General features: G+C 43.3%; 106 protein-coding genes and 1 riboswitch (2 of these 107 only partly in view). Of the genes, 45 read left to right on the plus strand and 61 right to left on the minus strand.

The window, feature by feature from the left end; genetic code table 11:
* Positions 1-329, minus strand: partial view of a pyridoxal phosphate-dependent aminotransferase gene (locus IDJ75_RS17665; RefSeq protein ID WP_191177129.1) — the 5' end (the start) only. The gene continues 928 nt to the left of window position 1, outside the view; the window shows 329 of its 1,257 coding nt (coding positions 1-329); the start codon lies at positions 327-329; its stop codon lies beyond the left edge, outside the window.
* 447 nt (positions 330-776) lie between these two features.
* A complete protein-coding gene (locus IDJ75_RS17670) occupies positions 777-1,841 on the minus strand; it encodes a branched-chain amino acid aminotransferase (protein WP_191177130.1) in 1,065 nt (354 codons plus the stop codon).
* A gap of 110 nt (positions 1,842-1,951) precedes the next feature.
* Between IDJ75_RS17670 and IDJ75_RS17675 the strand changes: the two genes are divergently transcribed.
* Entirely contained in the window at positions 1,952-2,428 is a 477-nt protein-coding gene (locus IDJ75_RS17675) for a hypothetical protein (protein ID WP_191176973.1), read from the plus strand.
* A 134-nt stretch (positions 2,429-2,562) separates the two neighbouring features.
* Here the strand turns inward: IDJ75_RS17675 and IDJ75_RS17680 are convergent, their stop codons facing one another.
* A complete protein-coding gene (locus tag IDJ75_RS17680) occupies positions 2,563-3,516 on the minus strand; it encodes a tryptophan 2,3-dioxygenase family protein (protein ID WP_191176974.1) in 954 nt (317 codons plus the stop codon).
* 103 nt (positions 3,517-3,619) lie between these two features.
* A riboswitch (Fluoride riboswitch) is annotated at positions 3,620-3,684 on the plus strand.
* Positions 3,685-3,713: 29 nt separating this feature from the next.
* Here IDJ75_RS17680 and IDJ75_RS17685 point away from each other — a divergent pair.
* Both IDJ75_RS17685 and IDJ75_RS17690 read left to right on the plus strand, forming a co-directional pair.
* Complete coding sequence (locus tag IDJ75_RS17685; protein ID WP_191176975.1) at positions 3,714-5,048, plus strand: voltage-gated chloride channel family protein; 1,335 nt, start codon at positions 3,714-3,716, stop codon at positions 5,046-5,048.
* A 66-nt stretch (positions 5,049-5,114) separates the two neighbouring features.
* Positions 5,115-5,585, plus strand: coding sequence for a universal stress protein (locus tag IDJ75_RS17690; RefSeq protein ID WP_191176976.1), 471 nt, complete (start codon positions 5,115-5,117; stop codon positions 5,583-5,585).
* 72 nt (positions 5,586-5,657) lie between these two features.
* On the opposite strand, the gene IDJ75_RS17695 is transcribed toward IDJ75_RS17690, so the two are convergent.
* Both IDJ75_RS17695 and IDJ75_RS17700 read right to left on the minus strand, forming a co-directional pair.
* Entirely contained in the window at positions 5,658-6,947 is a 1,290-nt protein-coding gene (locus IDJ75_RS17695; protein WP_191176977.1) for an HAD-IB family phosphatase, read from the minus strand.
* 233 nt (positions 6,948-7,180) lie between these two features.
* A complete protein-coding gene (locus IDJ75_RS17700; protein ID WP_191176978.1) occupies positions 7,181-7,816 on the minus strand; it encodes a hypothetical protein in 636 nt (211 codons plus the stop codon).
* Positions 7,817-8,034: 218 nt separating this feature from the next.
* Here IDJ75_RS17700 and ku point away from each other — a divergent pair, with 218 nt between their 5' ends.
* The 5 genes from ku (at position 8,035) to IDJ75_RS17725 (ending at position 11,722) form a co-directional block, all read left to right on the plus strand.
* On the plus strand, positions 8,035-8,805 hold the full coding sequence (ku, locus tag IDJ75_RS17705) for a non-homologous end joining protein Ku (RefSeq protein ID WP_191176979.1): 771 nt from the start codon (positions 8,035-8,037) through the stop codon (positions 8,803-8,805).
* Between the two features lie 89 nt (positions 8,806-8,894).
* Complete coding sequence (locus IDJ75_RS17710) at positions 8,895-9,455, plus strand: YciE/YciF ferroxidase family protein (protein ID WP_191176980.1); 561 nt, start codon at positions 8,895-8,897, stop codon at positions 9,453-9,455.
* Positions 9,456-9,817: 362 nt separating this feature from the next.
* The gene (locus tag IDJ75_RS17715; protein WP_191176981.1) at positions 9,818-10,030 is read left to right on the plus strand and encodes a hypothetical protein; all 213 of its coding nucleotides are present in this window, start codon (positions 9,818-9,820) and stop codon (positions 10,028-10,030) included.
* A gap of 340 nt (positions 10,031-10,370) precedes the next feature.
* Positions 10,371-10,832 carry a ferritin-like domain-containing protein gene (locus IDJ75_RS17720; RefSeq protein WP_191176982.1) on the plus strand — a complete coding sequence of 154 codons (462 nt, stop codon included), beginning with the start codon at positions 10,371-10,373 and terminating at the stop codon, positions 10,830-10,832.
* A gap of 155 nt (positions 10,833-10,987) precedes the next feature.
* Positions 10,988-11,722, plus strand: coding sequence for an acyl-CoA desaturase (locus IDJ75_RS17725; RefSeq protein WP_191176983.1), 735 nt, complete (start codon positions 10,988-10,990; stop codon positions 11,720-11,722).
* Positions 11,723-11,819: 97 nt separating this feature from the next.
* Here IDJ75_RS17725 and IDJ75_RS17730 read toward each other — a convergent pair whose 3' ends face one another.
* Entirely contained in the window at positions 11,820-12,452 is a 633-nt protein-coding gene (locus IDJ75_RS17730; protein WP_191176984.1) for a hypothetical protein, read from the minus strand.
* A gap of 329 nt (positions 12,453-12,781) precedes the next feature.
* Here IDJ75_RS17730 and IDJ75_RS17735 point away from each other — a divergent pair, with 329 nt between their 5' ends.
* From IDJ75_RS17735 to IDJ75_RS17745, 3 genes are all read left to right on the plus strand, one after another.
* A complete protein-coding gene (locus tag IDJ75_RS17735; RefSeq protein WP_191176985.1) occupies positions 12,782-13,042 on the plus strand; it encodes a DUF4834 family protein in 261 nt (86 codons plus the stop codon).
* A 4-nt stretch (positions 13,043-13,046) separates the two neighbouring features.
* Positions 13,047-13,343: a hypothetical protein gene (locus IDJ75_RS17740; RefSeq protein WP_191176986.1), complete on the plus strand. Its 297-nt coding sequence runs from the start codon at positions 13,047-13,049 to the stop codon at positions 13,341-13,343.
* 86 nt (positions 13,344-13,429) lie between these two features.
* Positions 13,430-15,928, plus strand: coding sequence for a YfhO family protein (locus tag IDJ75_RS17745; protein WP_191176987.1), 2,499 nt, complete (start codon positions 13,430-13,432; stop codon positions 15,926-15,928).
* 89 nt (positions 15,929-16,017) lie between these two features.
* Here the strand turns inward: IDJ75_RS17745 and nadD are convergent, their stop codons facing one another.
* The 3 genes from nadD to IDJ75_RS17760 form a co-directional block, all read right to left on the minus strand.
* Positions 16,018-16,593 (minus strand): nicotinate (nicotinamide) nucleotide adenylyltransferase, encoded by a 576-nt coding sequence (gene nadD, locus IDJ75_RS17750; RefSeq protein ID WP_191176988.1) that lies wholly within the window; start codon positions 16,591-16,593, stop codon positions 16,018-16,020.
* Positions 16,594-16,689: 96 nt separating this feature from the next.
* Positions 16,690-17,259, minus strand: a complete 570-nt coding sequence (gmk, locus tag IDJ75_RS17755) for a guanylate kinase (RefSeq protein WP_191176989.1) — start codon at positions 17,257-17,259, stop codon at positions 16,690-16,692.
* A gap of 85 nt (positions 17,260-17,344) precedes the next feature.
* Positions 17,345-18,220 (minus strand): YicC/YloC family endoribonuclease, encoded by an 876-nt coding sequence (locus IDJ75_RS17760; protein WP_224746658.1) that lies wholly within the window; start codon positions 18,218-18,220, stop codon positions 17,345-17,347.
* 160 nt (positions 18,221-18,380) lie between these two features.
* Here IDJ75_RS17760 and IDJ75_RS17765 point away from each other — a divergent pair, with 160 nt between their 5' ends.
* A complete protein-coding gene (locus IDJ75_RS17765; protein WP_191176990.1) occupies positions 18,381-19,109 on the plus strand; it encodes a hypothetical protein in 729 nt (242 codons plus the stop codon).
* A gap of 36 nt (positions 19,110-19,145) precedes the next feature.
* On the opposite strand, the gene rnc is transcribed toward IDJ75_RS17765, so the two are convergent.
* The 3 genes from rnc to IDJ75_RS17780 are packed head-to-tail and all read right to left on the minus strand — an operon-like array spanning position 19,146 to position 21,395.
* A complete protein-coding gene (rnc, locus tag IDJ75_RS17770) occupies positions 19,146-19,871 on the minus strand; it encodes a ribonuclease III (RefSeq protein WP_191176991.1) in 726 nt (241 codons plus the stop codon).
* A gap of 9 nt (positions 19,872-19,880) precedes the next feature.
* Complete coding sequence (gene fabF / locus IDJ75_RS17775; protein WP_191176992.1) at positions 19,881-21,134, minus strand: beta-ketoacyl-ACP synthase II; 1,254 nt, start codon at positions 21,132-21,134, stop codon at positions 19,881-19,883.
* 21 nt (positions 21,135-21,155) lie between these two features.
* Positions 21,156-21,395, minus strand: a complete 240-nt coding sequence (locus tag IDJ75_RS17780) for an acyl carrier protein (RefSeq protein WP_067058906.1) — start codon at positions 21,393-21,395, stop codon at positions 21,156-21,158.
* Positions 21,396-21,908: 513 nt separating this feature from the next.
* On the opposite strand from IDJ75_RS17780, the gene IDJ75_RS17785 reads away from it, so the two are divergent.
* A complete protein-coding gene (locus IDJ75_RS17785) occupies positions 21,909-22,334 on the plus strand; it encodes an IPExxxVDY family protein (protein ID WP_224746659.1) in 426 nt (141 codons plus the stop codon).
* A 63-nt stretch (positions 22,335-22,397) separates the two neighbouring features.
* Positions 22,398-23,834, plus strand: a complete 1,437-nt coding sequence (gene pyk / locus IDJ75_RS17790; RefSeq protein ID WP_191176994.1) for a pyruvate kinase — start codon at positions 22,398-22,400, stop codon at positions 23,832-23,834.
* Positions 23,835-24,064: 230 nt separating this feature from the next.
* On the opposite strand, the gene IDJ75_RS17795 is transcribed toward pyk, so the two are convergent.
* The 4 genes from IDJ75_RS17795 to IDJ75_RS17810 form a co-directional block, all read right to left on the minus strand.
* A complete protein-coding gene (locus IDJ75_RS17795; protein WP_191176995.1) occupies positions 24,065-24,583 on the minus strand; it encodes a thioredoxin family protein in 519 nt (172 codons plus the stop codon).
* A 106-nt stretch (positions 24,584-24,689) separates the two neighbouring features.
* Positions 24,690-24,953: a hypothetical protein gene (locus tag IDJ75_RS17800; RefSeq protein WP_191176996.1), complete on the minus strand. Its 264-nt coding sequence runs from the start codon at positions 24,951-24,953 to the stop codon at positions 24,690-24,692.
* Positions 24,954-25,163: 210 nt separating this feature from the next.
* Positions 25,164-25,922, minus strand: coding sequence for a DUF4846 domain-containing protein (locus IDJ75_RS17805; protein ID WP_191176997.1), 759 nt, complete (start codon positions 25,920-25,922; stop codon positions 25,164-25,166).
* A complete protein-coding gene (locus IDJ75_RS17810) occupies positions 25,919-26,635 on the minus strand; it encodes a M23 family metallopeptidase (protein WP_191176998.1) in 717 nt (238 codons plus the stop codon). Before IDJ75_RS17810 ends, IDJ75_RS17805 begins: the two co-directional genes overlap by 4 nt.
* Before the next feature lie 160 nt (positions 26,636-26,795).
* Between IDJ75_RS17810 and IDJ75_RS17815 the strand changes: the two genes are divergently transcribed.
* Positions 26,796-28,334: an alpha-N-arabinofuranosidase gene (locus tag IDJ75_RS17815; RefSeq protein WP_191176999.1), complete on the plus strand. Its 1,539-nt coding sequence runs from the start codon at positions 26,796-26,798 to the stop codon at positions 28,332-28,334.
* Here IDJ75_RS17815 and IDJ75_RS17820 read toward each other — a convergent pair whose 3' ends face one another.
* The 3 genes from IDJ75_RS17820 to IDJ75_RS17830 form a co-directional block, all read right to left on the minus strand.
* Positions 28,335-28,493 carry a hypothetical protein gene (locus tag IDJ75_RS17820; RefSeq protein ID WP_191177000.1) on the minus strand — a complete coding sequence of 53 codons (159 nt, stop codon included), beginning with the start codon at positions 28,491-28,493 and terminating at the stop codon, positions 28,335-28,337. It lies immediately after the preceding gene.
* Between the two features lie 125 nt (positions 28,494-28,618).
* Entirely contained in the window at positions 28,619-29,116 is a 498-nt protein-coding gene (locus IDJ75_RS17825; RefSeq protein WP_191177001.1) for a hypothetical protein, read from the minus strand.
* Positions 29,094-29,513, minus strand: a complete 420-nt coding sequence (locus tag IDJ75_RS17830) for a hypothetical protein (protein ID WP_191177002.1) — start codon at positions 29,511-29,513, stop codon at positions 29,094-29,096. The genes IDJ75_RS17825 and IDJ75_RS17830 overlap by 23 nt, the downstream gene beginning before the upstream one ends.
* Positions 29,514-29,810: 297 nt before the next feature.
* On the opposite strand from IDJ75_RS17830, the gene IDJ75_RS17835 reads away from it, so the two are divergent.
* Positions 29,811-30,518 carry a hypothetical protein gene (locus IDJ75_RS17835; protein WP_191177003.1) on the plus strand — a complete coding sequence of 236 codons (708 nt, stop codon included), beginning with the start codon at positions 29,811-29,813 and terminating at the stop codon, positions 30,516-30,518.
* An 8-nt stretch (positions 30,519-30,526) separates the two neighbouring features.
* On the opposite strand, the gene IDJ75_RS17840 is transcribed toward IDJ75_RS17835, so the two are convergent.
* The 4 genes from IDJ75_RS17840 to IDJ75_RS17855 all read right to left on the minus strand — a co-directional run bounded on the left by IDJ75_RS17840 (position 30,527) and on the right by IDJ75_RS17855 (position 33,764).
* A complete protein-coding gene (locus IDJ75_RS17840; protein WP_191177004.1) occupies positions 30,527-30,994 on the minus strand; it encodes a hypothetical protein in 468 nt (155 codons plus the stop codon).
* A gap of 253 nt (positions 30,995-31,247) precedes the next feature.
* On the minus strand, positions 31,248-32,237 hold the full coding sequence (locus IDJ75_RS17845) for an MlaD family protein (protein ID WP_191177005.1): 990 nt from the start codon (positions 32,235-32,237) through the stop codon (positions 31,248-31,250).
* 18 nt (positions 32,238-32,255) lie between these two features.
* Positions 32,256-33,029, minus strand: a complete 774-nt coding sequence (locus IDJ75_RS17850; RefSeq protein ID WP_191177006.1) for an ABC transporter ATP-binding protein — start codon at positions 33,027-33,029, stop codon at positions 32,256-32,258.
* A 6-nt stretch (positions 33,030-33,035) separates the two neighbouring features.
* Positions 33,036-33,764, minus strand: coding sequence for an MlaE family ABC transporter permease (locus tag IDJ75_RS17855; RefSeq protein ID WP_224746671.1), 729 nt, complete (start codon positions 33,762-33,764; stop codon positions 33,036-33,038).
* Positions 33,765-34,211: 447 nt separating this feature from the next.
* Here IDJ75_RS17855 and IDJ75_RS17860 point away from each other — a divergent pair, with 447 nt between their 5' ends.
* The 11 genes from IDJ75_RS17860 to IDJ75_RS17910 all read left to right on the plus strand — a co-directional run bounded on the left by IDJ75_RS17860 (position 34,212) and on the right by IDJ75_RS17910 (position 53,848).
* Positions 34,212-38,369 (plus strand): hybrid sensor histidine kinase/response regulator transcription factor, encoded by a 4,158-nt coding sequence (locus tag IDJ75_RS17860; protein WP_191177008.1) that lies wholly within the window; start codon positions 34,212-34,214, stop codon positions 38,367-38,369.
* A gap of 783 nt (positions 38,370-39,152) precedes the next feature.
* Entirely contained in the window at positions 39,153-42,308 is a 3,156-nt protein-coding gene (locus IDJ75_RS17865) for a SusC/RagA family TonB-linked outer membrane protein (protein ID WP_224746660.1), read from the plus strand.
* A gap of 18 nt (positions 42,309-42,326) precedes the next feature.
* Positions 42,327-43,940: a RagB/SusD family nutrient uptake outer membrane protein gene (locus IDJ75_RS17870; RefSeq protein WP_191177009.1), complete on the plus strand. Its 1,614-nt coding sequence runs from the start codon at positions 42,327-42,329 to the stop codon at positions 43,938-43,940.
* 31 nt (positions 43,941-43,971) lie between these two features.
* Positions 43,972-45,048, plus strand: a complete 1,077-nt coding sequence (locus IDJ75_RS17875) for an IPT/TIG domain-containing protein (RefSeq protein WP_191177010.1) — start codon at positions 43,972-43,974, stop codon at positions 45,046-45,048.
* Between the two features lie 190 nt (positions 45,049-45,238).
* Positions 45,239-46,099: an AraC family transcriptional regulator gene (locus IDJ75_RS17880; protein WP_224746661.1), complete on the plus strand. Its 861-nt coding sequence runs from the start codon at positions 45,239-45,241 to the stop codon at positions 46,097-46,099.
* 113 nt (positions 46,100-46,212) lie between these two features.
* Complete coding sequence (locus tag IDJ75_RS17885) at positions 46,213-48,060, plus strand: sodium:solute symporter family protein (protein WP_191177012.1); 1,848 nt, start codon at positions 46,213-46,215, stop codon at positions 48,058-48,060.
* 8 nt (positions 48,061-48,068) lie between these two features.
* Entirely contained in the window at positions 48,069-49,253 is a 1,185-nt protein-coding gene (locus IDJ75_RS17890; protein WP_191177013.1) for a glycoside hydrolase family 130 protein, read from the plus strand.
* A gap of 3 nt (positions 49,254-49,256) precedes the next feature.
* On the plus strand, positions 49,257-50,477 hold the full coding sequence (locus IDJ75_RS17895; protein WP_191177014.1) for an AGE family epimerase/isomerase: 1,221 nt from the start codon (positions 49,257-49,259) through the stop codon (positions 50,475-50,477).
* Positions 50,478-50,483: 6 nt separating this feature from the next.
* Positions 50,484-52,244: an alpha-L-arabinofuranosidase gene (locus tag IDJ75_RS17900; RefSeq protein WP_191177015.1), complete on the plus strand. Its 1,761-nt coding sequence runs from the start codon at positions 50,484-50,486 to the stop codon at positions 52,242-52,244.
* 22 nt (positions 52,245-52,266) lie between these two features.
* Positions 52,267-53,397, plus strand: coding sequence for a glycoside hydrolase family 26 protein (locus tag IDJ75_RS17905; RefSeq protein WP_191177016.1), 1,131 nt, complete (start codon positions 52,267-52,269; stop codon positions 53,395-53,397).
* A gap of 178 nt (positions 53,398-53,575) precedes the next feature.
* A complete protein-coding gene (locus IDJ75_RS17910; protein WP_191177017.1) occupies positions 53,576-53,848 on the plus strand; it encodes a hypothetical protein in 273 nt (90 codons plus the stop codon).
* On the opposite strand, the gene IDJ75_RS17915 is transcribed toward IDJ75_RS17910, so the two are convergent.
* The 15 genes from IDJ75_RS17915 to IDJ75_RS17985 form a co-directional block, all read right to left on the minus strand.
* Entirely contained in the window at positions 53,845-54,993 is a 1,149-nt protein-coding gene (locus tag IDJ75_RS17915; protein ID WP_191177018.1) for an MFS transporter, read from the minus strand. The genes IDJ75_RS17910 and IDJ75_RS17915 overlap by 4 nt on opposite strands.
* A 90-nt stretch (positions 54,994-55,083) precedes the next feature.
* Positions 55,084-55,596 (minus strand): hypothetical protein, encoded by a 513-nt coding sequence (locus IDJ75_RS17920; RefSeq protein WP_191177019.1) that lies wholly within the window; start codon positions 55,594-55,596, stop codon positions 55,084-55,086.
* A 122-nt stretch (positions 55,597-55,718) separates the two neighbouring features.
* Positions 55,719-56,423, minus strand: coding sequence for a DsbA family oxidoreductase (locus IDJ75_RS17925; RefSeq protein WP_191177020.1), 705 nt, complete (start codon positions 56,421-56,423; stop codon positions 55,719-55,721).
* Positions 56,424-56,554: 131 nt separating this feature from the next.
* Positions 56,555-56,764: a heavy metal-binding domain-containing protein gene (locus IDJ75_RS17930; RefSeq protein WP_191177021.1), complete on the minus strand. Its 210-nt coding sequence runs from the start codon at positions 56,762-56,764 to the stop codon at positions 56,555-56,557.
* Positions 56,765-56,766: 2 nt separating this feature from the next.
* Positions 56,767-58,200, minus strand: a complete 1,434-nt coding sequence (locus IDJ75_RS17935; RefSeq protein WP_191177022.1) for a PepSY domain-containing protein — start codon at positions 58,198-58,200, stop codon at positions 56,767-56,769.
* Between the two features lie 2 nt (positions 58,201-58,202).
* Complete coding sequence (locus IDJ75_RS17940; RefSeq protein ID WP_191177023.1) at positions 58,203-60,551, minus strand: TonB-dependent receptor; 2,349 nt, start codon at positions 60,549-60,551, stop codon at positions 58,203-58,205.
* 121 nt (positions 60,552-60,672) lie between these two features.
* Complete coding sequence (locus IDJ75_RS17945; RefSeq protein ID WP_191177024.1) at positions 60,673-61,044, minus strand: hypothetical protein; 372 nt, start codon at positions 61,042-61,044, stop codon at positions 60,673-60,675.
* A 539-nt stretch (positions 61,045-61,583) separates the two neighbouring features.
* Positions 61,584-63,173 carry a cysteine peptidase family C39 domain-containing protein gene (locus IDJ75_RS17950; protein ID WP_191177025.1) on the minus strand — a complete coding sequence of 530 codons (1,590 nt, stop codon included), beginning with the start codon at positions 63,171-63,173 and terminating at the stop codon, positions 61,584-61,586.
* Between the two features lie 327 nt (positions 63,174-63,500).
* Positions 63,501-64,646, minus strand: a complete 1,146-nt coding sequence (locus IDJ75_RS17955; RefSeq protein ID WP_191177026.1) for a TlpA family protein disulfide reductase — start codon at positions 64,644-64,646, stop codon at positions 63,501-63,503.
* Between the two features lie 55 nt (positions 64,647-64,701).
* Positions 64,702-65,037: a hypothetical protein gene (locus IDJ75_RS17960; RefSeq protein ID WP_191177027.1), complete on the minus strand. Its 336-nt coding sequence runs from the start codon at positions 65,035-65,037 to the stop codon at positions 64,702-64,704.
* A gap of 78 nt (positions 65,038-65,115) precedes the next feature.
* Positions 65,116-65,277, minus strand: coding sequence for a hypothetical protein (locus tag IDJ75_RS17965; RefSeq protein ID WP_191177028.1), 162 nt, complete (start codon positions 65,275-65,277; stop codon positions 65,116-65,118).
* Positions 65,278-65,587: 310 nt separating this feature from the next.
* Positions 65,588-67,096 (minus strand): redoxin domain-containing protein, encoded by a 1,509-nt coding sequence (locus tag IDJ75_RS17970; protein ID WP_191177029.1) that lies wholly within the window; start codon positions 67,094-67,096, stop codon positions 65,588-65,590.
* A 74-nt stretch (positions 67,097-67,170) separates the two neighbouring features.
* Entirely contained in the window at positions 67,171-67,386 is a 216-nt protein-coding gene (locus IDJ75_RS17975; protein ID WP_191177030.1) for a hypothetical protein, read from the minus strand.
* Positions 67,387-67,524: 138 nt separating this feature from the next.
* Positions 67,525-67,686 carry a hypothetical protein gene (locus IDJ75_RS17980; protein WP_191177031.1) on the minus strand — a complete coding sequence of 54 codons (162 nt, stop codon included), beginning with the start codon at positions 67,684-67,686 and terminating at the stop codon, positions 67,525-67,527.
* 182 nt (positions 67,687-67,868) lie between these two features.
* Positions 67,869-68,228 carry a glycoside hydrolase gene (locus IDJ75_RS17985; RefSeq protein WP_191177032.1) on the minus strand — a complete coding sequence of 120 codons (360 nt, stop codon included), beginning with the start codon at positions 68,226-68,228 and terminating at the stop codon, positions 67,869-67,871.
* Between the two features lie 132 nt (positions 68,229-68,360).
* Here IDJ75_RS17985 and IDJ75_RS17990 point away from each other — a divergent pair, with 132 nt between their 5' ends.
* Positions 68,361-69,359 carry a phosphotransferase enzyme family protein gene (locus tag IDJ75_RS17990; RefSeq protein WP_191177033.1) on the plus strand — a complete coding sequence of 333 codons (999 nt, stop codon included), beginning with the start codon at positions 68,361-68,363 and terminating at the stop codon, positions 69,357-69,359.
* A gap of 3 nt (positions 69,360-69,362) precedes the next feature.
* Positions 69,363-70,226 (plus strand): NAD(P)-dependent oxidoreductase, encoded by an 864-nt coding sequence (locus IDJ75_RS17995; protein ID WP_191177034.1) that lies wholly within the window; start codon positions 69,363-69,365, stop codon positions 70,224-70,226.
* Position 70,227: 1 nt separating this feature from the next.
* Here the strand turns inward: IDJ75_RS17995 and IDJ75_RS18000 are convergent, their stop codons facing one another.
* On the minus strand, positions 70,228-71,052 hold the full coding sequence (locus tag IDJ75_RS18000) for a hypothetical protein (RefSeq protein ID WP_191177035.1): 825 nt from the start codon (positions 71,050-71,052) through the stop codon (positions 70,228-70,230).
* A gap of 221 nt (positions 71,053-71,273) precedes the next feature.
* Between IDJ75_RS18000 and ispG the strand changes: the two genes are divergently transcribed.
* A complete protein-coding gene (gene ispG, locus IDJ75_RS18005) occupies positions 71,274-73,280 on the plus strand; it encodes a (E)-4-hydroxy-3-methylbut-2-enyl-diphosphate synthase (protein ID WP_191177036.1) in 2,007 nt (668 codons plus the stop codon).
* A gap of 64 nt (positions 73,281-73,344) precedes the next feature.
* Here the strand turns inward: ispG and IDJ75_RS18010 are convergent, their stop codons facing one another.
* On the minus strand, positions 73,345-73,656 hold the full coding sequence (locus IDJ75_RS18010; protein WP_191177037.1) for a hypothetical protein: 312 nt from the start codon (positions 73,654-73,656) through the stop codon (positions 73,345-73,347).
* A gap of 240 nt (positions 73,657-73,896) precedes the next feature.
* Here IDJ75_RS18010 and IDJ75_RS18015 point away from each other — a divergent pair, with 240 nt between their 5' ends.
* From IDJ75_RS18015 to dnaK, 3 genes are all read left to right on the plus strand, one after another.
* Positions 73,897-75,021 (plus strand): sensor histidine kinase, encoded by a 1,125-nt coding sequence (locus IDJ75_RS18015; protein WP_191177038.1) that lies wholly within the window; start codon positions 73,897-73,899, stop codon positions 75,019-75,021.
* A complete protein-coding gene (locus IDJ75_RS18020) occupies positions 75,018-75,749 on the plus strand; it encodes a LytR/AlgR family response regulator transcription factor (protein ID WP_191177039.1) in 732 nt (243 codons plus the stop codon). Before IDJ75_RS18015 ends, IDJ75_RS18020 begins: the two co-directional genes overlap by 4 nt.
* 371 nt (positions 75,750-76,120) lie before the next feature.
* Positions 76,121-78,028, plus strand: a complete 1,908-nt coding sequence (gene dnaK, locus IDJ75_RS18025) for a molecular chaperone DnaK (protein ID WP_191177040.1) — start codon at positions 76,121-76,123, stop codon at positions 78,026-78,028.
* A gap of 307 nt (positions 78,029-78,335) precedes the next feature.
* On the opposite strand, the gene IDJ75_RS18030 is transcribed toward dnaK, so the two are convergent.
* From IDJ75_RS18030 to IDJ75_RS18045, 4 genes are all read right to left on the minus strand, one after another.
* Positions 78,336-78,695 (minus strand): response regulator, encoded by a 360-nt coding sequence (locus IDJ75_RS18030; RefSeq protein WP_191177041.1) that lies wholly within the window; start codon positions 78,693-78,695, stop codon positions 78,336-78,338.
* A gap of 228 nt (positions 78,696-78,923) precedes the next feature.
* A complete protein-coding gene (locus IDJ75_RS18035) occupies positions 78,924-79,244 on the minus strand; it encodes a glycine zipper domain-containing protein (protein ID WP_191177042.1) in 321 nt (106 codons plus the stop codon).
* 96 nt (positions 79,245-79,340) lie between these two features.
* Positions 79,341-80,132: an alpha/beta fold hydrolase gene (locus tag IDJ75_RS18040; protein WP_191177043.1), complete on the minus strand. Its 792-nt coding sequence runs from the start codon at positions 80,130-80,132 to the stop codon at positions 79,341-79,343.
* A gap of 3 nt (positions 80,133-80,135) precedes the next feature.
* Positions 80,136-81,443, minus strand: coding sequence for a gluconate:H+ symporter (locus IDJ75_RS18045; protein ID WP_191177044.1), 1,308 nt, complete (start codon positions 81,441-81,443; stop codon positions 80,136-80,138).
* 184 nt (positions 81,444-81,627) lie between these two features.
* On the opposite strand from IDJ75_RS18045, the gene IDJ75_RS18050 reads away from it, so the two are divergent.
* Entirely contained in the window at positions 81,628-82,851 is a 1,224-nt protein-coding gene (locus IDJ75_RS18050; RefSeq protein ID WP_191177045.1) for a multidrug effflux MFS transporter, read from the plus strand.
* A 55-nt stretch (positions 82,852-82,906) separates the two neighbouring features.
* On the opposite strand, the gene IDJ75_RS18055 is transcribed toward IDJ75_RS18050, so the two are convergent.
* Positions 82,907-86,305: a methylmalonyl-CoA mutase family protein gene (locus IDJ75_RS18055; RefSeq protein ID WP_191177046.1), complete on the minus strand. Its 3,399-nt coding sequence runs from the start codon at positions 86,303-86,305 to the stop codon at positions 82,907-82,909.
* 182 nt (positions 86,306-86,487) lie between these two features.
* Between IDJ75_RS18055 and IDJ75_RS18060 the strand changes: the two genes are divergently transcribed.
* Entirely contained in the window at positions 86,488-86,868 is a 381-nt protein-coding gene (locus IDJ75_RS18060; RefSeq protein WP_191177047.1) for a hypothetical protein, read from the plus strand.
* A gap of 1 nt (position 86,869) precedes the next feature.
* Here IDJ75_RS18060 and IDJ75_RS18065 read toward each other — a convergent pair whose 3' ends face one another.
* From IDJ75_RS18065 to porV, 3 genes are read right to left on the minus strand one after another with little or no spacing between them, the layout of a single operon-like run.
* Positions 86,870-87,082 carry a hypothetical protein gene (locus IDJ75_RS18065; protein ID WP_191177048.1) on the minus strand — a complete coding sequence of 71 codons (213 nt, stop codon included), beginning with the start codon at positions 87,080-87,082 and terminating at the stop codon, positions 86,870-86,872.
* Between the two features lie 21 nt (positions 87,083-87,103).
* On the minus strand, positions 87,104-87,586 hold the full coding sequence (gene ispF / locus IDJ75_RS18070; protein ID WP_191177049.1) for a 2-C-methyl-D-erythritol 2,4-cyclodiphosphate synthase: 483 nt from the start codon (positions 87,584-87,586) through the stop codon (positions 87,104-87,106).
* Positions 87,586-88,761 (minus strand): type IX secretion system outer membrane channel protein PorV, encoded by a 1,176-nt coding sequence (gene porV / locus IDJ75_RS18075; protein WP_191177050.1) that lies wholly within the window; start codon positions 88,759-88,761, stop codon positions 87,586-87,588. Before porV ends, ispF begins: the two co-directional genes overlap by 1 nt.
* 196 nt (positions 88,762-88,957) lie before the next feature.
* Here porV and IDJ75_RS18080 point away from each other — a divergent pair, with 196 nt between their 5' ends.
* From IDJ75_RS18080 to IDJ75_RS18095, 4 genes are all read left to right on the plus strand, one after another.
* Positions 88,958-90,679 carry an SUMF1/EgtB/PvdO family nonheme iron enzyme gene (locus IDJ75_RS18080; protein ID WP_191177051.1) on the plus strand — a complete coding sequence of 574 codons (1,722 nt, stop codon included), beginning with the start codon at positions 88,958-88,960 and terminating at the stop codon, positions 90,677-90,679.
* 241 nt (positions 90,680-90,920) lie between these two features.
* Positions 90,921-91,394: a ribonuclease H-like YkuK family protein gene (locus IDJ75_RS18085; protein ID WP_191177052.1), complete on the plus strand. Its 474-nt coding sequence runs from the start codon at positions 90,921-90,923 to the stop codon at positions 91,392-91,394.
* Between the two features lie 143 nt (positions 91,395-91,537).
* Complete coding sequence (locus IDJ75_RS18090; protein ID WP_191177053.1) at positions 91,538-92,380, plus strand: sulfurtransferase; 843 nt, start codon at positions 91,538-91,540, stop codon at positions 92,378-92,380.
* Between the two features lie 142 nt (positions 92,381-92,522).
* On the plus strand, positions 92,523-92,990 hold the full coding sequence (locus tag IDJ75_RS18095; protein WP_191177054.1) for an SRPBCC family protein: 468 nt from the start codon (positions 92,523-92,525) through the stop codon (positions 92,988-92,990).
* A gap of 203 nt (positions 92,991-93,193) precedes the next feature.
* Here the strand turns inward: IDJ75_RS18095 and IDJ75_RS18100 are convergent, their stop codons facing one another.
* The 13 genes from IDJ75_RS18100 to IDJ75_RS18160 form a co-directional block, all read right to left on the minus strand.
* Positions 93,194-95,212, minus strand: a complete 2,019-nt coding sequence (locus IDJ75_RS18100) for a tetratricopeptide repeat protein (RefSeq protein WP_191177055.1) — start codon at positions 95,210-95,212, stop codon at positions 93,194-93,196.
* A 16-nt stretch (positions 95,213-95,228) separates the two neighbouring features.
* Positions 95,229-96,086 (minus strand): hypothetical protein, encoded by an 858-nt coding sequence (locus IDJ75_RS18105; RefSeq protein ID WP_191177056.1) that lies wholly within the window; start codon positions 96,084-96,086, stop codon positions 95,229-95,231.
* A gap of 10 nt (positions 96,087-96,096) precedes the next feature.
* Complete coding sequence (locus IDJ75_RS18110; protein WP_191177057.1) at positions 96,097-97,404, minus strand: acetylxylan esterase; 1,308 nt, start codon at positions 97,402-97,404, stop codon at positions 96,097-96,099.
* A 2-nt stretch (positions 97,405-97,406) separates the two neighbouring features.
* Positions 97,407-98,645: an acyltransferase family protein gene (locus tag IDJ75_RS18115; RefSeq protein WP_191177058.1), complete on the minus strand. Its 1,239-nt coding sequence runs from the start codon at positions 98,643-98,645 to the stop codon at positions 97,407-97,409.
* A 298-nt stretch (positions 98,646-98,943) separates the two neighbouring features.
* Positions 98,944-99,894 (minus strand): TIGR01212 family radical SAM protein, encoded by a 951-nt coding sequence (locus IDJ75_RS18120; RefSeq protein WP_191177059.1) that lies wholly within the window; start codon positions 99,892-99,894, stop codon positions 98,944-98,946.
* A 101-nt stretch (positions 99,895-99,995) separates the two neighbouring features.
* Positions 99,996-103,382 (minus strand): glycosyltransferase, encoded by a 3,387-nt coding sequence (locus IDJ75_RS18125; protein WP_191177060.1) that lies wholly within the window; start codon positions 103,380-103,382, stop codon positions 99,996-99,998.
* A 51-nt stretch (positions 103,383-103,433) separates the two neighbouring features.
* Positions 103,434-103,595 carry a FeoB-associated Cys-rich membrane protein gene (locus IDJ75_RS18130; protein WP_191177061.1) on the minus strand — a complete coding sequence of 54 codons (162 nt, stop codon included), beginning with the start codon at positions 103,593-103,595 and terminating at the stop codon, positions 103,434-103,436.
* Between the two features lie 132 nt (positions 103,596-103,727).
* Complete coding sequence (locus IDJ75_RS18135; RefSeq protein ID WP_191177062.1) at positions 103,728-104,921, minus strand: hypothetical protein; 1,194 nt, start codon at positions 104,919-104,921, stop codon at positions 103,728-103,730.
* Between the two features lie 10 nt (positions 104,922-104,931).
* The gene (locus IDJ75_RS18140; protein ID WP_191177063.1) at positions 104,932-105,576 is read right to left on the minus strand and encodes a hypothetical protein; all 645 of its coding nucleotides are present in this window, start codon (positions 105,574-105,576) and stop codon (positions 104,932-104,934) included.
* A gap of 6 nt (positions 105,577-105,582) precedes the next feature.
* The gene (locus IDJ75_RS18145) at positions 105,583-106,431 is read right to left on the minus strand and encodes a type 1 glutamine amidotransferase (RefSeq protein WP_191177064.1); all 849 of its coding nucleotides are present in this window, start codon (positions 106,429-106,431) and stop codon (positions 105,583-105,585) included.
* 7 nt (positions 106,432-106,438) lie between these two features.
* A complete protein-coding gene (locus IDJ75_RS18150) occupies positions 106,439-107,536 on the minus strand; it encodes a carboxylate-amine ligase (RefSeq protein WP_191177065.1) in 1,098 nt (365 codons plus the stop codon).
* A gap of 161 nt (positions 107,537-107,697) precedes the next feature.
* Positions 107,698-108,771, minus strand: coding sequence for an ATP-grasp domain-containing protein (locus IDJ75_RS18155; protein ID WP_191177066.1), 1,074 nt, complete (start codon positions 108,769-108,771; stop codon positions 107,698-107,700).
* Positions 108,772-108,847: 76 nt separating this feature from the next.
* Positions 108,848-109,555 (minus strand): alpha/beta fold hydrolase, encoded by a 708-nt coding sequence (locus IDJ75_RS18160; protein WP_191177067.1) that lies wholly within the window; start codon positions 109,553-109,555, stop codon positions 108,848-108,850.
* 153 nt (positions 109,556-109,708) lie between these two features.
* Here IDJ75_RS18160 and IDJ75_RS18165 point away from each other — a divergent pair, with 153 nt between their 5' ends.
* The 6 genes from IDJ75_RS18165 to IDJ75_RS18190 form a co-directional block, all read left to right on the plus strand.
* Positions 109,709-110,497 (plus strand): alpha/beta hydrolase, encoded by a 789-nt coding sequence (locus IDJ75_RS18165; RefSeq protein WP_224746663.1) that lies wholly within the window; start codon positions 109,709-109,711, stop codon positions 110,495-110,497.
* A 141-nt stretch (positions 110,498-110,638) separates the two neighbouring features.
* Positions 110,639-111,121, plus strand: coding sequence for a nuclear transport factor 2 family protein (locus tag IDJ75_RS18170; RefSeq protein WP_191177069.1), 483 nt, complete (start codon positions 110,639-110,641; stop codon positions 111,119-111,121).
* A 141-nt stretch (positions 111,122-111,262) separates the two neighbouring features.
* Complete coding sequence (gene typA / locus IDJ75_RS18175; protein WP_191177070.1) at positions 111,263-113,074, plus strand: translational GTPase TypA; 1,812 nt, start codon at positions 111,263-111,265, stop codon at positions 113,072-113,074.
* 79 nt (positions 113,075-113,153) lie between these two features.
* On the plus strand, positions 113,154-114,470 hold the full coding sequence (locus IDJ75_RS18180; RefSeq protein WP_191177071.1) for a flippase: 1,317 nt from the start codon (positions 113,154-113,156) through the stop codon (positions 114,468-114,470).
* On the plus strand, positions 114,467-115,120 hold the full coding sequence (locus tag IDJ75_RS18185) for an O-methyltransferase (protein ID WP_191177072.1): 654 nt from the start codon (positions 114,467-114,469) through the stop codon (positions 115,118-115,120). The genes IDJ75_RS18180 and IDJ75_RS18185 overlap by 4 nt, the downstream gene beginning before the upstream one ends.
* A 2-nt stretch (positions 115,121-115,122) precedes the next feature.
* Positions 115,123-115,343: the 5' portion of a T9SS type B sorting domain-containing protein gene (locus IDJ75_RS18190; RefSeq protein WP_191177073.1), read on the plus strand. Its footprint extends 3,322 nt past the window's final position; the window shows 221 of its 3,543 coding nt (coding positions 1-221); the start codon lies at positions 115,123-115,125; its stop codon lies off the right edge, out of view.

Raw genomic sequence — 115,343 nt, forward strand, 5'->3', positions numbered from 1 at the left:
TAAGTAGAATAGATCAGCGGGCGCGAACCACCCGAAATCAGGATCTGGTTTGAGGCGTAATCCAAGCCCATCCTGTTTTTAAGGAATGCAGATACGCTTTCGCGCAGGCTCAGCATGCCATCAGCAGGAGGGTAGTTGGTTTGGTTATGGTTATAGGCATCAATAATGCCGTCTTTGAGTTCGGTTGGGATAGGATAAATATCAGCATCAAAATCGCCAATGGTTAGGTTAGCAATGTTTTGGCCTTGTTTTTTTAATTCGTTTATTTCGCCGGCTATTTTTATGATCTCCGAGCCGTGCAAATTTTGTGCTAATACTGATACTTTCATTGGTATAATTTTACGAGGTGCAAATATAGGGTTATTGAGGTGAATGGTGAAAAGGTTAAAGCTGAAAGCCATTGCCGGTTAATTTTTAGGTGACTCCTACGGAGTCTTGGAGTTTGCTTCCCATATTTTCTATAAACACGTGGCTCCTATGGAGCCTAAGCTGCAAAGATATTACGCTTCCTACGGAGCCATTTAAATAATAGGTTAGTCTCACGCTCTGGGTTAAGGTGACTCCTACGGAGTCCAAGGCCTACTTTCCATATTTTCTATAACACGTGGCTCCTATGGAGCCCTGAGAGTGAACTATGCAACGCTCCGTAGGAGCATCCTGTTTATAGAAAAATCAAAGAAAACCGCTGACTCCATCGGAGTCTCCTAACCTTCCAGCCAAACAAAAAAGTCCCCGTATTTTCATGCGGGGACTTTTATATTTAAATAAGCTTAAGCTTATACAATGTAGTTCCAGCCGTGGGTATCTTCTGCCCTGCCATACTTAATAGCATCAAGCGTTGTGAGCACCTTTTGAGAAAACTCGCGCGTAGCAGGGTCGCTCAGGGTATACTCTTCGCCATCAACGCTAATAGAGCCAACCGGGGCAATAGTAGCGGCAGTGCCTGCACCAAATGCATCGGTTAGTTTACCATTTTTGGCGCCTTCAACCAATTCGGCAACTGATACCTTGCGCTCTTCTACCGGGATACCCCAATCTTTAGCCAAGGCAATAACTGTGTCGCGGGTTACGCCATCAAGGATGGTATCTTTTGCTTCGGCGGTTATCAGCTTACCATCTAACAGGAACATCGCGTTAGCGGCGCCCATTTCTTCAACATATTTATGTTCTTTGGCATCTGTCCAGATCAGCTGGTCAAAACCCTCTTCGGTAGCTTTACGCGCAGGCAGCATTGATGAACCGTAGTTACCGGCAGCTTTTGCAAAGCCCATACCGCCTTCGGCAGCGCGGGTGTAATGCGTTTCAACCTTAACACGCAATGGTTTTGAAAAATATGGACCTGTTGGGCCAATAATAACCACATATTTATAGGTAGCCGATGGCGTTACACCCAGGTATGGATCGGTAGCGAACATAAACGGACGAATATACAAAGCATGGTTAGCTTTGGCCGGGATCCATTCGCGGTCAATGTCAACCAATGCCGCTATACTTTGTACAAATACCTCCTCAGGTAAAGTAGGCATGCAAAGGCGCTCTGCCGATTTGTTAAAACGGATAGCATTCTTATCGGGGCGGAAAATAGAGACCGTACCATCAGCATGCTTGTAAGCCTTAATACCTTCAAAAAACGACTGGCCATAGTGCAGCGCAGAAATAGCCGGGCTCATCAGGATAGGGCCATAAGGCAAAATCTCAAAATTCTTCCATTCGCCATCGGCGTAATCGGCCACAAACATGTGGTCAGAGAAAACCTTACCAAAAGGCAGGTTGCTAAAGTCCGTCTCAGCCAGGCGTGAGTGAGCGGCTTTGGTTATTTTTATGTCCAGTGTATCGGTCATGGCAGTATAGATTATCATTCAGAAAATGGCAAGGTAGTAATTTTTGCGTAAATGTTTAGCTTTTTAACCTGCTGAACACTATATTACAACAAATTAACAAACTATTGCTTATGCCCGTATACCGCTTTAGCCCCCAGGGGAACATCGACATGAAAAAAACCTGGGTACGCACCATGTGGGTATACTACGCGATTATTATAGTGGTGTTTACCTATAACCTGCTTTACAAAGGGCATAATGCATTAAGCATAGGCATATTTGTGGTTATTATAACAGCACTGGGTTTTGGCTTTATATTCGGGCGCAAAAAGTATTTCGCGATCATTGATAGCACCGAATTGATCACCGACGATACCGGGGTAACACTAAGCGTGAAAGATCGTCCCGATATTACCATAGCTTACCCTAACATCAAGAAGATAGTTCATCGTAAGGACGGCATCCAGCTGATCAGCAAACTACCTGCCGATGGATCCATGATCATCATCAATAAGTTTGAGGATTTTTACGCGATAGAAAAACTGTTCAACGATAAGGTTAATACAAACGAATTACCGGCAGATAAGCAAAGTGGTATAATTGGTTAATTGTCAGCATTTTGAATTACTTAAAATTGTTATATAGCTGATTATAAGCTATTTAAAGGCGTTCACGAGCGTTCACGGCTGTGAACGTGAACACCTATGGCGTTTAAAGGGCGTTTGAGGGCGTTTTGAGGGCGCTATAATTCGCTGATAACCTTCTCTACCCAGGCTTTGCCCCAGTTCTCTAATTGTTCGGCACTCCATAATGAGGGGTAAAAAATCCTGCGCTGAAAACGCGGAGGAAGGTACTTTTGCCAGTTGGTGCCGCCGGTTGCCTTAATATCTTCCGGATCGCGGTTTAGGTAACGCACCGCCGATTTATAATGACAAAGCGGCCAGTTAACATTAACATTTACATCCAGTTGCCTTAGTTCGTCCTCCAGCGCTTTAGTGCTTTCGCCTTTATATTGAAACTGCTGCAACAGCGCGTTAAAGTTGGTATTTACTACACTTTTACCAAGCTCAATAAATGTTTTAGCGTATTTTTTTTCGAACTGGTTCAGGGTGAGTGTTTTTTTACCGGTTGATAGTTCGGTAGCACCGTATTTCCAGTAGATCTGCTCAAACTGGCTTTCTATAGGCTGGCTTCCCAGGGCCTCGCGCTGATCGGCAATTACCAGGTTGATGAAATCGGTAGCGTGGATCTCTATCATACGGTACTGCCCGCTCTGGAAACCGCTGGCAGGCAGCAAACTCATCCTGAATTGCAGGAACTGCTCTTTCTCCATACCATCCACCATAATCTCGAACGAGTGGGTAAGTGCTTCAAAATAGCGGTTTATGCGACCTATACGTGCTGTAAAAAAAGCGGCGGTAAGGTTTTCGGCATTGGCAATTTGATTGCACTCGTGCAGGGCAAGCTTAAAATACAGCTCGGTTATCTGATGGTACATGATGAAGATCTCTTCATCCGGGAACGGTGTTTTTGGGCTTTGCAGGCTCAACAAGGTATCCAGGTGAATATAATCCCAATAGGTTAAAAAGTCGGCATGCAGCAGGCCGTCAAGGTAGGATATCATATCCTGGCCCATGGCGTCGTATTTTTCCTGTAGCAGCGTAAGTCTTTTTTCTATTTCGGGAGAGATGCTCATAGTGGCAAAGATAGGAAGTATGAAGACTGAAGTCAAAAGCGTTTGAATGTAAATATTTAATAATTTTTGGTTTTGACTTTTGAATTTTTAATTTTGACTTACTTGGTAAAAAGGCAATGGTGTTCTGCCTATTTGAACCGCTGCAAAGCTGATGACGCCTACTCAAATAATTTAATTCATTTATTTGCATGTAGGTTATGTTTAAAAATTTCTTTTCCAAACAAGTTTCGCTCTTAAGTTACCTCATCCGCTGGACGCTGATCAGTATACCTGTGGCTATTGCTATTGGCAGTGTGGTAGCGCTATTTTTATGGCTGCTTAACTGGGCAATTCATTTCCGCTTTGCGCATACCTGGTTACTGTACCTGTTACCTGCGGCTGGTGTGATTATACACCTGCTTTATAAATGGTATGGGCAAAGTGCCGAGCGTGGCAATAATTTAATAATTGATGAGATCCATGAGCCGGGCGCAGGTGTGCCAAAACGCATGGCCCCGCTTATATTGGTTACTACCGTTATTACGCACCTGTTTGGCGGCTCGGCCGGGCGTGAGGGTACGGCCGTGCAAATTGGCGGTAGCCTGGCTAACCTGTTTGGCAGTTGGTTTAGACTGAACGAGGCCGATAAAAAAGTGGTGCTTACCGCGGGTGTTGCCGCGGGTTTTGGGGCGGTATTTGGCACACCGCTAACCGGGGCCATCTTCGCGCTGGAGGTTATTGCCATTGGGCGTATTCAGTATAATGCATTATTACCTTGCTTAATCGCAGGCCTGGTTGCTGATGTTACGGTATCGGCATGGGGCGTACATCATACGCCATATCATATTGGCGTAGTAAATACCGGGCAACAATTTTACGGGCACAATATCCCAGTTAGCGTTTGGTTGTTGGGTAAAGTGGTTGTGGCTTCTGCATTTTTCGGGCTGGCAAGTTATGCCTTTGCCAAAGCGGTACACCTGGTTAAGAATTTATCCCTGAAATGGATCAAGGTAAATTGGCTTATCCCGGTTTGCGGCGGGATAGTAATTATATTACTTACTTATATTTTAGGCAAGCCTGATTACCTGAGCCTTGGTGTTGATGCCGAATATCCCGGTGCGATAACAATTGTATCGGCATTTCAGCATGGCGGCGCACATCTGTTTAGCTGGTTTTGGAAACTTGTTTATACCAGCGTTACTCTGGGCACGGGCTTTAAAGGGGGAGAGGTTACGCCATTGTTTTATATTGGCGCAACCTTGGGCAACACTCTTGCCGAATTGATGAACGCGCCGATAAGCCTTTTTGCAGCCCTCGGTTTTATAGCTGTATTTGCCGGTGCTACCAATACACCGCTGGCCTGTACTTTAATGGGGATTGAACTTTTCGGCGGTGAATACGCCATTTTTTTCGCGGTAGCTTGCTTTACCGCTTACTTTTTTAGCGGTGAAGGTGGTATTTATTCTGCACAGCGCATAGCAGAGCCCAAGCCAGGCAGTGATAAAGACAAAAGCAATCATTTTAAACGGATATTTAATAAATACAGACTATAAAATAAGCCGGTTGCCAAAAACATATTACGGGTTAATTGTTTAATTAAACATACCAACCCTTACCCCATGAAGATTAGCAAGATACTTATAGGTATTGACGACAGCAAGTTTGCAGAGTACGCCGCATCATACGGTTTTGATATTGCACATACTTTTAATGCCCATGTGGGTTTAGTGCATATTGTTGAACCGGCCGTTACGCCCGAAACATCATCAGACAGCCTTTTAGGTATGCCTATGAGTACTCCCGATTTTAACGAAATGAATCTGCTCGATATTCAGAAGGAGAATGCCGAAAATATAATAGACCGCACCGTGAAAAAATATGCTAATGGTTTACATGTTACTCATTTTAACGAGTATGGTTCAACTGCTGATGGTATTTTAAATTGTTGCAAAGAATTTAATGCCGACCTGATTGTTATTGGCACCCACAGCCGCAGTGGCATTGATAGGTTACTGATGGGCAGCGTTGCCGAAACCGTTGTGCGTAACTCACATGTGCCAGTGCTGGTAGTGCCTTTGGTAGAGCAATAGTAAACAAAAGCCTGTTTATTGCGAGCGGTAGCGCGCCATTATCATAGGACAAGCAGGTATGATTATGCTATTTTAATACAGCAACCTAAACTTTATCGTTTCCTCAATAGCTTTCAACTGGCTTAATACCTGAGTATCGTAGCCGGTATTTACATCGGTAATTACATAGCCAATTTGCGGGTTGGTCACCAAAAATTCACCTACTATATTGATGTTATGATTGGCAAATACCTCATTTATCTGCGCCAGTATACCCGGTACGTTTTTGTGGATATGAATAAGCCTGTGGGCATTGTTAATACGCGGTGGCTGCAAATCGGGGAAGTTACAGCTCATGTGTGTTTTGCCCTCGTTCATAAAAGCAAGTACCCTTCGGGGGATAAAGTCAACATTGCGCGGGTTTGCCTTGGGGTCGTCAAAAATAATGATGCCTTTTTCGCAGGCGGCCTCGGCCAGTTTGCGGCCAACGCGGCCAAAGCAACCTATTACCTTTAAGCGGCCCGCATTTTGCAATTGCTCGGGCTTTGGCAGGTTTGCCTCGTCGCAAAGCAAAACACCGGCTTCGTCTAAATATTTTTCTTCAATGTTATCGCGGTGGCGCAGGTTATAACCTTCGCGTTTCATTTGCGCAAGTGCCTCTTCATCAACCTGCCCCACAATTAAACACTTAATACGGTTTTTGGGGTATGATATAGCCCTTGGCAGTTTGTTGATGTATAAAAACTCGTCGAAACTTGGGGTAATATGATCGGCCTTTTCTGCTACAGATTTGCGTTCGATATTCTCGGTAAAGGCAAAGAATTTTTTGATCATGCCCGATTCCTTCAGCTGGAAATCAGAGTAACCATCGCCAATACCATAAATATCGCCCGGCAGGTTCAGTTCCTTAAGCAACTTTACCTTGCCGCCCTCTTGTGATAGCGGGTTCTCTTTATCGTAACCAACAATATTGCCATCTTCATCAAACACAAAAGTATTGGCGTAGATATTCTCTTTTTTAATATGGTATTCGGTTACAACCGGTATAATAAATTCTTTAAACCCGCCTGATACGATCAGCACCTCGTCCTGGTGGTTTTTAAAAAACATGGTATTACGCGAAAACGATGTTGATACCTTTTTCTTGAGATGGGTGATCAGCATTTTTAAATGATCGCGATTAGCGCAAAGTAATTTCACCCTTGCCTGCAAGCTCTCGGTGAATGAGAGGCGGCCTTCCATCGAGGCATTTGTCAGGTCTTCTATCTGTTTGTAGATGGCCTCCCTGTCGGGATGATTTTTTAAAGATATGCGCGCTAACTCGTCTAAAGCCTCTACTTGGGTAAATGTGCTGTCGAAATCTATAATGAAATACTGCTCCATTGGGGTATAAGATGCTGAGTTGCAAATGTGCAAAAAAAATGCGGATGCGTGGAAGCGAATGTGTAATAAGAACACCTGTAAAAATAGGTCAAAGACGCGAAGTGTCGCCTCTCTACGGGGGGATGTATACAGGCGGTATTTTACGCTTCCCGTTTGTATTAACCGGAGGCAAATAAAAAAGAGGGGCAGCACCCCCCGTGCAGCACCCTCTCTAAACTAAATAAAAGAAATCTTTATTTTGTTGTATTGGCGGCCATGTTGGTCAACTTATTAGTTGCAACAAGGTTATTTATCATTTTTGAGTTAAAGGCTATCTCTTGTTTTAAAGCGCCTATACTACTTTTAATGTACATTAATGATTTCAGGCCCTTAATGCCTTTCATTAACCCGGCGCTTTTAATTTCGCCCGGCAGAGTTATCAGGTCTTTTGATGATTTTAGCAGGTTTGACCCCATAGCCAAGCACATTTTCGAAAACCCAACCAACTGGTCAGGCGACAATGGTTTTACTTCTGTAGCCGGTAAGCCATCAAGGGTTTGGCCGGTTACGCTGGCATACATTTGTGGTACAAGCGCACGGTTTTCTCTTAGCTGGGTTAACATGGTTGATACCATACCTGCCAAAGCATCTACGCCTGCTATGCCGGCTTCTTTAGGAGCTTTTAGCGCATCTGCTTTGGCCAGCGTTTTTTGAAACTCTTCCGATTTTAGCATGGCAACCAGTTCGGCACGTTGTGCCTTTAGCTCGTCGATAGTTAAGGCTTTTGTGTCTTTAATTTCGGCAGGGTTCTCTGCTAGTGTTTCGTCCTGTGCTTTTGCAGCAAAGCATAGTGTTAATGCAAATACCGCGCTGAGTAATAACTTTTTCATAATATTTTGAGTGTTTAGTTTATGAATGTAAAGTTCATTTAATCAGCAGTTTGTGGCAATCCCATTGTGCTGGTATATTATTATACGTGGTAATACGCATATCATCAACAGTTGTTAAGGTACCTGTATCCCTATTTATAAATAGCCAGTTAATCTTCTCATTTTAAAACCGTTCGCTTTTTTAAAGGTTATAGTAATTGCATTAAAATCATACTGTTATGAGATCTATCTGGAAAGGCTCCCTTGGCTTTGGGTTGGTAAGCATCCCTGTTAAATTGTATTCGGCGGTGCAAACCAGCACGATTGACCTGGACATGCTTGATGCCCGCGACCATGAGCGGATACGCTACCAGCGCGTGAACGAGAAAACACATAAAGAGGTACCTTATGATAAAATTGTAAAGGGCTATAAGCTAAACGATGATTATATAATTGTAGAGGAAGCCGATTTTGAAGCCGCCGCGCCCGAAAAAAGCAAAGTGATAGAGATAGAAAGCTTTGTTGATATTGCCGACGTAAACCCCATGTTTTACGAAACATCGTACTACACCGAACCCGATACCAAAAATAATAAAGCTTACGCGTTGCTTTTGCAGGCCTTAAAAAAATCGGGCAAGGCGGGGCTGGCCCGTTTTGTATTGCGCAGTACCGAAAGCCTTTGCATTGTACACCCCGTAGATAATGTATTGGTGATAACGCGTATCCGTTTTGGCCAGGAGATACGGGGCACTGAAGACCTGAATATTGCCGATGATGTAAGTATCAGCAAGAAGGAGCTGGATGTAGGCCTGGCATTGATAAAGCAATACGCCGAAGATTTTGATGTGTCAAAATTTAAGGACGAGTATAATGATGAATTGCTCAAAATCATCAAAGCAAAATCAAAAGGCAAACGGGCTACCATTAAAAAGCTTAAACCGCATACAACCAAAAGTAACGACCTGTATGATCAGTTGATGGAAAGCTTGAAAAGTAAAAAGGGAGCATAGTGCTTGTAATTAAATAATTATCTTATTAGTAAAACATATAGCTTAAGGTTGTGTTGTTATTATATACAAATTAAACAATATCTACTGCTATGGCAACTACTAAAACAACTACAAAAGCCACGAAGGCTCCCGAAACTACCGAGATTGTAGAAGAATCGGCATTGAATGAATTATTTCTGGACGAGTTAAAAGACATTTACTGGGCCGAGAAACACCTGGTTAAAGCTTTACCAAAAATGGCTAAAGCCGCCACGTCTGATGAGTTACGTTCGGCTATTGAAACGCATATCACCGAAACCGAAAACCAGATAACCCGCCTGGAAGATGCATTTGCATCAATAGACGAAAAAGCTGTAGCGGTAAAATGCGAAGCTATGGCCGGTTTACTGAAAGAAGGCGAAGAGATCATCTCTGAAACCGAAAAAGGCACATTAACCCGTGATGCAGGCATTATATCTGCCGCGCAAAAAATAGAACACTACGAAATTGCATCGTACGGTACATTGCGCACACTTGCTTTAACCCTGGGTTATAACAAAGCTGCCGAACTGCTGGAAGCTACTTTGAAGGAAGAAAAAAATTGCGACGGCCTGCTTACCCAGATAGCAGAAGGCGGCATTAACGAAACTGCCAAAAGCGAAAAAGAATAATTCAATACAAAAACTAACTAAAACTGAAGAGGGCTGCCTGAGAAGGTGGCCTTTTTTGTTTTTAAATTTAACGGCGAGTCGCAATTATCACAGTATTTAGCGCCTGCAAAAAAGACAATAGCAATAAACCGGGCAATGCAACCGCTGATTACCAACCTACTACTGCCAGTTCGACATGGATATACAAAAACGAAGCCTCAATTATAGATAATGTTAATTCAGGTCCCGACGTTACAGCAGTTGTTAACACCATAACAGGCACCACTAAAGTATTTAATGGTAAAACCTTCCATGTTGTTAATACAGTTGATGACGGCAGCACCGCCGAAAATTATTTCGGCATTAACGGACACATTTATACTTTGCGCAGTGCAGATGATGATGGCGCGGTAGAGATAGATTACCTGGATGATAGCAAGGATGCAGGTTATTCATCTACCACCAATTTACAAATACAAGGCGCCGATGCCCGCTTAAAAACAACTGTTGTAGAAAAAGGCATAACAAAAACTATCCTTAATAAAGCCTACAGCAACGTTATACATGCTAAACTGGAAACCCCAGGTAAAAGATAGTGCAAACTATACAACCACTGCTGCCGGAGATTTTATATGGCTAAAGTGTTGGTATAATCGCAATTTACACCAGCATAAATAATATCCAGCTATCAAAATCAGAATTAAAAAGTTACGTTATAAAATAACACACCCAATATAAGTGGTTATTTTAAGCCCGTGCTGTCAAAACAGCACGGGCTTAATTGTTATACAGGGCGGTGGCTTGAAACCTGAGGACCTCTCTAGTTAATTTTATTCAGCTTTGATTACAACTATTTTAATAATATTTTTAATTAAAAATTAAATTGGCATGGTGGTTGCATTAGTAATGTCAAACAAAATATAACAATCTACCATTATGGAAACTACCACAGAAAAATCAGTTGAAGTTTTAAACGATCTAATTGAAATTAATAACGACCGCATAGACGGCTTTGATCGTGCATCAAAAGACCTTGGTGAAGCAGATGCCGATTTGAAAGCCGTATTTGAAAAATTTGCAAGCGATAGCCGCCGCAATGTGCAGGAATTAAGTGCCGCAGTAGGCCAGGCCGGCGGCGAGGTTGAAACCGGTAACACCGCTACCGGTACCATTCACCGTGCATGGCTTGATGTTAAAGCTACATTTAGCGGGCATGACCGTAAAAGTATTTTAGAAGAATGCGAACGCGGAGAGGATGCCATTAAAAAAGCATACCGAGAAGCATTATCTGCTGACAATGGTTTAGCCCCGCAATATGCTACCATTATTGCGCAGCAGCAACAAGCTATTAACGAAGGCCACGACAGCATTAAAGCGCTGAGAGATAGTCAGGCATAAGCCACAAATAATTTATTTTTTAAAGCCGCTCAGTATAAATTGGGCGGCTTTTTTATGTAAGCATTGTTTGTTAACAATATTTTTTAAATCCCAAATAGCGTTTTAATCGTATATTTGTAATCATTATAAATAACATTACCCCATAATTTACTTTTGTGATCATATTAATTTTCTTTCTGGCCCACTGGTTTCTGTCGTTGTTCTTTCAAACGTTTTTCCTGCACAGATACGCATCGCATAAAATGTTTACTACAAATAAATTTTTTGAGCGTACGTTCTACGTCATGACGTATTTATTCCAGGGATCATCATATTTAAACCCTCGCGCGTATGCCATTATGCACCGCGAGCACCATGCTTACAGCGATACCGAGAAAGATCCGCATTCGCCACACTTTTTTAAAGATGTGTTCCAGATGATGTATTATACCGCTGTTAGCTACCGCAAGCACGAGAAAAAATTAAAAGAACCCGAAGAACGCTTTAAAGGCAACTATCCGGAATGGAAGTTTTTGGATTATGTAGGGTCGTCAATTGTGTCCCGCATCGTATTCGGGTTGCTTTACATCGCTTTTTATGTAGTATTTGCTACACAATGGTGGATGTATTTGCTGATTCCTATCCACTTTATAATGGGACCATTGCATGGCGCTATTGTAAACTGGTGCGGCCATAAATACGGGTATTCAAACTTTGATAATAACGATAAATCAAAAAATACAACCCCTTTTGATTTCCTGATGCTTGGCGAATTGTTCCAGAACAATCACCATAAGCGCCCAAACAGCGCCAACTTTGGTGCAAAATGGTTCGAAATAGACCCGGTTTACCCTATCATGAAAATGATGCACTGGGCACGGATCATCCGCCTGCGCAAAGCTTATTTATAACATAAAAGAGGTAAGATCCGGTTTGTTTTTGATAGACACGCCCGGATCTCACCTCATTTTTTATGCTGATATTTTATCGATGTTAATCGGGTTCTGATTAATCGGTTAAATGAAAAGCCTGCTTTACCTCTGCATAATTTTTAAAGTTAACCTTGGCTGCAGCTGTTGTATGCAGTCCCCCGGGTATAATAACATATCTGAAACTATGCGCATTAGATAGGCTACCGTAAACATTATTATTGTTGGTCATATTAATTTGGATGTGGCCTACCGTGCTCCGGGCCGACCATGTATCAATTTCGGGAGTAGCGCCACTTAGGTAATTAATTACAATAGGCAATGCGCTCACCTGGTCGGCAGGCCATATTGTTGGGTTATAACCGGCCAGCTTACCATATACGAGTACTGTTCCTTTGTCTAAAATAGCCTGGGTAACTTTAGATGCAGCTATATCATACGTAAAATTGAAGGTGCTAAAAATAGTTGTTTTGGTGTAAGTTGCAGGGGTTATCCAGTCAGAGTAAATTACATTGGCGGTACCTGTAGCACCGGCAGGCCCGGTTGCACCTGTTGCTCCCGCAGCACCATTTGCGCCGTTGGCCCCGGCCGCACCTGTATCACCTTTTGCGCCGGCAGGGCCTATAGGTCCATCATCACCCTTTTTGCACTTAATAAGTAATGACGATAAGCAAATAATTGATAATAGAAATAAATAGCGTTGTGTTTTCATGATAGGTTGTTTTAATGTTTATTAGTTTTTGATTGTAAATTCATTGATTAATTATCTGTATTTAAATGTGTTATAATTATCATGATGCAATATTAAATACTATAGCGCCAAGCTTTTACGGGAATGATTGAACCGGAAACCTGGGTGAGTGGGGGGTGCCTTTGAATGAGTGAAGGTTTTTGGGTAACTACCTTGAGTTGGTGATACAACTAAACAGGGCTACACTACTGTAAACGGATAGTGTTTGCAGCCTTTTCATTATGCCTAAATATCATAACGAACATTTTTAACGTTATATACTTATATTTGTACGATAAACTAAATACCAGATGATTTTAATACGTGTCCTGATCATAGCCATATGCTCATTATATATCATACGCAGCCTGGTGCGTATATTTTTGCCCATGCTTTTTAAAAGCGTAATAAACAAAGCGCAGGAGCAGGCACGCCAGCAGCAACAGCAATACTACCAGCAACAGCAGCCAAGGCCTGATGGCCGTATACGGGTTGATTATAAACCCGAGGGAAAAAAAAGTTCGGTTCCGGATTCTGAAGGAGAATTTGTAGATTACGAAGAAATAAAATAAACCTATGCTGCCCGAGGAAATATATAAGCGCCGGCGTAACCACAATAACACCCCGCCATCATTGCTTTTAATTTTTACCAACTGCATTGTGCTGGCCATTCTTATACAAATGTTTACCGGCTGTACCAGTATCAACAGTTTTTTTTGGGTGGCCATAGGTGTACTTGCCCTTTATAATGTTTACACCATTCGCCGTAACCGCGAGGAATACAATATGCTAAACATTATCATGTACATAGCCAGTATATTGTTCATGGTATTTTTGTTTTATTATTTTAGCCACCAACCCCATAAGTGCTAAAAATATCTTATAAAAACTTATCGTTTCTAATCTCATTCAATTTTCTATTTTTGAAGATTATAAATATCATCCCTAAAAGAGTTTAAATGAATAACTGGATCAAACGTAATGGCACACACTTAGCTGTTATTGGAATTTTCTTAGCTATATGCTTTTTCTACCTTACGCCTGCATTCCAGGGTAAAACATTGGGCCAAAGCGATGTTATCGGTGCGCAATCCACTCAAAAGGAGATCCACGATTATAGGGCAAAAGACACCACCATATTGTGGACCAACCAGATATTTGGCGGGATGCCTACTTTTCAGATATGGGCACCTTATCCCAATAACTTAACTACACATATTGTATCGGCAGTAAAGGCAACCTTCCCTAACCCGGTTGATACCATGCTGATATTTTTGTTAGGCACGTATTTCCTGTTCACCGTTTTAAAGGTTAACCCGTGGCTTGCGGCTGCCGGGGCTGTGGCGTTTACCTTCTCAACCTATAATATTATTTTACTGGTGGCGGGCCACTCTAACCAAGCCTTTGCCATAGCGTTTTTTGCGCCTGTGCTGGCAAGTATTATACTTACTTTAAGAGGTAATTACCTTACAGGTGGTGCGCTCACAGCGTTCTTCCTGGCTATGGAAATCCGCTCCAACCACGTACAAATGACCTATTACCTGATGCTGGCTATCTTTATACTGATAGGTATTGAGCTTTACCACGCCATTAAGGATAAAACTACCAACGCGTTTTTAAAATCTATTGCCTACCTGGCAGGTGCAACCCTGCTGGCGCTTACCGTAAATGCTTCTATACTATGGAGTACTTATGATTATGGTACTGAAACCATCCGTGGGCAATCAAACCTTAAACAAACAACTAAAGAGCCAAGTAACGGCCTTGCTAAAGATTATGTTTATCAATACAGCCAGGGTGTTGCCGAATCATTAACCTTCCTGGTGCCAAACGCGGCAGGCGGCGGTTCTGGTACCGATAACCTGGACCAAAACTCGCATGTAGCCAAAGTATTTACAGCTAAAGGCGCTACAGACGAGCAGGCTGTTGGGACTGCAGGGCAAATTGCCAGCCAGGTACCGGGGCTTTCTATGTATTGGGGCCCAAAGCGCCCATTTACGTTTGGTCCCCATTATTTTGGCGCCATTATTTGCTTCCTGTTTGTATTGGGCTTGTTTGTAGTTAAAAGCCGTTTAAAATGGTGGCTGCTGGGTACAGTGGTATTAACCATGCTGCTTTCATTTGGAGGTAACTGGCCATATTTATCAGATATTTTCTTCCATTACTTCCCGCTGTACAATAAGTTTAGGGCGGTTGAATCTATACTGGCGGTTACCTGCCTTTGTTTCCCCATACTGGCTTTACTGGCACTGCGCGAGTTTACAACCAACCCGGACAAAGCCCTGTTGTTAAAAAAATTAAAGATCTCTTTTTATATCACCGGCGGTTTAACCCTGATACTGATCGTGGTACCAACCCTGTTATTAAGCTTCAGGGCGTTTGACCAAACAGAGGGGGTTAACATACTTAGCCAAGCTATGAAAGGCGACAGTGCTATGGCTAATGCTATATCAAACGCGTTGATCCAAGACCGTACCGCTCTTGAGCGTGCCGATGCCATCCGTGCATTTATTTTGATTGCTATTGCGTTTGGCCTGCTCTGGGCTTATTTAAAGCAAAAAATAAATACTACGGTAATGTCGGTAGTGTTTTTTGCGATCATATTGTTTGATATGTGGCAGATAGACAAACGCTATCTGAAGGATGCAAGCTTCCAGGATAAGGTGGATGTATCGCAGGTGGTTGCACCACGCGAGATTGACCAGTTTATTATGAAAGATACCGACCCTGATTTCAGGGTGTTTGATATGACCGTAGGGCCTATTAAACAGGATACATATACACCGTTCTTCCATAAATCAATATCAGGTTACTCGGCAGCACGTTTAAAAAGGTATGATGAACTTTTGGATAACCAGTTTACAAATAGCGTTAACCAGGATGTGCTGGATATGCTGAATACTAAATATATTATTACTGCCGACCAAAAATCGGGCACAGCCAGCATGCACGCAAATGCAACCGCTTGCGGCCATGCATGGTTTGTAAAAAGTGTTAAGTACGTAAAAGGTGCCGATCAGGAAATGCAGGCTATCAGCAGTTTCTCGCCAAAAGAAGAAGCTATGATAGATGAGCAATACAAAAATGTGGTTGAAGCAAAACCTATTTCTTTTGACCCTAACGCAACCATTAAACTGGTTAATTACAATCCCCAGCATTTGGTATATCAAACAGGTTCAACCGTTAATTCAGTAGCTGTATTCTCTGAAATATACTACTCAAAAGGCTGGAAAATGTATATTGATGGCACCGAACAACCATATTATCGCGCTGATTATTTATTACGCGCCGCAACTATCCCTTTGGGCAACCATAAGGTTGAATTTATTTTCCACCCTGCATCATATTACGTAGGTGAAAATATTTCTTTAGCGGGCTCTATATTGCTTGTGTTGGCCCTTGGTGGCGCAGGCTTCGCGGAATGGAAAAAGAAAAAACCGGAAGCTAAAAAAGCATAAAGTGATTTTATAAAACGTAAAAGAGCGATGGGGCAGCCCATCGCTCTTTTTTTATGTCTGTTTCATAATACTAAAACATAAAGGTTTTATTAAACCCTGTATAAGCCTTTGCTCTCAATAAAGTTTAAAACCGGGTCGGGTACAAAATATTGCACATTCTTTTTCTCGGCGATAGATTTTCGGATAAATGTAGCCGATAGCTCCATCTGCGGTGTCATGGTGATGGTTACAGATGGATGCGATGCAAATTCGGCATTTTCATAACCTGGGCGTGGGTAAACAAAAATCTGGTAATCGCGCAGTATCATCTTATAGTTTTTCCACTTATGTATGGTCACCAGGTTGTCAGACCCCATAATCAGAGCAAAATCATGCTCGGGGTATTTTTCTTTTAAATGGGTAAGGGTATCAATGGTATATGATGGCTGCGGCAGTTTTAATTCCACATCGCTTACACTAATGTTGGTGGCGTTATCTGTAGCCAGTTTGGCCATCTCCAGCCTGTCGTAAGTGTTTATCAGGTCGCCGTATTTTTTTAATGGGTTTTGCGGCGATACAACCAGCCAAACCTTATCAAGCGCGGTGTAATTAGCCATGTAGTTGGCAATAATTAAATGCCCTATATGAATGGGATTAAAAGAACCAAATAGTAAGCCTATCTTCATTCTTGCTGATGGGTTAATAGTTCATGGATCATAGCAGGCAGAGTACCTGCTATGGAATGCAATAGTTTATGTAAGCAGGCAGTGTATAGCCGTTAGCTAAGCGCCAATAAAGTTTTTCACCAAATCTTTAGCCTCTTTGCAAGCCGTTTCAAGGTCGTGATTTTTCAGGATAATATCAAACTGGGGCGCATAATTCAGTTCTTTTTCTGCTTTAGCAAAGCGCTCCTGTAGTTTTTCGGCACTATCAGTACCACGGCCGGTTAATCTTTCTATTAAAACCTCTAATGAGGGTGGCTGTACAAATATAGCCAGGGCCTGTTCGCCATATTTGCGTTTAAGGTGCATGCCGCCTTCAACATCAATATCAAAAATAACGGTTTTACCCTTTTCCCAAATGCGCTCAATCTCGGTACGCAGGGTGCCGTAAAATGTGCCGGTGTAAACCTCTTCAAACTCAACGAATTGTTTTTTAGCTATACGGTGCGTAAACTCGGGCAGGCTGATGAAGTAATAATCTTTACCATCTTGTTCATCGCCGCGCGGTTGCCTTGTTGTGGCCGAGATGGAAAATTCCAGCTGGGGCATCTGGCGTAGCAGGTGTTGCACAATGGTGGTTTTGCCTGCGCCCGATGGGGCCGAAAATATAACGAGTTTACCTTCTTTCATCTGGTCATTGAGTCATTGGTCATTGAGTCATTCAAATCAGAGCGGTGTAACCAAACAATGACCTAATGACTCGATGACACAATGATTATAATACGTTCAACAGTTGTTCTTTAATTTTTTCCAGCTCTTCTTTCATGCCCACCACCAGCTTTTGCATAGCGGCATCATTTGCTTTTGAGCCAAGGGTGTTTATTTCGCGCCCTATCTCCTGCGAGATAAAGCCTAACTTTTTGCCATTGGCATCAGCGTTTTTAAGGGTTTCAATAAAGTAGTCGCAGTGGCTTTTTAACCTTATTTTTTCTTCGGTGATGTCAAGCTTGTCTATGTAGTATATCAGTTCCTGCTCAAAGCGGTTTTTGTCTATGCTTTCGGCACCCACTGCTTCGCTTAAAAACTGGTTTAGGCGCTCACGTATAACCGGTACACGCTTTGGTTCTTCAATTTCAACCAGTTCCAGATTTTTCAGGATGATTCCGATCCGCATTTTAACATCTGCCTCCAGAACATTCCCTTCATCGGTTCTGAACTGCTGAAAAGCAGCCATAGCCTGTTGAAAGGTTTTTTCAACTAATTTCCATTCATCATCAGATACGGTGTCTTCTTCGTATTTAACAACTTCGGGTAAACCTAAGGCCAATTGCAACAGGTTGCCGCCTGGTTCGTTAAGTTCTTCGCTTACGCTTTTTAGCTGGTTATAGTAATGTTTAAGCAATTCACGGTCGATACCGGCTGCTTTTACATTTGAGTTGGCCTGCTCAACGTTGATAGATAGGTTAACTTTACCACGATCTATTTGCTTGCTGCAGTCATTACGCAATTGAAATTCTTTTTCAGAGAATATTCTGGGCAGGCGCAGGGAGAGTTCAAGAAATTTACTGTTCAGAGATTTGATCTCGACGGTATATTTTGTTTTGCCGGAGTCATAGCTGGCAATTCCATACCCTGTCATGGATTTTATCATGTGCAAAGATAATATTTAGATTATAGATTTGAGATATGTGATGTGAGATTAGTTCAGCGTTATAACTAATCTCCGATCACTAACCTCTAACCACTATCATTTAACACATTTTCACACTTTAAGCCGTATACATTTTATAAGTTTACTGCGTTAAATATAGATGCCCTTGAAATTTATAATTGCCTGCTTACTAAACCTGTTTTGTTTTACGTTTTTTGCGTCTGCGCAGCAGGTGATGATAAAAGGGGCTATTTATAAAAGGATCTCATCAGAAAGACTTTCCGAAGTATTTATTACCAACCTGCATACCAAGGGTGTTGCCATTGGCGACCAACTTGGCGGCTTTAGCATTAATGCTGCCGTTGGCGATACTTTACTATTTACCAAAAAAGGGTATACCCCGCAAAAGCAGCAGGCATCAAATTACGGTATGGTAGTTTATATGCAACCCGAAGTGCAATTGAGTGAGGTTCGTGTTTTAGGCCAAACAAAAAAGCAGGAACTGAACGAGATTATGGGTGATTACCGCAAACAAGGTACTTTTTATAACGGAAAACCGCCGGTTTTAGCTGCACTTGTATCGCCAATAACGGGGTTATATGAGTTATTCGGGAAAACACCGGGGCGAGCCAGGCGCTTTGCAGAATTTTCTAAACGTGAATTAGAAGCAACAGAAGTTGACAGGCGCTACAACAAATTTTTTATTATGCGCGTAACCGGTTTAACGGAAGCAGACAGCACCACTATAAAGAAATTCATGGGGTACTATAAGCCGTCGTACGAAGACCTAAAATTATGGGCCGATTATGACCTGATCCAAAAAACCAAGGTACAATACGAATATTTTAAGAAGAACGGCGATCATCCTACTTTGCAGAAGTTGTATTGAGGGTTGGTGAGTGGTTGCCTTCTCTCAGAGAAACAACTAAATCCCTAGCGCGGTGCAGGCCTTTTCGGCGGCTAGTTTTTCGGCATTCTTTTTACTGAATTCTTTGCCAGATCCCATGATCTCGCCATCAATACTGGCTTGTATGGTAAACAGTTTTGCGCTTTCGCCTTCCTGGTTCTCTATCACATCAAAGCTAATATCCTTACCGTGGCGCTGGCACCATTCAATAAGTTTACTCTTAAAGTTTGTTTCGGTTTGCTCAAGCGTGTGGATGTCGATGTGTGATTTGATGATATGGTTCACCAAAAAATTACGGGTAAAATCATACCCCTTATCCAGGTAAACAGCACCAATTAACGCTTCAAAAGCATCGCCAAGTAAGGAGCCCTGTCTGCCGGAGGTTAATATTTTAGTATCAAACTCTATCAGCTTGTCAAAACCAAGCTTGCGGCCAAGCTGGTTAAGGTTGTTACGGCTTACAATTTTTGAGCGTAATTCGGTTAAAAAACCTTCATCCTCGTAAGGGTATAGTTTAAAAAGCACTTCGGCCACTACGCTGCCCAATACGGCATCGCCCAAAAATTCAAGGCGCTCGTTACTGTTTTTTACACCCTTGCGAATGTTTTGCGCAACAGATTTATGCCTGAACGCCAACCGGTATAACGACAAATTGCCCGGTACAAAACCGAGCAAATTTTTTAAAACCTTAACGTATTTTCTATTGGGCGAAAGGTATAGCTTATAAAAGCGGCTAATTGGCATCCAACGAGATTATTGCTGGTACTTTTTAAATATAACTGAAGCATTATGGCCACCAAAACCAAAGCCATTGCTTTGCGCTACATTAACTACGCGTTTTTGGGCCTTGTTAAATGTAAAGTTAATCCTTGGGTCAAACGCCGGGTCGTCAGTAAAATGGTTGATGGTTGGCGGGATGATATCATTCTGAATAGCCAGGATAGAGGCAATTGCTTCAACAGCACCGGCAGCACCAAGTAAATGGCCTGTCATTGATTTTGTTGAGCTGATGTTGATATCGTATACCCTGTCGCCAAAGGCATCAGTTATCGCTTTTACTTCCTGCGGGTCGCCAATTGGGGTTGATGTACCGTGAACGTTCACATAATCGATATCGGCAGGGGTTAAACCTGCGTCTTCTAATGCCGCTTTCATTACCAGCGATGCACCTAAACCATCAGGGTGAGGGGCAGTCATGTGGTAAGCATCGGCACTCATGCCACCGCCAACCATTTCAGCATAAATTTTAGCACCGCGTTTAAGGGCGTGGCCTAATTCTTCTAAAATAATGGTTCCCGCGCCTTCACCGGCAACAAAACCATCCCTGTCCAGATCAAACGGACGTGAGGCAGTTGCAGGGTCATCGTTACGGGTTGATAGGGCATGCATTGCGTTAAAACCGCCAATACCAGCTTCATTTATGATCGCTTCCGATCCGCCGGTAATAAACATGTTTGCTTTACCAAGGCGCAGATAATTAAAAGCATCAATAAGCGAGTTGTTTGATGATGCACATGCGGATACCGTAGTGAAATTTGGCCCGCGTAAACCATATTTAATAGAGATATGGCCCGGTGCAATGTCGGCTATCATTTTTGGGATAAAGAACGGGTTAAACTTTGGTGTACCATCGCCTTTGGCAAAATTTACAACCTCGTCTAAAAACGTTTTTAAACCACCAATGCCCGATCCCCAGATAACGCCAATGCGGCTGGTATCCAGTTTCTCGAAATCTAATCCGGCATCTTTAACAGCTTCCTCTGTTGAGAATAAGGCGTATTGAACAAACGGGTCAAGTTTACGAGCCTCTTTCCGGCCCAAAAAACCTTCCGCGTCAAATCCCTTTACTTCACAGGCAAATTTAGTTTTGAATTTTTCAACATCAAAACTCTTAATAAAGGCAGCGCCGCTTACCCCATTAATAAGGCTGTTCCAATACTCAGGTACAGTATTACCAATCGGAGTAAGCGCTCCAAGCCCGGTTACTACAACTCTTTTAAACTCCATTTAACAGTTTTAGGGAGCTAATTAAGCTTTAACGTTTTTTTCTAAGTAAGCAACAGCCTGGCCAACAGTACCAATGGTTTCTGCTTGGTCGTCAGGGATTGCAACGTTAAATTCTTTTTCAAACTCCATGATTAATTCCACGGTGTCTAAAGAGTCAGCACCAAGATCGTTGGTGAAGCTTGCTTCTGGTGTAACTTCACTTTCGTCAACACCCAGTTTTTCCACGATAATAGCTTTTACTCTTGAAGCGATATCAGACATAGTCTTTATAGTTTAATGATTAATAAATTCAGTGCAAAGAAAAATAAATTATGTTAAATATCAAATCTAAAAACTTTGACAATATTGTGTGAACAATTAATTGTGGCAAAAGGTTTCAGTATGGATTTTTAACCGGCGTAAAAGTAATGATTTTGAGTAGAACTATTAAAGTTTAATATCTATTTTGAATTTATAGTAATAAAGTTACGTGATAAGGTTGTATCTGCTTAATTATTAAGTAAATATAAATTTAATTTATTGGGCTGGCGTAGGGGGATTATTGAAAAATGATGTCGCGCAAAGACGTAAAGACGCGAAAATTTAATCGAAACTGACTTTGCACCTCAGCGTGTTTGCGTGAAAAACCTAAACTCGCTGCTACATTATAATATAACATGTAACTCCTTATAAAATTTTCGGCAGTTTATATCATCAACCGTTTATTTTAAATGAGGCCAACAAAAATTTATGGTATTGATTGCGTTTTGTATTTTTACCACCTTATTAATGTAAATGGTTTTGAACAGGAAAGTTTTAAAGTTTGAGATCGATCTGGATTTTGTATTGATAGCCATCACCACATCTTTAAAAGATTACCGGATATGCTACTATATAAACAAATGTTTAAATTTTAATTTTACCCGGGTCGACGACCTTTCATTAGATACCAGTATTAACGGTGCCCCGCTGCTGTTTTCGCAGTACCGATATAGTTGGGAAACAACCGAAACCGACTTTTATTTTATTGGAAATAAGGGAAGTGACGGCTATTTAGTGCCCGAAATGCGCGAGGTGGATTACTTTATCATGATAAAGAATTATATTGATGATACAGACCTGGAAAACATGATTTCGGCTCTAAATAAGATACCGGAAATTGTTGCCGCGGTAAAGATTGACCCGAAAAAAATAAAATCACGCGAAAATCTATTATTTTAGCGGAAATTTAGTTGTGTAATTAATACACAATACTGTAATATAGCCTGAATTTAACCTGAAAATATGAAATTTTACTATAATCGTACTAAGATTGTTGCTACTATGGGCCCCGCCTCAGCAAAGAAAGAAGTGTTGCTGTCGATGATCAGGGCTGGATTAAATGTGTGCCGATTAAATTTTTCGCACGGTAAACCTGAGGATCACAAGAAATTTGTTGACCTGATCCGTGAGATAAATACTGAATATAAAACAAACGTGGGCATCCTTGCCGATTTGCAGGGGCCTAAAATTCGTATAGGCCTGGTAAAAGATGGCGGTATACACCTTATTAATGGTACCCGCATCAATATTACCACCCATGAGTGTATTGGCGACGACAGCCAGATATACATCACTTATGAAACCTTTCCGCAGGATGTACAGGCTAACGAGATCATCTTGTTAGATGATGGTAAACTGCAATTAAAAGTTATTGAAACTAACCGTAAAGACACCGTTATTTGCGAAGTTGTACACGGTGGTATATTAACATCACGTAAAGGTGTTAACCTGCCAAATACAAAAGTATCTATCCCAAGCTTAACGCCCGAGGATCTTGAAAACCTTAAATATGCCTTAGAATGGGATGTTGATTGGGTAGGCCTTTCTTTTGTACGTACCGGTCAGGATATCATCGACCTTAAACGCATCATCCGCGAAAGCGGTAAAGCATCGCGTGTTATTGCCAAAGTTGAAAAACCAGAAGCTATCGATAACATCGATGAGATCATCGCTGCTACCGATGCCGTGATGATTGCACGTGGCGACCTTGGTGTTGAGTGCCCGCTTGAAGAAGTGCCTTTGCTGCAAAAAATGATTGCACGTAAATGCCGCGACGCCTCAAAACCAGTTATTGTTGCTACGCAGATGCTCGAGTCAATGATAACCACCCCGCGCCCAACCCGCGCCGAGGTGAACGACGTAGCCAACTCTGTGTTGGATGGCGCTGATGCGGTGATGCTGAGCGGTGAAACATCGGTAGGTGAGTTCCCGGTTATTGTTATCGAAACGATGGCTAAGATTGTTCGTAATGTTGAAGACCTTGGTTATCCGTTTAACGCGTCAAAATTAGAAAATACAGACCAGGCATCTGTTAATTACCTGAGCGATGCCCTTTGCGGTTCGGCAGTATATTTAGCCGAGCATACCAACGCGAAAGGTATTGTGAGCATGACGGTTAGCGGTTACACTGCGTTCGAAATTTCGAGTTACCGCCCTAAAGCAGGTACTTATATCTTTACATCAAATAAGCAGTTACTTAACGCGCTTAGCCTTGTATGGGGTGTAAGGGCTTTCTACTACGATAAAGCCGAAAGCACCGACGAAACCATTGCCGATGTAAACAACATCCTTAAAGAAGAGCAATTGCTTAATGCAGGCGATGTGGTTATTAATACTGCTGCCGTGCCAATTGTTAAAAAAGGTAAAACCAATATGCTTAAAGTAAGCGTTATTGAATAATATCGATTAGAGATTAGTTTCCGGTCGCTTATAAATAAAAAGAGGGTTATGCTGATGCATAACCCTCTTTTTATTTACTTTTAATTCCCTTCCCCGGGAGGTAGGGAGGGGTTAATTAATATTCGGGTAAATTGTAAAACCTCTACCTCCTCCTTCCCCAAGGAAGGAATCGCACAAGTCATCGCTGCTTGACAGGGCCAATCAACCAATCACTAACCTCTAATCTCACCTTATTTAGCCTTTTCCTTCTCTACGTAACTTTTAGGATCAAGTGCCGCCGGTGCCCAACCCTGGAAAAACTCCATCACTTTGGCTTTGCTGTGGCCTTTACCTTCTTCCAGGTAACCCGAGTTTTGGGTATGCAGGCGGGTTCCTTTACCATCAAGCACAACAAACACCGGGAAACCGAAACGCTGTGGGTAGCCCAGAGCGGCCAGTACTTTTTCGTTCTTGTTTTCGGGGCTCCAGTTTACGTGCAGCACCACAAAATTATCGTTCATGTATTTGTTAAGTTCGGCATCTTTGGTTACAAGATCGTTAAACCTTAAGCACCATATACACCAGTTACCGCCAATTTGCAGCAGTACATTTTTATGCTGTGCCTGCGCGGTTTTAACAGCGGCTGTAATTTCTGCTTTAGCATCGGCAGCGGGGTTATATAACTTGGGAGTTTCGGGCTTTGCCGCCTCTTGTGCTTTCGCTGTAATCGAGAGTGCGATTATCGAGACTATAAAAAATAATTTCTTCATGGCTTATATTTTTTTTAAATATATAAATACTATCAGTAAGCAACTGTAACAAAGGCGTAATATTTAGATACGCAAAAGCCCCCCGTGTTTTGGGGGCTTTTAAACTTTATATTTCATCCGGTGTATTAACTCTATACGTTATTGTTTCTTTATCGGGCTTTGTTGAGTAATAGGGTATATTACTCATGTTGCCTGGGTTAGTAGTAGTTTTTGTTCTGTCTCTTAACAAACGGCGCCGGCGTTTTTTTAAACGGTAACGTTCTGTCCAATGGTCAAACGTGCCTGTAACTGCTAAAATGCCGCCTATTACAAAAACCACCATCATAAAAATAACAAATAGGTGAAGCAGATCTTCAAGTAGGTGTCTCATAAATTAATCAAAATAGTTCAACCGTTATAACACAATAGCCGTGCCTTAACACATTAATTTGAAACACGAAAGTGTAATAAGGAGATTTTTTGTTAGGTAGTGGGCCTGTTTTAAATAAACTCCTTTAACAGATGTTTAGTATATCCGCATAAGGCATATTTGTACACAATATGCTACAAGAGGGGCAGCCGCAAGGGGTAAAGATGGTGCTTAAAACCTTTTCAAATACTTCGCATCCACCAAGTCGCCATAAGGAATTTTGGCTACCTTATCTAAACTAAACCACGGCGAACTATTTTGCAATACCTGTATATTTTGGGCGGGCATAAAGCTTTGGGCAAGTAAAAACTGTTTTTTATGAGCGGCGTTCTCTGCTACAGCCATCACTATAAAACAATGGCCCGGCGAACCGCCTTTTATAAACACATCACCTGCTTTAATATCGGCCGGGTTGGTAACGGGCTGTAATTCTTTTTGCAGAGATAAGGTGCCCGCATACGAGAACACCAAGGTCATGTACCGTAAAAAGTTGGGGTACGAGTAATCCTTCTTTCCCTTTAACACCCAGCGCCCGTCAGCGTAGCGGTATCCATCGGCATAATGGATATAATCACATTTAAAACCGCTGGTAAAATTAAAGGCAATAGCTTTGTAGTTTTTTTGCTGATACAGGTATTCGGCACGCAGGCGTATCACGGCATCGGCACATTGTTGCAGGTCCTGGCTGCCAATGCTCATATCAATAACCGCAGCGGTGTATGGATCGGTACGGGCAATGCTGCCGGTATAGGTTTTGGTACGGGTACCTGCGGGTAGCAATTGCAGGCCTTGCAGGTAAGCCCCGAAGCTTCCGGAAGCAACGGCAAGGTGTTTATACCCGGCCGATGGCTTAAAGCGACTGACAACGTTATCTGCGGGGGTGAAAGAAACCAGTGACAGCAACAGGATAAAGGTTAAAAGCTTTTTCATTTGCCAGTACTAACGTTTTTAAGTTTAGGGAAAGGGTTCACAGGCTTCGGGATGCCATTATTAACATTAAACTCCGAAAAGTGTAAATGCGTGGGCGAGCGCTTTTTATAAGCGTTAAAACCGGTACGGCCAACTTCGGCAATTTTTTGCCCCTGCGTTATTCTATCTCCGGGTTTTACAAATATAGCGCGGTTATGGGCATAGTAAGTCAGCCCGTGGTAATCATCATACATCCAGATGTACTTACCGCCACGCAATGTACTGGTAGAGTCCCAGATGTTGCTGCAGGCAATAACATAGCCATCACTTACCGCTAAAACATCAACCGGTTTATGGGTTTTATCATCAAGACCATCCTGGTTTTTATCATTTATAAAAATATCCTGCGCGGGGTGGGCGGTGTGTTTGTTTCCATCAAGGTAATTGTATCCTTTATCAGAGTAGCCGTTACCGTTTGTGCCGCCAACGGCACGATAGTTATATCCTTTTAGGGGGAATACCCAGTTGTTTGAAGTGCCGGGCACATTCCCTGCCTGCTTGTTTAGCTGCGTAATAAGCGTTTTAAATTGGTTGGTGGCGTCGGTCCTTTTTATTGTGCCGTTTAATACAGCGGTGTTAAACTCGTTTATTTTTATACAGATAGCCCGTGCATCCTGCGCAAAAGCAGGGCGAATAAAAAACAGAGCGATAACCAACACAAGCAACTTTTTCATAATGGGTTCAATTTATAAAAAAGCAATTGGCCGCACAAGGCGCGTCGGCTATATTGTTTTTCCTTTACCAACAGTACCTCTATTTATTATTTTTATAATAAATTATAAAAGCCGCGCAAAACTGCATACTTTTAAATGTGAATTATACACTTATTTTTTTATGAGAAAACTTTTCCTTTTGATGCTGATAGGTTTTAGGCTTGGCGCTTTTGCACAAAGTAATGGTAGTGTAACAGTAACCGGCGTATCTGACCATATAATCAGTAAGCATATTTACGGGCAGTTTGCCGAACATTTGGGCCGAGGTATATATGATGGTTTTTGGGTAGATAAAAACCTGCCTGTTAAAAAGCAAGACCGAATAAGGCTTGATGTTGTAGAGGCGTTAAAAAAGATAAAGATCCCTAACCTGCGCTGGCCCGGTGGCTGTTTTGCTGATGAGTACCATTGGCGCGATGGTATTGGCCCGCGTTTGCAAAGGCCTAAAATGGTTAATACCAATTGGGGCGGCATCACCGAGGATAACAGCTTTGGCACCCACGAGTTTTTAGCGCTTTGCAAGCTATTGAATACCGAGCCTTATATTGCCGGGAATGTAGGCAGCGGCACGGTAGAAGAAATGTCTAAATGGATAGAGTACCTAAACTCTAACAGTACCAGCACGGTTGCTAATATGCGTAAACAAAATGGCCACCCCGAGCCATACAAAGTAACCTTCTGGGGCGTGGGCAACGAAAGCTGGGGCTGCGGCGGCGAGATGACACCCGATTATTATGTAAACCAGTTTAAGCGGTACGCATCCTTTGCTAAAAATTACCCCGGTGCAAGCTTAAAGAAGATTGCCAGCGGTGCCAACTCCGATGATTACAACTGGACAGAGGTGTGCATGAAAAACATTCCCAATAGTATGATGTGGGGCTTATCTATGCATTATTATACTATACCTACCGGTAACTGGAATAAAAAAGGCTCTGCAACCAGTTTCGACGAAAAGGAATACTTTAATACCATGGTTAACTGCTTTAAGATGGAAGAACTGGTTACCAAACATTCGGCCATTATGGATAAATATGACCCTGCAAAAAAGGTGGCCTTGGCGGTTGATGAGTGGGGGATATGGACCGACCCGGAGCCCGGTACAAACCCCGGCTTTTTATACCAGCAAAACAGCCTGCGCGATGCGCTGATAGCCGCAAGCACCTTAAATATTTTTAACAACCACAGCGACCGTGTACGAATGGCCGAGCTTGCACAAACCGTAAATGTATTGCAGGCTTTAATACTTACCGAAAAAACAAAAATGATATTAACGCCAACCTACCATGTATTTGATATGTATAAGGTGCACCAGAATGCTAAATATCTGAACATAGCGCTTAACTCGCCAAATTATGAGGTGGATGGTAAGAGTTTAAAGGCTGTAAATGTTTCTGCTTCGCAGGATGCAGCGGGCAAGATCCATCTGTCGTTGGTAAATATTGATATGAATAAAACGGTAACCATCAGCACAGAATTAAAGGGCTTGCAATGGAAAACAGTTACCGGGCAAATACTTACATCAGCTAATATTACCGATGTGAACACTTTTAGCCAGCCTTCAAAAATTACACTGCGTAATTTTACCGGTGCCAAACAAGAAAATGGCAAACTGGTGGTTACACTGCCGGCAAAATCAGTTGTTACGCTTGAGCTGAACTGATCAGCTTTTTTTAGTGTTCTTGTTCGTCCGCTGCTCGGCTTTTTTTACTTCGTCTTTTTCGCTGAGCGGTATTTGGGTTTCCAGGTCCTTGTTTGCTGGCGGCGTTGATTTGTTTGCAGATTTTTTTGAAGTGCCTGCCCTGTTTTGTGAAGCTGTCATGATGTGCGTACCTCCTGTTTATACAACCTGTGGCGGTATAAAAGGTTTAAGAATAATGTAGTTTTAAACGCGTTTAAACATCAATTCAATCAGAGAATAGTATGAAAAAGTAAGGTTGCGGTTGTTTAGCGCTTTAATTGCTGCAATTCGGTTTTTATTTCTTTAAGCTGCTGTTGCGCCTGCCTGTTTTCCAGATAAAAGTAGATAGCAAAAGCAAGGAATATTTTTCCCAAAACAAACACCGCTGCAAATACCCATTTCCATAATTTATGCACCTTCATGTGGTTGCTTTCGGCTTCCACTTCTATGTATTGTGGGCCGGTATCGGGTTTGGTGAAGTTTTTATAGTTGTTATCCTCGCGTCCGGTAAACTGATCGGGGTTGCTGGTTTGGCGCAGTATCAGTTCATCAATAGTGTCAGCTATCCTGTTCCAGGTACGCTCGGGTGGGGTTATGGCCATTTGCTGTGCAATCAGCTCCATATCTTTTTCAAGCTCTTGCAAAGCAATGTTTACCTCAGGGTGATTGGCTTTCATGTATAGCAGTTCCCTTATCTCCTGCTCGGAGGCAGAACCTGTTACATAGGCTTCTAATATGCCGCTATTGATGTACTGCTGTATCATTACGGTTATTCCTGATAATAGTAAACGATTCTCTTAGTAACAGCCTGATGGTATCCTCGGGTTTGTTTAATTCTGCAGCAAGTTTAGTAATAGTTTTGCCATGATAATGTACACTGCAAAAAACAAGTTGTTGTTCGGAGCTCATCAACTCAATAAACTTGTTGCCGGTTATAGCTTTTTTTGTTGCTATCTCGGCCTGGTCTGTACAATGTTCAACCGTAGTGATGAATGACGAAAGTTTTTTACGGGCTATTTGCTGTAAACGCAAAAAAGTGTTTACTCCGGCTGCCGTAACTTCATTAATATCAGCAGTTTTTAATTCGTTAAAAAGTTCAATAAGGTATTGCTCAGCCATGGCTTGCTCTTTAACTACTTCTTTTATATAGCCTAAAAGCATAGGGGCATAATTAGTATATAAATTATGTTTGCTTTGCTTTAATGTGCGTAATGAAGCGTCAGTATATGTTAACTGTTGTCTCAAGTAATCGAATATATTTAAGTAAGGGCTACCAAAAGTATTTATAATTGTTTCTGCATCTAAAGCTAATCAAAAAAACATATTCAGTTAAAAAAATTTCTTTGTTTGATTGTTTTTTTAAGTGCTAATAAGCTATAACGTGCCTTTATTGTGTTAATTAAAGTTAAATGTAGTGGCTGATCGCATAAAACCCACATGCTTTAAATATTTTTAACCATGGTACGTTACCTCCTTGTTATCTCATTATTGTTTTCATCAGCGGCTTTTGCCCAGGATGCTTTTAACGGGCGGGTACTTGAATTGAAAACCCGGATAGGCCTGGCAGGAATAAGGGTAGAGAACCTTAACAGCAAAAAAACAACTGTTACCAATAATACGGGTAACTTTTCTATCCCCGCTAAAAGCGGGGACCTGATTACTTTTAAAGGGTTTGCATATAGCGTTGATACACTGTTGGTAACCGAGCCGTGGGTTAAAGAAGTATTCCTTGAGCCGTTAAATAATGAATTGCGGCCGGTAAATATTACCACTACCGAAACCAAGAATATGAGTACTTATTACGATCCGCGGTATCATGGGCAGTCGGTGGTTTACGCCAGAGATAAAAAGGGGTACCTTACGGGTGGGATTATATGGCGTGTTTGGTATTGGAAAAAAGATGCGAAGAAAAAAGCAAAACTAGAAGAAAAACAACGAAAGTATGATATCATGTATAACATATCGCTGGTGTTTATACCCAAAACAATTGGCAAGTACGTACCATTAACCGGCGCGGAACTGGATAACTTTATAACCTTGTACACCCCAACACCGGCTGTTTACACCTCAAATGATTTTAACCTGGTGAATTATTTGAACGAATGCTACAAAAAATACCAGGAGCTCCCGCCTGAAAAAAGGCAGCCACCAAAACTGGAAGAGTAATCACTGTTTTATAAGCTAACACCGCTGCTGTAAGTAAACGCATCACCGAAGGCGCTGGTGAGGTGTTTGGTAGCATCGGGTAATTTATCGGCATGTTTGCGCAGGTAAAAAGTGGCTACACTGGTTGCCAAGGCCGCAGCAGCGCCTATTACCATTCCCTGCAGTATACTTTGTTTGCTTTTCCTGAAAATTATAGCACCTACAAAAGCACCTGATGCAATATTGTCGGCAAAGTCAGACAATACTAATGTATCGCTACTATGGTTTGCCCTTGCATGCTCGTTTTCGTTGGCACGGAATAGTTGGGTAGCCATAGTAGTAACCGGCGATCGCAAAAATATCATACCCGGGAACGACAGCGCGGGGTAAAACCCGGTGTTCATATGCCGTGCAATTGCAGGTGCAGCGCTTGCTCGTACCCCGGCTATTGCACCTAATCCTAAAGTTTGCCAAATGGGTGTCCTGTAATTGCGCATATTATTCCTGTTGATATATATAAGCAACAGGGTAGTGGGTGAATGGTTTGGATTTAACCTGGATTAAGTGGATTTTTAGAAATACCCTTTGCTCGCGCAAGATTAGCGGGGCGTATCTTGGTGGGTACAATGCAAGCTTTCAGCTTGCGTCAGCTGAAAGCTGACCAGATGCGATGACACGAGCTGAAAGCTCGCGCCAGTAATAGAGACAAGACACAAAAAAAGCGATGATCAACATCGCTTTTTAAATTCTTTACATCGCTTTCTTTATACTATCCTGTTTGGCTTTTTCGCGTTTCTTAAAAAAACCTTTCAGTAAAAAGCTGTGCTGTACAGCTTCCAGGTCGTCATTTAGTTTAACCGAGCTTTGTTGCAGGTAGTCTAACGTAGTTTGTACTTTTACGGCTGCTTTAGGGTCATTAAGTAAAACACCCAGCGCATTATCAGTAGTGTTAAGCTTATTGCTGGCCTTGTTGAGATTGTCGGTTAATATAGTGGCGTTATCAGCAGCCTCTTTTAAACGGCCAACCGATGCACGGATCCGGTTAAAGGTAACGGTATCGGTAAGCAGGTTGTCGGCAAAACCGCCTTTAGTATTCATTTTATTGCTAAAGCTGTTTAAACTTACCGCCATTTGCGCGGCACTTTGTGTAGCGGCTTGCAGGTTACGCATGGTTTGTTTTAACTGCAGGCCCATGGTGCTATCGGCAAGTAAAGTACCCACTGTACCTTTGCCCGCCAGGATTTGTTTGCTTAACTGCTTAAAATCACTAGTAATGGCCAGTAGGTTTTGGTTGTTTTGCTGCAAGGTTTTCATTACATCATCGGTTGATAATAATTTCTCTGATTGTAAAACATCACCATCCTGTACAATAGGTGCCTGCGGCGAACCGCCATCAATCACGATGATCTTGTTACCTATCAAACCATCGCTGCTAATACGTACACCCGCGTTGCGGTGAATGTATTGTTGGGTACTGGCATCAATGCTCATTACCACATCAACCTGACCCGGGCCGGTAAAAGTTAAGTTTTTGATGGTACCTACCTTTACACCAGAGAACCACACGTTGTTCCCTTTTTTCAAACCCGATACATCGTTAAATACCGAACTGATGTGTATGCTTTTTACAAAGCTTTTTTGTTGGCCGCCAAGGGTAAGCACGCCTATTACAAACACGGCCACACCGAGCAGTACAAACACGCCTACAATTATTGAATTTCTATTTTCTGATGCATCCATATGATAGGGTACTAATATCTATTGTATAAAATTATAATCGTAAAAAGGTTTAACGCGCGGGTCGGTGGTAGCAAATACTTCATCGAAAGTGCCCACTCGCTGAAACTGTCCGTCTAAAAGCATCGCTATACGGTCGCCGGTCATTTTAGCACAGGTTAAATCGTGCGTTATAATGATAGACGAGGTATGGTAGCGTTGCTGCACCTCATTTATCAGGTCGTTTATTTCGATACAGGTAATGGGGTCAAGCCCTGCGGTCGGCTCATCATAAAGCATAATTTCGGGGTTCAGTATCAGCGTACGGGCAATACCAATACGCTTGCGCTGCCCACCTGATAGCTCTGATGGCATTTGGTTAATGGTTTGCGAAAGGCCAACAGCTTCCAATACCTCTTCCACATTTTTATTGATCTCGGCCCGGGTAAGGCTTTTGCGGTTGCGCACCAGCGGGAACTCCAGGTTCTTGCGCACGGTCATGCTATCATAAAGGGCGCTGTTCTGAAAAGAGAAGCCTATGCGGATGCGCAGATCCTCCAGTGCGCGCTGGCTAATATGGGTAACATCATTTCCCAAAACCTCTATAGTGCCTGCATCGGTGGTTAATAAGCCCGATATCAGCTTAATTAATACAGATTTACCCGTACCCGAACGGCCAAGCACCACCAGGTTCTCACCCTGGTAAAGGTCAAGGTCAATACCACGCAGTACATCATAATCAGCAAAAGATTTTTCAACCCCGCGGATCTTGATAACGGTGTTATTTTTATCGATATGTGCCTTTTGCTTTTCCATTTTATATTAGCGGAACCATCCGGCTATCTGTACAATTAAAACTTCTTCAATAAACACCAAAAACATGGCTGTTACAACCGCGCCATTGGCCGCTTTACCCACCCCCTCGGTGCCTTTGGTAGAGTTGTAGCCCTGGTAGCAGCCCACAATGCCAATGGTAAAACCAAACACAATAGCTTTGCTAAGTGATGCCCAAAAATCAATAAAGGTTAAGGGCTCAAACGCCTGCTCCATAAATACGCTGTAGCTGGTACCCTCGTTTTGGCTTACATTCAAGTATCCGCCTATTAGAGCAATAAAAGCTGTATAGGTGGCCAATAAAGGTATAGTGATGGTTGTTGCAATAACCCGCGTACAAACCAAAAATTTAAAAGGCTTTGTGCCCGATACTTCCATAGCATCAATTTGCTCAGTAACACGCATAGAGCCAAGTTCGGCACCTATGCTTGAGCCTACCTTACCCGCAGCAATAAGCGCGGTAACCAGTGGTGCAAGGGCTTTCATAATAGCGATGGAAACCAATGACGGTAGCCACGATGTAGCGCCAAAATCGGTAAGGGAAGGGCGGCTTTGCTTAGTGAAAATAACACCTACAATAAAGCCTGTCAGCGTTATTAACGTAAACGAACGTACGCCTGTTTCATAGCATTGGCGTACTATCTCTTTAAACTCATAAGGAGGCAAAAATACTTCCTTAAAAAAACGCAATACAAAGGCATAAACCCTGTATAGCATCAAAAAGAAATCCGCCACTTTATTCCGCGCTTTTTTTATACGCGATGGGGCAGGGTTGGTGGTATTATTTACGCTATCCATTAATGTGGCAAAGGTATAACTTAACAAAGATATAGATAAGCAGATTGACCAAATTGTTTTAAAAGTTAATCAGTAAAATGTAATAATTGCTTAAAACAAGCCGGTAACTTTTTAAAGCATAAGCCTGTGAAACTTAAATATAATGCCAATGTGAAATAAAAGTATCATGCCGGCATGATCTGTATTAACGTAATATCCTCAAAAATAGATTGATTAATAAATTTGCGTGGTTAAGTAACCATTAAGAAATGTAAAAATAGTATTATGCCTTACTTTTTAATTTGGTTATGTTTGATACACCAATTATAATTACAAAACTAATTTGATACCGGCTTATTCATTACAAGAAAAGCTATAAGTAAATTCATGAGGGCGAAGGGGAAAATAGCTTATAAGGCATTTATATATGCATTTTTTGTACTGTTTACAGCGGCTATAGCTTCGGCGCAAAATAACGAGTTTCAATTTTCACGCCTGGATATCTCTAACGGCTTATCGCACAACCAGGTAAATGCTATGCTGAAGGATAGCAAGGGTTTTATGTGGTTCGGTACACTATCCGGGCTTAATAAGTATGACGGGTACAAGTTTAAGGTATATAAACACATTGAGGGCGATACTACCAGCCTCAACGATGATTTTATAGTAAGCATTGCCGAAGGCCCCGAAAACAAGCTATGGATTGAAACCCGCAATGGCTATAATATTTATGACCCCGCCACCGAACGTTTTAGCCACGATGTATGGCGCTACCTTAAAAAAATCAATATTCCGGATAAAGGGTTGTCTGCTGTTAAAAAAGATAAGTTTGGTAATTTTTGGTTCCTGAATATAAACTCGGGCATTTATAAGTACCAGGCAGCAACTAAAACAACTATTCATATTAGTAATCAGCCGGGCTCTGCTACATCTATTTACAGCAATACCGTGGCCGATATTACGTCAGATTCAAAGGGGAATATCTGGCTGGTATATAACAAGGGCGTATTAGAGCGGATGGCCCCCCAAACCTACCAGGTTAATTATCGCAAACAGCTAAGCCCCTTACCCTGGGGCCTAAACACCGGCTACCGCGTTTTTATTGACAGGCAGGACGATGTATGGGCTTTTGTGCCGACATATTCATCGGGCGTTTATTACATCAATTCAACCCAAACCGTTGTTAAGCATATAGATAAAGGCAGCAGCCCCGATGGCTTAAACACCAATGTAATATCGAACCTGATACAAGACGATAAAGACCGTATATGGATAGCAACCGACCACGGTGGTGTAAACCTGTTGGATAAGAAAGACTTTAAAATAAAGTACATCACCAACCGCGAGGATGATAACAAAACCATAGGCCAAAACAGCATTATTATGCTTTACAAGGATGATACCGGCATTATTTGGGTGGGCACTTACAAGCGTGGCCTTAGTTATTACCACGAAAGTATTATCAAGTTCCCGCTTTACACGCACCATTTATCAGATCCCGGCAGCCTGAGTTTTAGCGATGTAAATAAATTTATTGAAGATAAGTATGGTAACCTTTGGTTGGGGACCAATGGCGGCGGGCTGGTTTATTTTAACCGCAAGGATGGCAGTTTTAAAAAATACCTGCACGATGCTAACAACCCCAACAGCCTAACCAATAACGTAATTGTGAGTATGTTTCTTGATCATGAGCAGAAACTTTGGATAGGTACTTACTTTGGCGGGCTGGATTGTTTTGATGGTAAAACATTTAAGCATTACCGGCACAATGATGCCATACCGGGCAGCCTGTCGGAAGACCGGGTGTGGTCTATTATTGAGGATTCTGACAATAACCTTTGGGTGGGTACGCTTGCAGGTGGCCTAAACCTGCTCGATCGTAAAACAGATACCTTTAGACATTACAAGCTGATACTCGGTAATCAGCAGTCGCTTTATTCCAACTACATATCAGCACTGTTAGAAGACAGGCATAAAAATCTTTGGATAGTTACCTCATTCGGCGTTGATGTAATGAACAGAAAAACAGGCCGCTTTAGTCATTATATTCATAATGAAAAGAACCCCAACAGCCTGGTAAACAACAATACCAACAGTATATTGGAAGATAGCAGCGGGTTGATATGGATAAGCACCCGCGAGGGCCTGAGCGTGCTTGACCCTATAAAAAATAAGTTTACTAATATTACCCGTGCCGATGGTTTGCCTGATAATACGGTGATAGAGATGCGCGAGGATGATAACCATAATATTTGGGCGAGTACACCAAACGGTCTATCTAATATTATTGTAACCCGGGGAAAGGATAAGATAAGGCTGCGTTTTGTGAACTATAACGAGCGTGACGGTTTGCAGGGTAGGGAATTCACCATGAACGCAGCTTACAAAACCCGCAGTGGCGAACTGATATTTGGTGGAGGCAATGGCTTTAATATTTTTAAGCCGGCCAGTTTGCGCACCAGTAAAAATAGCCCGGCGCTGGTTTTTACGGATTTCCAGGTGTTTAACAAAAGTATTGCCGTTGGTGAAAAGTTGTACGGCAAGGTGATATTGTCGCAGGCTATTACCCAAACCAACTCGGTTGAACTAAACCATAACGAAAATGTTTTTGGGATAGAATTTGCCGCCCTTAATTATTTTGATGCCGATAAGGTGAAGTTTGAATACATGATGCAGGGTTTTGATAAAACCTGGATCCAGGCAAATAACCTTACCCGCAAAGTGGTATACACTAATCTTGATGCCGGCGATTATATCTTTAAGGTGCGTGCATCAAACCCCGGTTTTTGGAACAGCAAGGAGATAATGCTGCATGTTACCATCTTGCCCCCCTGGTGGAAAACCCCCTTTGCTTACATCTTATATGTATTAGCATTTGTGGGAGCCTTACTTTACCTGCGCCATAGAGGCATCCAAAAGATCCGCGCACAGTTTTTGATTGAGAAGGAACGCGAAGAAACCCAGCGCCTGCACGAACTTGACCTGATGAAGATAAAATTCTTTACCAACGTAAGTCACGAGTTTCGCACGCCGCTATCGCTTATTATGGCGCCTGTGGATAGGATCATTAAACAAACGCAGGAACCCGAAATACAAAAGCAGTTGTTGCTGGTTAACCGCAATGCCAAAAGGTTACTGAACCTGGTGAACCAATTGCTGGATTTTAGGAAGATGGAGCACCAGGAGCTTAAGCTGCATAATCATCCCGGGGATATTATTGGGTTTATCCGCGACCTGTCGTATTCGTTTACCGATGTAGCCGAGCAAAAAGGTATCGACTTTGTATTTGATGCCGAATTGGATGAATTTAAAACCTGTTTTGACCAGGATAAGATAGAGCGTATCATTTTTAACCTGCTATCCAACGCTTATAAATTTACCCAAACAGGCGGGCACGTGAGTGTGCTGCTCTATTTTAAGGATGGCGCTGACCCGCAACACCGCCAGTTAGAAATTAAGGTGATGGATACCGGCATAGGCATTCAAAAGGATAAGCTGGATAGGATTTTTGAACCGTTCTTCCAAAACGATATACCCGGCTCAATGCTGAACCAGGGTAGCGGGATCGGCCTGTCTATCACCAAAGAGTTTGTGCGCCTGCATGGTGGCGAAATAACGGTGGAGAGCGAGTTTAACCAGGGTAGTTGCTTTACAGTATTATTACCGTTGCAGCAAGCGGATATGCATTTGTTTACCGACACCCCTTTACTTTTAGAGCATGCAGAAGATGTGGTTTTTGATTTGAATACCAACCGCTCTGCACAGATCAGGGAACCCCGTGATGGTAAAAAACCAACGGTTTTACTTGTAGAGGATAACGACGACTTCCGTTTTTATATAAAGGATAACCTGAAAGAGTCGTTTAATATTATTGAGGCCGAGAACGGCAAAAAAGGCTGGCAAAAAGCATTGGCGCAGCACCCAAACCTGGTAGTAAGCGATATTACCATGCCCGAAATGAACGGGATTGAACTTTGCCAAAAGATAAAAAACGATACCCGCACATCACACATCCCGGTGATATTGCTTACCGCCATGGCCGGCGAGGAGCAACAGCTAAAAGGCCTGGGCACCGGTGCCAGCGATTACATGACCAAACCGTTTAACTTCGAGATCCTGCTATCAAAAATAAAGAATATACTGAGCCAGCAGGAAAACATGCGCAAAACCTACCAGAAACAGGTGGAGGCCAAACCAACCGAAATGCATGTAGATTCGCCGGACGAGGTGTTTATTAAAAAGGTACTGGTACTAATAGATAATAATATCTCCAACCCCAACTTTTCGGTAGAGGAACTTAGCAGCGATATGTGCGTGAGCCGCTACACCCTTTACAAAAAAATACTGCAGATGACCGGCAAAACCCCTAACGAACTGGTGCGCCAGATGCGACTGAAACGCGCCGCGCAACTGCTGGAAACCGGCCATCTCACCATTTCGCAGATCTGCCATAAGGTGGGATTCAAGAGCCAGAAATACTTTGTGCGCACCTTTAAGGCCGAGTTTAATACCATCCCGTCGCGCTATGTGGAGCTTAGTGAGTAGAGAGTTATTGAGTGGTGAGTAGTTGCCTGCAATTGTTCCGTATCTACGGCACGGAGAATTACATTAGTCTTTTACCGGGCTGTTGCTCCTGACGGAGCACTTTGTAAGGTTGTATCCTATCCTGTTTCATCAAGTATATTCCATTAACTCATTGCCGTTGGCTTCAGCTAACGGATGATAAAAGCATCAAATGGCTTTAGCCAAATCCAGCATCGTTATAACAGCGGCCTACCGGAGTTAAAGGCTGGTAGCATAACACCATGCCAAACCCCGCGTGCCGTAGGTACGCTACTTCACCATTTTTCTAATCTTCGCGTCTCTGCGTGAAATAACTCCTTTACAACTAACGGCTATGCAAAATTTAACACCCACAGGCTTTAGCTTATAATACTATTTAAGCACTTTATAAAGTATCCGTATCTTAATTATGGGTGCACATTTGTAACTAAATTACCCTAAAAATGCTCATTTAATATATTAAATATCTCATAATCAATGTATTAATACAGGTTGACATTTGTGCCCCTATTTATCCACAACAGGGCTTTTAATAGCATATAATTTTAACCCATGAATAATCAATAATGCGCCGGCAATAATTACCGGGTGCTGATTATATAAACCAATTAACCATTTTTTTAAAGTTATTAAGCAATGCAGGGTAAGTAATTACACCTGGTACATGGGGATGCCGGTGCGCAATTGATGCATTTCCGGCCGGCTTTTGTAAACAAGTACACCAATTAAAATCAAATATAATCAACCAAAAACTAACAAATCATTATGGGAAAAATTCTACGAATAGCATTGCTGTTTGCTTCCTTCTTTATTTGTGCCGCAGCTATGGCGCAAACAGGCGGCACAGTAATCAGGGGAACAGTTAAAGATAATACCGGCGCATTACCCGGTGTTACTGTATCTGTAAAAGATGGTACCGGCCTTGCCGTAACCGACGTAAATGGTAAATATTCCATTACGGTATCAGCAACAGCTAAAGTGCTTGTATTTAAATTTATCGGGTTGGAAACCGCCGAGGTTGCCATAGATGGCCGTACCGTGGTTGATGCAACTTTGAAGTCATCAAACACTTCGCTGAACGAGGTGGTGGTAATTGGTTATGGCAGCATCCGTCGTGCCGAAATTACTTCATCCATTTCATCAGTTAGCGAAAAGGATATAAAAAACCTGCCCGTAGCCGGTGTTGACCAGGCCATACAGGGTAAGGTTGCCGGTGTTACAGTAATGAACAACTCGGGCCAGCCGGGTGCAGGCGTTTCGGTACGTGTGCGTGGTATAACCAGCGCAACCGGTTCTAATGAGCCATTGTATGTAATAGATGGTGTGCAGTTTGGCGCCGAAGGCAACGTAAGCTTAAACCAGGATTTCCTGGGCGGGGGCTCGGGGCAAACAGGCCAAAGCGTTTTGGCTACCTTAAGCCCGTCTGATATTGAGTCTATCGACATCCTGAAAGATGCATCGGCTCAGGCTATTTACGGTTCGCGCGGAGCAAATGGTGTGGTTATTATCAATACCAAACGCGGCAAAGCGGGTACAAGTAAATTCAATTACGATGCTTATGTGGGTTTCTCAGAGATCCCTAAAAAACTAAAAGTGATGGACCTGCGCCAGTACGCGCAATACCGTAACTCGTTAGTGAACGAGGTACGTGCAGTACCGGGTAGTGGTTTAGATAGCACGCTCGAATTCCGTGATCCATCTGTATTGGGCCATGGCACCGATTGGCAGGACGAGATCTACCAGCGTGGTGTGGTAAACAGCCACCAGCTATCAGTATCAGGCGGTACAGAAAAAACGCAATTTTACTTTAGTGGCGGTTATTTAAGCCAAACTGGTACATTAATAAAAACCGGGTTTGACAGGTATACCATCAGGGCCAGTGTTGATCACCAGGTGAATAACTGGTTAAAAATGGGGTTCACCACTAACATGTCAAAAAGCAAACAGCAAATAGGCTTAAGCGATGGTTTTGACGCGGTAACCAGTACGGTGTTGTACAATACGCCGGTATCGCCTGTGCGCGATATCTATGGTAACTATATTACCAATGCCAATGTTGGCGGTTACCAGATAAACCTTACCAATAACCCGGTTACCTTAGCACAAAACCGCGATGTACGTACCGGTAATACCAAAGCATTAGGTGCCATTTATGCTGAGGTGAAAATTATAAAAGGCCTTACTTTACGTAACGAAGCTAACTACAACTTTAATTTAGAAAGCGACCGCGCATTTCAGCCGTTTTTAGAGAACAGCGTTACCGGCGATGTGATCTTATCGCCAAGCCGCATCCGCGAGCAACGCACCCAAAGCTTGTACTGGGATGTTAAAAACTTCCTGAATTTTGACCGTTCATTTGGCAAACACAGCATCAGTGCTACCATAGGTCATGAGGTTCAACGATCTGATTATGATTATATAAACGCAAACCGTAACGGTTTGGTAGCTAACCTGCCGTCGCTAAACGCAGGTTTAGCTGATCTGACCCAGGGCATTGGCGCGGGTGCCGGTACCTGGAGCATGGAATCGTACTTTGCACGTGCGGGCTATACCTTCAATAACAGGTATGCTATTTCAGGTACTATTCGTCGTGATGGTTCATCAAGCTTTGGCCCGGGCAAACGTTGGGGAACATTCCCCGCGGTTTCTGCATCGTGGACGGTGACTAACGAAGATTTTATGAAGGATCTGAAAAATCTAAGCTACTTAAAATTCCGCTTAGGTTATGGCGAGGTAGGCAATCAAAATACCAGTTCAAACGCTTTCGTATCCAATATACAGTTATTTGGCACCGCGCCTTTTGGCCCGGGTAGCTTACCATACAATGTTGCCAACCCCGACCTGGGCTGGGAATCTGTTAAAACTTACAACGCAGGTATCGACTTAACCACGCTGAACAGCAAAGCCGAAGTAACTATTGATGTGTACAAAAAAACTACAACCAATATGCTTTTGGCCAGTCAGTTACCTTCATTTTCGGGCTTAGGAACTGCGTATAATGATATACAATCGCCAATAACCAATGCCGGCGAAATGACCAATACCGGTATCGATATTGGTATCACCACCTACAACGTAAGCAATAAAGATTTTAGCTGGAAAACCAACGTTGTGTTTAGCCATTACAAAAATAAACTGGTAAGGTTAAACAACCCAACCGCTACATTAAAAGGTATTTTTAACGAGTACGGTACCAGTAACCTGATATCATTAACCGCACCGGGCAGCCCAATTGGCAGCTATTACGGTTTTGTTACCGATGGGTTATTCCGCACGCAGGAAGATCTGGCTAAAGGCCCTATCCCAACAGGTTTAACTGTTGCGCCGGGTTCGTTATGGCTTGGCGATATACGCTATAAAGATTTGGATGGTAACGGTATTATTGACGATAAGGATGCTCGTGTAATTGGCGACCCTAACCCTAAATTCACTTACGGTTTTACCAACACGTTCAATTACAAAGGTATCGATCTGTCAATATTTCTTTATGGAAGCTACGGTGGCCAGATATTTAACTATACCCGCAGGCAAACCGAAGCCATGTCTAACTCAAATAATAACCAGTTGGTTACCGTGTTGAACAGGTTTACAGATTCAAATACAGGCTCAAATATGCCAAGGTATAACCAGTGGACAAACAACAACACCAGAATATCTGACAGGTACATCGAGAGTGGTTCATACCTGCGTATCCAGAATGTTGCCTTGGGCTACAACCTGCCAAAAAGCATCATGAGCAGGCTTAAAATAGCATCGGTAAGGGTTTACGCATCGGTACAAAACCTGTACACCTTTACCAAATACTCGGGCTACGACCCTGAGTTAGGTGCTATCAACAGCCAGGTAGGTTTCATGAATGTGGATAACGGTCACTATCCAATACCTCGCACATTCACGTTTGGTACCAATATTCAGTTTTAATCGAAAAAAATAAGCAAAATGAAAAGAAATATAATATTCCTGATAGGTGCGTTGGTTTGCTTTAGTGTTGCATGTAAAAAGGATTTCCTTAACCATCCATCAACAACCGGGCCCACTACAGATAATTACTATAATAATGCCGAGCAGGTGAATGGTGCCACCGGTATACTGTATAATAATGTATGGGGCGATTGGTTTGATAAGGCGTTCACATCAGTGGGCGATTTATTGGGCGGTACAGTTACAGGTACGCAGGGTAACGACCAATATAACTCGTTCTATAACTTTAACATTCAAAGTACCGATGGTTTGGTATCAAGTACCTGGAACTCCTGCTATAAAGCTGCAGGCCAGGCATCTGTACTGATACAAACCTTTAAGGATAAAAAAGCACTGCTTGGCGGTACCAATACCGATTTTTTAGATAAGGGTATTGCCGAAGCCAGGTTTATACGCGGCTTTGCCTACTTTTATATAGGCCGTACATTTGGTGATGCACCTATAGTTGATAACCCTTTAGACCTGACCAAACCCGGCGCATACCTGGTGCCTAAATACCACCAGAAAGATGTATTACGTTTTGCCTTAGAAGACCTGCAGGCAGCTGCCGATGGATTGCCAGAAGTAGCCGCGCAGGATGGCCGGGTAACCAAATATGCTGCTATAGGCATGATGGCTAAAGTTTATCTGTACCTAAAAGATTACACCAACGCAGCCGCAAAAGCTAAACTGGTAATTGATTATTCAAAAGGCGCAGGCAACGGTGTACTTGGCTTGAACGATGATTATAACGCTATGTTCACTTCATCTGCAGCAGCTAATGTTAAAAACAAAGAAAACTTGTTCTCATTAAGATGGCTGTCATCAATGGGATGGAACGGTGGTAACCGTTTCTCTATCTACGCTGCGCCACAACCTTTGGTACACCCAAAACCAACAGGTGGTAACGGTTACTCGGCGGTAGTACCTTCTTTTGATATGCTAAACCCGGCAACCGGTTATGAAACTGCCGATAAACGCCGCGGGTGGTCTGTAATGCAACAGGGTTTCCATAAAGATGCCTGGGTGAATGATAACTTCCCAACCGGATTTACTTATGATACAACCGGACGTGCTACAGACGACCACTTTATATTTACCGGCACGCGCTCAAACATCCAAAAGTATATTGTTGGCCCCAACCGCGCCGATGAACCGGTTACACCTGATGGCCATACCAGTATGCCTACTTTTATTTTACGCTACGCGGATGTATTATTGATATATGCCGAAGCAGTTTTAGGCGATGCTGGATCTACCGCTGATGCCGGCGCGCTTGAGGCATTTAACAAAGTGCATAACAGGGCAGGTTTAACAAGTTTAACCACCCTAACTAAAAACGATATTTTACATGAACGTAAAGTAGAGTTTGCTTTTGAAGGCGATTACTGGTTTGATATTCAGCGCCAGGGGTTTGCAAAAGCACAGCAGATCATAGCGTCGCAAGAGCGGGGTACTTTAGATGGCAATGGAAGGCTTACCAGTTTTAAAGCAACCTTAAACTCAGCAGCGCAGCTGTTTTTGCCTATACCACAGGCCGAAACCGCGCAAGACCCAAAACTGCTTGAACCTGCTGTTGATTATTACAAATAAGCGATAACGTATTAAAAAATCATTATTGATCATGAAAAATATATATAAATTAATGATTGTGATGTTTGCTTTTATAGCAGGCGCATCTGTCATTACCTCTTGTACAAAAGAGAACCAAAAGCCGGCAGCGGCGTCATCAAGCCCCAGGGCCGATAAAATTCAGCCTGATTCTGCCAAAGGAGGTGATGTATTAACTCTTACCGGCAGCGGCCTTGGCGAGATCCAATCTGTAGTGTTTGAAAAAGGCAGCGTGCCTGCGCCATTCAATACGGTGTTTAATACCGATAATGCGCTTATTTTCCGTGTGCCGGATACGGCCAACGGGGGGAAGCAAAACATTATCATCACTAATAAAATTGGCAAACAGATAATGGTAAACTTTAATGTTATTGCGTTACCGGTAATATCAACGGTATCTAACTACAATTTTACTGGTAATACTCAAATAACCATCACCGGGAATAACCTTGCTGATGTAACCTCCGTTAAGTTTAAAGGGTTTAATGATGCTATAACCATTGTATCGCAAACTAAAAAAGAGTTGGTTATTAAAATGCCCGCCAGCAGTACGGTACCAGGCGCGCCATTAGAAATAACAAACGCCACGGGGCCAATAACCACCACGCAGGTATTTGAGAACCTGGATATGGCCTACCAGATATTTACTGATAATTACGGCGCCGATGGATGGGCAAATAATTCATGGGGCCTGGCAACTATATCTACCACGGTATCAAAATCGGGTACGGCGTCTTTTGCGGCAACTTATGCAAAAGGTAACTGGTCGGCTGATGGTTTTTCCAACTGGTATCCGGGTCTGGCATCAAAACCTGAGTATAAATTCCTAAGCTTTTGGGTAAAAGGAGCTTCGCAGGATTACACCTTATATCTTACTGCCGATAAGCGTGCTAAAGGATATGGTAATAACGATGATACCACACCGCTTACCATTCCTGCCAAAGTATGGACGTATTTTAAGATCCCGATCTCGACCGCCGGTATATTTAGTACGGGCAGTACAGCAAATACCATAGGTTTCTGGATAAAAGGCCCGAATGATCAGGACGAAACGTTCTATTTTGATGATGTTATTATTGTGAACCAATAATATATTTTAACTGCCCGGCTGGTGGCCCAACACCGGCCGGGTGGTTTTAATATAATAGTTTAACCAATTTAATTATTGATGTGTGGGTAGGATTTACTGCGATATAGATTAATATTACATAATAGGTGTTAAAATCGTATCAGTATTCACAGTCGAAAAACAATAATTATTTATTATGCCAAATAATGTTATGCGTGAGATAACACCGCTTACACCAAGCGATTGCTTCACTATTTTTTCGCGTGTAAAAAACAAGTTCGATTTCCCGCTTCACTACCATGAAGAGTATGAGCTGAACCTTATTATAAATGCCAATGGCGCCAAGCGTGTGGTAGGCGGCCATATAGAAGTGATTGATGATCTGGAGCTGGTGCTGGTAGGGCCAAACCTTTACCATGCCTGGTTTACCAACCAGTGTAAAAGCGAAGCGATAAATGAGGTTACTATACAGTTTCATAAGGATCTGTTTGACGAGAAGTTTTTGCGCCGTAACCAGATGAGCTTTGTAAAAAGCATGCTGGAGCGTTCGCAGCGCGGCATAGCCTACTCGCCCGAAACTATTCTTGCGCTCAAAGACAGGCTATTATCACTTGATAAAAAGAACGGCTTCGATTCGGTGCTCGAGCTGTTATCCATATTGCATGATCTGTCGATATCGCGCAACATGAAAACGCTTTCAGATCCAAGCTTTACCAATGAGAAGTTTTACTACAATAGCCGACGTATAGAGAAGGTGTTTGAGTTTATGAACAATAACTACAATAAGCAGGTAAGCCTTGCCGAAGTTGCCCGAATAGCCAACATGCCCGAAGCCTCCTTTAGCCGCTTTATAAAAAAGCGTACCGGCAAAACCTTTATTGATAGCCTGAACGAAATAAGGCTTGGCCACGCATCGCGTATGCTGATAGACAGTACCACCACCGTGGCCGAGATAGCCTACAAATGCGGGTTCAATAATATCTCTAATTTCAATCGCATCTTTAAACGTAAAAAATTCTGCATCCCTAAGGAGTTTAGGGAAACATACACCGGCAACCGCATATTTATCTAAATCTTAGTGTCGGTTTCGGGGGATTTAACAAATTTAAGGTTAAAATAGTATTACATACGGGGTAGTTAAATCATCTATTTTAGCAAGTGCCATTTATTACCAATTACTATTAAATGAGGTTATCCCTTATAGATATTTCTATCATCGTATTGTACCTGCTCAGTACCATATTTATTGGTTTATGGTACCGAAAAAAAGCACGAGAAAATAACGAAAGTTACCTGCTTGGCGGTAAATCATTACCATGGTATAAGCTTGGTTTAAGCGATGCATCGGATATGTTCGATATCAGCGGTACCATGTGGATGGTGAGCCTGTGTTTTGTATACGGCATGAAAAGCATTTGGATCCCCTGGCTTTGGCCGGTATTTAACCAGGTGTTTCTAATGATGTACCTATCGCGCTGGCTGCGCCGTTCAAATGCCTCAACAGGGGCTGAATGGCTGGCTACAAGGTTTGGCAAAACAGGGGCGGGGGTAACCAGCTCGCATTTGGTTGTTATAGCCTTTGCCTTATTAAGTTGCCTGGGTTTTATGGCTTACGGCTTTATAGGCCTTGGTAAATTCATCGAGATCTTTGTGCCTTGGGATCTGGTAAAAGGTTATATCCCCTTTGATGTAGCGCCGCAATACGTACCGCATATTTACGGAATCATTTTTACCCTGTTTGCCATGTTCTATTCTATTTTAGGCGGTATGCACAGTATTGTACTGGGCGATATGGTAAAATACGGGGTAATGACGGTAGCCTGCGTTTGGATAGGCTTTATAGCCGCCGATCAGATAAGCAGTCACCATTTAAATGTGCCCAATGGCTGGTACACGCCATTTTTTGGCAAGCATTTAAACCTGAACTGGACGGGCATCATCACCGAAGTGAACCAAAAAATAAAAAGCGACGGCTACTCGCTATTCGCCTATTTCTTTATGATGATGACCTTCAAAGGGTTCTTCGCGGCGCTGGCCGGCCCTGCGCCAAATTACGATATGCAGAAGATCCTTTCAAGCCGCTCGCCCGAGGAGGCCAGTAAAATGAACGGTTTTGTAAGCGTAATTCTGCTGCCTATCCGCTATACGCTTATTATCAGCTTAACCGCATTGGGGCTGATCTATTATCGCCAAATGAACCTGACCGATGGCAACGGCGCGATAGATTTTGAACGCATCCTGCCAGCGGTTATCAATAACTTTTTACCTGTAGGCCTGGTAGGCTTGCTGCTTGCCGGTTTACTGGGTGCATTTATGAGCACCTTTAGCGGCACCATGAATGCCGCGCAGGCCTACATTGTAAATGATATCTATCTTAAATATGTAAACCCAACAGCATCCAACAAAAAAACCATCACCATGAACTACCTGGTAGGTATTGTGGTAGTTGCAGTGGGGGTAATACTGGGCTTTTTTGTGCAGGATATTAACAGCGTGCTGCAATGGATCGTATCGGCATTATACGGCGGGTACATTGCATCAAATGTGCTTAAATGGCATTGGTGGCGCTTTAATGCCAGCGGGTTTTTCTGGGGGATGCTTGCCGGTATCGTATCGGCTATGGTGTTCTCGCTGCTGGTAAAGTTCGGCTACATTCCCGAAGGGCAGTTGCTGTTTTGGTTCCCGGTGCTGTTCTTAGTATCGCTGGCGGGTTCGGTTATAGGCTCATATGCCACACCGCCAACAGATATGGCAGTACTGCAATCGTTTTACACCAATGTAAGGCCATGGGGATTTTGGGAACCGGTTAAGCAAATAGCCATGGCGAACGATCCATCCTTTCAGCCCAATAAAAACTTTAAGCTAAATATGTTTAATGTGGTAGTGGGCACTATAGCCCAATGCTGCTTAACCATACTGCCCATGTACCTGGTGCTGTGGCAAAAAGCGCCATTATTAATTACCATAGCCATTTTGGCCGTAATGATGGTGATACTGAAACGTACCTGGTGGAACAAACTAAAAGAATACTAAGAACACAAATGATACATCAATTTAAACAGAGATTAGCCGGATTAGAGCAAGCGTACGAAAAGCTGATCGATATAAATAATGAGACAGATGGCTTGGGCAATGGCGTTTTTGACCGCTACAAACACCCCGTGCTTACTGCGCAGCATGCACCCATTGCCTGGAAATACGACCTTAACCCCGAAACCAACCCCTACCTGATGGAGCGTTTTGGGGTAAACGCGGCATTTAACGCTGGCGCTATCAAATTAAACGGCAAGTATATCATAGTAGTAAGGGTAGAAGGGGCCGATCGTAAATCGTTCTTCGCGGTAGCCGAAAGCCCTAACGGGATAGACCATTTTGAGTTTTGGGAATACCCTATCACCATGCCCGAAACCAACGAGCCTGATACCAACCTGTACGATATGCGCCTAACTGCTCATGAGGATGGCTGGATCTACGGATTGTTCTGCACCGAAAGGCGCGACCCGGAAGCCCCTGCGCACGACCAAAGCATGGCCATAGCAGCTTGTGGTATAGCCCGCACAAAGGATTTGCTTACCTGGGAGCGCCTCGCCGACCTGAAAACAAACTCGCCACAGCAGCGCAACGTGGTTTTACACCCCGAGTTTGTAGATGGAAAATACGCCCTGTACACCCGCCCGCAGGATGGGTTCATCAGTGCCGGTAAAGGCGGCGGCATAGGTTTTGGCCTTTGCGATAACATGGAAAACGCGGTGGTTGATGAGGAGACCATCATTGATAATAAACAGTACCATACCGTTTACGAAGCCAAGAACGGGCAGGGCCCGGCACCTATAAAAACGGATAAAGGCTGGCTGCACCTGGCACACGGTGTGCGTAATACAGCCGCAGGCTTACGTTACACACTGTATATGTTCATGACCGATCTGAACGACCTGACGAAAGTTACCCATAAGCCGGGCGGTTATTTTTTAGCCCCCGAAGGTATCGAGCGTATTGGTGATGTATCAAACGTAGCGTTCTGTAACGGTTGGATAGAGGATGAAGACGGCAGCGTGTTTATATACTATGCATCGTCGGACACGCGGATGCATGTGGCAACCACAACGGTTGATAAACTGGTGGATTATGTGATCAACACTCCGGCAGATGGCCTTCGTTCGGCAGCATCGGTTAATACCATAAATAGCATCATCAATAAAAATAAAAGCCTTTTAGCGGTACAATAATACATGGAAACAAAGGCGGAGCATACCAGAGAACACCAATTGCACACCTATAAGCAGGAGTTGACCGCCGAACTGGGCAACATCCTGAATTATTGGATGGATAACACTGTTGATGAGCAACATGGTGGTTTTTATGGTAAAATAGATAACGACAATCATGTTATCCCGGCTTCGCCCAAAGGTTCAGTTTTAAATGCAAGGATCTTGTGGAGTTTCTCCGCAGCTTATAACCTGAACCCGGATAAGCAGTATGTGGCTATGGCCGATAGGGCTTACCGATACATCATCAACCATCTTATAGATGCCGAATTTGGCGGCGTGTATTGGTCGGTTGATTATTTGGGTAACCCGCTGGATACAAAAAAACAGGTTTACGCATCCGCCTTTACCCTTTACGCGCTGAGTGAATATTACAAGGCATCCGGTGTAGCCGAAGCAAAAAATCAAGCGGTTAACCTGTACAAATTACTGGTTGATAAAAGCTACGATACTGAGCGCACCGGCTATCTGGAAGCTTTTACCAAAGAGTGGCAACCCATTGCCGACCTGCGCCTGAGCGCCAAGGATGCCAACGAAAAAAAGAGCATGAATACCCACCTGCATGTGCTGGAAGCCTATACTACGCTTTACAGCATTATGCCGCAGGAGGAGTTGAAGGAACAGATCATCAGCCTGATCAATAATTTCCTGGAGCATATCATTAACAGCGAAACCAACCATTTGGTGCTGTTTTTTGATGAGGACTGGAATGAAAAGTCGGGCACGGTATCCTACGGACACGATATTGAGGCTACCTGGCTTTTGCTGGAAGCAGCCGAAGTAATTGGTCATCATGAGTTAATTGAAAAAGTAAAACATGTATGTATCAAAATAACCGATGCAGCTAAACAAGGCTTAGATGCCGATGGCGGTTTATGGTACGAATATGAACCCGCCGCGCATCATTTAATAAAAGAAAAACACTGGTGGGTACAGGCAGAAGCAATGGTAGGCTTCTACAATACCTGGAAACTGAATAATAAACAAGAATATCTTGATCTGTCGCTTCGAAATTGGGCTTTCGTTAAGCAACATTTATTGGATAAACAGAACGGCGAATGGTTTTGGGGCATTTACGCCAATGGCGATGTAATGCAAACCGAAGACAAGGCCGGGATCTGGAAATGCCCCTATCACAATAGCAGGGCATGTATCGAATTAATTAAACGAATAAGCAGACAGTAAACCCCAATGAGAAAACATTTCCTGAAAACAGGCATGGTGGCTATAGCTACCATGGCCCTGCTGCAATCTTGTAAAAAGGACGGCAACACAAACACCAATGGCGGCGGTAATAATAATGGCGGCACAGGTGGCGGATCAACCGTTATTACCCCACCCAATAACCCCGATATTGCAGCCACGCAAGGTTTTTTCCTTGATGGCTGGCAGGCCAAAGCATTCAGCACCCCGGTGGGATACAAAACGGTAGCAAAGCCGGTAGCAGGTACCGTTGTTGCCACGGTTGACCTAAGCAAGGTGATCACCAAGGTATCAAAAAACCTGTTTGGTAATAATACCAACCCGTTTATGGGACAGTATGTAGACCAGCCGGTGTTGATGCAGCAATTGACAGATTTGTCACCAAATATCCTGCGTTTCCCGGGTGGCAGCTTGTCTGATATTTACTTTTGGAATGGCAGCAACAAAGCGCCCGACGACGCACCGGACCAGTTGTTAAATAATACAGGCGCTTCAAGCGCTGCAGGCTACTGGTATGGCAACAACACCGCCGATTGGACATTCACCCTTGATAACTATTACAAAGTTTTACAGCAAACCAACAGCACCGGCCTTATCACTGTAAACTACGGTTACGCCCGTTATGGTACCAGCGACAACCCTGTTGAAACAGCCGCCAAATTGGCTGCCGATTGGGTACGTTACGATAATGGCCGCACTAAATACTGGGAAATTGGTAACGAAAACTACGGCAACTGGGAGGCGGGCTACCGTATAAACCCCGCCGCCAATAAAGACGGGCAACCGGCTGTTTTAAGCGGTGCGCTTTATGGTCTGCATTTTAAGATCTTTGCCGATGCAATGCGTAAGGCAGCGGCCGAAGTTGGTAACGTCGGCATTAAAATAGGTATGGTTACAACGGAAGCCGACGAAAAGGACAATACATCAACCATTATACAGGCCTGGAATGCCGATGCCATGACAACCTCGGGCAGCTCGCCTGATTTTTATGTGGTGCATAATTATTATACGCCGTATATGCAAAACTCATCACCAGAGGTTATACTGGGTACCCCTGCGGGTGTTACCTCCAATATGATGAACTGGGTAAAAAATTCTCTGCAAAAAGCAGGGCTGCAGCAAAAGCCCGTAGCACTTGATGAATGGAATATCTTCTCTACAGGTTCAAAACAAATGGTATCAAATGTAGCCGGTGTGCACGCTGTAATGGTACTTGGCGAATTGATTAAGAACCAATACAGCATGGCCAGCCGTTGGGATCTGGCAAATGCATGGGATAACGGCAACGACCATGGCCTTTTCAGTAATAAAAGTGACGAACCCGGCGCACCTGCCTGGAACGCCAGGCCTGCATTTTATTACATGTACTTTTTCCAAAAGTATTTTGGCGACCGCATGGTAACCTCAGAAGTAACAGGGAGCCCGGATATTCTTAGCTACGGCTCGTCATTTGAATCGGGCGATGCAGGTGTTGTGCTGGTAAACCGAAGCAATTTAGACAGGGCGGTTACCGTTAACCTTAAAAACTTTGCGGCAGGCACAAAATATTACTACTATACGCTAAATGGGGGCACGGATAACGCGCCGTTCTCGCGCAAAGTTTATGTAAATGGCATCGGCCCTGATGGCGATTCGGGCGGCCCGGCAACTTATAAAACAATAGCGGCCAACAGTGCAGCCATTTCAGGCGGAATTATTGTTACCGTTCCTGCCCGTGGAACCGTATTTTTAGTTGCCGAAGGGAAATAATACTATAACATCAATATATCAAATGAAAAATATCAATCGTTACGCTATTACTGCTGCTCTTTTGTTAACGAGCAGTATCCCCATTATGGCGCAGTTAAACAACCCCTGCGATAAGCAGGCCACATATGAAACCCGCCAACTGTTTTATAGTATGCAGCGTTTGGTTGATGCAGGTGCGATATTTGGCCACCATGATGATACGGCCTATGGTGTGGGCTGGTCTTATGAGGCTAATCGGTCGGATGTGAAAAGCGTTACCGGCTCATACCCGGCCATGTATGGCTGGGATCTGGCCAAAATTGAGCACGACAGCGAACGCGATATAAACGGTACGCCATTTAAATTACAAAAACAATTGGTGCGCGATGCATACCGCAGGGGTGGCATCAATACTTTTTGCTGGCACATGGATAACCCAGCCAACGGCAAAACAGCCTGGGATACCTCGATGCGTACGGTAAAAGAGTTGCTGCCCGGCGGCGCTTACCACGATGTTTATACCAAATGGCTTGATAAAGGCGCGGCTTATATGGCCAGCCTGAAAGGTGATGACGGCGAGCAGATCCCGTTGCTGTTCCGCCCGTTTCATGAGCTTACGGGCAATTGGTTTTGGTGGTGCGCCAATACCAGTACCCCCGAAGAATTTAAGCAACTTTGGCGTTTTACGGTTGATTATATGCGTGTAACTAAAAAGCTGCATAACCTGCTTATTGTTTACTCCACAACTGATTTTAACAGCGAGGCCGATTTTATGCAACGCTATCCCGGCGATGATTATACCGATTTTATTGGCTTTGACAGCTACTGCTTTAAAACCATACCCGATTACCAGCAAAAACTGGATATGCGACTGGGGATTTTAGATGCTATAGCCGCCAAAACCGGCAAACTGGCCTGCATCCCCGAAATTGGTTACGAGGGAATCCCGCAAGCCGACTGGTGGACAAAAGTATTAGCCCCCACACTTGCCAAACACAAAACGTCATACGTAGTGGCCTGGCGTAACGGCAACCCCAATCATTACTATGTACCGTACCCGGGCCAGGTAAGCGAGCAGGATTTTATCAGGTTTTTTAAGCAGCCCAAAGTGTTATTTGAGAACAGGCTTGCGCCGTTGGGTGTTTATGGCAAGCCCATCATGCCGTCAAAGTAGCTGCAAATATTCTCGAAGAAAAGTCAAAGACGCGAAGTGTCGCGTCTCTACGCATGTCGTAATGTAGAGATGCGATACTTCGCGCCTGCTTTAAAAGAGATTTCTGCATAGCAGGCGTCCCTCCAGTTCTTTAAAACTTAATAACACCTCGCCTGTTCTATAAGCAAACTACAAACTTATGAACGCGTATCAGCAAAAATGGTTGGATGTATTACAGGGTGCAAATCTAAAAGATTGGAAAATTGAAGCCCGTGGCGAAGATATTGCTATAGACATGCCCCATGTTACCGATCTGAAATTGATAAGGGATAACCTGCCTGCAACGTTAGGTGCAATATCGCTGGATATAAACCTGCCGCACGAACGGTTGAAATTTATTTTTCATAACGGGTACGAAAACTTCGAGTACGTTTTAAACCCCAACGCTACCGACCTTAATAAGGGGGATTAAATTTTTGCCTTGGTTGCAAAAACAGTAACGCAAATACCCATCAAGGCTATCAGCGTAAACGACGCCCTTAGTGTGGCTATGCCCGCTACAAAACCTATTACAGGCGGGCCAAATAAAAAGCCCATAAAACCAATGGTTGATACCGCCGCAAGCGCTACCCCCGGCGACATAGTTTTTGATTTGCCCGCGGCACTGTAAACCAGCGGTACTACTGATGATACGCCAAAGCCTACCAGCATAAAGCCAAATATGGCCGTATATAAATAGGGAAAAGCTACAGCGGTAAGCAAGCCCGTTGCGGTGAGCATACCGCTAACCTGCAGGGTGCGTTTTAGGCCAAAACGGTGTGCAAATTTATCAGCAATAAAGCGGCCGGTTGCCATGGTGAGCATAAAGCCTGTATAGCCTGCACCTATTGACGCGTTTTGGGCAAGCACTACTTTCTTAAAGTAAATAACACTCCAATCGAACATGGCGCCTTCACAGATCATGGAACAGAAAGCGATAATGCCCAGTTTAATGAGCGAGTTATCGGGCATTACAAATACCGGCCCGGCACTGGCTGGTTTGTCGTTTTTTAAATACCGGGTGGTAAATATTACGGTGATAATAACCAGCGCCATTATCATGCTAAAATGCTTAAAGGGGATAACGTGCTGCCCAATCATGAAGGTGCCGATGGCAGCACCGGTAAAGCCGGCCAAACTCCATAAACCATGAAATGAGGATAGAATAGGGCGCTTATATAACTCTTCGGCGGCTACGGCCTGGGTGTTTACTGATATGTTTACCGCATTGCTTGAAAAACCGAACAACAGCAGGCAGGCTACCAACTGAACCGTATTTTGTGCTATGCCTAATGACACTAATGCCAGACTGTAAACTATTAATGCCGATACAAGTAATTTGCGGCTGCCTATACGGGTAATTACCCAGCCCGAGAAGGGGAGCGAACACATTAACCCTACCGGCAGGGCAAACAATACGCCGCCAAGCCCGGCATCGCTCAGGTTAAGGTTTTGCTGTATAGTTGCTATACGCGATGCCCAGCTGGCAAAGCAAATACCGGCCATAAAAAACATAACCCCAACTGCTATACGCAGGGTAGTACGCGGAAAATTGTAGGATGGGGTTAATTGTTCCAAATATTAGTTATTCATAGTGTTTAATGCACACTAAGGTATAAATATAATCTTAAATATAAGACAATGTTATTATACCAACCTAACTGTTGGTTACATTTTAATGCTGAATGAACCCGAAATATTTTTGTCGGTCATTGTTGTGAAATCGGTTACCTTGCCCGAGAACGATCCTTTAACCGTACCTTTTAAGCCATTTCCGGTAGCGTTTATTTCGGTAAATGTTACCGTTCCGCTGCCAACAGAAGTTCCCACTGTAATTATATCTGCATCAAACGTGCCGGCAACGGCTGTTGATGATGTTAACGAAAAACCTGTTACCAGGTCAGAACCACCACCTATCTGCGTATTACCTGTTGGCGGGTTTTGTGATGGTGAAATTACCTGGAAAAATGCAGTTTTAAGCGTAGTGGTTTTACCATCAATAGTATAAGTTATTGTACTGCCATTTGAGATGCCACCACCGGTACCTGCACCTGCGTTTCCGCTAAGGAAATCAGCGCTTGGAACTGTTCCTTCCGGGTAAATAGGGGCATCTACCTTGCAACCGGTAATAGCGAAAGCAAAAAGGAATACCACTAATAATTTTGCGTAGAGTTTATTCATATAGTTTTATTAATCAGGCTATAAAGATATATAATTTTTTTCGTGCCAATTAAATCAGGCTACGGTTATTTTACCCCTGTATACGACTGAGAACTATATAAGTTAACCTCATCTGCACAAAATTAACAATCGCCATCGGGGCCGCAGGTTGGGTCTTCAATAACATCAAGCTTTGGCTTTGCCTGTTCAGCATTCCATTCGCCAAAAGCTTTCTCAATAGTTTGCGAAAACACGGGCACCGCCTGCGCGCCCGATACGCCATATTTGCCGTTCATTACAAAAAATGGTACACCTTTTATGCCCAGGTATTGCGCTTCGGCTACATCGTGTTTTACGGCATCGGCATATGTGTTGGCAGCAAGTGTTTGTTTTATTTCATTCGCATCAAGGCCAATTGCCGTGCCTAATTCAGCAAGGGTTTCGGTATCGTCGACGTTTTTGCCATCAGTAAAATATGCTTTAAAAAGTGCCTCTTCGGCGGCATCGCCAAGGCCATGTTTTTTGGCCAGATGGGTAAACTGATGCGCGTTAAAGCTATTGGCCACAACGGCGGTATCCATGTGGTAGGTAAGGCCAACTTCGGCAGCCATTTCGGTTACATGGTTGTTCATTTGTTGGGCGTAATCAAGTGTCCAGCCTTTGGCATCGGCCAGGTATTGGTTAATATTGGTAGACGGGTCGGTCACCATATCGGGGTTAAGCTGAAAGCTTTTCCACTCTATTTCCACTTCGTCTTTATGTTTAAATTGCTGTAGGGCATCCTCAAACCTGCGTTTACCAATGTAGCAAAACGGGCACATCACATCGCTCCAGATCTCAACTTTCATATCCTTATTGAATTTTTAATAAAGTTACGGCAAATGGGGTTGGTAAGCGTAAGGAGAAAGTAAAAAGATAGGTTTATTAACGGAATGCACCACCAGCCGTTAATACAATTACGGTTGGTGGTACATAGGTACTACTTTCCGGTTGTATCTCGCTCCACCAAGTCCATGCCACATTTGCTGCAGGTCCCGGGTTTATCGGCGGTTACTTCGGGATGCATGGTGCAATAGTATTTACCTTTTGGTTTAGCGGTTTCTTTGGCATCTTTTTGTGCCGTGTTATTGCAGGCGCCCGCTCCGAAGAGCAGCCCTGCAAATACTAATATGACGAATGTTTTTTTCATAACTATTTGTTTTTGATGAATGCGGCAAAGCCGAATAGCGATACCATCAGCACACCCAATGCGGCCAGCATACTTACTATATCGCGCGCGTTTTTACCGGCCCAGCTCATGCCGAAGTACTTATGTAAAAATATAAAAGATAAGCCTTCGGCGCGGTCAATACCGGCAACTTTTGTGGCCAGTTGTGATGTGGTGGTTTCGATATACCAGTTTTCGCCGTTGGGATAGTTTACCTTTTGTACAGGCAGGCGCTTGTTGATGAACCCGTATTCGTTATCAAACTGGCGGATCTGACTGATGGTTGTTTTACCTTTTACCTGTGCTGCACCTGTGTGGTAAAACCCGCTCAGGTAACCGGCATATTGCATATCGCCATTAATTAATGCGGCACCTGTTAGGGTATTGAAATAACTTACGTTCTTCTTAATGTCGCTCAGCTGGTAATAGGTGCTATCATTAAACTTAACCACGTTTATGTTTTTAACCAGGCTGTCGGCAATGGGCAGGGCAAGGTTTGAAAAAGTAAGATCTTTACTGTTGATGTGTTGCGCGTAAACTTTCGGCGCCGGGCCATCATTATGTAGTTTTACGATGAGGTGGAAAGCCCCGCTGATGACGAACGTAAGCATCACAAATGATACGATCAGCCCCAGCTGCCGGTGAAAACGGTGTACAAAACGGGTGTCCTTGCGGTTATCAGCCCGGCGGTTTTGTGTAGCTGTTTTAAACTTTTTCCAAAACAAGCCGTAAATAGTTAATCCGCTTAAAAGTGAAAAAAGCATTGCCACCACAACAAGCAGCATAACCACATTGCGGAACTGATTGCCGCCAATGGCTGCCAGAAAGTCCCAGGTATGCAGTTGCTCAAAAACAGTGAGCATAGCCTTACGGGTATTGTTATTGAATGTACCCATGCGGCTTTGGCCGGTTTCAATGTAAACATCCATCCCGTCGGGCCGGTCAAAAGCTACCTTCCAAACAGGCAACAAGTGGTTAATGGGCTGGTAATGCCCGTCGAAGGTTTTTTGCAGGCTGATGCTTTTTATTTTTGATGTGCTATCCTGCGTAAAATACCGGGCCAGGTAAGTGGCGTAAAGCTTATCGCCGTGGGCCAATATCTTCCCGGTATTGGCCGAGTAATAATTGTACACGCTATCTGTACTTAAAACCTGGTAATAAGTGTCGTTATTAAAACTTACCTGCCCAAAGTTTATCAAACTGCTGATGTTGTTTTGAGCAAGCACCTGCTGAACAGATAATGCGGGTTTGGTTTTAGCAGGCACGGGTTTATATACCTCCAGCGCTATCACCGGCCTGAACCAGTTTGACATGAACGGATGCGACAGGCCGCTCAGCGTCCACATCATAACAGGGATAAGGGCTGTTAAGCCCAATATCCGATGCCATTTATAAAAATTTTGTTTTGCTGTTGCCATGATTAATGTTTTGCAAATGAATAACTGATACCCAATGTGTACACTCTTGGCGGCGCGGCGTTGTAGGTATCGCCGTATTGGTTGCTGATTACTGTGGTTGCGTAAAGCTTATTGGTTAAGTTAAGCACATTAAACCACATGCCTGCGCCTTGCAATGGCCCGTTTTTTACATCGAAGCCGGTACGCAGGTTAAAAATATCGTAGCCTGCATAGGTTTTGGTATTGGCCGGGTTTGTAAAATAGGAGGCGATGTGCTGCCATTCGCCCGCTATCCTGAAACCGTTGATGTACGCGGGTTTGTAGGTGATCTCGGAGTTGGCTATCCAGTTTGGTGCATTGTTCATGCGGTTGCCGTTATAAACTTTAACCGTGTTGGCGCCTGTGCTGTAGTTAGTTGTTACCTCGCTATAATCAATATACGTATGCCTGGCGTTGGTGCCGCTAAACCTAAAGCTCAGTTCGTTTACCGGCGCGTAGGCTACCGAATATTCTACTCCGCGGTGGCGGGTTGCGCCTGCATTTTGGTTTTGGGTGGTATTATCGGGCAATAGCTGGTTAATGATCTCATTACGGCCTTCCAAATCGTAAAAGGTAATCTCTAAATACATCTTCTTGTTCATGGCGGTGAACCAGCCGCCGGCTTCGTAGTTGTTAAATGTTGCCTGTTTTAACGGGGTAAGCTGACGTGCGCTGTACAAGTCACCGGTTTCTGGCGGCTGGAAACCTACACTGTAATTGGCATATAAACCTTTGTTATTGCCAAAATTGTAGGTAAGCCCAAGCTTTGGCGCTACGATGTTAAAATCGTTGGTTTCCTGCTGTTTGTATTTGGTGCTGCCTGGGGCAATGCCATTGGTGAAATTGTAGTGGATACGATCGTAACGTAAGCCCATCACAATGCGCAGTGGCTCGGCAGGTTTGATCTCGTACTGCGCGTAAGCCGCGGTATTGAACAGCTTGATACGGTAGTTATCGATATAATTACCGGTAGGGGTGTAACCCGTATAAAAGTTATTGGCTACATCCTTTTGTATATTCAAAAACTTGGCGTAATAGCTGCTGGGGCTGTTGTCGGCATAAACACCAACAATTAACCTAGAGTGCAGGAAATCCAGATCCTGCCTGTGCTGTGCCAGTAAACCAAGGCTGTGGAAGCTCTGGTCGTTCTGCTGACCGTTAGAGCTAACATAGTTACCCGCATTATCCCTTACATCTGATATATAATAACTCGGTAACTGCGCGGTAGAGTTATTGCGATAAAATAGGGTAAGGAAAGTACTGCTTTGCGCGTTCCATGTATGCTCGAGCTTGGTATTGGCCCTAAAGGCTTTTACCTTGCGGTAGGTAAAGCGCTGGTTTGCACCATAGGTGCGGCTGTAAAACTTCGCGCTGTCCAAACTTCCCGGTGTTTGGGTGTTCAGGTAATTATAGGCTACGGATGTGGTTAAACGCGTTGCGTTATCAAAATCGTAAGTGGTTTTAAAATTGCCCGAGTATTTATCAAAGTTGGTATAATCCTGCCAGCCATCGCGTTGTTTGGCTATGTAGCCGCCAACATACAAGCCAAATTTGCCTGTGCTGAAACCTCCGTCGGCATCAACACGGCGATAGTGGTAGTTGTCGCCCTGTACAGATACATTGCCCGCGTAACCCGCAGGTGGCCCCTGTGTAATAAAGTTGATGGCCCCGCCAATAGCGTTGCTGCCGTAAAGTGATGATGCCGGGCCTTTGATCACCTCGATATCGCGCACGCCGCTCATATTGATCTCATAAAGCGAATTGTGGTTAAAGATACCGGTAGGGCGAATGGGCAGGCCATCTTCCATATATAAATACAATGCGTTGTAAGTAATAGGCTGGCGGATAGCCATGGTGTGCTGCTCGTTCCCCAGATCCACCATGTACACGCCGGTTACTTTGTTCAGCAATTGGTAAAGTGCGGTGGCTTTGGTGTCATGAATTTGGGTGGCGTTTATTTTACTGATAGCGATGGGTGCATCCTGCCTGGCCTGGCGTTCGCGGCTGGCCGATATAACTACCTGTTGGAGGTCGATGGTTGAGGGCTCCAGTGCTATGTCTACAGATTCGGTGCCGTTAAGGGTATAGATATTATCGGCAAAACCTATCATACTTAAACGGATGGTTTTAACATTGTTGGTTTGTATGGTGAACTTGCCTTTGGCATTTGTGGTAGTCAGCAATTTGCCATCGGCAGTGTTGCTGATCATTACACCAGCTACGGCTTCGTTTGTTCGGGCGTCGGTTACTGTGCCGCGCAGGCTGCTTTGGCCAAAGGCAATAGCAGGCGCAAAACACAGTATTATATATAATATTAGTGTAGGTGTTTTCATAAAAACGTATAAGCTTGCCCTATGCTTAGGGCATAAATAAATTACAGTTGTATGCAAAAGCATAGCAGATACAGGGCTTAGGCCGGCATCGAAAACTGTATTAAAAAAAAGAAGGGTGTTTTTATGAGAGCCGTGGCGGCTGGAAGATATTGCGGGATAGCTCCGGCAGTTGAATACGATAGTTCGGCACTTTGGTTACCGATAATAAAACCTGGTAGAACTTAACCTTAGCCGGCTGATTGTAGTTGGCCTCCTGGAACAGGTTTTTTTGTGCCTGCCGATCTTCGGTGTTCTGCTTGTCTTCGGCTTGTTTTACTTTTTTCATAAAGTAACACTTGCCATTGCAATGTAACTGGGGTTTATTACGGTTTTCGCAAAGTTTTGTGGCGATGTAGTTGCGGTTCAGCTCGAACCCCGCGTAGATAAAAAAACGCGAGAAATTAGCCGATACAAGCGACACAATTAATAAATATGCGGTTAAACGTTGTAACATGCGGCGCAAAGGTAAGCGTTGTTAATTATTATAACAACCGGTTATTCACAATACGTATAAAAACCCCGCCGGGTTGGCAGGGCTTTTATTATTTTAGTATACAGGTTTATTAAGCAAGGTTGGATGTGCATCCATAAATACCTGTATAGCCGTGTGATCTGCAATAGTTTTGCGAATCAACGAGTGAATTACAACAAACCCCATAGAATGATATAACATCACTTAATGGATCTGATGATACGCCACACGATACATAGTTTTCGCACAAAATTGGCCCTGGTTGTGTTGGATCCGGCGGAAGGCCACCACCCAAAACGTGTTTCATCTCAACCCTGCTGAGTTTCATAAATTTCGACATAAAATAAAAATTTAATAATTAACTACCTTTGCCGTAACCACGCCCCGGCAATTAGGCTGCATATATGTTAAAGTGCATGCTCCTTTACTTTCGCGAGAAGTTTATTTTATTGCTATCCTTTTAAATATTCATAATTTTAAGGCAGGGCGTGGCTTTTTGCACCCCTCCCTAAAAGTTTTTTTTATTGCTGCACCAGCAGGTATTTAATATCTTGTATGCGGTAAACATCCGGTAAACGATGCCCGTTAATTAGGAGGGTGGGAGTGGCCCTTACTTCGGCCAGGTTGCACCATTCCTGTTGCCTGTCAAGCTTGTAATATTTTGTTTCGTCGAGGGTTACAGGGTGTGCTTTGGCCCAGGCATCGTAATCTTTGTGTTTTTGATCGTACCAGTCGTTAAGGGCTTGTTTTACCTTGCTTTTATCAGCCAGTTCATTTAATGCCATCAGGTGCCTGGTTACGGGTGTTTTAAGATCGGCATCCGTGTTATTGGCCGTAAATACAAGCCGTACCTGTATATCGGGGTTACGGTTTAGCCATTCATCCAAAACATGGTGAGTTTTGGCACATGGCGGGCAGTAGGGGTTGCTTACCATAGTGATGATATTACCGGCTTCAACGTTGCCTAAAACAATACTCCAGTCTTCGGCCGGTACAGCATATTTGGGCTGCTCTTTTAGGGCGGTGTTAAACAAGTCGGTGTTATATTTAAAATCGCGCAGCTGGCCTTTAAGCGTGTTTAATTGTTGTGATTTTAGCAGCAATGGCTTTAACAACAGCCACAGCCCAACAGGCAGGGTAAGGCAAATAAGCAATCCGGCAAGTTCCGTAAGGTTTAAAAGCTGGAACGGCGCGTTTAAAAACCCCACCATAGGTATAAACTCCAGCCAAAGCAAGGCCTGCACGGTACAGCATAAAACACACCATTGTTTGGCAACACGCGCCTGGTGATAGATAGAGTATACGGTATAAGGCAAACTAATAATATTGAGTATTGCCAAAGCCTGTAGCATGGCAGTATTTGTACCTGCAAACAGCAGGGCCAGCCAGGTACCTGTAAAGTAGAAAAAGCCCACCTCGCTCCAGCTAAGGCCATCAAAAACATTGGCGGCTTTGGATGCCAGGATGGCGTTACAATTGGTTTTACCGCCGCCGCCGCAAAGCGTTTGCACCAGCGGGTTGTTACGATCTATACTTTGTATAAGCAACAATACCGAAACGGTAACCCCGCCGGTTTTAAACAACGCCGCCAGCATAGTTTGCCAGCTGCTAAATATTGGGGAGAAGGTTATGATTGATGCTAAAAGCGCAAAGGCCAGCAAACCTAATGCAAGGGTATAACGCAGCCCGGTGGTATTAAAACCACTGCTTTTTTTAACAGATGCGGTTTCGGGCATTTCTACAGCCAGCACCACGCCGGTAAACGAATTGGCAAAATCATCAAAACTTAGGGTGTAGTTTTTGCGGCTTTGGTCGGTAGCGGTAACCTGCTTTGCGGATATGGCGGTGATGAGCAAAAACTCCGAACCCGACTTATTGGTGTGGGCAATAAAAGGTACGGGTACTTCGGGCAGTTCGTCCTTAGTGATGCGGTACGCGCCCGATTCGATGCCAAAATTGGTAAGCACATCATTTAGGGCCAGCAGGTTTGGGTAATCGGGGTGGATGTTTAGTTCGTCGGTTATTTGTTCGGCGGTAACTGATGGATCGATAATTTTGACTAATTCAATGAGTACCGCGTCGGCATTTGGGCGTTTGTAAAAGATAGACATAGGCTGTTTGCTTGGTTCAATAAACTTATTTATTTAAAAGCAACAAACCAATAAGTATTTTAAAATCACGTAGTTTTACGTGGTTTTTGAGGGGTATGTAATGTGTTTTTGACTTTAGTGAAAGTGAAATATTTTTTTACGCATTAAATGGTATGTTTAAAGAAAATGTGCGAATTGCAGGCAACTTACTATAGGAAGAGCCCGGCTTGCCCGGCCTTGCGAAAAAAGCTATTTTATATTTTAAGCATGTTTTCCAGGTTGTCTAATTTAACGTTGCGGCCAATAAGTTGGCCCTTGTTATTTAGTAGATAACCTTTCTCTATCCAATTAATTGTTTGATTTTAAAAACTGCTCAAGTTGTTCGCCATAAATATTTCTTCCTACAATATTACCCTGTTGATCAACCAGTATATTTGCCGGAATTTCTTTTAGATTGAGAAACTTTGCAAGCGGCGAATTAGTAGCTTTAAGATCAGAGTACTGTGGCCATCTTATTTTATCTTCCCTGATCGCTTTTTTCCATAATGAAACACCATTGTCTAAAGAGAACCCAATAATTTTCAACCCTTTTTTTGCATACTCATTCTCTTTACCGCGTAGTTCAATGTTTATCAACCTGCACGGGCCGCACCAACTTGCCCAAAGTTCAATCAGTGTAAAACGCTGCCTGGTATAAAATTTTTTGTTAAGTTGTTCAACTTTCCCAAGGGTATCAACAACATTTATTGAGGGGATGGCTTTCTGCTCATCGGCAGCCAACTTTAAATCGGTGGGGTTATCCAGATTTTTTAACAGTTTTAGTTTTTCAAAAAGTTCCTTACCATAGATACTGCTTTTTATTTTAAAAGAGAGCTCATTGTATGATGCTATATAGTTTTTATACGAAAAATCAGGCGCGGCTGGTAGTAAATAAGCTGTAGCCGGGTTATCGGGCGCATCTTTTGCGAGCTTTGTATAAGCGTTTCTGATCAGGGAATCTATACCCGCTGCCTTTTTTTTATACGCTAAAGCAGATGTTTCATTTATAGCCGAATCAGCTTTGTTCAGGTAATGCGCTTTCTGTTGATAAAGAGCTACCTGGTTATTTACAAAATTGTGCCATGTGTTATGGATGCGGGAATTAGTTTGGATAGCTGTTTCATATACATACCGGCCCGGACTAATTTCTTTTAGAATAAGTTGAGTATTATACACACTGCTATCCAAAAAAAACTTCAGCCCTGAGCCTTTAAATTCGAGCATCCCGGCATCGGGCTCAATAATTTCGCCTTTTATATAAAAGGTGTTGTTTTTAATTACCGAATGAAACGTTTTTTTTTGTTTGCTTACTGCCAAAAAAATGGTGTCTCCATTATTTAAAGCACTGGTAATACCCGGTAGATTTTTTACTTCACCCTTTATTTCAAAAACAACCTGTGCCTGTATCGCTGATGAAAACAGAATAAATACTAAAATTAATTTAAGATACTTCATAGATTTAAATTGATAACTATTGCATGCTAACCAGCATACAATAGCTATTTAAAATTTATTGTGGGGTACTCGATGCGTAAGTAGATGAATAGGCAGAACATAATGGTGCCCCATCACAGGCTGCTTTACAAGAGGATGAACAATCACCCTCACTAGCAGATGCGCTTGCCGGCAGGGGGTAATCCACTTTTACATTTTGTGCACCAGTTAATGTACACGAACATGATTTAGTGCCCGTTCCTCCTCCACAATTTGGATCGCCCGGCATACATAATCCTCCTAATACATTTTTCATCTCAGCTCTGCTGAGTTTGTTAAATTTTGACATAAAAACAACGTTGTAATTTAGTTTTTCTTTGCCGTAACCACGCCCCGGCAAATTTGGCTGCATGTATTTTTAAAGTGCATGCTTCTTTACTTTCGCGAGAAGTTTCTTTTATTGCTGTACCCTCAGGTATTTAATATATCATTACAGGCAGGGCGTGGTTTTTATAAACCACGCTGTATCCTTTAAAAAATTCATTAATGTATTGCTGAACAATATTTGCCCGGCAGGTGTGGCCGGTGTTAAAGTGCCGAACGGGCACCAGGGAGTTTGCAAAAAGTTGACATAGGCTGTTGCTTGGTTCAATAAACTTATTTATTTAAAAGCAACAAACCAATAAGTATTTTAAAATCACGTAGTTTTACGTGGTTTTAAGCGAGATGTATAAATGGTTGTTATTTTTAACAAAATATATTTAATCTATGATTATAAAATATAATATTTAGGGAAATGTCATAAGGTTGCCGGTAATTAAAAGCAGTAGCGCCCGGATTGTCATGCCTTGAAAAAACCTATTTTACACTCTTTAGCATTTTTTCCAAGCCATTTAAATCAACATTGCGCCCAATGAGTTCGCCTTTAAGTAATAAATGCGTCTATCAAGGTCTTGCTTAGTTTATTTTAATAATGAAGCTATCATCAACTCCAACGTACGGCGGTTGCTATTATTGATACGAAAATTTCTGAAAACAATCTTTCCATCTTTATCTATCAGGAAATTTTCAGGCTCACTCTGCACATTGTAGTATTTAGCAGCAAAGTCTGTACTGCCGCGTAATGGGATGAAGGAATATTTATTGTTTTTCATAAAAGGCATCACATAAGCATCTTGACCGGGAAATACATTTATACCTAAGTACGAGACATTTTCGCCTTTGAATTTATCAATCACAACCTGGAAATGCGGAAACTCCTCCTTACAGGGCCCACAACCAGGAAACCAAAAAGTCAGCAATACTACTTTCCCTTTCAGGTTGTTCAAATTTAACTTGCTGTTACTGGTATAAAGGCCCAACTCAAATGGATAAGCAGGAACTGCTATATTATTCCTAATATTCTGAATATCTTTATCCACTTGCTTTTTATCCTTTCCAATTTTCTTTCCATACAATTCAAGAGCCGCATAAAGCTCGTCAGTAGGTAATTTTGCAAATTTTACAGCCAGGGTGTCATATGCAGTTTTAACGTAACCGGCTTTTTCCAACAGATGAGCTTTCTTTAACGCAATAAAATCATCAATGTAATTAAACTTTGGAAGTTTTACTTGTTTAAGTTCCGTAAGGGCATCTTTGTAGTTTTGATTTTGCTCTGATTTATTAATCATTATTAATGATTCTGCCACTTGTTTTCTAATCTTCCAATCCTGGCTATCCCCCATCTCGTTTATTAAAGCTATAGCCTTTTCAGGTTTAGTTTGCAGATAAATATCGGCTAATGCTATCATCCCCGACGATGACCAGTCAAATTTTTGAGGCGGATATAATTTGCGGAGATCTTCGAAATATTGTGTTCTTTCATCAAGATCAGTGGCATCTTCCCCCAACCAATATAAAGCCTGGGCACCACGTTCATTTTCCGGGAAGCGTTTAACAAACTCAAAGACTTTCTGTTTATATTTTGAGGGATCGCTATCCTTAAAAGACGTAAGATAACCATACGCATAAAGGGCATTTGAAGAATCGGCGAGAGCGGCTTTTTTCATATATTCATTTGACAGATCGTTTTGTCCCCTCATGCCGGCATCCGCCGAAAGCATAAACCATACTTTAGCGTTTTTGGGTTCCATTGCGGCTGCCTTTAGCAAATACTCTTTTGCTTGCGGCATTTCGGCTCTATAATATACTGTACCAAAGGCCAACGGAATATTTATATTTTCTGGATATTTTTTTATCCATACTTTGTATTGGGATATAAGAAGAGGGTTATTTAATCCCATTGCGTATATATAGGCTTTGTATGCGCTCTGACTATTCGGATCGGCCTCAACCGCTGTTTGGGCTTTTTTAATTTCTTCAGGGGATGCTGGCCCAGTTCGGACAGGTGCTTGGGCAAAAACCAACCCGGAAGAACATAGTGTAATTAATAAAACTACATATACCACATATTTCAATTTATTATTCATCATTACGTTTGATTACAATCATAAAAACAGAAACTTTAATAAACAAGGCTGGCTGTTTAAGCCAGCCTTGTTTATTTTTATGCACAATAATTATAATAAAAATTGGCATCTTTTGGACACTTCTTCGAATAACAACTTTTTCCAACCGCACAGGTTCCTAAGGTTCCCCCACATTCATTATCAGGGCAATCCTCACCTCCGCCGCCATCACCTGGTTCAATAGGCCCACCACCATAAGTTCCACCTAAAACATCTCTCATCTCAGCTCTGCTGAGTTTGTTAAATTTAGACATAAATAAAGTTTATAATTTAGTTTTCTTTGCCGTAACCACGCCTCGGCAATTTTGGCTGCATGTTTTTTAAAGTCCATGCTTCTTTACTTTCGCGAGAAGTTTCTTTTATTGCTGTACCCTCAGGTATTTAATATATCATTACAGGCAGGGCGTGGTTTTTATAAACCACGCTGTATCCTTTAAAAAATTCATTAATGTATTGCTGAACAATATTTGCCCGGCAGGTGTGGCCGGTGCTAAAGTGCCGAACGGGCACCAGGGAGTTTGCAAAAAGTTGACATAGGCTGTTGCTTGGTTCAATAAACTTATTTATTTAAAAGCAACAAACCAATAAATATTTTAAAATCACGTAGTTTTACGTGGTTTTTGAGGGGTGAATTACGGAGTTGTTAATTTAAAAGAATTCTTATTTTGCCCTTGTGTTAAAAATAAAAAAGCCCCGCGATATGCAGGGCTTTTAGCAAGTATTTGTTTGCGGGTAACTACTTATCGCGTTTAACAACAAAGTGCGAGCTGCTGCCGCCAAAATCAATATCCATAGCGCACGAGTCGGCATAGGCTTTGCCCTTGTGCGGGTAATCGGTACCTGATACGTTTACGCTGAACGAAAACTCATCACCTTTAATTTTACCGTTGTCAATGGGTACTTCGCCCATTTGCGATACTGCTGTACCGGTAAGTTTTTCGCCATCAACCTTAAAGGTGTAAGCTACATCAATGGCGTTACCATCAGGGGTGGTAATGGCACCTTTCCATTTACCATTTAAATCGGCAAAAACAGCTGCCATACATATCATAAAGCAGCAGGATAACAGAGCTGTTGTAAAAATCTTTCTTTTCATATTGGGTTTAATTTTGTAATTACTAAATGTAAATATTATTATTAAAAAAATGAAGCCCTATAAATTTAACTTCTCGCCATTGCCAAAAAGCAATGGCGATTTTGTTTCTTTGTAGCCCTCAAAATTTATAGCATGCAAAATTTCCCTGTTATTAGTTCAATTCTTTCTGCAACACCCGTTGGTTTATTTTTGCAGGATAAGTATCAGTTTAGCGTTAATGCAACCTGTAAGCTGCTAAAAACCGGCATTAACCATAGTTATTTAATAACTGATGGGGCTAGTAATTTTGTGTTCAGGCTTTATAGCTTAAACTGGCGCAACCAAACAGAAATAAGGGAAGAGATAAAGCTGTTGAATTTGCTGCGTGATAACAACATCCCGGTATCATATCCCCTAAAAGATGCTGCCGGGGATTATATACAAACCTTAAATGCGCCCGAGGGAAACCGTTATGGCGTACTATTTTCATCCGAAGGCGAAAAGCAGCTTAACTTTTCTACAGATCTGCATCACAAAATTGGCGAAACCATGGCCCGTATTCACCATGTTACGCACAATTTGCAATTGCAGCGGGTAACTTATACTCCGCAGGTTTTATTGAAGGATTCGTTTGAGCGGTTAAAACAATTTCTGCCCGCTGATACTGACGAAATGCAATGGATGGCAGCAACACAAAAATATTTATTGGATGAATTGGCGATGGCCGATGCCGGTAAATTAAGGCAGGGTGTAGTACATATGGATATCTGGTTCGATAATCTGAACATCACTGAAGATGGCGAGGTCACCATATTCGATTTTGATTTTTGCGGCAACGGTTGGCTGTGTTTGGACCTGGCTTATTACATTTTGCAACTGCACAGCACCGAAAAAGTTGAAGCCGAACGCGATGAAAAGTTAAAAAGCTTTTTGGCAGGATACGAGTCTATCGCAAAAATAAGCGACGAAGAAAAGCGACTGTTACCTATGCTTGGCGTAAGTATGTATTTCTTTTACCTGGGGATAAAATGCCAAAGGTTTGATAATTGGGCGAACGTGTTTTTGAACGCGACATATTTGAAACGGTTTATTAATCTGCTGGTAAAAAAATACTTTGACGAAAACGTTGTTAAGGCTATAAACGTTAACTAGATCATGACAAACACAACAAAAATAGGCTGGATAGGCCTTGGCTTAATGGGGAACCCTATGTCGCAGCAATTGTTAAAGGCGGGTTACCCGGTAACGGTTTATAATCGCCACAAGGATAAAGAAGCTGAGTTGAAAGAGCAGGGCGCCACTACAGCATCAACCCCAAAAGAACTGATTGAGAAAACCGATGTGGTGATCATTATGGTTACCGACGATAAGGCCATCCGCGAGATATTTGAGGGCGGGAATGGTTTGCTCAAGGCGGATGTAAGTAATAAGGTTATTATCAATATGAGCACGGTATCGCCGGCTATCAGTAAGGAGATGGCAGCGCTTTGTACATCAAAAAGCCTGCAATACCTGGATGCCCCGGTATCGGGCAGTGTTAAACAAGCCGAAACCGCCCAACTGGTTATTATGGCCGGTGGCGATACTGATGCGTTTGAACGGGTAAAACCTATACTTGAAAAGATAGGTAAACTGGTTATGAACGTTGGTGCTATTGGTTCAGGTAATGCTGCAAAACTGGCTATAAATACTTTACTAAGCTTTTACACACAAGGCCTGGCCGAAGCACTTATCCTGGCAAAAAATAACGGTATTGAGCCGGAGGTTTTATTGAACCTTTTAAGTAACGCCGCCATTGCCAACCCATACACTAAACTAAAGGGTGATGCTATTGTAAATGATAACTTTAAAGCAGCGTTCAGCCTTAAAAATATTGTGAAGGACCTTAAGCTCTCGCGGGATATAGGATTGACAACGCCATTGGGTGAAGCCGCATTAAAAACGTTTGAAGCTGCCGTTCCCAAACATGGCGATGAAGACCTGATCGCTATCTATAAATATCTGGATAAAGGGGAGTAGGTTACTCCCTTTTGCGTTTTAATGAGTACGATGGCTTGTTAGATTTTACCTGTTCGGCGCTATCATATAAGCTCAGTGTTTTTTTATTAATAATAAACGAGTAAGCTTTTTGCCCTTTGCCATTAAGGTTAAATATGATCTCGTCATGGCTGTGGTCCGGGTCGGCTATCATGTCGTTTTGTACGTAGTAGGTAGTTAAGCCGGGTAGGCCGCTTACTTTGCCATCGTCGGTAAATACAGCATATATCTTTTTGCCGGCTGCATCTGTGCCCTCATACTTACCCGATAGGATGGCCTTATTGATAGCCATGCTCATTCCTGCGGCCAGGCCGCCAGCCGGTTTATCAGGCATTATTTTAATGTACTGGGCGGTAGCAGTTTCTTTGGTTTGCGGGTTATAATGATAAATGATGAGCGTGGTGTCGCCGTTTTTAAGTTTATAACTCAGTTCATCATTACCAAATTCAATAGTAGTAGTGTTTTTACCCGGCTGAAAGTTTAGAGAAACATTGGCACCTTCGTGGTTATTTAAAACAACGGGTACCATAATGCTGTCGCCTTTAAGCTGGGCGGTATCAATATACATAATGGTAACGCCGGTGCCATTATCAACCGCTTCTAAGGGCGATTTGCTCTTCTTTACCTTTTTAATGTAGTCTTTTTTTACCCACATGCCGTTTATCAGGGGTTTAAACTGATGCAGTAAAGCCTGGCTTTGATCCAGCGGTTTGCCGGTGCCGGTTGTATCCTGGTCGGTATCGGCGGTTTTGCTTTTGCACGATAGAAATATACTGAGTATAAGCAGGGGGCAGATAATTCTTTTCATGTAAACGTATTGGTTAACCCCAAGGTAATGAATTATGGCGTTATACACAGTTTAAAACGGTTTTTATAGATAAAAGTTGTATGGTATTTTATGTAATACTGTTGTTTTACCAGCATGTATTTTAGTTTGTTCAGCATCAGTATTGAATTATGACAAGATAGCAACGTTTTAACTTCAAACTTCTTTCGTATTTTTGCATCTTATTAATTCCATCCCTGCAAATGAATGCTGATGCTGTGAAAATGCTGCAAGGCCGTTACTGTAACTCATTAACCGATTATTCGCGTTTTGTGACCCGCGAGGTTGCCATCGGCGATGTGCCAATGGGCGGCAATAACCCTATCCGTATCCAAAGCATGACCACAACCGACACCATGGATACCATAGGTACGGTTGAGCAAACCATCCGCATGGTTGATGCCGGTTGCGAGTATGTACGCATCACCGCACCCAGCATTAAAGAAGCAAACAACCTTGCCGAGATAAAAAAGCAACTGCGCCAGCGTGGTTACAATGTACCGCTGGTTGCCGATATACATTTTACCCCCAATGCGGCCGAGGTAGCCGCCCGTATTGTTGAAAAGGTACGCGTAAACCCCGGCAACTACGCCGATAAAAAGAAATTTGACCAAATAGAATATACCGACCTGGAATACCAGGGCGAGCTTGACCGTATCTTTCAGAAATTTACCCCGCTGGTAAACATCTGTAAAGAATATGGTACTGCCATGCGTATTGGCACCAACCATGGTTCGTTGAGCGACCGTATTATGAGCCGCTACGGCGATACCCCGCAGGGCATGGTAGAGAGCGCTATGGAGTTTATCCGCATGTGCGAAACATTGGGGTATTATAGCCTGGTGGTGAGCATGAAGAGCAGTAACCCGCAGGTAATGGTACAGGCCTACCGCCTGCTGGTGCAAACCATGGTGGCCGAAGGGATGAACTACCCGCTGCACCTGGGCGTAACCGAAGCCGGCGACGGCGAGGATGGCCGCATCAAATCTGCCGTGGGCATAGGTACTTTACTGGAAGATGGCCTGGGCGATACCGTACGGGTTTCCCTTACCGAAGAACCCGAAGCCGAGGCCCCGGTGGCCATTGCATTGGTGAAGAGATATACGGAGAGAAGTCAAAAGTCAAAAGTCGAAAGTCAAAAACCGGCTCAAGACTTAGAGCTTCAGACTTCAAACTTAAAATACTCTCCTTACGAATACAAAAAACGCGACACCTACGAGGCTAACGCCTTTATAGGCGGGCACATGGTGCCCAGGGTGGTGGTTGATCTGTCGCAAGCTAATTTAAAAGACCCTGCAGTGATGAATGATGCAGGCTACCTGTATTCGGCCCTGCTTGATAAATATAACATGGCCGAGCAATCGGTAGATTTTGTTTACCTGGGCGATAGCCTGCCATCGTTTACCTTACCGGGTAACCTTAAGCAGCTTTATCATTACCCAACCTGGCAAAAACTGGTTAATAAAACCCTTTGCCACCCGGTGTTCGCCCTGGATGAATATATACAGGCCGGTACCGACCGTACATCAGCGTTGAACCTGGTCCGCATAAAAAATGCCGATCTGGAATCAGAAGCATTCGGGTTGATCCCGCTTGATAGATCGCTGGTTTTTGTGCTGGAGACTGACGAACTGCATGGTATGGCCGACCAGCGCGCTTTTTTCCTGAAACTACAGGAAATGGAGCTGGATGTGCCGGTTATTGTTAAACGCGGATACTCTTTTGATACTGAGGACTTAGAGCTTAATACTCAAGACTTACAACTATTTGCAGGTACCGATCTCGGCGCTTTATTGGTTGATGGTTTTGGCGACGGCATCTGGATAGATGCGCCACAGGTACCAACCTGTGTTATTACGTCAACCGCTTTTGGCATACTGCAGGCAACCCGTTCGCGTATCTCAAAAACAGAATATATATCCTGCCCAAGTTGCGGGCGCACACTGTTCGACCTCATGATAACTACGCAGATGATCCGCAGCCGTACAAGTCACCTTAAAGGGCTTAAGATCGGCATCATGGGCTGCATTGTAAATGGCCCCGGCGAAATGGCCGATGCTGATTATGGCTACGTTGGCTCGGGTACGGATAAGGTAACCTTATACCGCGGGCAGCAGGCTGTTAAGAAGAATATCAGTTCGGCCAATGCGTTAGATGAACTCATCGGCATCATCAAAGGCGATGGTAACTGGATAGAACCTGCCGAATAAAAATAAGAGAGCCTGCCTCGCGCCGGCTCTCTCTTCACTTAACTGTTTTTCAAAAAAAACTTCTTTATTGTTTTATGCTTAATGCCAGGCCTAACAGGTTGGCATTTTTTATATCACTGCGCTGTGCATAAAGTTTTTCGCAGGCAAGGTTAAGTGCCTCACGTACGTATTTCTTTTTTACATCAAGTTTGCCGTAAATGGTTTCCTGGTAAATAAGCTGTGATTTATTATCATAAAACTTTACCGTGTTAATTTTAGGCTGATAAACAGTGCTTTCTACCACCCACGAAACAGGTTGTGGTACCGATGGCGTTTGGGCATAAGTATTAGTGGCATATATCGCAATAGCGGTTAATGTTATCATGAGTTTTTTCATACTGTTTGTTTTAAAATGATGAAACTAAAATATCAGTGTATCAAACCATTAAAAAGGCAAAGCGATATAAACCGGCTAATTGCCTACAAACGGTAACTTATTGGATATGATAAGCGTCTGTATAGTAAATACTAACACAAGGGTTAATAACGATGCAGTCTGTCTTTAATAACGTGCCGTTTGTCGATTTTAGGGGATACCCCGTTATATTTTGGATGCAATAGCTGTAATTTAGTGACTATGAACGCGGCGAGTTTTAAACCAGGAGATCTGCATATACCCCGGGTGTTGCAGCATATTATTTTTTGGGTGCTTGTTATGCTTGCATTAACGGTTATATATTCTGTGCAGGTTAGTATGGCAGTTTCTTTCAGGAACAATCTTTTTTATGCGCCTGTACAAATTGCCTATTACTATGTAATTGCCTATTGGGTAGTGCCCGCGTATTTGTTTAAGGGGAAATACATTAAGTTTATTGTGTTATCGGTGGTTGTTGCTGTGGTATCAATGTTGCTTAGCCGTTCAAGCGGGCTAATATTTGTTATCCCCTACATGATAAAAACACAACATATCACCGACCCTGATTACCTGAGCATCAACAATAGGCCGTTTTTTCAATCGTTATTTAATACGGTAGGGCTTGTAAACGCATTTAAAGGCACCAACCTAATTATAGGTTTTGTGCTGGCCGTTAAGCTTTTTAAAATGTGGTATGAGCGTAAACAGGCTGCTTTAGAGGCCGAACTTGGTGCATTAAAAGCACAGGTACACCCTCATTTTTTGTTTAATACACTCAATAACCTTTACGCGCTAAGTTTAAACAATTCACCAAAATCGCCTGAGCTGATCCTGGGGTTGTCGGGCATATTGCGCTATATGCTTTATGAGTGCAGCACGGATGAAGTACCCTTAGAGAAAGAGGTGTTTATGATGCAGCAATATGTTAACCTTGAAAAATTGCGCTACGAAGACAGGATAGACATCAACTTTAATATCAGCGGAAACTTAAAGAATAAGCAGATAGCGCCTTTAATTATTTTGCCTTTTATTGAAAATGCCTTTAAGCATGGCGCAAGCGAAACTACCGGGCAGGTATGGGTTAATGTTGATATTGCCGTGAGGGATAACTGGGTTAAACTTAAGGTAGCAAATAATAACCCGCCTAAAAACACCCCCGGCGATATGGGGGCGGGGATTGGCTTAAGTAATGTTATTAAACGGCTAAACCTGCTTTACCCCGGTACGCATTATTTAAAAATTATGGATGAGGAAGATACCTTCCTGATTGTGCTGGATGTTGAAATGTCGCCGGTAGTGCAGCCCGCCAAACAAGCCCAATTATCAAAGCAATTAGTACCCGCATGAAAACACGTGTACTGATTGTTGATGACGAGCCTTATGCTATCGAGATCATAGAAGGCTATCTTGCTAAATTCAGCGAGATGGAACTGGTTGGCAAATACGGCGATGCCATACAAGCTTTCCAGCTATTGCAGCAAAAACCGGTAGACCTGATGTTTTTAGATATCCAGATGCCGGGCATAAAAGGTACCGACCTGCTAAGGAGCCTTAAAAACCCGCCCAAGGTTATATTTACCACCGCTTATAGCGAATATGCTTTGGAGGGCTTTGAGCTGAACGCCATAGATTACCTGTTAAAGCCCATATCGTTTGAGCGCTTTATGCGCGCTATAGATAAGGTTTACCAATTACAGGATAACAGGGCCAAAACCATGGTTGCCCATGAAGTACCGGTTGGCGACCATGAAGCCTTTATTTACCTGAAAGTTGAACGTAAAACCGTAAAGGTAAATATTAACGATATTTTATGGGTAGAAAGCCTGCGCGATTATGTGAAGGTAATTACCAAAGAGCAAACCTACATTAGCAAGCAAAAGATAAGCCTGCTGGAAGAAATGCTGCCCGAGAGTAAGTTTATACGCATCCACCGGTCGTTTTTAATAGCACTGGATAAGATAGATTCTTTTTACTCCTACCGCCTGGATATTAACGGGCATGAGTTGCCGATAGGCCGCAATTACAAGCAGGAAGTACAAAAAAGGCTAAAAGCCGGGCAGTTTCAGTTTAGTTGATATTCTTCGTTTGCTTTGCATCTATCGGTGTCGCAAGCTGAAAGCTTGCATTATGCTTTCACACAAGATACGCTGCGCTAATCTTGCGCGAGCGGGGGTTATCATAAGGTCAGCTTTCAACTGACGCAAGCTGAAAGTTTGCATTATGCTTTCACACAAGATACGCTGCGCTAATCTTGCGCGAGCAGGGTTTACTAAGTCTCAAAAGCCTCTTAAAATCCTGCCAACATGTCACCGAAAAGTAACCATGGCTGACTGTTTGGATATTAACTGACATATGCGATATATTTTTTCTGCCAAATGCATATTGGCACAGGCATTGATAAATAGGTGTAATAGCACTTAATTATTAAAAAAAATCAAATCATAATATGTCTAAAATAATTGGAATTGACTTAGGAACAACAAACTCCTGCGTAGCTGTAATGGAAGGTAACGAACCTGTAGTTATTGCTAACAGCGAGGGAAAACGTACTACGCCTTCTGTTGTGGCTTTTGTTAACGATGGTGAGCGTAAGGTTGGTGACCCTGCAAAACGCCAGGCCATTACAAACCCAACAAAAACTATTTATTCTATAAAGCGCTTTATGGGCAACAACTTTAACGAAGTTACCCAGGAAGTTGGCCGTGTACCATACAAAGTAGTTAAAGGCGACAACAACACCCCGCGTGTTGAAATTGGCGACCGTAAATATACCCCGCAAGAGATCTCTGCAATGATCCTTCAGAAAATGAAGAAAACTGCTGAGGACTTTTTGGGCCATGAAGTTACCGAAGCGGTTATTACCGTACCGGCTTATTTTAACGATGCTCAACGCCAGGCAACTAAAGAAGCCGGTGAAATTGCAGGTTTAAAGGTTCGCCGTATCATTAACGAGCCTACTGCTGCTGCCCTTGCCTACGGTTTGGATAAAGCACACAAGGATATGAAAATTGCTGTGTTTGACTGTGGTGGTGGTACGCATGACGTATCTGTACTGGAGTTGGGTGATGGCGTTTTCGAAGTAAAATCAACCGATGGTGATACTCACTTAGGCGGTGACGACTTTGACCAGGTTATTATTGACTGGATGGCAGATGAATTTAAAAGCGACGAAGGTGTTGACCTGCGTAAAGACCCAATGGCTTTGCAACGTTTAAAAGAATCTGCCGAGAAAGCTAAGATTGAATTATCAAGCTCGACTCAAACAGAGATCAACTTACCATACATTACTGCCGGTGCCGAAGGCCCTAAACACCTGGTTAAAACCTTAACCCGTGCAAAATTCGAGCAACTGGCCGATAGCCTGATCAAACGTACTATTGAGCCTTGTAAAACTGCTTTGAAAAACGCAGGTTACAGCACTTCAGATATCGACGAAGTTATCTTGGTAGGTGGTTCAACCCGTATCCCTGCTATACAGGAAGCGGTACAAAAATTCTTTGGTAAAGCGCCGTCAAAAGGTGTTAACCCTGATGAAGTTGTTGCTATTGGTGCAGCTATACAGGGTGGTGTATTAACCGGCGAGGTTAAAGATGTGTTGTTGTTAGATGTTACCCCTTTATCATTGGGTATCGAAACTATGGGTGGTGTGATGACCAAACTGATCGAATCGAACACAACTATCCCAACCAAAAAATCAGAAACATTCTCTACAGCGTCTGATAGCCAGCCATCTGTTGAGATCCACATATTACAGGGCGAGCGCCCAATGGCATCGGGTAACCGTACCATAGGCCGTTTCCACCTGGATGGTATACCACCGGCACCTCGCGGTGTTCCACAAATTGAAGTAACCTTCGATATTGATGCAAACGGTATATTACATGTATCTGCAAAAGATAAAGCTACCGGTAAAGAGCAAAAGATCCGTATCGAAGCATCATCAGGTTTAACCGATGCCGAGATCAAAAAGATGAAGGACGAAGCTGAAGCTAACGCCGACGCGGATCAAAAAGCGAAAGAAGAAGTTGAAAAACTGAACTCAGCTGATGCCCTGATCTTCTCTACCGAGAAACAATTGAAAGAGTACGGTGATAAGATCCCTGCCGATAAAAAAGGCGCTATCGAAGCCGGACTTGAGAAATTAAAAACAGCTTATGCTGCTAAAGACCTGGCTGCTATTGAGCCTGCACAGGAAGAACTGAACGCTGCATGGACTGCTGCATCTGAAGATATGTACAAAGCATCTGCCGATGGCGGTGCGCAACCGGGTGCTGACGCAGGTCAGGCTGCCGGTGGCCAACCCGAAGGTGGTGCTGACAATGTAACAGATGTTGATTTTGAAGAGGTAAAATAATTACCCCAACATATAGTAAAAAGGCTCCGAGCGATCGGGGCCTTTTTTTTTAATTTTATTCTGCGTTTATAATGGGCTTACTTTAAAGGGGAAATGATAATTCAAACCCTGTATGCTGCCAATGTTGGCGCGTTATTGCAATATTAAATAATAGGAAACTGCTGGTTATTAGGTTGTTAGCGGTGTTTGAGGGCGTTCACAGCAGTGAACGTGAACACTTATGATATTTTAGGGCGTTTTGGGGCGTTTAAAGAGCGTTTTTAGGCGATTGATTGTAGTTAAACACCCTCCCTATTAAAGTAGAATATTATGATATCAAATTATTCACCTTCTCCACCAATTCGTTCAAATCAAACGGTTTGTTGATGATCGCATCGCAGCCGTAAGCCCAAAGGTCGGCCTCGTGACTAATATAAGCCGAAAATATGATAACGGGTACATTGCTAAATTTGGGATGTGCTTTAATAGACTGGCAAAGTTCGCCGCCATTAAGGCCGGCTACACGGTAATCAAGTATTACCAGGTCGGGTTCAAACGATTCAAGCAGGGGCATTACATTTTCGCTTTCGCCTGTGCTTTTTACCTCAAAGTTTTCGTAGGTGAGGGTTTCGTGCACAATCGCAAGAATGTCCTGGTTGTCGTCTAATACTAAAATACGCTTTACCATGTTCAGTAGCTAAAAATCAAAAAAGTATATAAAGGTATCTAAGTAAGATGAAAAATATATGATACTTAGATATGTTGGGGACGGGCTGAAAAATAGAGATATATAATTATCTGATCGGCTTGCAGTCAAATGTAATGCAAAGATACATATAAGAATGTATTTTTTTGATATTGATGAGAGGAAGCATTATAAAACAAAAAACCCGCTTTTGGCGGGTTTTAATATTAATTAATATGGGTAGGCTTTACCCGGATGTGCACGTTTCCAGGCGCGGCGGCGTTCCAGCCATGCGGCATGTTTTCTTTTTTCTTCGCGTTTTCGGGCTTCATTACCAATAATGTAACCACCACCTGCACCAATGGCACCACCAATTACGGCACCACCAACGCTTTTACCTATTAAAGCACCCGCAACAGCACCACCGGCACCTCCAATTATAGCGCCTTTACCTTGTTTACTTATTCCTTTTTTTTCCTGGGCCTGGGCATTTATGCTAACGGTAGACGTTAATGCCAATAGCAGGCTGCCTAACACGAATATCTTTTTCATAATCATTGTACTTAAATAATAATTAACCATTGCAAATAGCAAGCCATATTGCTTACATAGTAATGGAGTACTTAAAACGTGAATAGTTTAATACTCTTATTTAAGAAAATTAAGGATAGCGGTAGAAAACTGTATAGTATTACCTGCACTGTTATGGTCGCCGGGTACTGTAACTATGGTTGCAGTGGGGATAAGTTTTTGCAGATCATGTACATCGCCATTGGTGAGATCTTCTGTTCCGTCTATCAGCAAAACGGGTATTTTAACCCTGGCCAGTTCCTGTTTACTGGTGCTTGGCTGGTGCTTTTGCTGGTATGCCAGTGCAAGGTTATCAAAGTTGTTTTTGCGGATCCAAACCATCATGTCGTCTACATCATGTAGGGTGGTATCGCCCATCAGGGCTTTGTAAGCGTGGATACGCCTCGGCCATTCGGGGTTAGTATAATCAGCACCCATGCCGCCCATTACGGCTTTGGTAATACATTTATCAAGCACCATTAACCGCGAGGTAATGATAGAGCCACGCGAATAGCCCACCACCGCGTATTTTTTAAAGCCCAGGTTGCTTGCAAGCCCCATAATATCTTTAGCCTCGGCGTCGTTGGCATAAGCGGCATCGGTGTGGGGTTTATCTGATCGTCCGTTGCCGCGCATATCTAATATAATTACTTTATAACCCGCGGTGAGCAGGGCGGGATATAAGCTGCCATGTTTCCATCCCTGGCTTGTACCCGTAAAGCCATGTACCAGTATTATGGGAGAGCCTTCGCCTTTTACCTCGTAGTATATCCTGGAGCCATCAAACGATGTAAAGAATTTACCGGCATCCTGCGCAAAGCAGGTAGCGCAAATTAACGAGATAATAATTGCTGATAATACCTTTTTCATACCCTATACAAATAAGTTTATGATGAGTACCCCCACCAGCCCAATAACCGATACCAGACTTTCCATTACCGACCATGATTTAAAGGTATCCTTTATACTGAGATTAAAATACTCTTTAAATAGCCAAAAGCCAGAATCGTTTACGTGCGAAAAAGCAAGGCTACCCGCACCGATGGATAGTACCATCAGGTTAGGGTTTACATGCTCGGTAACCACCAGGCTGGCTACAATCCCGGCAGCAGTTAATCCCGCAACCGTTGCCGAACCTAAACTGATACGGATAATAGCCGCTATAACCCAGCCCAAAACAAGCGGTGGCATATTAAAACTTTTAAGGTTATCGGCAATCTCGTTACTTACACCGCTGGTGGTAAGCACTTCTTTAAATGCGCCAGATCCGGCTATAATAAGCAGTATCAGCGAAATGTCTTTAACTGCATCGGTAAAATTAACAGCGATGGTACTCATGCTGCGGCCTTGTTTTATACCAAGCGTGTAAGTAGCCACAATGAGGGCTATCAGCATTACAATGGAAGGATCACCCAAAAAGGCCATTACTTTTAATGCGGTTGCGTTTTTGATGCCCAGGTATGGGAAAAATGCAGTTAACATTAAAAGCAGCACAGGTAATAAAGCGGTAAAAAAACTGAGAAAGCCGCTTGGCAGTTTATCGGCAGGCATTTCTTCGGCGCGGAAGGTAGCCAGTGGTTCTGATGGGATCTTCTTTAAAAACTGCGCAAATACCGGCCCCGCAAGTATAATGGCAGGGACGGCTATCATCAACCCATAAACAAATGTGGTAGCCATATTGGCATGAAATAATACCACCAACGCAGATGGCGACGGGTGTGGCGGTAAAAAGCCATGTGTAACCGATAAAGAAGCGATCATGGGCAGGCCAATAAACACAGCAGGCAACTTGTATTTATACACTACCGAAAATATAAGGGGTACCATAAGTACAAAACCAATCCCGTAAAATAGGGGGATGCCTATTATAAACCCGGCAGCAACTAACGCCCATTGGATATATTTTTGCCCAACTGCGTTTACCAGTACTTCGGCAATTTTTTGGGCGGCGCCGCTTGCGGCAACCAATTTACCCAGCATAGCCCCAAGGCAGATTATAATAAGCAACCCGCCTAAAATATCGGCCATGCCTTTTTGTACCGCGCCGGTAACTTTATTAATAGGGATACCGAGCATTAAGCCGGCAGCTATAGAAACCAGCAGGAAAGCAAGAAATGGATTAACCTTTGCCCAGCTAACCAATAATATGAGCAGTACTATACAGAGCAGTATAACCAGCATTACTTTTTAATTTGAAGGGGTTTATAATTATATTTCTACCGGGAGCCGGTGCAACTAAAGTAATAACATTATATGATATGTAGAATAAATAGATTTTAAGCATAAAGGATAAGAAAGAAAATAGTTTGGCTTTTTTACATTTCCTTACCGCCTACCACCAATTAAACTTTGTTTCTTTGTGGTAATGACAAGCAAACGTTATTTTGTTTTAGTATTGATACTGGGCTCGCTTACTGCCCTGGGGCCTTTTTCTATTGATATGTACCTGCCGGGTTTCCCGGACATTGCTAAATCACTGCATACCAGTACCGAGAATGTAGCATTGTCGTTATCCAGTTATTTTATAGGGATATCTGCCGGTCAATTGCTTTATGGTCCCCTGCTTGACAAGTATGGACGTAAGCCGCCTTTATATGCGGGGCTGGCTTTATACATAATAGCTTCTATCGGTTGCTACTTTTCAACCAGTATAGAAATGCTTATTGCCCTGCGTTTTGTACAGGCTGTAGGCAGTTGTGCTGCGGCGGTGGCATCAATAACCATGGTGCGCGATATTTTCCCTGTAAAGGATAATGCCAAAGTGTTTGCGTTGCTTATATTGATATTAGGTGCATCGCCCATGTTAGCCCCAACCGTTGGCGGGTATGTTACTACAGCTTTTGGTTGGCAACTGATCTTTATTATCCTTACGGTTATAGCCATGCTGATAACGCTGGCAGTTTTCTTTTTCCTGCCCGAAAGTTATAAAGCTGATCCATCTTACTCCCTAAAACCCAAACCTATTATCAACGGATTTTTAACCGTTATAAAAACGCCACAATTTTACACATATGCGCTAAGCGGCGGTATTGCTTTCTCGGGGTTATTTGCCTACATCTCAGCATCGCCACTTGTGTTAATGGAGGTGTATAAAATAAGCAGCAAAACCTATGGGTGGGTATTCGCCCTGTTATCTGTAGGGTTCATCGGCGCCAGCCAGGTAAACAGTTTTTTGATCAGGAAATACAAAAGCCAACAAATTGTAAATACTGCGCTTATTGCTATGGTTATTATTTCGGCGGTATATGTTTTGGGTTCGCTGCAAAACGTACTTGGCCTGGTGGGCACTATCGTGATGATTTTTTTGGTATTGTGTTGCATTGGTGTTACCAGCCCCAATACATCGGCCCTGGCGCTGGCCCCGTTTGAAAAAAATGCGGGTACCGCATCATCCTTACTGGGTGCATTCCAAATGTGTATTGGTTCGGTGGTATCAGTTGGGGTTAGCTTGTTCAATAGCCAGTCGTCAATACCCATGTCAGTTATCATGCTGGCAGCATCGTCTGTGGCTTTACTGGTACTGATAATTGGCCGTAAAAATATAAAAGGCAGCGTGGCCGCAAAAGATAGTGCGTTTGTAGCGCATTAGCTTATTTTATTACTAAAAGGGCCGCTTAATTAAGCGGCCCTTTATTTTTTACAGTTTACATATTACGCCTGTATTGGCCACCTACAGCATAAAGCGCGTTACTTATTTGGCCAAGGCTGCAATACTTACAGGCCTGCATCAGGCTTTCAAAAATATTATCGCCTGCTATAGCTTTATGCTGCAGTTCTTTTAACAAGCCTGGGGCATGTTCCGCATTGCGCTCCTGGAAAAGCTGCAAGGCTGCTATCTGGAATTGTTTTTCTTCCTCTGTTGCACGGATCACTTCTGATGGTACAATGGTAGGCGATCCCTTTTTGTTAAGGAAGGTATTTACCCCGATGATAGGGTACTCGCCATTATGTTTAAGAGTTTCGTAGTAAAGTGATTCTTCCTGGATCTTACTGCGCTGGTACATGGTTTCCATAGCACCTAATACGCCGCCACGATCATTAATGGCTTTAAATTCGGTTAATACGGCCTGCTCTACCAGGTCGGTCAGCTCTTCTATGATAAAAGCACCTTGTATGGGGTTCTCATTTTTGGCAAGGCCAAGCTCGCGGTTTATGATCAACTGGATAGCCATTGCCCTGCGTACCGATTCTTCGGTTGGGGTGGTAATGGCTTCGTCGTAAGCGTTTGTATGCAACGAATTACAGTTATCATAAATAGCATATAAAGCCTGTAAGGTAGTGCGGATATCATTAAAGTCTATCTCCTGTGCGTGCAATGACCTACCGCTGGTTTGGATATGATATTTTAGCTTCTGTGACCTGTCGTTACCCTTGTACTTGTTTTTGATGGCCTTGGCCCAGATGCGCCTTGCCACGCGGCCAATCACCGAATATTCAGGGTCTATACCATTACTGAAGAAGAAAGATAAATTTGGGGCGAAATCATCAATATTCATGCCTCGGCTCAGGTAATATTCCACATAGGTAAAACCATTGCTTAAGGTAAATGCCAACTGTGTAATAGGATTAGCACCCGCCTCGGCAATGTGATAGCCTGATATAGATACAGAATAGAAATTCCGTACCTTTTGTTGTATAAAATATTGTTGGATATCACCCATCATCCGCAGGGCAAATTCGGTACTAAAGATGCAGGTGTTTTGTGCCTGGTCTTCCTTCAATATATCGGCCTGTACCGTACCACGCACGGTAGCAATAGCATAAGCGCGGATTTTCTCATATACATCGGCAGGTAAAACCTGGTCGCCGGTTAAGCCTAATAGCATAAGGCCAAGGCCATTATTGCCGTTGGGAAGGGCGCCTCCCTGGTATTGTGGTCTCGTTAATCCTTTATCATCATACTCCTTTTTATAAGCAGCTTCTACCAAATGTTGCAGCTTATGCTCGGCGATGTATTTTTCGCATTGCTGATCGATAGCCGCATTCATAAAAAAGCCCAGCAGCATGGGCGCAGGACCGTTAATGGTCATGGATACTGATGTAGATGCATGGCAAAGATCAAAACCTGAGTATAGCTTTTTGGCATCATCAAGCGTGGCTATGCTTACGCCTGAATTGCCGATTTTTCCGTAAATATCCGGTCGCTCGTGCGGGTCTTCGCCATAAAGTGTAACCGAGTCAAACGCGGTTGACAGCCTGTGCGCAGGCTGGTCAAGCGATACGTAATGGAAGCGCTTATTGGTCCGCTCCGGGCCGCCTTCGCCGGCAAACATCCGCGTTGGGTCTTCACCTTCACGCTTCAGCGGGAATACCCCGGCAGCATAAGGGAATTCGCCCGGCACGTTCTCGGTAAGCAGCCAACGCAGTATATCGCCCCAAGCCTCATATTTTGGTAAGGAGATCTTGGGTACTTTCAGTTGCGATAGCGAAGTATAGTATAAAGGCTGTTTAATCTCTTTATCGCGTACTTTATAAATAAAGTTTTCGGCTTTGTATTTGGCAACCGTTTCGGGCCATTCTTTTAAAAGGCGTTTGCAATCGACATGCAGGTGGTCTTCTAAATGGGTATATATATCCTGTAGAGACGTGATACTTCGTGTCTTAAATTCCTGTGCGTCGGCAACCTGCGCGGCAGGAGGCGCAATGTATTGCGTCTCTACGGCTTCAATCGTCCCCCTGATGTTAAACATCTGCTGGGCAATCTTACATTGTTCATTCACCCAATCGGTATAGGCGGCGCTGCTTTCGGCTATTTCTGCCAAATAACGTATCCTATCCGGCGGGATGATGTAGATTTTCTCCGATTCCCCATCCTGATACTTGGTTCTTGCTTCTTGATCCCCTAACAGATCCACCCCGGTCTTATCCTTAACGGTCTTCATCAGGGCGGTGAACAGGGTGTTCATTCCAGGGTCGTTAAACTGCGATGCCATGGTGCCATAAACCGGCAGGTCGGCATCCTTAGCATCAAAAAGCATATGGTTGCGCTTGTACTGCTTGCGTACATCGCGTATGGCATCTAAAGCACCACGTTTATCAAATTTATTAAGGGCTACCAGATCGGCAAAATCAAGCATGTCAATTTTTTCCAGTTGGGTAGCCGCGCCAAACTCGGGTGTCATTACGTATAAGGAGAGGTCGCAGTAATCTGTGATCATAGTGTCCGACTGGCCTATACCGCTCGTTTCCACTATCACCATATCATAACCCGCGGCTTTGCAAATGTCAATAGCCTCTTGCACATGTTTGCTAAGGGCCAGGTTGGCCTGCCTTGTCGCCAAAGAGCGCATATACACCCGAGGACTATTAATGGCATTCATACGAATGCGATCACCAAGTAACGCACCGCCCGTTTTACGTTTGCTGGGGTCGACAGAGATAATGGCTAGTGTTTTATCTGTTTCCATCAAATAACGGCGGACGATCTCGTCCACCAAACTTGATTTACCTGAACCACCTGTACCTGTGATGCCGAGCACAGGTATGACGCGTGTAGAATGAGGAGTAGGGAGGTTTTTTGGGTGCCCCAGTTCGGCAGCGGTTATAAGCCTTGCTATTGCTCCTTTATCTTTTATAGTTTGTGCTCCATTAATAACGTCTGGCGTCAAAAAGTCACACTCTTGCATCATGTGGTTTATCATACCCTGCAGGCCCATGGTGCGGCCATCATCGGGCGAGTATATTTTGCAGATACCATATGCCTGCAGCTCCGATATTTCATCGGGCAGGAAAACCCCGCCCCCGCCACCAAAAATCTTGATATGCCCGGCGCCGCGCTCCTGCAGCAGATCATACATGTACTTAAAATACTCTACGTGCCCGCCCTGGTAGCTGGTAATGGCAATGCCCTGTACATCCTCCTGTATGGCGCAGTTCACAATCTCATCAACACTGCGGTTATGGCCCAGGTGTATCACCTCGGCGCCGGTGCTTTGCAAAATGCGGCGCATAATGTTTATGGTAGCGTCGTGCCCGTCGAACAACGAGGCGGCAGTAATCATGCGGATCTTGTATTTGGATTTATAAGGAGCAATGCTTTCCATGTAGGCGTATAATTGTTAAACTACAAAATTAATGATTTTAGATAACTATGCATGCATAATAATCGGGGGAGAAAAGTCGCTAATGTAACAAGCCGATTACAACAATAAATAACCAGCAACAACGATTAAACCCGCAGGTGCTTAACTACTCCAACCTGCAGATTACTAACCAACTTACAACTATGAAAAAACTATTACTGCTGGCTGCCATAGCCCTGCTGCCCTGCCTGGCAATGGCACAAACCGAAACTGCTGCTGATGCACAAACTACTGTTAATGCACCTGCCGAGGAATACTGTATTATTAGCACCCACAAGGGTATTTTTGAGCGGACTATATGTATAGATGTTGACCGGGGACAAGGCCCTGAGGTTGACAAGCGCCTGCGTGATAATAGTGGTAGAGAGATGCGCTTTAATAACCTGGCCGATGCCCTTAATTACATGGCCCAAAACGGGTGGTTGTATGTAAATACCATAAAAAAAACAAATGCAGACGACCCCGACTACCTGATGCGCCGCATTGTAACTATCAATAAACCGGTTGAGTTAAAAAGCAGGTAAACTAATCTTCGTCTTCAGTAGTGTTTACACGTTTGTTTCTAAGATAGAAAGCTACGCCAAGCAGCACCGCTGCGGCAATAGCTACGTAAAGCAATTTATCTTGCGGGATCAAATTAGGGAATAAAGAAGTGCCCCTAACTAATATAACAAGGAGCAATAAGGCAAGGCCTAATGCCCTGAATATGATTTCGGTGGTAAGTGGGTTTTTATTCATAATTGTAATCCCAGTTTACGATTAAGGCCTTTCTATCAAACAAACAGCGTAAGCTACAACGCCTTCCTCGCGGCCTATAAAGCCCAGTTTTTCGTTTGTGGTGGCTTTGATGGAGATATCGTCAGCATCTATTCCGGCGGCTTTAGCAATGTTGGCCTGCATGGCGGGGATGTGCGGGTTTATTTTGGGTGCTTCCAGGCATACCATAGCATCTATATTGCCTATTTTCCAGTTCTTTTCGGCCAGCAGGGCTACTACATGCTGTAACAGTATCAGGCTGCTGATGCCTTTCCAGCGATCGTCAGTGTTTGAGAAATGAAAGCCAATATCGCGCAGGTTAGCGGCGCCTAAAAGGGCATCGCAAATGGCGTGTAATAGTACGTCGGCATCAGAGTGGCCGTAAGCGCCGGCGGTATGTTCTAAATTTACGCCGCCTAATATAAACGGATGGTTTTGTTTGAGTTGATGTACATCAAACCCAAAGCCTACTTTAATTTTAGCCATTATTTTTTAGATGCGTTGTTGGTGCCGCCAAAACTGGCCGATAAGGTAAACCGCAGCGTATTAGCAAGCGGACTGTTTTGCTGGCTGGCCATCAGGTATGAAAAATCAAACTGAAAGATATTGTATTTTAAACCAAAACCCGCGGTGGCATAGTGCCTGCCGCCTTTGTTGGGGTTCTCGTAAAAATAACCGGCTCTTATAGCCAAAAGGTTATTATATGAGTACTCTAACCCCGGCGAAAAGCTTAGCTCTTTTAACTCTTCGCTAAAACCGCCGGGTGCATCCCCAAAAGATTGAAAGATACCCGCAGGTACCGATACATCATCGTTTTTGCCTGATATAATGTTACCGTTATTATCACGTATAGGCGGGGTAGGTACCAAAAGTTTATTAATATCAAAAGCAACGGTAAACTTGCTCACATCATCAAGCGACCAGGTGTTGGCCACACCAAGTTTTAAATTGGCAGGCAAAAAGTAGCTTGGCCCGCTGCTGGTATAGCTTATTTTGTTACCTATGTTAGATATATTGGTACCAAAGGCAAACAAGGAACCATCGCCATACGGTTTTTGATAGAACAGCGATACGCCTGCAGATATAGCGTTACCCGCTTTGTTTTGCTGCCCCGAGCCCGATACAAAGGCCCCGTTGCTAAAATTAGAGTAGATATAACGCATGGTTAAACCCAATGAAAAGTTTTCGCCAAACTTACGGGCAAATGAAGCATCGATAGAGAACTCGCTGGGTTTGTAAAGGCCCTGATCGGTTTGGTTGGCATCGATCAGTTGTATCGACCCCAAATTAAAGTAACGTAATGATGCTCCGAAGGTGTTACGATCGTCAATTTTATGTGCGTAACTTAAATAGGCCAGGCTTACATCGGGCACCAGGTGCCTTAACCATGGGCTGTATGATAAGGCTACGTTGTCATTATCTTCTAAAAAAGCAAGTTTTGCGGGGTTCCAGTAATTGGCGTTAACATCCGGCGATATGGCAACGCCAGCATCGCCCATGGCGCCCGAGCGAGAATCGGGTGAGATGTTTAAAAACGGTACTGCAGTAGGTATTGCGTTAACACCGCTGCCGCTTGTAGTGGTTGTGCTTTGCGCCGCCGCAAAAGCGGGCAGCGCAAGTAAAAAATATACACTAAGGCTTTTAAGGCTCAAAAACTTCATTGGGTGCAATTTAGGTTTATTATTTAAAAATAATAAATAAGCATACGGAATTATTAATGTTAATATGCAAGTAGTTTGAGCTAAACCGTTAATAGTTTAAATTATTGTAACTTGGTGCATAAAATATACGTTTAAATAAGCTTAAGGTTTATAATCGATTTTTTATAAATTTACCTCCAAATATATTTTGCAAAATATGAAAGTACTTACTAATACTGCTTTAGTGATGTTGGGTTTAGGTGTAATGCTTAGCAGCTGCAGTAACAAACAGCAATCGCAAAAAACAGGTTTAGCATATAACGACAGGACAAACGGTGGTTATTTACGCTACAGGCAAAGCCACCCCTCACCGGGCCCCGGCCTTGTACCTATTGAGGGCGGTACATTTGTTTTAGGTGGAAGCGCTGATCAGGATGTTGCTTACGAGTACAATAACCTGCGCCGCAGGGTAACTGTGCCTTCTTTTTATATGGATGAAACAGAGGTATCTAACCAGGACTGGCTGGATTACCTGCACTGGATAAATATTACTTTCCCAACCGATAATGAGCTTTATTATAATGCCCTGCCAGATACTTTGGTGTGGCGTAAGCCTTTATCTTACAACGAGCCTTACGTAGATAACTACCTGCGCCACCCGGCGTTTCAGGATTACCCGGTAGTGGGTGTTACCTGGGAGCAGGCACAAGAATATTGTGTATGGCGTACAGACCGGACCAACGAAAATATTTTACGCGAAAAAGGCATCATGACCACCTGGAAAGAACAGGCAGGCGGTGGCCGTAACGGGCAGGTTGCCGGCGCGGCAAGCGCTAACGGCGCGGGCGGTGCTAATGCAGCAGCCGGGGTAAACGGCGCGGCGGTTGGCACAGCCGATGGCAAGCAGCCGTTTAATACCGATATGTACCTTAACGGGCAGGTGCAAGGCCCCGGTATTGACGGTAAGAATATGATAAAAGACCTTAACCCGAATGCGCAGGCTACCAATGGCCGTAACGGCGCACGCAGGCCGGCACGTTTAGAGGATGGTATACTAAAACAAGGATATCGCTTACCGTCGGAAGCGGAGTGGGAATATGCTGCTTTGGCACTTGCGGGCAATACGCAGTTCGAGAATATTAATGATGGCAGGATTTACCCATGGGATGGCCTTGGCGTACGTTCACCTAAAAAAAATACACGTGGTTTAATACTGGCCAACTTTAAACGCGGCGCCGGCGATAACGCAGGTGTTGGCGGTGGTTTGAATGATAAGGCTATTATTACTGCGCCGGTACGTTCATACCAGCCAAATGATTTTGGTTTGTACAACATGGCAGGTAACGTTAATGAATGGGTTGCCGATACCTATCGCCAAACTTCGTTTGAAGAGATGGACGATCTGAACCCGTTCCGTGGTAACGAGTTTACCAACAAACGCCTTGCCGACCCAACAAAAGGCCAGTATGCAAAAGATAAATACGGCCGCCCTATTAAAGACCCTGCAAAATCTGACAAGAAACTAAAATACAGCGATATGATAGCCCAGCAGCAGGCACAGGCTGCAAATGCTAATCAACCGGCTAATAGCGCGCAACCGGCCTCAGGTGCTGTTACAGCAAATGCCGGCGGTGTAAAAGACCCGCTTGCGGGTAAAGCTTATACCAATGATTACAGGGGCTATGGCGACTCGGTAAATAACAGCCTTTATGGTACCACCACTTTGGTCAACAACCATTCAAAAGTTTACAAAGGCGGTTCGTGGAACGATTTGTCGTACTGGTTAAACCCGGCAACACGCCGTTTTATGGATCAGGGTGACGCAAGTGCCGAAGTTGGTTTCCGTTGCGCCATGACCATGGTTGGTGCGCCTGAGATCTATCCGCAGGGCAAGCCACATATACCGGTTAAAAAGGCCAAAAATTACAAGGCCCGCTAAACAAGATCCAATTACACCTAATATAAAGCCGTTACCTGAAAAGGAAGCGGCTTTTTTGTTTCCCCCGCCAACACTTCTTCGTACCACGCAATAACCTTCCCTAATTATTGCCTAACCTGTTAATATTCAGTTAAATGTTAACAAATAAATTACTGCATATTAACGTTTATAAAATAGTTAATCGCTTATTTTTATAGACCTATAAAATGGGTCGCATAAAATAACCTTAAAAACGATTTTTATGACCTGGAGAAAATTTAGCGGTGAGGTGATCCAAACACCCATTTTAGAGGAAGTAGAAGCAGCGATTGAACGGGAAGCCAGCCTTGGCAATAAACTAAAAGTTTGCATCGGCACAGATTCGCAGGTAAAAGGCTCAGTTACCGATTTTGCTACCGTAATTGTTTTTATCCGCGAGCAGCGTGGCGCCTTTATGTTTATCCACCAGGAGCGCACCTCGCAAAAAATGACCATCAAAGAGCGCATGCTTTACGAGGTGCAAAAATCTATCGACATTGCCTACAAACTTTGCGACCTGCTTGACCTGTATGATGTAGGCCTGGAAGTACATGCCGATATCAACACCAACCCAATGTTTAAAAGTAACGCTGCCCTGCACGAAGCCATGGGCTACATCCTGAGTATGGGGTTTGTGTTTAAGGCCAAACCCGAAGCTTTTGCAAGTTCGTGCTGTGCTAATAAAATGGTACAGTAATTTGTTGGTGAGTGATGAATAGAGCGTGGTGAATGGTTTTATTTGTGCCGGTGTTTTTTTAACTTGCCTGCAAAAAGTGATGGGTAATAGTGGGACGGGTTCCACCTAACCTCTAATCACTAATTAACTAATCATCAATACTCATGTCTCCACTTATTGAAATTACCGACCCGAGGGTTTTTGACCCCGCAACCATATTGATAGATGTACGTGCTGGCGCAAACGCGCACGAGCGTTACCTTGCAGGCCACCTGCCTAATGCTATTTTAGCCACGCTGGATGACGACCTGGCTTCGCACCCTGCTGATGCTGCTATTGGCGGCAGGCACCCTTTGCCATCCTTAAAAGATTTTGCCGCTACCTTATCCCGCTGGGGCGTAACGCCAAATAGCCATGTGGTAGTTTATGACGATAAAAATGCGGCCATGGGTGGCGCACGCCTTTGGTGGATGCTGCGTTCGATAGGGCATACCAGTGTACAAGTGCTTAACGGCGGTTTAAAAGCCGCTACTGATGAAGGTGTGGAATTGAGTACCGATGATTATAAACCTGTAGCAGCGGGGCCGTATCCAATCCCTGAGCAGTACCGGCATACGGTAGATATTGAAGAGGTAAAGGCCGCTGCCAAAGCCGACGACCGCCTGGTGATTGATGTACGCGAAGGGCAGCGTTACCTTGGCCATACCGAGCCGCTTGATTTGGTTGCCGGCCATATACCGGGCGCTGTAAACCTTTTTTACAGCAACAGCCTTTCGCCCGAAGGGAGGTATCTTACATCGCAGGCATTGGCAACCCTTTATAAGGATACTATTGGTGATATTAAGCCCGAAAATGTGATTGTGCATTGCGGATCGGGTGTCACGGCCTGCCATACTTTACTGGGTATGGAGCACGCCGGCATTACAGGGCCAAAGCTTTACGTAGGCTCGTGGAGTGAGTGGAGCCGCCGCGACCTGCCCATAGCTACCGAGGCAAACGGATTATAATTGTAGAATTGTTTTATTGCTGGATTGTTCTATTGCTTTGCCGCCAGCTAATAATATAGCATCCACAATAAAACAATTAGTTAGACTAACAATATAACCATCAAACAATATAACAATTGTCAATGCAACCTGTTAACCCATCGTGAAAACATACGCTTTAAAGTTTAAACAGAATATTCCCATTAGTTTGGATGAGGCCTGGGACTTTTTTTCTTCGCCATTAAACCTGGAGAAGATAACCCCGGCCGATATGCGGTTTGTGGTGACCTCAGATTATACCGCCAATACAAAAATGTATGCGGGGATGATCATCACCTACAAAATTTCGCCGCTGGCAGGCATCAAATTAAACTGGATGACCGAAATAACCCATGTGCAGGATAAGCAATATTTTGTGGACGAGCAGCGCTTTGGGCCATACGCGCTCTGGCACCATCAGCATCACTTTAGGGAGATAGCCGGCGGTGTAGAAATGACCGATATTCTTAATTACGCCATCCCCTTTGGTATTGTTGGGCGATTGACTAATAAGGTGTATGTGGGTAAAAAGGTAAAAGATATATTTGATTACCGCGTAAAAGCTGTTGAAGAGTTGTTTGGGAAGATGTAGTTTTTAAAACTTGTCATCCTGAGCGGTAGCGAAGGATCTGTTAGCGAATTTTGCAATCGCCGCATGCATGGCGGCAAATAGATTCTTCACGATGTTCAGCATGACAAATTTGCGAGGGCTTAGCGGCGTGGCAACCTTAGTATATCCGCTTGTCCTATGAGATTGCCGCGCTATCGCTCGCAATGACATATAGATTAATTCTACTACTTACAATACATCTGAGCCAAAGCAACCGCTGCTTTAGAGCCTAATACTATGGCCTGCTTAAAATCGGCACAGGCCGTTGCATCCTTCATGTTGATTTTGGCCTGCCCGCGCAGGTTATATACCTCGTCGTTTTTAGGCTCAAGTTTAACTGCATAGTTTAGATCGGCATTGGCGCGTTCGGTATCACCTAAAAAGCTGCGGGCTAAACCACGTTGGGCAAACACAATGTTGTTATCCAGATCTATAAACAAAATGGTGTTGTAATCATCTACAGCCCCCTGGTAGTTCTTCATAGCCATGCGTATTTTAGCCCTGATGATGTAAGGCTCTTCGGCACCTTCGTGTATTTTAATGGCTTTGGCTATATCCGCCAGGGCACCCGCGTTATCTTTCAGATCAAACTTTGCGCTGCCACGGTTACTATATGCATCTACGGATGCAGTATCCAGCTTTATGGCAGTATTATAATCTAAAATAGCACCGTTAGGGTCGCCCATGCCTTGTTTAGCCGCACCGCGGCCTACGTAAAAAGCAGCCATTTTAGGGTTTTTGGTTATCAACTCATTAAATATAGGTAAACCTTCGGTATAAAAACCGCCTTTCATCATAGCATGCACCATGCGGGCATAAAAGTTATCATCGTCGGTACCAATATCTGCTATCTTCTTAAAATCGGCTAAAGCGCCGGGCCTGTCACCTGCTTTTAAACGGGTGTTTGCGCGCCTTAAGCGTGTCTCTATGTTACCGGCCTGTATGTCTAATGCTTTAGTATAGTTTTTAAGCGCGGTGTCGTAATCTTTACGGTCGGTTGCTATGTTACCCAGTAGCACATAAGAGTAATCGTTATTGGGGTTCATTTTAATGCCCAGGTTCAAATCGGCCAGGGCAGTAGTGGTATCCTTTAGTTCCAGTTTGGCCCTTGCCCGGGTAATGTAGGCGTAACTGTTTTTAGCATCCAGTTTAATGGCATTATCCGCATCTTCTTTTGAGCCGTCGTAATCCTTATCGTCCAGTTTCATATCAGCCCGGTGCTGATAAGCTTCGGCGCTGGGTTTTAGATCTATCGATTTATCAAAATCGGCAATTGCGCCTTCCCGATCGTTAAGGTTATACTTTACGATGCCATCATACAAGTAAAGTTCGGCGTTGTTAGGGTCCTGCTTTATAGCCTGCCCAAAATATTCAAGCGCCTCCTTTTTATTGTTGTTATTGCTTAGTGCGTTTGCCAGGTACTGGTATAAGTTGGGCAGCTTAGGGTTTAGGCTAATTGTTTTTTTATAGTCGGCAATGGCGGCACTATAATTTTTAAGGTTGCCGTATGCGTTGCCGCGATAAAACAGCGCTTCGACGTTTTTAGGGTTAAGGGCAAGTGCCGCGGTATAATCGGCAATGGCGCCTTTAAAATTACCGGTGTTGCCTTTTGCATTAGCACGGTAATAGATCAGGTCGGAGTTTTTTGGATCAAGGGCAGCAGCTTTGTCGTAATCCTCAATAGCACCATCATTGTCTTTCAGGTTGCTTTTGGCTACACCCCGGTACTCATATAACGATGGGTCTTTAGGGTCTAAAGCGATGGCTTTAGTGAAATCTTCAACCGCCCCGGCATGGTCGCCAAGGCTGGCTTTGGCATTGGCCCTGTAATGGTACATGTCGGCATTGGGGGCTAAAGCAATGGCTTTGGTAATATCAGTTATAGCATCGGCATATTTTTGCTGCGCGTTGTTTGCGTTACCGCGATAAAAATAAGCGAAGGGATTTTTAGGGTCGAGTTCAATAGCGCGGTCATAATCCTGCACGGCCATGGTGTATTCCTTCTGGTCGTTATAAGCATTGGCGCGGTAAAAGTAAGCGCGCCCGTTCTTGGGCTCAAGCTGTATGGCTTTGGTAAAATCGGCAATGGCGGCATTATAGTTTTTTGCCCCTGCTTTTGCATTACCGCTTTGCATAAAGGTTTCGGCCGTTTGCGCGGCGCAGCAAAAAGGAATGAGAAAAAATATGACGAATAATTTGCCCATGTATTTTTATTGAAACTTATCTGAATGGTTTAAACAGGAATGATGCCGATGCGGTAGTGCCATCGCCTGTGTTGCGGCCGTTAATGAAATGCCCGCCCGATAAGAATACCGAGAAGCGCCTGCTAAATGTGTAGCCGTATGTTAACGATGCCTGGTTAAACGCAAAGTTTTTGTTAGTTGCCTGTATAGGCGAGAATTTAGTAAAGCTACTGGCCGAATAAAAACCACTGATGGAAGCCGAGATCTGGTGTTTAAACTTCCTATCCAGCGTTAAACCGAACGAGCCATTGTACCTATCCTGTATTGGGCCCTGGGAGCCAAAATACTGGCGCACGCCATTCTCTAACGTAAAGTAATAGTTTTTACCCAGCACTTTGCCACTGCCCGCAAAGGCCAGTTTAATTTCGGCACCTTGTTGTTTGTAGCCGAGGCTAAGATCGGTATATAAGGGTTGCACAAATGTACCCTGTATAGTAAAGTAATAAATGTAGTTGATGTTGGCCAGGTAATAACGCAAGCCTACTTCCATATCGGTAAAGCCCGAGCTTACGGTTTTGGCGGTATTGTCTTCATACGTATTTCTTACATAAGGCAATAAAGCCACTAAGGTTAACTTGCGGCTTAAACCATATTCGGCATATAACGAAACGCCTAATGATTGGAACTGCCCGCCATTGGCAAAAGGAGTTTTATGACTTAGCGAGTCCCATCCTTTATTGGCATAAAAATAACTGAAAGACGGCGACAGCAACAGCCTTTTTGGCCGTACCGGGAAACCGCCAGCACCACCTGCATGGCCGCTGGCCGGCATCAGCATAACAAGCCCGATGGCTATCAGCAAATACTTTAAATGAGTAGTTTTAAGTAAATTCATCTCTTCGCTATTAAAATAATGCAAATGCGTCACGCATCCACCTGCCCTCTAAATCTTTATACACCTGGCTTACTTCGTGCCCCAGATCTTTAAACACCAGCAGCCTTTTTTTGCCGGGTATAATGTTAAACGTGCCATACTCATTATAGGGTGGGGCGTACGGGTCTAATAAACCTATCCCCATAATGGTTGAGCATTGCAGGTTACTGGCAAAATTTTTCCCGTCGTAATAGTTAAGGTTACCAAGCACTTTGTCGAAAGTTAGGCCGGGTTGTGTTTTAATATATTTTTTAATGTCGTTTATTGGCCAGGTAACCTCGCCATCTAAATTGTTTACATCGCAAAGTATAGGGTTCTGTGCCGAGCAAAGGTTAACCCTTTTATCAAGACTTGCTGTAGCAATGGCTAAATAGCCGCCCATACTACCGCCAGATGCCAGTATGTTATCGTGCTTTAAGTAGGGTTGCGCGTACACAAAATCAACGGCACGGATGCAATCCATAATTACACCACGCATTACGTAGTTGTCACGGTCCTCAATACGGTAAAAAATAAATTCATCGCGGCGGGTATCAATAGGGCCGCGGCTGTTGCCCTGCCCCCTTACATTTAAGGTGATGATAGCAAGGTCTTCGTCTAAACCGGTTATCGGCAGCAAATTTACCTGATAGCCGGGTAAACCCAGCAATACTGAGAATTTGCGGTTCTTATCTTTTGAGATAGGTACCGTCATCCAGCCGTGGATGGTGTAATTATCCAGCGATTGCATCTCTATCAAAAATACTTTACGGTTATCAGTATTCATTTTTGGCATTGGGGTAACCTTAAAGTTTGGTTTCACCTTAGCCAGCTCGTCTTTTGCTTTTTGCCAAAAGGCATCAAAATCTGCGGGTTTGGCATATTTTGAGCGGATCTCTTCGGGTTTTACACCAAATACCCGGCGGGTGGTATCATCATAATCAGAGATGTTCACCATAAAATCAACCTTGTAAAAGCCCGATTTCATGGCAGGCAGTTCAAAATCATATTTCTGTGAGCTTTTCTTACCCAACTTTACATTTTGCTTGCCCGAGCCTAATTTTTTACCATGCTGGGTTATGAGGTATGATACTGTACCTGTTTGCGGCGCATCCGTAGGATTTTTAACCTCGAAAGTATATTTGGCGTTACTGTCAAAAATGGCGTTTTTGTTACCGGGGGTGAGTACGGTAGAAATACCGTCCTCCTCATCCTGCGCGGTAGCAGTAACGTGTTGCAGGCATAGTGTTGCAACTGTACAAAACAGTATAAAAAGTATCTTATTTGATCTGTTCACCATAATTAAGCCTTAATTGCTTCTGAGTTATTTTCGGGGTTACGTGGTTTGTTTTTGATCAAAAAATCCGACTTACGAATATAATGATTTAACGGTTCCTCTATAAGCTTAAACAGCAGTATGGCCACCCCATTTAAAATGATAAAGGCGTATAAAACGTTTAAGTTATCGTACTGAAAAGGCGAGTTCCAATCTTTACCCCATTTATCATAAAGCTCAAAAATATCATCGTTCCATTTGTTGAAATATCGGTGCAGAAAATCGTACATGTACCCAAGGTGGATCAGGTAAAATATATACGAACTTTTGCCAAGCAGCTCCACAAATTTAAAGCTGAGTATCTTTTTAAGAATGGTTGTTTCGGTTAACAGGCCGTAAAAGAACATGGCTATTGATGATGCCAGCAAATAGTTATTGGTAATAATACCAAACGGATGGTGCAAACCTGCTACCTCGCCTTTAGGGATAGGCAGGATGCTCATGATGCCTACGCAAACAAATATGAGCAGGAAACCGCCATAAGTAAACCATGTTTTGGCTTGCCCGTCAATTTTGGGCTGTCTTTTCTTTACAATCAATGCTAATTGGATCCCCGCGAAAAATTCAAAACAACGGCCTAAGAAGGTGTACAGGAACATAAAGGTAAAATTGCCGAAAAAGCCATACCAGTTAACACGGCTAAATATAACTACCAGCAAAGCGCCTATACCTGTTACAACTGCCCATTGCAACCAAAACTTATTGTATTTTTTTGCGAAGTAAAATATGAAAGGCGCCGAAAAATAAAAGCATTCTTCAACGGTTAAACTCCATCCCTGGGCAATACCGGTAAACTTTAACTGATCAAAAAAGCCCCTTACAAAGGTAATGTTCATAAAAAACAGCCCTATGGGACTACCGAAACCGTTGGTCACTTTTTGATCATGCGTAAAATAGTAAGAAACAAAGGCCCCCAGTGTAAGCAGGAAATACATAGGATAAATACGGGCAACCCTGTTTTTAAGATATTGCTTAAACCAGTCGCCGGTTAATTTAAAACTGTCAAAATATCTGAAAGCGATTAAAAAACCCGATAAAACAAAGAAAATAGTAACACCGATGTGCATCTCGTTAAGAAAACGTTGCACAGCACGGGGAAAATTTTCATCAAACGCGTAGGCGTAATGCGATACAAATACAAGGTAAGCAGCTAAAGCGCGCACCCCTGTTAATGCAGGAATATAGTTTTGTAAAGGTTTTTGCACCAAAACGCTTGTTTAAATTATTTTTACGGATAATTGTTCGCTATCGTTATGCAAACAAGATACCACAGTTCTGCACCAAATATCTATCAGAACCTTTGGATTAAGGAAAATAAGAAAAATTTGTTTAAATGGGTTTAGATAAATAGGGAATGTGTATTGGCCATTGCGTCACTCTCTTCGCTGTTATTGGGCATTAAGTAATTGCCGCCTGGCAAATGAACAAGATTTCTCTATGTCGTTCGAAATGACAGCGGGGCTATTAAGCAGAAGCTAATTCACTAACTCAATAAATCACTAATTAAAGCGCACTACCCTGCACTACGCCACGGCTTATTATCCGCTGGTCTATATAGTATTGGATCTCGCTTTTCTTAAGGCCCCAGTTTGGTGCGATAAGCAGTTCGCGGTCGCTTAAGCCAAATAATCGCTGGATAATGATATCGGGCCTTACCAGTGGCAGCAATTCGCATAAAAAATCGGCATACTCATCAATGCTGAAAAGCTTGAATGGTTCGCGTTTGTATTTTACGCCCATTACGCTGCCTTCTACAATATGCAGGTGGTGGAATTTTACAAATTTTATTTGCGCGTGGCGGTTTATCTCGTCGGCGTATTTCAGCATCATTTCTTTTGTTTCCCATGGGAAACCGAAAATGGTGTGTACACAAACATCAAGTTTGGTGTTTTGGGTAAGGGCAAGTGCCTTGATCAGTTCTTCGTGGCTGCAGCCGCGGTTTATCTGGTTCAGCGTATCGTTGTAAATGCTTTCCATGCCCATTTCCAGGTCCACATCAAAGCGGTCTGTATAGCTCTCCAACAGGGCTATTTTCTCGGCGTCGATGCAATCGGGGCGGGTGCCTACGCTTAGGCCAACAATATCTTCGGTACCGTAGCTCAAGGCCTCGTCATACATCATTTTTAAATAATGTGCAGGGGCGTAGGTATTGGTATTGGGCTGAAAGTAAATGATAAATTTATCGGCCTTGTTGCCGTTACGGGCGCGTTCCATACCCTGTATAACCTGCTCGCGCACGGTAGGGGCGTTACGACTAACAGAGGGGGTGAACGAGTCTACATTGCAGTAGGTGCAGCCACCATAGCCTTTGCTGCCATCGCGGTTGGGGCAGGTAAAGCCACCATCCACAATAACTTTAAATACACGGTGCCCCTTGTATTTCTCTTTAAGCCAGGGGCCATAGTTGTTATAGCCCTTTTCCCACGTTGCCGGTACGGTGTCTGTTAATTGCATTGGCGCAAAGATACGGTTTTTGGCAATTGGTTCATTTGCTCATTAGTTCACTGGTTTATTAGCAGTCAATAAAAGAATGAACCAGTGAACTAATGCACAAACTACATCGGTGGTTCGTTGCTATCACCCAATAGTTCGTCTTTCTTCATTTTTACATTACCTGTGCGTTTTAATACGCCCCAGGTAGTTAGCTCGCCCTTAAGCGCCTTGCGGATAGATTTGAACAGGATGTAGTACATCAGCTGGCGCCAAATAAAACGCTGCGGGATAATGTATATTAGTTTACGATAATCTTCCTTCTCCATACGGAAGGCCAGCCAGCCTACCAAAAAGTCAATCAATACAAATGCTACATAGTAGGTAAGCATTTTTTCGGGGTGACTACCAAACAGGCCCAAAATCATAATAAAATCGGCCAGTGGCGAAAATAGCGGCAGGATGATCTGGAAGATAAGGATGTTTGGCATCCCTACCATACCAAAGTAGCTGAATTTTTTATTGAATAACGCGTCGCGGTTTTTCCAGAAACTTTGCATTACCCCAAAACTCCAGCGGAAGCGTTGTTTAAGCAGCGCGTTGATGGTTTCGGGCGCTTCGGTATAGGCAACAGCTTCGGCGCAGTTTTTAATTACATAGCCTTGTTTTAGGATGCGCATAGTTAAATCGCAATCCTCAGCCAGGGTATCATAAGTAAAGCCCCCGGCACTGAATATGGCCGATTTGCGGAACGCGCCTATTGCACCGGGCACTACGGTAATGCTGTTGATGATATCAAATGCGCGCCTATCCATGTTTTGCGCGGTGATATACTCTATCGATTGCCATTTGGTTATGATGTTGTTTTCGTTACCAACCTTTACGGTACCTGCTACCGCGCCAATTTCATCATCGGTAAAGTAGGCCATCAGATGAAAAATGGCATCTGTTTTAAGCTGGGTATCGGCATCAATACAAACCACAAAATCGTTCCCGGCATGGGTAATGCCAAAGTTTAGTGCCGATGCTTTTCCGCCGTTTGGCTTTGTTAATACCCTTACCAGGGGATGATTGCCATACGCTTCAGAAACTACCTGGAAGGTTTTGTCCTTAGACCCATCATCAACAAAAATAATGTTAAAATTGGGGTACTCGGTTTTTAGCAAACTATCAATAGTACGTAAGGCCGTGACCTCCTCATTATAAGCTGGTACAATAATGCTTACCGGTGGTTGTGGGTGCGGGGCGGTATCAATTTTCTTATTAACATTAAATTGCCTTGTAGCTAATATGCCTATTAGTATAATACGGCCCATGGCTAAAAATATAGCTGATAGGAAAAGGTAGAAAAGAAACCTGTTGCCTACAAAGAAGCCAACCACTACAATGTCATAATATTTGCCCCAAAAGCTGCTGTTCTCTTCTTTGGCAACCGGCATCAGGTCGGCTTTGGTTTTTCCCAAAACATCGGCAATGGTGGTAAACTGATACCCGTGCTTTTTAAAGTAGTGGATTATCTCGGGCAGGGCTTTAACTGTTTCTTCACGGGTGTCGCCACCGGCATCGTGCAGCAGTATCATACTGCCATTGTCTTTTTGGCGAATGGTGCGGGCAATAATACTATCGGCTGTTACGCCGGGCTGCCAGTCCCACGGATCTATAGATTCGCCTATGGTAATATAACGTTGTTTACGACTTTCTGCTACCGGTATTACCTCGGCCAGTGTTTGCGGCTCGGCATCGGCATTAAATGGCGGGCGGAAAAGTATAGTGCTATGCCCGGTGATAGATTCTATCAGTTTACGGGTAGAGTTTAGCTCGAGCCTAACTCTGTCTAAACTAATGGTTGAGATGTCCGGGTGAAAGAAGGTATGGTTACCTATTTCATAGCCTTCATCATAAATACGCTTCAATAAAGGGATATTCTTCTCTACCATCGATCCCACAACAAAAAATGATGCCGGTACCTTTTCCTTTTTCAGGATATCAAGGATGCGGGGAGTATAATCCGGGTCTGGCCCATCATCAAAGGTTAAAACAACTTTGCCCGGTTTGTATCCATACCTGCGGATCACATATTTGGTTGGCAGGTCTATATATTTTTGATTGGTAATGGTAAAGGTTGATTTATCAAGCGTTACATCAATTTTACCGGTATGTGGCACTGTTATCAGGTCCAGTACCTCTCCGCCTTCTCCAGCGTAGTCTATTTTATTGTTAAGGCCAACGGTATCTAACCTTCGCAGATCCACCCCGGTTTTACGTAATGAATCTATCGACAGATTTTTTTGAAAGAATGTCCATAAACGTGGATCCTCAAACCCGAGGCGCCATAGTGCCACACCACCGGTAGCCCAGTCATCGGCCATACGGATAATATTAAAATTGGTGGCAGCATCGGCAAAATAAACGGTATGCGTTAGGCTATCGGGCCCCAGGTAACTGTAATGAAGGTTTGCTGATTGAGAATCGTAAATAATGGTTTTCTTATTTTCTTTTGCAGTACTTATGGCTTGCGGATAACCAATAGTTTGCCCAACGCTCCCCTCGCGCCAATCAAAACCTCCGCCAGCTACGGTAAGGATAATTTTTTCACTCGGTATTTTTGAGCATACATCATCTAAAATCTCCTCAACCCAATGCTGGTGCGATATATCACCGGCGTTGCTCATATCCGAGTGCTGATCAATAGCCATCACAAACAAAAAGTCGTTAATGTGCTGCAGCCGCTTCAAGTCATACTCATCATCATAAGGGATCACGTTTGTGGTAACCAGCAGGTTTTGTGCATGAAATATATTGTAAAGATCGTTTTCGAAAGCTATAACGTTTTTGCTGTTACGGTCGGGCAGATCATCAATGTCGAGATTGATGCCATTGAAATTGTAGTGTTTAAGCTTGGCAACCATGCTGTTGATGAAAGCCGTACGCAATTTTTTACTTTTAAAAATACGCAATACATCTTTTCGATCATACTCACCCCTAACATTATCAATATTAACGTAGTTAGAAAGCGTTACCAATACTTGTTTTTTGTATTTTTTGTTGAGATTGATAAGCCCGGTATCTATAGTTACTTTAAGTGTATCGGTATTACGTGAGAAACTGAAACCTTCAGTTACTATCATATCTAATCGGGCAATATGTTCAGCAAGTGAGTTATATGCCTGCGCCTCCCAAGCTTTGTAAAAACCGGCATTAATACGATTGTCGTTATTAGGATGTTTAAGCTGATGCTGCCTGCGTGCTTTTGCTAAAACTTCTATTTCGGCCTTTTCAATTGTAAAATCTTTATACCGCTTTGATTTCTTCAACTCATCTAATTTTTGTTTACTGAGTCTTTGAGGTGCTTTATCAAGATTGGGAAGATCAGGGTACACTGTTGACGTAACCGTAACAACAGCGGCTACAACACCAACTACAAAAACAATTAATAAAATGCGGCTAAGCCATTTAAAACGGTTCCACCTGCCGGGGTTATCAGCCTGAAATACCTGCTTGTTAGAAGACATGAAGGGGATTTAAGTATTAAATTAAGTGATAAGGTGAACTATTAACAACGATTATTTGGATTGTTTGCCAGCTTCAATGCCAGAAAAATCAACCCCGCATTTGCAATTGCTGCCGCAGCTTTTTTTTGTGAACAAGCTTTTATACAATAAACGGCCAACGTAAAAAACGGCTGCAATAAATAATACAATGATAACAACTGCTTGTATATCCATAATGCAAAATTAATACTTTATTTATATACGTACAGACTATTTAAATAGTATAAAGTTTATTTATACGTAAAGTAGCCAAATAGTTAAGCTGCTTTGCGTCAGTAAGTTTATAAAGGAGTATACGTTCCCTTTTTATTTATGCATAAAGGCCACTGTGCCGCCAACCCAGTCAAAATCTTTATTATACCTAACGCCTATCATTTTACCACGGCTAAGCCTGGCAAGGTTAATGGCAAGGGTTGGTTTTGCATCGCCATCGGGCCATAGGTACAACAGGCGGATCTCTATTTTTACACCACCATCCGGCGATTCAAGGACAGGGGTATAAGCTACCTTTTCCTGCAATATCCAGTTCTCCGGGTCTTGTATCTTTTCGATGTCGCCATCCATAATATCGATGATAACCCCCTGCCCGGCAAAGCTGAAGAGTGGCTTTAAAACATAGTTCTGCAGGTCTTCCGGTATCTGCTTAACCTCATGCAAAAACTGCGTTTGTGGAATGTATTCGCCTTGTAAAAAAGGCATGGTGAACTTACTGATGCGATAAAACCAGTTTGGGTGCGCTACCCATTCCACATCAAGTGGCTGGCGGATATCTACTACTTTGTTAAATATCTCCGGGTCGCTTTCTATTTCGTCAAATATCAGGCGGTTATAAATTCTTCGGATGCGCTTCTTTTCGCCTTTGTATATGTAAAACAGCTGATTACCTTCCTGTATCAGGTCGGCAAGGGAAACAACGGGCGTGCCTATATAGCCTTGGGTGATATAAAAATCTACCGCGGTTTTTTGGTTTGGGGCATCTACATCCATTATCACCACTTCATCGGGCTCGTAAGGGCCGATAATGGTTTTACGCAATAGAGCGAGATAACTGCTTTTGCTTAAGCCGTTAAAAAAGATGGTTTGGTTGCCATGAACCTCAAACGCATGCCGGTAATTTTCGGCCAGGTGCAGCTGGAAGCCGTAAAGCGACGGGAAGCCCTGCATCTCTATCAATTTTGGAACGATGTTGCCAGCCTCATCTTTACAAACACCAAAATCTAAAGCGATGAAATGTGAGTGGTCATTCTCGTTAGCTACCCGGCATTTTTCGGGAATGGCGCGTTCGCTTTGTTGTTTAAAATCGGGTTTTAATATGGTGGCAACTATCTCATTACCGGCCTGTATCAGCTTATCCCTAAAATCATCCGTTAAAAACACGGGTGTTTCTGCAATGCGAAATTCAATCGGGTTTTTAAGTCCGGCGTTCAGGTCTACCAAAAAATCAGCATACTTTTCTTCGGTGAAGTTTTGGTTGAAGTTTGTTCTGATAGAGGGGTTCATAAGCAATAGATTAATTCTTCTTTTTAAATGATGCTAACGCTTCATTAAATCCGTCCGAATAGTCTTTTATTGTTTCTGACTTTATTTTAGGCCATTTGGCTTTATTAATACTCAAATTTTTAGATTCGGCTTTACCACCTAAACCTGCAGACATAGCATCCATTCCACTTAAATTTATCCATCGTTGATCGTAAAGTTCTTCATTACTTTCAACAAAAGTTATAACCTTTGGGATAGTTTTTTCTAAAATATCAAGATGTGCAAAAGCGTATTCATTAATGCTTGGGCCAAATAGCTGGTTGTATTGTGCTGCAGATGCTGTTTTGTCGGTGCATCTGTTTACATCATACCTGGCCCTTAGTTGTGCCAGGTAAAACCAATAAATGGCATCGTCTTTTTTGTTTTGTTGAAAAAGAGCATAAGATAAAGCATATATAACGGGTGGGATATATACGTTCGGATTTTTTTGAACGGAATCAATTAGGCTTTGCTTTTTAATGGAGCTTTCACTCATTAGTTGCCCCATGATTTTACTATCCCTGTCCGTATTTATTTCTTTATATATGCCTTTTGGCTCAACCTGGTGATTTTCGACATTTTGCGATTTAACCGACACGGCACAAAACAACAATAAAATGCCAATAATTACTTTCATAACAAGTTAGGATAGGTTGCTGTAATACTCCTGATATTTCAAAATCGCCTCATCCAAAAAATTAGGAATGATTGTATTTTGCGTGTGCACTATTTTATCGGGATCTTCTAATCGTTCCAGCATTTCGCGGTATTTGCCTTCGCCGTGCTCGGCTATTACTTCGTCTTTTTTATCCTCGCGCAGCAGCATGTTTTTTATGCCTGATGCATCTGCCTCGGGGTGAAACTGCGTAGCGAAAAAGTATTCGTTGAAACGGATGGCCATCACAGCGCGGGGCAGGTTAACATGGGGGCGCTCTTTTTCAAGTGCCAATATTTCCATTCCCAGTTCGGCAAACCGCTCTGTGTTTGGATTGATCACCTGCCAGCTGCGCGAATCCACCGTATAAAACGGATCGACAAGGCCTTCAAATACGGGCTCGTTACGGCCTGCTTCGGTTAAATGCACCGGTAATATGCCGAACGACGGCGAACGCCTCAGGTTAATATCGCCAAGATTGTATTTGCGGCACATCAGTTGGAACGAGTGGCATACAAAAAAAACATGCTTTTTCTGCGTGCCCTCTTTTTTATTGTGTGCTTCCAGTTTATCCATCAGGCGGAAATATTTCTTCTCCCACTCGGTGCCCTCACTATCCAGCGGGCTGCCCGGCCCGCCGCTTGATATGTACACATCAAAGCCGGTATCGGGTACCTGGCCTTTTAGGCGTACATCAAAAATTTGGTAACTTAATTCAAGGCCATGCTGCGCCTTGTAACGGTCCAGTATATCCCGGAAACCCCGCATCCCTTCGTTAGCCACACCCTCGTACAGGTCTAATATGGCTACTCTCACTTCCGGTTTATCTGTGCTCATTTCTCTCTTATATTCCCTTTAAAGTTTGTGATGTAATGTAGTCTACCACATCTACAAAGTTATTACTTTGATTGTAAACGGCCAGCTGCCTGTCGGCACCGGTTCCGTTTTCTAAAATTTTGTGTACGTATTGCAGGTCGTCGCGGCAGCCCAGGTCGTCAACTACATCGTCAATAAAGTCCAGCAGTTCCAGTATCAGCGCGCGGGTATTTACTTCAAGCTCCTTGCCAAAGTCTATCATTTTACCATCTATGCCATAACGGGCGGCACGCCATTTATTCTCGTTAATAAGTGCCCGGTTATAGGTAATAAACTTCATGTTGCTTTGGCGCAGTTTATACAGCTTGGCGCAGATACACTGAAACAATGCCACAAAGGTCATGGTTTCATCAATCAGCATAGGGCAATCGCACACGCGGAACTCGATAGTTTCAAAGAATGGATGCACCCGCAAATCCCACCATATCTTTTTGGCGTTATCAATACAGTTGGTTTTTACCAGCAGTTTAATATACCTGTCGTAATCTTCAATGCTGTCAAAATAATCGGGGATGCCCGTTCTGGGGAACTTATCAAATACTTTTGTACGGAACGATTTATAACCCGTGTTACGCCCTTCCCAAAAAGGCGAATTGGTTGATAATGCGTATACGTGCGGCAAAAAGTACCGGGCCTGGTTGGCAATATGTATCGCCATGTCGCGCGATTGAATGCCCACATGCACGTGCAACCCAAAAATAAGGTTTGAGCGTGCGGCCTCCTGTAGTTCGTCTACTATTTCAAAATATCTGGGATGGTCTGTTATTAGCTGGTGCTGCCAGTGCGAGAAGGGGTGCGTACCTGCCGCGCCAATGCGCAGGCCAATATCGCCTGCCAGCTGGGCTACGGTGGTGCGCAGTTTACCTACTTCCTTGCGGGCTTCTTCGGTATTGCGGCAAATGTGGGTGCCCACCTCCACAACTGCCTGGTGCATTTCGGCCTTTACCTGGTCTTCATGGATCTTCTGCGCGCTGTCGACAATTTTCTGATCGTGCGATTGTAACTCCCTGGTTACGGGGTCAATCACCATAAATTCTTCTTCAACACCTAAGGTGAACTCGTTCATAATTGGTTAGGGGTTATTGGTTATTTTCTTCGTCGTAGTAAACTCACCCCGACCACGCTTTGCTGGTCGACCCTCTCTGCTTCGCAAAGAGGGTTAGCTGCAATTTGTTTCCAAAAACCCCTCTTTGCGAAGCAGAGAGGGGGCAGGGGGTGAGTCAACCACTATTTCTTCGCCGCCTTCTTAGGGGCTGCCGGTTTCTTTTTGGGTTTTGCTTCTTCTGTAATGGCGTGGTCAACTGTGCCCGCGCTAACATCTGCTTTGGCAGCTTTTGCCGAAGCAGCCACAAGTGGCTTGCCTGCTGCGCCGGTTTTTACAAACTCGCCCCAGGTTAGGTTGTCTTTATCATCTTTTTGTGCTTTGGCGCGTTCTATGGCATAGCTGGCAGCGGTTTCTACCACCCATTCAAAGTTATCCTGCCCAACGCTGGTAACTTCGGCATCAGGGGCGGGGTTGCAAAAATCAATAGCGTAAGGGATGCCATCGCGTACGGCAAACTCCACGGTATTAAAATCATAACCGAGGTACTGGTTTAGCTGCAAAACATATTTAGTGATGGTATCCAGCATTTTTTTTGATGCAGGCGCTTTGCCATGCTCATAACGCAGATGGTGCGGGTTGCGCGGCTCGTATTGCATAATACGCACGTGCTTGCCGCCAATGCAATAACAGCGGAAATAATCATCAAAAATAATTTCTTCCTGAAGTAGCATTACCAGTTGCCTGGTTTCGGCGAATTTCTCCCACAGGTCGTCCTTGTCGCTAATTTTGTAAACATCGCGCCAGCCGCCGCCGTCAAAGGGTTTCATGTATGCCGGGAAACCTACGTAATCAAATATCGCGTCCCAATCTAAAGGGAAGGCCAGGTTACGGAACGAGCGGTCGGTGGTGCTGTCCGGGTGATCTTTTGATGGCAGCAACACTGTTTTAGGTACCGGTACACCCAGTTTAACGGCTAAAGCGTTATTGAAAAATTTCTCGTCGGCGCTCCACCAGAATGGGTTATTAATAACCGCTGTACCTGTAATGGCAGCGTTTTTTAACGATGCGCGGTAAAACGGTACATCCTGCGAAATACGGTCTACAATTACCGAGTAGCCCAATGGTTCGCCCTGCATCATTTTATCAATGCGTACAAATTCGGCTTTAATGTTTTTTTCACTCTTTTCGTTTATCCTGTCAACAAATGCCTGCGGGAATGAATTTTCCTGACCGAATAAGATGCCTATTTTTTTCATTTTAATGTTTTTATAGTGTAGTTGGTTATGTCTTGTTTTTCTTTTGTCCTGATTCCTGAATCTTAACTTCTTGATTCTACTTTATCGTGCTTAAATAATGCGGGAACATTTCCTTCCAAATCGGCCAGTCATGATTGGCAAACGGGCGGATATCCAGCCAATGGTTAATGTTTTTTTGGTTCAGAATGTTTGACATCCGGATATTATAATCCTTACACATATCATGCTCTGAAGTGCCCAGTATAATATTCATCTGCCAAAGCTCGGGCTTATTGCTGCCGGGCAAAAAATCTACCGGGTTGTTATAAAATATATCGTCGTTATAAAAGCCGTCGGTAAACATGGTTATATCAAAAGCGCTGCCCATGGTAAACAGGTGGGCTACCATTTCGGGGTGTTTAAATGCGAAATTTGCAGCGTGGTAGCCGCCAAAGCTGCAACCGGCAACGGCTACTTTGCCAACGCCGGTTTCGTGCATAGCCCAGGGCGCAAGCTCTTCTACCAACATCTTATCATACCAGGCGTAGTTGCGGGCGCGGTCGGCAGGGTGGATGCCTTTGTCGTACCAGCTGCGGTCGTCAATAGTATCGGGGCAATAGATCTTCACCAGGCCTTCGTCTACAAACCAGCGCACGCTATCGATCAGCCCAAAATCTTTATTTTGGTGGTAACGGCCATTGGTAGTAGGGAAAAGAATAACCGGGAAACCCCTGTCGCCAAAAACCAGCATTTCAAGGTCGAGGTTTAAATTTGGGGAGTGCCAGCGGTGGTATTGCTCAGTCAAGTTGTTGTGTTTAAGATGGTAATATAGCAGGATTGCGTGTAAATGTCAACACCGTGCCAAATAATTCTGTTTTGATTATTAAATAAAAGTATAAGCTTACTTTTGTACCCTTAATTAGTTTTTAATACCATGTACTACAGTACAGACACTGAAATGAAGATAGCAGAACAGGAACTCACCATAACATCAAAAGTACTTGGCCGTGAGGTTACCTGCACTTTGCTTATGCCCGAAGACGGCGCTGTAGCAGAGCCCCTTAATTTACTTTTACTGAACGATGGCCAGGAGCTTGAAAACCTTAAACTGGCTGATACCCTGGAAAATTTATACGAACGTAACTGCCTTAAGCCTTTACTCACCGTTGCTATACACGCAGGCGAAGACCGCATACAGGAATACGGCATTGCCGGCAAACCTGATTTTAAAAAGCGTGGTGCTAAGGCCGACCTCTACACCAAATTTATTAAAACCGAACTGTTGCCGTTTATCTACGAGCATACCGGTATTGATGATTTTGAAACCACCGCATTCGCGGGATTTTCGCTTGGTGGTTTAAGCGCCATGGATATTGCCTGGAATAACCCGGAGCTATTTAATAAAGTAGGCGCGTTCTCTGCCTCGTTTTGGTGGAGGGGTAAAGATTTGGCCAAAGGCTATACCAATGACGACCGCCTGATGCACAGCCTTATTAAAAACACCACCGGCAAACCCGAACTTAAATTCTGGCTGCAAACCGGCACCAAAGATGAAACCGCTGACCGTAACAAAAATGGTATTATAGATTCTATCGACGATACCATCGATATCATCAAAGAACTGCTTGCCAAAGGCTATGAGCGCCCGGCGGATATCCAATACCTGGAAATGCTTGGCGGTACGCACGATACGGAGACTTGGGGCAAAGCCATGCCTAAATTTTTACAATGGGCATTTGGGAAGTAAGGTTACATGTAGCGCCAAATCCGAACACAGGTTGTATCGATAACGAACGTTGGATATTTTAGGTTGATTTTAAGGTGTTGATTTTTAGTATATTGCGAAGTGGTATAGAACTGGCAATGCCCTTTGTACTAAAATATTATCATGAAAAAAAATCGTGCGTCAATATTTCTGGCGTTAATTACCGGTATAGTTATTTCGGCAACAGCATCGGCCCAAAACAAAGATGCGTATACCTATAAACCCGAATCTATAGAATTGTACAACAAGATCCTGCATATGGATAGCGTTTATTTTAACGCGTACAATACCTGCGATATGGATAAACAGGCAGCAATTTACGCCGATAGCATTGAATTTTACCACGATAAAGGCGGGCTGATGACCTCAAAGCAAGCCCTGTTGGATGCCATCAAGAAAAATATATGCGGCAAGGTTACCCGGGTACTGGTTAAGGGAAGCGTAGAGGTTTATCCGATCGCCGGATTTGGAGCGGTGGAAATCGGACTTCACCGGTTTGTTAACCACGCTGAAAGCGAAACTCCCTCAAAGCCCGATAAGTTTATTGTGATATGGCGGTTAAGAAACGATAAGTGGCAGATAACGCGGGTTGTGAGCCTGCATTAATGCATTATCAAGCCGCTTTTAATAATCTCTATCCCATTCCCTAACAATTAAGTAATAATCAGTTAATTGTAAAATGGTGGTTCCTCTTTCAAATGCCAATTGTAAAGCGTATCTTTGCGCCAAATTTAGAGGCCGCATTTCATGCAAAAAATAAGAAATATTGCGATTATCGCACACGTTGACCACGGTAAAACCACTTTGGTTGACAAAATTTTACACAGTTGCTCTATCTTCAGAGATAACGAGCAAACTGGTGAATTAATTCTGGATAATAATGACCTGGAACGTGAACGTGGTATTACCATCGTTTCAAAAAACGTTTCGGTAATGTACAAAGATGTTAAGATCAACATTATTGATACCCCTGGTCACGCCGATTTTGGTGGTGAGGTAGAGCGTGTATTGAAAATGGCTGATGGCGTTCTTTTACTTTGCGATGCTTTTGAAGGCGCTATGCCTCAAACACGCTTTGTAACCCAAAAAGCTTTGGCACTGGGCTTAAAGCCAATTGTGGTTGTAAACAAAGTAGATAAAGAAAACTGCCGCCCCGAAGAAGTTTACGAGCAGATTTTTGAATTGTTCTTTAACCTTGAGGCTACCGAAGACCAACTGGATTTCCCGGTTATCTACGGTTCGTCAAAACAAGGTTGGATGAGCACCGACTATAAACAACCTACTGATAATATCTTCCCGTTGATGGATGCAATTCTGGAGAATATCCCGCCGGCACCTATCAATGAAGGTACACTGCAAATGCAGATCACCTCGTTAGATTACTCATCTTTCGTAGGCCGTATCGCTATTGGCCGTGTTGCCCGTGGTACTATCAAAGAAAACATGCCGGTATCGTTGGTAAAACGCGATGGTACTATCCAAAAATCGCGTATCAAAGAACTTTACACCTTCGAAGGCTTGGGTAAGGTTAAGGCTACATCTGTTAACGCAGGCGATATTTGTGCTGTTGTAGGTATTGATGGTTTTGATATTGGCGATACCATCGCTGATTTTGAAAAACCGGAGCAATTGGAAGTTATCCATATTGACGAGCCTACCATGAACATGTTGTTCACCATCAACACTTCACCGTTTTTTGGTAAGGAAGGCAAGTTTGTAACCTCACGCCACCTGCGCGACCGTTTGTACAAAGAAATGGAGAAAAACCTGGCGCTTAAGGTTGTTGAAACCGAATCGCCTGATTCATACCTGGTATACGGCCGTGGTATCCTCCATTTATCAGTATTGATCGAGACTATGCGTCGCGAAGGATACGAATTACAGGTAGGCCAGCCGCAGGTTATTGTTAAAGAAATTGACGGTGTTAAATGCGAGCCGGTTGAAACCCTTATAGTTGATGTGCCGGGTGATGTTGCAGGTAAAGTTATTGAACTGGTAACACAGCGCAAAGGCGACCTGCTTGTAATGGAGCCAAAAGGCGATTTACAACACCTTGAGTTTGATATCCCATCTCGTGGTATCATCGGTTTACGTAACAACGTATTAACCGCTACAGGTGGCGAGGCTATTATGGCACACCGCTTTAAAGCATACGAGCCATGGAAAGGCCAGATACCGGGCCGCTCAAACGGTGTATTGGTATCTATGGATACCGGTAAAACCACTGCCTTTGCTATTGATAAGCTGCAGGATCGTGGCAGGTTCCACATTGATCCGGGAGTTGATATTTACGAAGGACAGGTACTGGGCGAGCACATCCGCGATAACGACTTGGTTATTAACTTAACCAAAGGCAAGCAGTTAACCAACATGCGTGCATCTGGTAGCGATACCAACGTGCGTATTGCGCCTGCTATTAAATTCTCGTTAGAAGAATCGATGGAGTATATCCAGGCTGATGAATACATTGAGGTAACCCCGCAAAGCATCCGTCTGCGTAAGATCTATCTGAACGAGAATGAACGTAGAATTAACGCTAAAAAGTTCCAGAGCCAGTAATAGGTAACTTTCTAATATTAAAAGAGCCCTCGGTTTAATTACAGAGGGCTCTTTGCTTTTTATATATTTGCAATATAATATGCGCATACCCAGCATCCCCGGATTTGATAAAGAGGCTTTAGAGAAGTATTTTAAGAATACGGGTATGGCGTTTGTTGGCAAAGTTGGCAGCCTGTTTATAAAAATGCTGGTAAGCATCTATGTTGCCCGGTATTTAAGTAAAGCCAATTTAGGTATTATTACCGGGGGCATAACTTACATTTATCTGTTTTCGGCATTAGCCACCCTCGGGCTCGACCAGTTTATTGTTAAAGAATTGCACCAGTTCCCCCAAAACCGCGACCGGATTTTGGGCACATCCTTTTGGATGAAGGTTTTTGCAGGTATGGGCTGTATCCCGCTGATATGGGTGGCATACCAAATATACCCTGCGCACGGTACACCGTACAGCTATGTACTTATATTTTCTATCATTGGCATTGTACAGGCCTTTAATGTGATCGATTCGTACTTCCAGTCGGAGGTGAAATCAAAGTACATTATGCAGGTGCAGATTGCCGGTACGCTATTATCTGCAGGAATAAAGCTGGTGTTAATTTACCTGGAAATGCCGCTTATAGCTTTTGTATATGCTTACGCGTTAGATTTTGTACTGTTAGCAGCCGGTTATTATATCACTTATAACCGCAAAGGCCGTAATATATTTAACTGGTCCTATAATAGCGAACTGGCTAAAAAGTTGTTGCATTACTCATGGCCGTTAATTATATCAGGTATAATGGTTTCGTTATACATGAAGATAGACCAATTGATGGTTCAGAATATTGCAGGTGTTGAAGAGGCGGGAGCCTACGCTACGGTAGCAACCTTAAGCGAGGCCTGGAACTTTATACCTACAGTTATTATCACTACACTTTTCCCGGCTATACTAAATGCCCGGCGGGATGATCTCAACAGATATAAAAAACGAATCCAGAACCTGTACGACCTGATGGTATATCTGAGCCTCCCGGCTGCAATTATTATTACCTTTACTTCGCATTTAATATATAAGGTTTATACCCCCGTATATGCTTACGCGGCGCCTGTATTATCAGTTCATATATGGTCGGGCGTATTTGTGTTTTTGGGAGCGGCCAGCAGCCAGTATTTAATAGCTGAGGGGTATGTAAAACTTACTTTTATCCGTACCGGATTTGGTGCGATAGTAAATATATTGCTTAACCTTATCCTTATACCTAAAATGGGGATGATGGGGGCAGCTATCGCTACGTTAATTGCTTATGCCAGTTCGGCATTTTTTGTGTTGCTTATTCCAAAAGTTAGTAACCAGGGGGTAATGATGTTAAAATCATTATTCTTAATTTCACTTTTTCAAAAAATCATAAAGCGTTGAGTACATTTTCATCACTAATAAAAGTATTAACAAACCCATCGCATTTGCGTGCGCTGCTTTCTTTCGATAAAAAAGGCTACCTGGCCGATGTAGGCTGGTTTAAGGCATTTGATACCAGATCGCCGGTTGACGAAAATGGCAGCCCTATACCATGGGTAACTTACTCTTTTATTGATTTTATAAAACGCAGGCTTACTAAAGAGCATACCGTTTTTGAGTTTGGATCGGGCAACTCTACTTATTTTTACGCCAAATACGCTGGCGTAGTGGTGTCTGTAGAACATGATAAGGAGTGGTTTGATAAGATAGAAAAATCGGCCGCCAAACCCGATAACTCTGAACTGATCTACTGCGAACTGATACGCGATGGCGATTATTGCCGTATGCCCGTTAAACTGGAAGAGAAGTTTGATATTATTATTGTGGACGGCCGCGACAGGGTGAATTGCTGCAAGCAGGGTATTGAAGCTCTATCGCCAAACGGTGTAATGGTGCTTGATGATTCTGAACGCAATGAATATAAAGAAGGTGTAGACTTTTTATTGAGCAGGGGCTTTAAACATTTACTCTTTAGCGGTATTTCGCCGGGATTGTTTTACCGTAAATCAACTTCGGTATTTTATAAAACGGATAACTGCTTAGGTATTTAAATATGCCATTAAAAAGGTTTGCATTAATGCTGCTGCTTGTTATGGTAGCAACTGCTTATCAAAATAGTTTAGCGGGGAGAATTCGCCATATAAAATCTAATAAGCCTGTTTTAACAGATTCAATTTTATCAGTTAAGAATCAATACCAGTTATCCGTAATTAGGGATAGGGCTAAAAAAGCTTTTGCAGGTAATTGTTATGATATTAACTGGGCAACCTGGAG

Source organism: Mucilaginibacter rigui (genome assembly GCF_014773275.1).
In the GTDB taxonomy this organism is placed as follows: Bacteria; Bacteroidota; Bacteroidia; order Sphingobacteriales; family Sphingobacteriaceae; genus Mucilaginibacter; species Mucilaginibacter rigui_A.

What these genes read in the sequence shown, in the direction of transcription:
- IDJ75_RS17670 (WP_191177130.1), bottom strand. Translation starts at nt 1,841, where the DNA reads ATGACCGATACACTGGACATAAAAATAACCAAAGCCGCTCACTCACGC.
- IDJ75_RS17675 (WP_191176973.1), top strand. Translation starts at nt 1,952, where the DNA reads ATGCCCGTATACCGCTTTAGCCCCCAGGGGAACATCGACATGAAAAAA.
- IDJ75_RS17680 (WP_191176974.1), bottom strand. Translation starts at nt 3,516, where the DNA reads ATGAGCATCTCTCCCGAAATAGAAAAAAGACTTACGCTGCTACAGGAA.
- IDJ75_RS17685 (WP_191176975.1), top strand. Translation starts at nt 3,714, where the DNA reads ATGTTTAAAAATTTCTTTTCCAAACAAGTTTCGCTCTTAAGTTACCTC.
- IDJ75_RS17690 (WP_191176976.1), top strand. Translation starts at nt 5,115, where the DNA reads ATGAAGATTAGCAAGATACTTATAGGTATTGACGACAGCAAGTTTGCA.
- IDJ75_RS17695 (WP_191176977.1), bottom strand. Translation starts at nt 6,947, where the DNA reads ATGGAGCAGTATTTCATTATAGATTTCGACAGCACATTTACCCAAGTA.
- IDJ75_RS17700 (WP_191176978.1), bottom strand. Translation starts at nt 7,816, where the DNA reads ATGAAAAAGTTATTACTCAGCGCGGTATTTGCATTAACACTATGCTTT.
- ku (WP_191176979.1), top strand. Translation starts at nt 8,035, where the DNA reads ATGAGATCTATCTGGAAAGGCTCCCTTGGCTTTGGGTTGGTAAGCATC.
- IDJ75_RS17710 (WP_191176980.1), top strand. Translation starts at nt 8,895, where the DNA reads ATGGCAACTACTAAAACAACTACAAAAGCCACGAAGGCTCCCGAAACT.
- IDJ75_RS17720 (WP_191176982.1), top strand. Translation starts at nt 10,371, where the DNA reads ATGGAAACTACCACAGAAAAATCAGTTGAAGTTTTAAACGATCTAATT.
- IDJ75_RS17730 (WP_191176984.1), bottom strand. Translation starts at nt 12,452, where the DNA reads ATGAAAACACAACGCTATTTATTTCTATTATCAATTATTTGCTTATCG.
- IDJ75_RS17735 (WP_191176985.1), top strand. Translation starts at nt 12,782, where the DNA reads ATGATTTTAATACGTGTCCTGATCATAGCCATATGCTCATTATATATC.
- IDJ75_RS17740 (WP_191176986.1), top strand. Translation starts at nt 13,047, where the DNA reads ATGCTGCCCGAGGAAATATATAAGCGCCGGCGTAACCACAATAACACC.
- IDJ75_RS17745 (WP_191176987.1), top strand. Translation starts at nt 13,430, where the DNA reads ATGAATAACTGGATCAAACGTAATGGCACACACTTAGCTGTTATTGGA.
- nadD (WP_191176988.1), bottom strand. Translation starts at nt 16,593, where the DNA reads ATGAAGATAGGCTTACTATTTGGTTCTTTTAATCCCATTCATATAGGG.
- gmk (WP_191176989.1), bottom strand. Translation starts at nt 17,259, where the DNA reads ATGAAAGAAGGTAAACTCGTTATATTTTCGGCCCCATCGGGCGCAGGC.
- IDJ75_RS17760 (WP_224746658.1), bottom strand. Translation starts at nt 18,220, where the DNA reads ATGATAAAATCCATGACAGGGTATGGAATTGCCAGCTATGACTCCGGC.
- IDJ75_RS17765 (WP_191176990.1), top strand. Translation starts at nt 18,381, where the DNA reads ATGCCCTTGAAATTTATAATTGCCTGCTTACTAAACCTGTTTTGTTTT.
- rnc (WP_191176991.1), bottom strand. Translation starts at nt 19,871, where the DNA reads ATGCCAATTAGCCGCTTTTATAAGCTATACCTTTCGCCCAATAGAAAA.
- fabF (WP_191176992.1), bottom strand. Translation starts at nt 21,134, where the DNA reads ATGGAGTTTAAAAGAGTTGTAGTAACCGGGCTTGGAGCGCTTACTCCG.
- IDJ75_RS17780 (WP_067058906.1), bottom strand. Translation starts at nt 21,395, where the DNA reads ATGTCTGATATCGCTTCAAGAGTAAAAGCTATTATCGTGGAAAAACTG.
- IDJ75_RS17785 (WP_224746659.1), top strand. Translation starts at nt 21,909, where the DNA reads ATGGTTTTGAACAGGAAAGTTTTAAAGTTTGAGATCGATCTGGATTTT.
- pyk (WP_191176994.1), top strand. Translation starts at nt 22,398, where the DNA reads ATGAAATTTTACTATAATCGTACTAAGATTGTTGCTACTATGGGCCCC.
- IDJ75_RS17795 (WP_191176995.1), bottom strand. Translation starts at nt 24,583, where the DNA reads ATGAAGAAATTATTTTTTATAGTCTCGATAATCGCACTCTCGATTACA.
- IDJ75_RS17800 (WP_191176996.1), bottom strand. Translation starts at nt 24,953, where the DNA reads ATGAGACACCTACTTGAAGATCTGCTTCACCTATTTGTTATTTTTATG.
- IDJ75_RS17805 (WP_191176997.1), bottom strand. Translation starts at nt 25,922, where the DNA reads ATGAAAAAGCTTTTAACCTTTATCCTGTTGCTGTCACTGGTTTCTTTC.
- IDJ75_RS17810 (WP_191176998.1), bottom strand. Translation starts at nt 26,635, where the DNA reads ATGAAAAAGTTGCTTGTGTTGGTTATCGCTCTGTTTTTTATTCGCCCT.
- IDJ75_RS17815 (WP_191176999.1), top strand. Translation starts at nt 26,796, where the DNA reads ATGAGAAAACTTTTCCTTTTGATGCTGATAGGTTTTAGGCTTGGCGCT.
- IDJ75_RS17820 (WP_191177000.1), bottom strand. Translation starts at nt 28,493, where the DNA reads ATGACAGCTTCACAAAACAGGGCAGGCACTTCAAAAAAATCTGCAAAC.
- IDJ75_RS17825 (WP_191177001.1), bottom strand. Translation starts at nt 29,116, where the DNA reads ATGATACAGCAGTACATCAATAGCGGCATATTAGAAGCCTATGTAACA.
- IDJ75_RS17830 (WP_191177002.1), bottom strand. Translation starts at nt 29,513, where the DNA reads ATGCTTTTAGGCTATATAAAAGAAGTAGTTAAAGAGCAAGCCATGGCT.
- IDJ75_RS17835 (WP_191177003.1), top strand. Translation starts at nt 29,811, where the DNA reads ATGGTACGTTACCTCCTTGTTATCTCATTATTGTTTTCATCAGCGGCT.
- IDJ75_RS17840 (WP_191177004.1), bottom strand. Translation starts at nt 30,994, where the DNA reads ATGCGCAATTACAGGACACCCATTTGGCAAACTTTAGGATTAGGTGCA.
- IDJ75_RS17845 (WP_191177005.1), bottom strand. Translation starts at nt 32,237, where the DNA reads ATGGATGCATCAGAAAATAGAAATTCAATAATTGTAGGCGTGTTTGTA.
- IDJ75_RS17850 (WP_191177006.1), bottom strand. Translation starts at nt 33,029, where the DNA reads ATGGAAAAGCAAAAGGCACATATCGATAAAAATAACACCGTTATCAAG.
- IDJ75_RS17855 (WP_224746671.1), bottom strand. Translation starts at nt 33,764, where the DNA reads ATGCTATACAGGGTTTATGCCTTTGTATTGCGTTTTTTTAAGGAAGTA.
- IDJ75_RS17860 (WP_191177008.1), top strand. Translation starts at nt 34,212, where the DNA reads ATGAGGGCGAAGGGGAAAATAGCTTATAAGGCATTTATATATGCATTT.
- IDJ75_RS17865 (WP_224746660.1), top strand. Translation starts at nt 39,153, where the DNA reads ATGGGAAAAATTCTACGAATAGCATTGCTGTTTGCTTCCTTCTTTATT.
- IDJ75_RS17870 (WP_191177009.1), top strand. Translation starts at nt 42,327, where the DNA reads ATGAAAAGAAATATAATATTCCTGATAGGTGCGTTGGTTTGCTTTAGT.
- IDJ75_RS17875 (WP_191177010.1), top strand. Translation starts at nt 43,972, where the DNA reads ATGAAAAATATATATAAATTAATGATTGTGATGTTTGCTTTTATAGCA.
- IDJ75_RS17880 (WP_224746661.1), top strand. Translation starts at nt 45,239, where the DNA reads ATGCGTGAGATAACACCGCTTACACCAAGCGATTGCTTCACTATTTTT.
- IDJ75_RS17885 (WP_191177012.1), top strand. Translation starts at nt 46,213, where the DNA reads ATGAGGTTATCCCTTATAGATATTTCTATCATCGTATTGTACCTGCTC.
- IDJ75_RS17890 (WP_191177013.1), top strand. Translation starts at nt 48,069, where the DNA reads ATGATACATCAATTTAAACAGAGATTAGCCGGATTAGAGCAAGCGTAC.
- IDJ75_RS17895 (WP_191177014.1), top strand. Translation starts at nt 49,257, where the DNA reads ATGGAAACAAAGGCGGAGCATACCAGAGAACACCAATTGCACACCTAT.
- IDJ75_RS17900 (WP_191177015.1), top strand. Translation starts at nt 50,484, where the DNA reads ATGAGAAAACATTTCCTGAAAACAGGCATGGTGGCTATAGCTACCATG.
- IDJ75_RS17905 (WP_191177016.1), top strand. Translation starts at nt 52,267, where the DNA reads ATGAAAAATATCAATCGTTACGCTATTACTGCTGCTCTTTTGTTAACG.
- IDJ75_RS17910 (WP_191177017.1), top strand. Translation starts at nt 53,576, where the DNA reads ATGAACGCGTATCAGCAAAAATGGTTGGATGTATTACAGGGTGCAAAT.
- IDJ75_RS17920 (WP_191177019.1), bottom strand. Translation starts at nt 55,596, where the DNA reads ATGAATAAACTCTACGCAAAATTATTAGTGGTATTCCTTTTTGCTTTC.
- IDJ75_RS17925 (WP_191177020.1), bottom strand. Translation starts at nt 56,423, where the DNA reads ATGAAAGTTGAGATCTGGAGCGATGTGATGTGCCCGTTTTGCTACATT.
- IDJ75_RS17930 (WP_191177021.1), bottom strand. Translation starts at nt 56,764, where the DNA reads ATGAAAAAAACATTCGTCATATTAGTATTTGCAGGGCTGCTCTTCGGA.
- IDJ75_RS17935 (WP_191177022.1), bottom strand. Translation starts at nt 58,200, where the DNA reads ATGGCAACAGCAAAACAAAATTTTTATAAATGGCATCGGATATTGGGC.
- IDJ75_RS17940 (WP_191177023.1), bottom strand. Translation starts at nt 60,551, where the DNA reads ATGAAAACACCTACACTAATATTATATATAATACTGTGTTTTGCGCCT.
- IDJ75_RS17945 (WP_191177024.1), bottom strand. Translation starts at nt 61,044, where the DNA reads ATGTTACAACGTTTAACCGCATATTTATTAATTGTGTCGCTTGTATCG.
- IDJ75_RS17950 (WP_191177025.1), bottom strand. Translation starts at nt 63,173, where the DNA reads ATGTCTATCTTTTACAAACGCCCAAATGCCGACGCGGTACTCATTGAA.
- IDJ75_RS17955 (WP_191177026.1), bottom strand. Translation starts at nt 64,646, where the DNA reads ATGAAGTATCTTAAATTAATTTTAGTATTTATTCTGTTTTCATCAGCG.
- IDJ75_RS17960 (WP_191177027.1), bottom strand. Translation starts at nt 65,037, where the DNA reads ATGCAGCCAAATTTGCCGGGGCGTGGTTACGGCAAAGAAAAACTAAAT.
- IDJ75_RS17970 (WP_191177029.1), bottom strand. Translation starts at nt 67,096, where the DNA reads ATGATGAATAATAAATTGAAATATGTGGTATATGTAGTTTTATTAATT.
- IDJ75_RS17975 (WP_191177030.1), bottom strand. Translation starts at nt 67,386, where the DNA reads ATGTCTAAATTTAACAAACTCAGCAGAGCTGAGATGAGAGATGTTTTA.
- IDJ75_RS17985 (WP_191177032.1), bottom strand. Translation starts at nt 68,228, where the DNA reads ATGAAAAGAAAGATTTTTACAACAGCTCTGTTATCCTGCTGCTTTATG.
- IDJ75_RS17990 (WP_191177033.1), top strand. Translation starts at nt 68,361, where the DNA reads ATGCAAAATTTCCCTGTTATTAGTTCAATTCTTTCTGCAACACCCGTT.
- IDJ75_RS17995 (WP_191177034.1), top strand. Translation starts at nt 69,363, where the DNA reads ATGACAAACACAACAAAAATAGGCTGGATAGGCCTTGGCTTAATGGGG.
- IDJ75_RS18000 (WP_191177035.1), bottom strand. Translation starts at nt 71,052, where the DNA reads ATGAAAAGAATTATCTGCCCCCTGCTTATACTCAGTATATTTCTATCG.
- ispG (WP_191177036.1), top strand. Translation starts at nt 71,274, where the DNA reads ATGAATGCTGATGCTGTGAAAATGCTGCAAGGCCGTTACTGTAACTCA.
- IDJ75_RS18010 (WP_191177037.1), bottom strand. Translation starts at nt 73,656, where the DNA reads ATGAAAAAACTCATGATAACATTAACCGCTATTGCGATATATGCCACT.
- IDJ75_RS18015 (WP_191177038.1), top strand. Translation starts at nt 73,897, where the DNA reads ATGAACGCGGCGAGTTTTAAACCAGGAGATCTGCATATACCCCGGGTG.
- IDJ75_RS18020 (WP_191177039.1), top strand. Translation starts at nt 75,018, where the DNA reads ATGAAAACACGTGTACTGATTGTTGATGACGAGCCTTATGCTATCGAG.
- dnaK (WP_191177040.1), top strand. Translation starts at nt 76,121, where the DNA reads ATGTCTAAAATAATTGGAATTGACTTAGGAACAACAAACTCCTGCGTA.
- IDJ75_RS18030 (WP_191177041.1), bottom strand. Translation starts at nt 78,695, where the DNA reads ATGGTAAAGCGTATTTTAGTATTAGACGACAACCAGGACATTCTTGCG.
- IDJ75_RS18035 (WP_191177042.1), bottom strand. Translation starts at nt 79,244, where the DNA reads ATGAAAAAGATATTCGTGTTAGGCAGCCTGCTATTGGCATTAACGTCT.
- IDJ75_RS18040 (WP_191177043.1), bottom strand. Translation starts at nt 80,132, where the DNA reads ATGAAAAAGGTATTATCAGCAATTATTATCTCGTTAATTTGCGCTACC.
- IDJ75_RS18045 (WP_191177044.1), bottom strand. Translation starts at nt 81,443, where the DNA reads ATGCTGGTTATACTGCTCTGTATAGTACTGCTCATATTATTGGTTAGC.
- IDJ75_RS18050 (WP_191177045.1), top strand. Translation starts at nt 81,628, where the DNA reads ATGACAAGCAAACGTTATTTTGTTTTAGTATTGATACTGGGCTCGCTT.
- IDJ75_RS18055 (WP_191177046.1), bottom strand. Translation starts at nt 86,305, where the DNA reads ATGGAAAGCATTGCTCCTTATAAATCCAAATACAAGATCCGCATGATT.
- IDJ75_RS18060 (WP_191177047.1), top strand. Translation starts at nt 86,488, where the DNA reads ATGAAAAAACTATTACTGCTGGCTGCCATAGCCCTGCTGCCCTGCCTG.
- IDJ75_RS18065 (WP_191177048.1), bottom strand. Translation starts at nt 87,082, where the DNA reads ATGAATAAAAACCCACTTACCACCGAAATCATATTCAGGGCATTAGGC.
- ispF (WP_191177049.1), bottom strand. Translation starts at nt 87,586, where the DNA reads ATGGCTAAAATTAAAGTAGGCTTTGGGTTTGATGTACATCAACTCAAA.
- porV (WP_191177050.1), bottom strand. Translation starts at nt 88,761, where the DNA reads ATGAAGTTTTTGAGCCTTAAAAGCCTTAGTGTATATTTTTTACTTGCG.
- IDJ75_RS18080 (WP_191177051.1), top strand. Translation starts at nt 88,958, where the DNA reads ATGAAAGTACTTACTAATACTGCTTTAGTGATGTTGGGTTTAGGTGTA.
- IDJ75_RS18085 (WP_191177052.1), top strand. Translation starts at nt 90,921, where the DNA reads ATGACCTGGAGAAAATTTAGCGGTGAGGTGATCCAAACACCCATTTTA.
- IDJ75_RS18090 (WP_191177053.1), top strand. Translation starts at nt 91,538, where the DNA reads ATGTCTCCACTTATTGAAATTACCGACCCGAGGGTTTTTGACCCCGCA.
- IDJ75_RS18100 (WP_191177055.1), bottom strand. Translation starts at nt 95,212, where the DNA reads ATGGGCAAATTATTCGTCATATTTTTTCTCATTCCTTTTTGCTGCGCC.
- IDJ75_RS18105 (WP_191177056.1), bottom strand. Translation starts at nt 96,086, where the DNA reads ATGAATTTACTTAAAACTACTCATTTAAAGTATTTGCTGATAGCCATC.
- IDJ75_RS18110 (WP_191177057.1), bottom strand. Translation starts at nt 97,404, where the DNA reads ATGGTGAACAGATCAAATAAGATACTTTTTATACTGTTTTGTACAGTT.
- IDJ75_RS18120 (WP_191177059.1), bottom strand. Translation starts at nt 99,894, where the DNA reads ATGCAATTAACAGACACCGTACCGGCAACGTGGGAAAAGGGCTATAAC.
- IDJ75_RS18125 (WP_191177060.1), bottom strand. Translation starts at nt 103,382, where the DNA reads ATGTCTTCTAACAAGCAGGTATTTCAGGCTGATAACCCCGGCAGGTGG.
- IDJ75_RS18130 (WP_191177061.1), bottom strand. Translation starts at nt 103,595, where the DNA reads ATGGATATACAAGCAGTTGTTATCATTGTATTATTTATTGCAGCCGTT.
- IDJ75_RS18135 (WP_191177062.1), bottom strand. Translation starts at nt 104,921, where the DNA reads ATGAACCCCTCTATCAGAACAAACTTCAACCAAAACTTCACCGAAGAA.
- IDJ75_RS18140 (WP_191177063.1), bottom strand. Translation starts at nt 105,576, where the DNA reads ATGAAAGTAATTATTGGCATTTTATTGTTGTTTTGTGCCGTGTCGGTT.
- IDJ75_RS18145 (WP_191177064.1), bottom strand. Translation starts at nt 106,431, where the DNA reads ATGAGCACAGATAAACCGGAAGTGAGAGTAGCCATATTAGACCTGTAC.
- IDJ75_RS18150 (WP_191177065.1), bottom strand. Translation starts at nt 107,536, where the DNA reads ATGAACGAGTTCACCTTAGGTGTTGAAGAAGAATTTATGGTGATTGAC.
- IDJ75_RS18155 (WP_191177066.1), bottom strand. Translation starts at nt 108,771, where the DNA reads ATGAAAAAAATAGGCATCTTATTCGGTCAGGAAAATTCATTCCCGCAG.
- IDJ75_RS18165 (WP_224746663.1), top strand. Translation starts at nt 109,709, where the DNA reads ATGAAGATAGCAGAACAGGAACTCACCATAACATCAAAAGTACTTGGC.
- IDJ75_RS18170 (WP_191177069.1), top strand. Translation starts at nt 110,639, where the DNA reads ATGAAAAAAAATCGTGCGTCAATATTTCTGGCGTTAATTACCGGTATA.
- typA (WP_191177070.1), top strand. Translation starts at nt 111,263, where the DNA reads ATGCAAAAAATAAGAAATATTGCGATTATCGCACACGTTGACCACGGT.
- IDJ75_RS18180 (WP_191177071.1), top strand. Translation starts at nt 113,154, where the DNA reads ATGCGCATACCCAGCATCCCCGGATTTGATAAAGAGGCTTTAGAGAAG.